Source organism: Ensifer sesbaniae (assembly GCF_013283665.1).
Taxonomy (GTDB): Bacteria; Pseudomonadota; Alphaproteobacteria; order Rhizobiales; family Rhizobiaceae; genus Ensifer; species Ensifer sesbaniae.
This window is the reverse complement of sequence record NZ_JABEKU010000004.1, coordinates 1-115,343: the sequence shown is the minus strand read 5'-3', so window position 1 is coordinate 115,343 and position 115,343 is coordinate 1. Positions and strand designations below refer to the sequence as shown.

Annotated in this window: 85 protein-coding genes and 26 pseudogenes (1 of these 111 running past the window's edge); 67 read left to right on the top strand and 44 right to left on the bottom strand. The window is 58.3% G+C overall.

Going from position 1 to position 115,343, the window contains the following annotated elements; translation table 11 throughout:
* The 20 genes and pseudogenes from sctL to BHMPCIPO_RS31520 all read left to right on the top strand — a co-directional run.
* Window positions 1–36, top strand: the 3' end of a protein-coding gene (gene sctL / locus BHMPCIPO_RS31615; protein WP_173520734.1) for a type III secretion system stator protein SctL. Its footprint begins 588 nt before the window's first position; 36 of the gene's 624 nt are visible here — the last part of the coding sequence; the start codon falls outside the window, past its left edge; its stop codon occupies window positions 34–36.
* Window positions 36–1,391, top strand: coding sequence for a type III secretion system ATPase SctN (sctN, locus tag BHMPCIPO_RS31610; protein WP_173520839.1), 1,356 nt, complete (start codon window positions 36–38; stop codon window positions 1,389–1,391). Before sctL ends, sctN begins: the two co-directional genes overlap by 1 nt.
* Window positions 1,367–1,903 carry a hypothetical protein gene (locus BHMPCIPO_RS31605; protein ID WP_173520733.1) on the top strand — a complete coding sequence of 179 codons (537 nt, stop codon included), beginning with the start codon at window positions 1,367–1,369 and terminating at the stop codon, window positions 1,901–1,903. The genes sctN and BHMPCIPO_RS31605 overlap by 25 nt, the downstream gene beginning before the upstream one ends.
* Window positions 1,904–1,946: 43 nt before the next feature.
* Entirely contained in the window at window positions 1,947–3,008 is a 1,062-nt protein-coding gene (gene sctQ, locus BHMPCIPO_RS31600) for a type III secretion system cytoplasmic ring protein SctQ (protein WP_173520732.1), read from the top strand.
* Window positions 3,001–3,666 (top strand): type III secretion system export apparatus subunit SctR, encoded by a 666-nt coding sequence (gene sctR, locus BHMPCIPO_RS31595; RefSeq protein WP_173520731.1) that lies wholly within the window; start codon window positions 3,001–3,003, stop codon window positions 3,664–3,666. Before sctQ ends, sctR begins: the two co-directional genes overlap by 8 nt.
* A 29-nt stretch (window positions 3,667–3,695) precedes the next feature.
* Window positions 3,696–3,950 (top strand): EscS/YscS/HrcS family type III secretion system export apparatus protein, encoded by a 255-nt coding sequence (locus BHMPCIPO_RS31590; RefSeq protein WP_083265289.1) that lies wholly within the window; start codon window positions 3,696–3,698, stop codon window positions 3,948–3,950.
* Entirely contained in the window at window positions 3,947–4,765 is an 819-nt protein-coding gene (gene sctT / locus BHMPCIPO_RS31585; protein WP_173520730.1) for a type III secretion system export apparatus subunit SctT, read from the top strand. The genes BHMPCIPO_RS31590 and sctT overlap by 4 nt, the downstream gene beginning before the upstream one ends.
* On the top strand, window positions 4,762–5,799 hold the full coding sequence (locus tag BHMPCIPO_RS31580) for an EscU/YscU/HrcU family type III secretion system export apparatus switch protein (protein ID WP_173520729.1): 1,038 nt from the start codon (window positions 4,762–4,764) through the stop codon (window positions 5,797–5,799). The genes sctT and BHMPCIPO_RS31580 overlap by 4 nt, the downstream gene beginning before the upstream one ends.
* Window positions 5,800–6,660: 861 nt before the next feature.
* Window positions 6,661–7,614, top strand: coding sequence for an Effector protein NopP (locus BHMPCIPO_RS34025; protein WP_512698619.1), 954 nt, complete (start codon window positions 6,661–6,663; stop codon window positions 7,612–7,614).
* A 203-nt stretch (window positions 7,615–7,817) separates the two neighbouring features.
* Window positions 7,818–8,093, top strand: coding sequence for a hypothetical protein (locus tag BHMPCIPO_RS31570; RefSeq protein WP_173520728.1), 276 nt, complete (start codon window positions 7,818–7,820; stop codon window positions 8,091–8,093).
* Between the two features lie 2,541 nt (window positions 8,094–10,634).
* Window positions 10,635–16,388, top strand: coding sequence for a XopAD/skwp family type III secretion system effector (gene xopAD / locus BHMPCIPO_RS31565; protein ID WP_312033087.1), 5,754 nt, complete (start codon window positions 10,635–10,637; stop codon window positions 16,386–16,388).
* A 106-nt stretch (window positions 16,389–16,494) separates the two neighbouring features.
* A complete protein-coding gene (locus BHMPCIPO_RS33740) occupies window positions 16,495–17,700 on the top strand; it encodes a shikimate kinase (protein ID WP_312033086.1) in 1,206 nt (401 codons plus the stop codon).
* A gap of 1,052 nt (window positions 17,701–18,752) precedes the next feature.
* A complete protein-coding gene (locus BHMPCIPO_RS31555; protein ID WP_173520727.1) occupies window positions 18,753–19,070 on the top strand; it encodes a nodulation protein NopC in 318 nt (105 codons plus the stop codon).
* A gap of 407 nt (window positions 19,071–19,477) precedes the next feature.
* Window positions 19,478–20,368 (top strand): SctD/MshK family protein, encoded by an 891-nt coding sequence (locus BHMPCIPO_RS31550; RefSeq protein WP_173520726.1) that lies wholly within the window; start codon window positions 19,478–19,480, stop codon window positions 20,366–20,368.
* A gap of 543 nt (window positions 20,369–20,911) precedes the next feature.
* Window positions 20,912–23,029, top strand: coding sequence for a type III secretion system export apparatus subunit SctV (gene sctV, locus BHMPCIPO_RS31545; RefSeq protein WP_173520836.1), 2,118 nt, complete (start codon window positions 20,912–20,914; stop codon window positions 23,027–23,029).
* A 9-nt stretch (window positions 23,030–23,038) separates the two neighbouring features.
* On the top strand, window positions 23,039–23,578 hold the full coding sequence (locus tag BHMPCIPO_RS31540) for a hypothetical protein (protein WP_083265174.1): 540 nt from the start codon (window positions 23,039–23,041) through the stop codon (window positions 23,576–23,578).
* A gap of 1,572 nt (window positions 23,579–25,150) precedes the next feature.
* Window positions 25,151–25,837: a response regulator gene (locus tag BHMPCIPO_RS31535; RefSeq protein ID WP_173520725.1), complete on the top strand. Its 687-nt coding sequence runs from the start codon at window positions 25,151–25,153 to the stop codon at window positions 25,835–25,837.
* Between the two features lie 27 nt (window positions 25,838–25,864).
* Window positions 25,865–27,322 (top strand): type II and III secretion system protein family protein, encoded by a 1,458-nt coding sequence (locus BHMPCIPO_RS31530; protein WP_173520724.1) that lies wholly within the window; start codon window positions 25,865–25,867, stop codon window positions 27,320–27,322.
* Window positions 27,319–27,885 carry a CpaD family pilus assembly lipoprotein gene (locus tag BHMPCIPO_RS31525; protein WP_173520723.1) on the top strand — a complete coding sequence of 189 codons (567 nt, stop codon included), beginning with the start codon at window positions 27,319–27,321 and terminating at the stop codon, window positions 27,883–27,885. Before BHMPCIPO_RS31530 ends, BHMPCIPO_RS31525 begins: the two co-directional genes overlap by 4 nt.
* Window positions 27,886–28,447: 562 nt before the next feature.
* A pseudogene (locus tag BHMPCIPO_RS31520) lies at window positions 28,448–28,580 on the top strand (IS3 family transposase); the annotation flags it as partial.
* Window positions 28,581–28,690: 110 nt separating this feature from the next.
* Here BHMPCIPO_RS31520 and BHMPCIPO_RS31515 read toward each other — a convergent pair.
* Window positions 28,691–29,159 (bottom strand): annotated as a pseudogene (locus tag BHMPCIPO_RS31515) (TauD/TfdA dioxygenase family protein); the annotation flags it as partial.
* On the opposite strand from BHMPCIPO_RS31515, the pseudogene BHMPCIPO_RS31510 reads away from it, so the two are divergent.
* Window positions 29,149–30,367: pseudogene (locus tag BHMPCIPO_RS31510) on the top strand (transketolase); the annotation flags it as partial. The pseudogenes BHMPCIPO_RS31515 and BHMPCIPO_RS31510 overlap by 11 nt on opposite strands.
* A gap of 82 nt (window positions 30,368–30,449) precedes the next feature.
* Here the strand turns inward: BHMPCIPO_RS31510 and BHMPCIPO_RS31505 are convergent.
* From BHMPCIPO_RS31505 to BHMPCIPO_RS31460, 10 genes and pseudogenes are all read right to left on the bottom strand, one after another.
* Window positions 30,450–30,746, bottom strand: a complete 297-nt coding sequence (locus tag BHMPCIPO_RS31505; protein ID WP_014327268.1) for a hypothetical protein — start codon at window positions 30,744–30,746, stop codon at window positions 30,450–30,452.
* A complete protein-coding gene (gene tnpC / locus BHMPCIPO_RS31500; protein WP_173520722.1) occupies window positions 30,746–32,368 on the bottom strand; it encodes an IS66 family transposase in 1,623 nt (540 codons plus the stop codon). The genes BHMPCIPO_RS31505 and tnpC (BHMPCIPO_RS31500) overlap by 1 nt, the downstream gene beginning before the upstream one ends.
* A 64-nt stretch (window positions 32,369–32,432) precedes the next feature.
* Entirely contained in the window at window positions 32,433–32,684 is a 252-nt protein-coding gene (gene tnpB / locus BHMPCIPO_RS31495) for an IS66 family insertion sequence element accessory protein TnpB (protein ID WP_014329500.1), read from the bottom strand.
* A gap of 90 nt (window positions 32,685–32,774) precedes the next feature.
* Window positions 32,775–33,143: an IS66-like element accessory protein TnpA gene (gene tnpA, locus BHMPCIPO_RS31490; protein ID WP_246304776.1), complete on the bottom strand. Its 369-nt coding sequence runs from the start codon at window positions 33,141–33,143 to the stop codon at window positions 32,775–32,777.
* Between the two features lie 621 nt (window positions 33,144–33,764).
* Window positions 33,765–35,187: pseudogene (locus BHMPCIPO_RS31485) on the bottom strand (aldehyde dehydrogenase family protein).
* Between the two features lie 132 nt (window positions 35,188–35,319).
* Window positions 35,320–35,616: pseudogene (locus tag BHMPCIPO_RS33330) on the bottom strand (recombinase family protein); the annotation flags it as partial.
* Between the two features lie 197 nt (window positions 35,617–35,813).
* Window positions 35,814–36,749: an ImmA/IrrE family metallo-endopeptidase gene (locus tag BHMPCIPO_RS31475; RefSeq protein WP_173520721.1), complete on the bottom strand. Its 936-nt coding sequence runs from the start codon at window positions 36,747–36,749 to the stop codon at window positions 35,814–35,816.
* The gene (locus BHMPCIPO_RS31470; protein ID WP_173520720.1) at window positions 36,746–37,246 is read right to left on the bottom strand and encodes a helix-turn-helix domain-containing protein; all 501 of its coding nucleotides are present in this window, start codon (window positions 37,244–37,246) and stop codon (window positions 36,746–36,748) included. The genes BHMPCIPO_RS31475 and BHMPCIPO_RS31470 overlap by 4 nt, the downstream gene beginning before the upstream one ends.
* Before the next feature lie 5 nt (window positions 37,247–37,251).
* Window positions 37,252–37,872, bottom strand: a complete 621-nt coding sequence (locus tag BHMPCIPO_RS31465) for an N-acetyltransferase (RefSeq protein ID WP_173520719.1) — start codon at window positions 37,870–37,872, stop codon at window positions 37,252–37,254.
* The gene (locus BHMPCIPO_RS31460; protein ID WP_011578844.1) at window positions 37,869–38,081 is read right to left on the bottom strand and encodes a hypothetical protein; all 213 of its coding nucleotides are present in this window, start codon (window positions 38,079–38,081) and stop codon (window positions 37,869–37,871) included. Before BHMPCIPO_RS31460 ends, BHMPCIPO_RS31465 begins: the two co-directional genes overlap by 4 nt.
* A 159-nt stretch (window positions 38,082–38,240) precedes the next feature.
* Between BHMPCIPO_RS31460 and BHMPCIPO_RS31455 the strand changes: the two genes are divergently transcribed.
* Genes BHMPCIPO_RS31455 through BHMPCIPO_RS31440 form a run of 4 tightly spaced genes read left to right on the top strand, consistent with a single transcriptional unit; the run spans window position 38,241 to window position 42,257 of the window.
* On the top strand, window positions 38,241–39,206 hold the full coding sequence (locus tag BHMPCIPO_RS31455) for a CBASS oligonucleotide cyclase (RefSeq protein ID WP_173520718.1): 966 nt from the start codon (window positions 38,241–38,243) through the stop codon (window positions 39,204–39,206).
* A gap of 9 nt (window positions 39,207–39,215) precedes the next feature.
* A complete protein-coding gene (locus tag BHMPCIPO_RS31450; protein WP_173520717.1) occupies window positions 39,216–39,731 on the top strand; it encodes an HORMA-1 domain-containing protein in 516 nt (171 codons plus the stop codon).
* Window positions 39,731–40,678, top strand: a complete 948-nt coding sequence (locus BHMPCIPO_RS31445) for an AAA family ATPase (RefSeq protein WP_173520716.1) — start codon at window positions 39,731–39,733, stop codon at window positions 40,676–40,678. Before BHMPCIPO_RS31450 ends, BHMPCIPO_RS31445 begins: the two co-directional genes overlap by 1 nt.
* 10 nt (window positions 40,679–40,688) lie before the next feature.
* Entirely contained in the window at window positions 40,689–42,257 is a 1,569-nt protein-coding gene (locus BHMPCIPO_RS31440) for an SAVED domain-containing protein (RefSeq protein WP_173520715.1), read from the top strand.
* Window positions 42,258–42,335: 78 nt separating this feature from the next.
* Here the strand turns inward: BHMPCIPO_RS31440 and BHMPCIPO_RS31435 are convergent, their stop codons facing one another.
* From BHMPCIPO_RS31435 to repC (BHMPCIPO_RS31415), 5 genes and pseudogenes are all read right to left on the bottom strand, one after another.
* On the bottom strand, window positions 42,336–43,001 hold the full coding sequence (locus BHMPCIPO_RS31435; RefSeq protein WP_173520714.1) for an SLATT domain-containing protein: 666 nt from the start codon (window positions 42,999–43,001) through the stop codon (window positions 42,336–42,338).
* A gap of 642 nt (window positions 43,002–43,643) precedes the next feature.
* A pseudogene (gene repC / locus BHMPCIPO_RS33930) lies at window positions 43,644–43,775 on the bottom strand (replication initiation protein RepC); the annotation flags it as partial.
* 117 nt (window positions 43,776–43,892) lie between these two features.
* Entirely contained in the window at window positions 43,893–44,768 is an 876-nt protein-coding gene (locus BHMPCIPO_RS31425; protein ID WP_173520713.1) for a hypothetical protein, read from the bottom strand.
* A 34-nt stretch (window positions 44,769–44,802) separates the two neighbouring features.
* A complete protein-coding gene (locus BHMPCIPO_RS31420; RefSeq protein ID WP_173520712.1) occupies window positions 44,803–45,423 on the bottom strand; it encodes a hypothetical protein in 621 nt (206 codons plus the stop codon).
* A gap of 53 nt (window positions 45,424–45,476) precedes the next feature.
* Window positions 45,477–46,357: pseudogene (gene repC, locus BHMPCIPO_RS31415) on the bottom strand (plasmid replication protein RepC); the annotation flags it as partial.
* Between the two features lie 80 nt (window positions 46,358–46,437).
* Here repC (BHMPCIPO_RS31415) and BHMPCIPO_RS31410 point away from each other — a divergent pair.
* Window positions 46,438–48,132 (top strand): annotated as a pseudogene (locus tag BHMPCIPO_RS31410) (ISL3 family transposase).
* Between the two features lie 52 nt (window positions 48,133–48,184).
* Here the strand turns inward: BHMPCIPO_RS31410 and BHMPCIPO_RS31405 are convergent.
* Window positions 48,185–48,580 carry a transposase gene (locus tag BHMPCIPO_RS31405; RefSeq protein WP_173520711.1) on the bottom strand — a complete coding sequence of 132 codons (396 nt, stop codon included), beginning with the start codon at window positions 48,578–48,580 and terminating at the stop codon, window positions 48,185–48,187.
* Window positions 48,581–48,710: 130 nt separating this feature from the next.
* Window positions 48,711–49,082 (bottom strand): annotated as a pseudogene (locus BHMPCIPO_RS31400) (ISL3 family transposase); the annotation flags it as partial.
* Between the two features lies 1 nt (window position 49,083).
* Here BHMPCIPO_RS31400 and BHMPCIPO_RS31395 point away from each other — a divergent pair.
* Window positions 49,084–49,531, top strand: a pseudogene (locus tag BHMPCIPO_RS31395) (transposase); the annotation flags it as partial.
* Between the two features lie 13 nt (window positions 49,532–49,544).
* Window positions 49,545–49,761: pseudogene (locus tag BHMPCIPO_RS31390) on the top strand (transposase); the annotation flags it as partial.
* Window positions 49,762–49,816: 55 nt separating this feature from the next.
* On the opposite strand, the gene BHMPCIPO_RS31385 reads toward BHMPCIPO_RS31390, so the two are convergent.
* From BHMPCIPO_RS31385 to BHMPCIPO_RS31360, 6 genes are all read right to left on the bottom strand, one after another.
* On the bottom strand, window positions 49,817–50,257 hold the full coding sequence (locus tag BHMPCIPO_RS31385; protein WP_173520710.1) for an RICIN domain-containing protein: 441 nt from the start codon (window positions 50,255–50,257) through the stop codon (window positions 49,817–49,819).
* A gap of 92 nt (window positions 50,258–50,349) precedes the next feature.
* Window positions 50,350–50,667: a hypothetical protein gene (locus BHMPCIPO_RS31380; RefSeq protein WP_173520678.1), complete on the bottom strand. Its 318-nt coding sequence runs from the start codon at window positions 50,665–50,667 to the stop codon at window positions 50,350–50,352.
* Between the two features lie 118 nt (window positions 50,668–50,785).
* Window positions 50,786–51,418, bottom strand: coding sequence for a plasmid pRiA4b ORF-3 family protein (locus tag BHMPCIPO_RS31375; protein ID WP_173520709.1), 633 nt, complete (start codon window positions 51,416–51,418; stop codon window positions 50,786–50,788).
* Window positions 51,419–51,506: 88 nt separating this feature from the next.
* Window positions 51,507–51,989, bottom strand: coding sequence for a hypothetical protein (locus tag BHMPCIPO_RS31370; RefSeq protein ID WP_173520708.1), 483 nt, complete (start codon window positions 51,987–51,989; stop codon window positions 51,507–51,509).
* Window positions 51,979–52,503: a hypothetical protein gene (locus tag BHMPCIPO_RS31365; RefSeq protein WP_173520707.1), complete on the bottom strand. Its 525-nt coding sequence runs from the start codon at window positions 52,501–52,503 to the stop codon at window positions 51,979–51,981. Before BHMPCIPO_RS31365 ends, BHMPCIPO_RS31370 begins: the two co-directional genes overlap by 11 nt.
* Window positions 52,504–52,511: 8 nt before the next feature.
* Window positions 52,512–53,603, bottom strand: coding sequence for a site-specific integrase (locus tag BHMPCIPO_RS31360; RefSeq protein WP_173520677.1), 1,092 nt, complete (start codon window positions 53,601–53,603; stop codon window positions 52,512–52,514).
* Between the two features lie 93 nt (window positions 53,604–53,696).
* On the opposite strand from BHMPCIPO_RS31360, the gene BHMPCIPO_RS34015 reads away from it, so the two are divergent.
* Window positions 53,697–53,993, top strand: coding sequence for a transposase family protein (locus BHMPCIPO_RS34015; RefSeq protein WP_446661678.1), 297 nt, complete (start codon window positions 53,697–53,699; stop codon window positions 53,991–53,993).
* An 890-nt stretch (window positions 53,994–54,883) separates the two neighbouring features.
* Window positions 54,884–55,267, top strand: a complete 384-nt coding sequence (locus BHMPCIPO_RS34010) for a transposase (RefSeq protein ID WP_446661677.1) — start codon at window positions 54,884–54,886, stop codon at window positions 55,265–55,267.
* Window positions 55,268–55,626: 359 nt separating this feature from the next.
* Here BHMPCIPO_RS34010 and BHMPCIPO_RS31350 read toward each other — a convergent pair whose 3' ends face one another.
* Together BHMPCIPO_RS31350 and BHMPCIPO_RS31345 are read right to left on the bottom strand one after the other, a co-directional pair.
* A complete protein-coding gene (locus BHMPCIPO_RS31350; RefSeq protein WP_173520834.1) occupies window positions 55,627–56,664 on the bottom strand; it encodes an IS110 family RNA-guided transposase in 1,038 nt (345 codons plus the stop codon).
* A 552-nt stretch (window positions 56,665–57,216) separates the two neighbouring features.
* Window positions 57,217–57,345 (bottom strand): annotated as a pseudogene (locus BHMPCIPO_RS31345) (IS110 family transposase); the annotation flags it as partial.
* Between the two features lie 32 nt (window positions 57,346–57,377).
* Between BHMPCIPO_RS31345 and BHMPCIPO_RS31340 the strand changes: the two are divergent.
* The 3 genes and pseudogenes from BHMPCIPO_RS31340 to BHMPCIPO_RS31330 form a co-directional block, all read left to right on the top strand.
* Window positions 57,378–58,080: pseudogene (locus BHMPCIPO_RS31340) on the top strand (IS6 family transposase).
* A 625-nt stretch (window positions 58,081–58,705) separates the two neighbouring features.
* A complete protein-coding gene (locus tag BHMPCIPO_RS31335; RefSeq protein ID WP_173520706.1) occupies window positions 58,706–60,928 on the top strand; it encodes an FAD-dependent oxidoreductase in 2,223 nt (740 codons plus the stop codon).
* A 113-nt stretch (window positions 60,929–61,041) separates the two neighbouring features.
* Window positions 61,042–61,513 (top strand): annotated as a pseudogene (locus BHMPCIPO_RS31330) (helix-turn-helix domain-containing protein); the annotation flags it as partial.
* A 273-nt stretch (window positions 61,514–61,786) separates the two neighbouring features.
* Here the strand turns inward: BHMPCIPO_RS31330 and BHMPCIPO_RS31325 are convergent.
* The gene (locus BHMPCIPO_RS31325) at window positions 61,787–62,833 is read right to left on the bottom strand and encodes an IS110 family RNA-guided transposase (RefSeq protein ID WP_173520705.1); all 1,047 of its coding nucleotides are present in this window, start codon (window positions 62,831–62,833) and stop codon (window positions 61,787–61,789) included.
* 89 nt (window positions 62,834–62,922) lie between these two features.
* Window positions 62,923–64,082 (bottom strand): IS3 family transposase gene (locus tag BHMPCIPO_RS31320; protein ID WP_312033095.1). Its coding sequence is split into 2 segments (ribosomal slippage): window positions 62,923–63,863 and window positions 63,863–64,082, totalling 1,161 coding nucleotides; the frame shifts between segments, so codons are not numbered across the junction.
* A gap of 29 nt (window positions 64,083–64,111) precedes the next feature.
* On the opposite strand from BHMPCIPO_RS31320, the pseudogene tnpA (BHMPCIPO_RS31315) reads away from it, so the two are divergent.
* From tnpA (BHMPCIPO_RS31315) to tnpC (BHMPCIPO_RS31305), 3 genes and pseudogenes are all read left to right on the top strand, one after another.
* Window positions 64,112–64,435 (top strand): annotated as a pseudogene (tnpA, locus tag BHMPCIPO_RS31315) (IS66-like element accessory protein TnpA); the annotation flags it as partial.
* Window positions 64,432–64,785, top strand: a complete 354-nt coding sequence (gene tnpB / locus BHMPCIPO_RS31310; protein ID WP_042779359.1) for an IS66 family insertion sequence element accessory protein TnpB — start codon at window positions 64,432–64,434, stop codon at window positions 64,783–64,785. The pseudogene tnpA (BHMPCIPO_RS31315) and the gene tnpB (BHMPCIPO_RS31310), both read left to right, overlap by 4 nt.
* Before the next feature lie 45 nt (window positions 64,786–64,830).
* On the top strand, window positions 64,831–66,528 hold the full coding sequence (gene tnpC / locus BHMPCIPO_RS31305; protein WP_173520702.1) for an IS66 family transposase: 1,698 nt from the start codon (window positions 64,831–64,833) through the stop codon (window positions 66,526–66,528).
* On the opposite strand, the gene BHMPCIPO_RS31300 is transcribed toward tnpC (BHMPCIPO_RS31305), so the two are convergent.
* Window positions 66,509–66,742, bottom strand: a complete 234-nt coding sequence (locus tag BHMPCIPO_RS31300) for a DUF6429 family protein (RefSeq protein ID WP_173514631.1) — start codon at window positions 66,740–66,742, stop codon at window positions 66,509–66,511. The genes tnpC (BHMPCIPO_RS31305) and BHMPCIPO_RS31300 overlap by 20 nt on opposite strands.
* A gap of 49 nt (window positions 66,743–66,791) precedes the next feature.
* Here BHMPCIPO_RS31300 and BHMPCIPO_RS31295 point away from each other — a divergent pair, with 49 nt between their 5' ends.
* The 6 genes and pseudogenes from BHMPCIPO_RS31295 (at window position 66,792) to BHMPCIPO_RS31270 (ending at window position 74,509) form a co-directional block, all read left to right on the top strand.
* Window positions 66,792–68,108 carry an amidase gene (locus BHMPCIPO_RS31295; RefSeq protein WP_173520701.1) on the top strand — a complete coding sequence of 439 codons (1,317 nt, stop codon included), beginning with the start codon at window positions 66,792–66,794 and terminating at the stop codon, window positions 68,106–68,108.
* 973 nt (window positions 68,109–69,081) lie between these two features.
* A complete protein-coding gene (gene ltrA, locus BHMPCIPO_RS31290; RefSeq protein ID WP_210266764.1) occupies window positions 69,082–70,596 on the top strand; it encodes a group II intron reverse transcriptase/maturase in 1,515 nt (504 codons plus the stop codon).
* Between the two features lie 32 nt (window positions 70,597–70,628).
* A pseudogene (locus BHMPCIPO_RS31285) lies at window positions 70,629–71,105 on the top strand (Y-family DNA polymerase); the annotation flags it as partial.
* A gap of 74 nt (window positions 71,106–71,179) precedes the next feature.
* The gene (locus tag BHMPCIPO_RS31280) at window positions 71,180–72,532 is read left to right on the top strand and encodes a PAN domain-containing protein (protein WP_246304774.1); all 1,353 of its coding nucleotides are present in this window, start codon (window positions 71,180–71,182) and stop codon (window positions 72,530–72,532) included.
* A 272-nt stretch (window positions 72,533–72,804) separates the two neighbouring features.
* On the top strand, window positions 72,805–73,983 hold the full coding sequence (locus BHMPCIPO_RS31275; protein WP_312033085.1) for an ImmA/IrrE family metallo-endopeptidase: 1,179 nt from the start codon (window positions 72,805–72,807) through the stop codon (window positions 73,981–73,983).
* 10 nt (window positions 73,984–73,993) lie between these two features.
* Window positions 73,994–74,509, top strand: a complete 516-nt coding sequence (locus BHMPCIPO_RS31270) for a DUF4411 family protein (RefSeq protein ID WP_173520698.1) — start codon at window positions 73,994–73,996, stop codon at window positions 74,507–74,509.
* A 217-nt stretch (window positions 74,510–74,726) separates the two neighbouring features.
* On the opposite strand, the gene BHMPCIPO_RS31265 is transcribed toward BHMPCIPO_RS31270, so the two are convergent.
* Entirely contained in the window at window positions 74,727–75,422 is a 696-nt protein-coding gene (locus BHMPCIPO_RS31265; protein ID WP_173520697.1) for a hypothetical protein, read from the bottom strand.
* A gap of 698 nt (window positions 75,423–76,120) precedes the next feature.
* On the opposite strand from BHMPCIPO_RS31265, the gene BHMPCIPO_RS31260 reads away from it, so the two are divergent.
* From BHMPCIPO_RS31260 to BHMPCIPO_RS31235, 6 genes are all read left to right on the top strand, one after another.
* Entirely contained in the window at window positions 76,121–77,152 is a 1,032-nt protein-coding gene (locus tag BHMPCIPO_RS31260) for an IS110 family RNA-guided transposase (protein ID WP_173519203.1), read from the top strand.
* A 227-nt stretch (window positions 77,153–77,379) separates the two neighbouring features.
* Complete coding sequence (locus tag BHMPCIPO_RS31255) at window positions 77,380–78,069, top strand: FRG domain-containing protein (RefSeq protein ID WP_173520696.1); 690 nt, start codon at window positions 77,380–77,382, stop codon at window positions 78,067–78,069.
* A gap of 168 nt (window positions 78,070–78,237) precedes the next feature.
* Complete coding sequence (locus BHMPCIPO_RS31250) at window positions 78,238–79,185, top strand: pPIWI-associating nuclease domain-containing protein (protein ID WP_173520695.1); 948 nt, start codon at window positions 78,238–78,240, stop codon at window positions 79,183–79,185.
* A gap of 196 nt (window positions 79,186–79,381) precedes the next feature.
* Window positions 79,382–80,260 carry a hypothetical protein gene (locus tag BHMPCIPO_RS31245; RefSeq protein WP_173520694.1) on the top strand — a complete coding sequence of 293 codons (879 nt, stop codon included), beginning with the start codon at window positions 79,382–79,384 and terminating at the stop codon, window positions 80,258–80,260.
* Window positions 80,261–80,312: 52 nt separating this feature from the next.
* The gene (locus BHMPCIPO_RS31240) at window positions 80,313–81,071 is read left to right on the top strand and encodes a TIGR02391 family protein (protein ID WP_173520693.1); all 759 of its coding nucleotides are present in this window, start codon (window positions 80,313–80,315) and stop codon (window positions 81,069–81,071) included.
* Between the two features lie 187 nt (window positions 81,072–81,258).
* Complete coding sequence (locus BHMPCIPO_RS31235; protein ID WP_173520692.1) at window positions 81,259–82,323, top strand: trypsin-like peptidase domain-containing protein; 1,065 nt, start codon at window positions 81,259–81,261, stop codon at window positions 82,321–82,323.
* 120 nt (window positions 82,324–82,443) lie between these two features.
* Here BHMPCIPO_RS31235 and BHMPCIPO_RS31230 read toward each other — a convergent pair whose 3' ends face one another.
* From BHMPCIPO_RS31230 to BHMPCIPO_RS31220, 3 genes are all read right to left on the bottom strand, one after another.
* The gene (locus BHMPCIPO_RS31230) at window positions 82,444–82,983 is read right to left on the bottom strand and encodes an RloB domain-containing protein (protein WP_210266757.1); all 540 of its coding nucleotides are present in this window, start codon (window positions 82,981–82,983) and stop codon (window positions 82,444–82,446) included.
* Between the two features lie 23 nt (window positions 82,984–83,006).
* Window positions 83,007–84,236 carry an AAA family ATPase gene (locus tag BHMPCIPO_RS31225; RefSeq protein WP_173520690.1) on the bottom strand — a complete coding sequence of 410 codons (1,230 nt, stop codon included), beginning with the start codon at window positions 84,234–84,236 and terminating at the stop codon, window positions 83,007–83,009.
* A gap of 255 nt (window positions 84,237–84,491) precedes the next feature.
* The gene (locus BHMPCIPO_RS31220; RefSeq protein WP_173520689.1) at window positions 84,492–88,565 is read right to left on the bottom strand and encodes a tetratricopeptide repeat protein; all 4,074 of its coding nucleotides are present in this window, start codon (window positions 88,563–88,565) and stop codon (window positions 84,492–84,494) included.
* Window positions 88,566–89,122: 557 nt separating this feature from the next.
* Here BHMPCIPO_RS31220 and BHMPCIPO_RS31215 point away from each other — a divergent pair.
* The 5 genes and pseudogenes from BHMPCIPO_RS31215 to BHMPCIPO_RS31195 all read left to right on the top strand — a co-directional run.
* Complete coding sequence (locus BHMPCIPO_RS31215; protein WP_173520688.1) at window positions 89,123–90,295, top strand: site-specific integrase; 1,173 nt, start codon at window positions 89,123–89,125, stop codon at window positions 90,293–90,295.
* A 23-nt stretch (window positions 90,296–90,318) separates the two neighbouring features.
* Window positions 90,319–90,586, top strand: a pseudogene (locus BHMPCIPO_RS33735) (hypothetical protein); the annotation flags it as partial.
* Between the two features lie 821 nt (window positions 90,587–91,407).
* On the top strand, window positions 91,408–92,547 hold the full coding sequence (locus BHMPCIPO_RS31205; RefSeq protein WP_312033084.1) for a glycosyltransferase: 1,140 nt from the start codon (window positions 91,408–91,410) through the stop codon (window positions 92,545–92,547).
* A 310-nt stretch (window positions 92,548–92,857) separates the two neighbouring features.
* On the top strand, window positions 92,858–93,721 hold the full coding sequence (locus BHMPCIPO_RS31200; protein ID WP_246304772.1) for an alpha/beta fold hydrolase: 864 nt from the start codon (window positions 92,858–92,860) through the stop codon (window positions 93,719–93,721).
* Window positions 93,722–93,812: 91 nt separating this feature from the next.
* Window positions 93,813–93,896: pseudogene (locus BHMPCIPO_RS31195) on the top strand (IS5/IS1182 family transposase); the annotation flags it as partial.
* Between the two features lie 379 nt (window positions 93,897–94,275).
* Here the strand turns inward: BHMPCIPO_RS31195 and BHMPCIPO_RS31190 are convergent.
* Entirely contained in the window at window positions 94,276–94,953 is a 678-nt protein-coding gene (locus BHMPCIPO_RS31190) for a hypothetical protein (RefSeq protein WP_173520686.1), read from the bottom strand.
* A 398-nt stretch (window positions 94,954–95,351) separates the two neighbouring features.
* Between BHMPCIPO_RS31190 and BHMPCIPO_RS31185 the strand changes: the two genes are divergently transcribed.
* Both BHMPCIPO_RS31185 and BHMPCIPO_RS31180 read left to right on the top strand, forming a co-directional pair.
* Window positions 95,352–95,705: a DUF4158 domain-containing protein gene (locus BHMPCIPO_RS31185; protein WP_282439121.1), complete on the top strand. Its 354-nt coding sequence runs from the start codon at window positions 95,352–95,354 to the stop codon at window positions 95,703–95,705.
* A 231-nt stretch (window positions 95,706–95,936) separates the two neighbouring features.
* Window positions 95,937–96,854: a recombinase family protein gene (locus BHMPCIPO_RS31180; RefSeq protein WP_173520831.1), complete on the top strand. Its 918-nt coding sequence runs from the start codon at window positions 95,937–95,939 to the stop codon at window positions 96,852–96,854.
* Here the strand turns inward: BHMPCIPO_RS31180 and BHMPCIPO_RS31175 are convergent.
* Entirely contained in the window at window positions 96,841–97,158 is a 318-nt protein-coding gene (locus BHMPCIPO_RS31175; RefSeq protein WP_173520684.1) for a hypothetical protein, read from the bottom strand. The genes BHMPCIPO_RS31180 and BHMPCIPO_RS31175 overlap by 14 nt on opposite strands.
* Window positions 97,159–97,187: 29 nt before the next feature.
* A pseudogene (locus tag BHMPCIPO_RS31170) lies at window positions 97,188–97,985 on the bottom strand (NAD(P)-dependent oxidoreductase); the annotation flags it as partial.
* Between the two features lie 122 nt (window positions 97,986–98,107).
* Here BHMPCIPO_RS31170 and BHMPCIPO_RS33560 point away from each other — a divergent pair.
* Window positions 98,108–98,302, top strand: a complete 195-nt coding sequence (locus BHMPCIPO_RS33560; RefSeq protein WP_173520830.1) for a hypothetical protein — start codon at window positions 98,108–98,110, stop codon at window positions 98,300–98,302.
* A 131-nt stretch (window positions 98,303–98,433) separates the two neighbouring features.
* Here the strand turns inward: BHMPCIPO_RS33560 and BHMPCIPO_RS31160 are convergent.
* Window positions 98,434–98,622, bottom strand: a pseudogene (locus BHMPCIPO_RS31160) (IS5/IS1182 family transposase); the annotation flags it as partial.
* A 65-nt stretch (window positions 98,623–98,687) separates the two neighbouring features.
* Between BHMPCIPO_RS31160 and BHMPCIPO_RS31155 the strand changes: the two are divergent.
* A complete protein-coding gene (locus BHMPCIPO_RS31155; RefSeq protein WP_173520683.1) occupies window positions 98,688–99,845 on the top strand; it encodes an IS110 family RNA-guided transposase in 1,158 nt (385 codons plus the stop codon).
* Window positions 99,846–100,198: 353 nt separating this feature from the next.
* On the opposite strand, the pseudogene BHMPCIPO_RS31150 reads toward BHMPCIPO_RS31155, so the two are convergent.
* Window positions 100,199–101,371, bottom strand: a pseudogene (locus tag BHMPCIPO_RS31150) (IS5-like element ISRsp18 family transposase); the annotation flags it as partial.
* A gap of 584 nt (window positions 101,372–101,955) precedes the next feature.
* Here BHMPCIPO_RS31150 and BHMPCIPO_RS31145 point away from each other — a divergent pair.
* The 3 genes from BHMPCIPO_RS31145 (at window position 101,956) to fcl (ending at window position 105,216) form a co-directional block, all read left to right on the top strand.
* Complete coding sequence (locus BHMPCIPO_RS31145) at window positions 101,956–102,936, top strand: nodulation protein NodZ (RefSeq protein ID WP_210266761.1); 981 nt, start codon at window positions 101,956–101,958, stop codon at window positions 102,934–102,936.
* 265 nt (window positions 102,937–103,201) lie between these two features.
* Window positions 103,202–104,284 (top strand): GDP-mannose 4,6-dehydratase, encoded by a 1,083-nt coding sequence (gene gmd, locus BHMPCIPO_RS31140; protein ID WP_173520682.1) that lies wholly within the window; start codon window positions 103,202–103,204, stop codon window positions 104,282–104,284.
* Window positions 104,272–105,216, top strand: a complete 945-nt coding sequence (fcl, locus tag BHMPCIPO_RS31135; RefSeq protein ID WP_173520828.1) for a GDP-L-fucose synthase — start codon at window positions 104,272–104,274, stop codon at window positions 105,214–105,216. The genes gmd and fcl overlap by 13 nt, the downstream gene beginning before the upstream one ends.
* A 645-nt stretch (window positions 105,217–105,861) precedes the next feature.
* Here fcl and BHMPCIPO_RS31130 read toward each other — a convergent pair.
* Both BHMPCIPO_RS31130 and tnpC (BHMPCIPO_RS31125) read right to left on the bottom strand, forming a co-directional pair.
* Window positions 105,862–106,158 (bottom strand): hypothetical protein, encoded by a 297-nt coding sequence (locus BHMPCIPO_RS31130; protein WP_173520681.1) that lies wholly within the window; start codon window positions 106,156–106,158, stop codon window positions 105,862–105,864.
* Window positions 106,158–106,812: pseudogene (tnpC, locus tag BHMPCIPO_RS31125) on the bottom strand (IS66 family transposase); the annotation flags it as partial. The gene BHMPCIPO_RS31130 and the pseudogene tnpC (BHMPCIPO_RS31125), both read right to left, overlap by 1 nt.
* 135 nt (window positions 106,813–106,947) lie before the next feature.
* Between tnpC (BHMPCIPO_RS31125) and BHMPCIPO_RS33315 the strand changes: the two are divergent.
* The 6 genes and pseudogenes from BHMPCIPO_RS33315 to BHMPCIPO_RS33295 all read left to right on the top strand — a co-directional run bounded on the left by BHMPCIPO_RS33315 (window position 106,948) and on the right by BHMPCIPO_RS33295 (window position 109,975).
* The gene (locus BHMPCIPO_RS33315) at window positions 106,948–107,331 is read left to right on the top strand and encodes a hypothetical protein (RefSeq protein WP_246304770.1); all 384 of its coding nucleotides are present in this window, start codon (window positions 106,948–106,950) and stop codon (window positions 107,329–107,331) included.
* A gap of 11 nt (window positions 107,332–107,342) precedes the next feature.
* Window positions 107,343–107,474: pseudogene (locus BHMPCIPO_RS33310) on the top strand (tyrosine-type recombinase/integrase); the annotation flags it as partial.
* Window positions 107,475–107,633: 159 nt separating this feature from the next.
* Complete coding sequence (locus BHMPCIPO_RS33305) at window positions 107,634–108,170, top strand: tyrosine-type recombinase/integrase (RefSeq protein ID WP_246304789.1); 537 nt, start codon at window positions 107,634–107,636, stop codon at window positions 108,168–108,170.
* Window positions 108,171–108,188: 18 nt separating this feature from the next.
* A complete protein-coding gene (locus tag BHMPCIPO_RS31115; RefSeq protein ID WP_210266756.1) occupies window positions 108,189–109,100 on the top strand; it encodes a tyrosine-type recombinase/integrase in 912 nt (303 codons plus the stop codon).
* Window positions 109,072–109,317, top strand: a pseudogene (locus BHMPCIPO_RS33300) (site-specific integrase); the annotation flags it as partial. The gene BHMPCIPO_RS31115 and the pseudogene BHMPCIPO_RS33300, both read left to right, overlap by 29 nt.
* A gap of 364 nt (window positions 109,318–109,681) precedes the next feature.
* Window positions 109,682–109,975 carry a tyrosine-type recombinase/integrase gene (locus tag BHMPCIPO_RS33295; protein ID WP_312033083.1) on the top strand — a complete coding sequence of 98 codons (294 nt, stop codon included), beginning with the start codon at window positions 109,682–109,684 and terminating at the stop codon, window positions 109,973–109,975.
* Window positions 109,976–110,061: 86 nt separating this feature from the next.
* Here BHMPCIPO_RS33295 and BHMPCIPO_RS31105 read toward each other — a convergent pair.
* The 3 genes and pseudogenes from BHMPCIPO_RS31105 to BHMPCIPO_RS31095 all read right to left on the bottom strand — a co-directional run.
* Window positions 110,062–110,292: pseudogene (locus BHMPCIPO_RS31105) on the bottom strand (IS66 family transposase); the annotation flags it as partial.
* A gap of 370 nt (window positions 110,293–110,662) precedes the next feature.
* Window positions 110,663–111,166 (bottom strand): flavin reductase family protein, encoded by a 504-nt coding sequence (locus BHMPCIPO_RS31100; RefSeq protein WP_246304788.1) that lies wholly within the window; start codon window positions 111,164–111,166, stop codon window positions 110,663–110,665.
* A gap of 868 nt (window positions 111,167–112,034) precedes the next feature.
* Complete coding sequence (locus BHMPCIPO_RS31095) at window positions 112,035–113,048, bottom strand: LysR family transcriptional regulator (protein ID WP_173520680.1); 1,014 nt, start codon at window positions 113,046–113,048, stop codon at window positions 112,035–112,037.
* 1,142 nt (window positions 113,049–114,190) lie between these two features.
* Here BHMPCIPO_RS31095 and BHMPCIPO_RS31090 point away from each other — a divergent pair.
* A complete protein-coding gene (locus BHMPCIPO_RS31090; RefSeq protein ID WP_173520679.1) occupies window positions 114,191–115,141 on the top strand; it encodes a LysR family transcriptional regulator in 951 nt (316 codons plus the stop codon).
* Window positions 115,142–115,207: 66 nt separating this feature from the next.
* Here BHMPCIPO_RS31090 and BHMPCIPO_RS31085 read toward each other — a convergent pair.
* A pseudogene (locus BHMPCIPO_RS31085) lies at window positions 115,208–115,343 on the bottom strand (IS630 family transposase); the annotation flags it as partial.

Sequence of the window (115,343 nt, the reverse complement as noted above, 5' to 3'; positions counted from 1 at the left end):
GGCTTCAGGCCGTATTCTGAAGAAGGAGAACTGTAATCACGCCGCTATCACAGCATAAAAATCTCGCCGGCAAGCGGAGTCTCGTTTCTGCGATCTCATCTTTGAGGTCCACAGCAAAGCAGATCGACACGCGTGTCGTGCGCGGCCGGATCACGCGGGCTATCGGTACACTGGTCCATGCCGTCTTGCCAGATACTCGGATTGGGGAACTTTGTCTTCTGCACGATACGCGAACCGGCCTGTCGCTCGAAGCCGAGGTGATCGGCTTTTCGGACAATGGCGTGTTGCTCACGCCGATCGGTGACCTGGTAGGCCTGTCCAGCCGCTCAGAAGTCGTGTCCACTGGACGAATGCGTGAAGTGCCAGTCGGGCCCGATTTGCTTGGCCGTGTGATTGACAGCCGTTGCCGCCCACTTGACGGCAAGGGTGAAATCAAAACCGTCGAAACTCGACCGCTGCACGGCAGGGCGCCCAACCCAATGAACAGGCGCATGGTTGAGCTCCCATTCCCGCTCGGGGTTCGTGTTCTGGATGGTCTCCTCACATGCGGCGAGGGCCAGCGAATAGGGATTTATGGCGAGCCTGGCTGTGGCAAGTCGACGTTATTGTCGCAGATCGTAAAAGGTGCCGCCGCCGACGTTTTCATAGTCGCGCTCATAGGCGAGCGTGGACGTGAGGTTCGGGAGTTCATCGAGCGTCATCTTGGAGAGGCGGGCCTCCGTCGTACGGTCGTTGTGGTTGAAACCTCCGACCGCTCGGCAGTGGAGAGGGCGCAATGTGCTCCTATGGCGACCGCGCTCGCGGAGTACTTTCGCGAACAAGGGCTACGCGTCGCCCTCATGTTGGACTCGCTGACGCGCTTCTGCCGCGCCATGCGCGAAATTGGCCTCGCTGCGGGCGAGCCACCGACCCGGAGGGGCTTTCCTCCCTCCGTGTTTGCCATGCTGCCAGGTCTCCTTGAACGTGCCGGTATGGGTGAGCACGGCTCAATCACGGCCTTTTATACTGTGCTTGTCGAAGGTGATGGCACAGGCGATCCAATCGCGGAGGAATCGCGGGGCATTCTCGATGGCCATGTCGTCCTCTCACGCGCTATCGCTGCGCGGTCGCATTTCCCAGCTATTGATGTGCTGCAGAGTCGCAGCCGAGTCATGGATGCGGTCGTTTCTGGGACACATCGCAAGGCAGCATCTTTTTTCCGTGATCTCCTCTCGCGCTATGCCGAGTCCGAGTTTTTGATCAAAGTCGGCGAGTACAAGCAGGGCGGCGATCCGTTAACTGACCGAGCTGTCGCTTCGATTGGCGACCTGAGGGAATTTTTGTGTCAGAGCGAAGGCGAGGCGTCGGATTTTGAGGAAACGGTCGCATGGATGTCGCGTCTGACCGCGTGAATCGTGTTCACACTTCGAGGTTGCGGCTTCTGAAGGATATGCAAGAGCGTAGTGCCTTTAGGGAGCTGTCCGAGAAGCAAGCCCAACACGATATGGCCACCTTAGCCTTGCAGAATGCCTCCCAGGAGCTTGCAAACGCACAGCAACATTTTGCACGGGCCGAAGCGGCGCTCTACGAGGAGCTGATGTCCCTCGACAAATGGTCTAGCGCAGCACTCGACCATCACCACCTTCAAATTGAGCGGCTTGCCGCTGAGGTCTCTTCGAAACGTCAGATGCTCGACGATGCGCACATCGCTCAAAAGGAGGCCGAGGCAGTGTTATCTGAGATGAGAACCGTGTGGGTCAGACGTTCGGCCGCAAGCCACAAATGGCAACAAATCGAGGACGAAGTCAGGCGCGCCGTCGAAATACAGTCCGAGGCGGCAGGCGAGATAGAGGGCGACGATGAGATTTCGCTTCGATATGGGAGGGTTTCGCTCGCCCAGATGTCGCGCGATCAGATCCGATGAAGGGAGCTTCTCTGGAAACGCTATACCCCAGCCTTGAGTCGCTTTGGTAACCACAGTGGTCAGACCTGCTATACTCGAACCTGCGCTAACACTGTCCCACGTGGTCGTCTCGTGGCTCAATGATGTTGCCGCTTTCCGCAGACCGTTTCAGAGCTGGATTAGCGAGAAGCCGCTGTCGGTGCGGATACAAGGGCTTATTTGGCAGCAGAAACCTTCTGCCATTCCGATGCTTGACTGTGTTTGGCGCTTGGGAACTGAAACGATCGTCTTATCGCTGTCACGAGGCCTTGTTGAGGCGCTTATCGCGACGGTGCAGAGCGGTCTTGCATTCCCTTCCGACCCAACTGCTTCGCTCATTCTCGAGCTTGCACTTGAGCCGCTTGTCGCTCGATTGGAGGATCAGACGCAGCTGGATGTGCAGCTCTTGAAGGTGCGTGAGGCTTTGACAAAGGCTCCTTGTCTGGAACTTGATATCGCCTTCGGCTCAGTCAATGGCAAGGGCCGTCTATTCCTGTTTTCTCCCCTTGATGGCTTGGTCCCGCCTGCATTCCACGCCTTAGGCGAACTGCTTGGCCAATTGCCCCGACAGCCGCGCGAGCACTTCCCAGAGCTACCGGTTGCAGTTGCAGGAAGAATCGGCACGCTTTCCGTTCCGGCAGTGGTTCTTCGCGAGGCATGTGTCGGTGATGCTCTGTTGCCAGACATATCGCCGTTCGGCCACGGCCAGATCACGCTATCCGCGGGCCAGCTATGGGCCTGTGCAGATATTGAGGGCGACGACCTCATCCTGCGGGGGCCCTTCCGCCCACTATCATCCCCCTTGGAGACTGTGCATATGACGACACAACCCGAATTACAGCAGGATCCCTCAGAAGCCGATCTCGATGATCTCGAGATCGTGCTTGTCTTTGAATGCGGCCGCTGGGCTATGCCTCTAGGCGAATTGAGGAGTGCGGGCGAAGGGCATGTTTTCGAACTTGGTCGGCCGATCGATGGTCCGGTCGACATATTGGCCAACGGGCGGCGTATCGGGCGTGGCGACATCGTGCAGATCGGAGATGAACTGGGCATTAGGCTGCGCGGCAGGTTGGCATGCAATGACTGAGCTTCAACCAGCGATTCTGTCGCTTCTCGCGATTACAGCCGGAATCGGCCTGCTTGTTTTAGCGGTCGTCACAACCACGGCATTTATAAAAATCTCAGTTGTTCTCTTCCTCGTCCGCAATGCGCTGGGGACCCAGACAATCCCACCGAACATCGTACTTTACGCTGCGGCACTCATCCTAACAATTTTCATCAGCGCACCTGTAGTCGAACAGACCTATGATCGGATCACCGATCCAAAGCTCCGCTACCAAACGTTGGACGACTGGGTAAACGCCGCCAAAGAAGGGCGTGAACCCCTGCACGATTACCTTAAGAAGTTCACAAACGAAGAGCAGAGCCGTTTTTTCCTATCTTCGACGGAAAAAATTTGGCCAGAGGGGATGCGCGACAGAACCACCCCGGAAGATTTTGCCGTTCTTGTACCGTCTTTTCTAATATCGGAACTCAAGCGTGCGTTCGAAATAGGCTTTCTTCTCTATCTTCCCTTCATCGTGATCGATCTTATCGTAACAACGATCTTGATGGCGATGGGCATGTCAATGGTATCTCCGACAGTCATATCAGTCCCGTTCAAGCTCTTTCTATTTGTCGCTATTGATGGTTGGTCGAGATTGATGCACGGACTTGTTTTGAGTTACGCCACACCTGGAGGTTGATCATTACTCAGTCCAGCATTTTTACTTTTATGAACCAGTCGTTGGTGGTTTTCATGATCTGGATTCTCCCACCGCTCATTGCATCAGTGATTGTTGGCCTGGTCGTTGGTATCATCCAGGCGGCAACGCAAATCCAGGATGAAAGCTTGCCACTCACCGTGAAGCTTTTGATCGTTGTGGCGGTAATTAGCCTGTTTGCCCCTGTTCTGAGCGCGCCGCTTCTAAGGCTGGCCTACCAGATCTTTGCGGAGTTTCCCACAATGACCCCAAGCTATCAGCCTTGATCGTGATTGCGTCCGAAATTCAATCCCTGATCCATGAGGCTATTGAGCTCGTCGTCGCAGCCGGCATAGGCGCGGCCCGCGCAATGGGCCTCATGATGATTCTTCCTGTATTTACACGGGCTCAAATAGGCGGGCTCATCCGCAGCTGCCTGGCTGTAGCCTTCACGCTCCCGTGTTTTGCACCCGTCAGTCACGGGTTGCAGACGCTGGATCCTGAGACACGTCTGATTCAAGTAACACTACTGGGAGTTAAGGAGATCTTTGTCGGCTTGCTACTTGGCACTTTTCTTGGCATCCCGTTATGGAGCCTTCAGGCCGCCGGTGAGCTTATCGACAACCAACGCGGCATCAGCAGCCCATCAGCTTCGTCAGACCCCACAACGAACAGTCAGGCTTCCGCTATGGGAATTTTTCTCGGGATCACGGCACTGACGATCTTCGTGGCGTCGGGAGGCCTAGAAGGTGTGGTCAGTACCCTCTATGGAAGCTTTCAGATCTGGCCTGTGTATCGATTTCGCCCCACGTTCACCGCGCAAGCAGCTATGGAGTTATTGAGGCTCCTGGATCACACAATGCTCACGACCTTGCTGGTCTCTGGACCCGTAGTGTCCTTCCTTCTGTTAGTTGACATATCAATGATGATATTGAGGCGCTTTGCGCCGCAGTTCAAGTCCAGCCAACTGTCACCAATGATCAAGAATATCGGGTTTCCGATTATTATGATTGCCTACACTGCCTATCTCATCGAGGGGATCAGCCTGGAGATCACACAAGCGAATGGCGCGCTTGAGTGGATGGACAAGCTGCTGAAATGAGTGACACGAGTGAAGAGAAGACACACGCCGCCACCCCGCACAAGCTAAACGAAGCGCGCAAAAAAGGGCAGATTGCGCACAGTTCCGATTTCGTCCGTGCGGTCGCCACTTGCGCTGGGTTCGGCTACCTTTGGCTGAGAGGGAGCGTGATACAAGACAAATGCCAGGAAGCGCTATTAGTGGTCGACAATCTGCAGAATCTGCCCTTCAATCTAGCGGTCCGGCAGGCACTGGTCCTGCTGATCGAACTCACATTCGAGACGGTTGGACCACTGCTTGGAACTCTCGTCGCCGCGGTGATTTTGGCCGGGTTAATAGCCAATGGTGGATTTGTCTTCTCACTGGAGCCGATCAAGCCCAACCTCGAGAAAATTGACCCGTTTGAAGGGCTGAAGCGCATGGCCTCTGCGCGTTCTGCTGTGGAAGCCGGCAAGACGCAGTTTAAAGTGATGGTCCTGAGCACGAGCTTTCTCCTCTTCCTTCTCGGAACCTCGAAAACGATGGTCTATTTGCCTATCTGCGGCATCGGCTGTATCGGTCTCGTTTTTACGCTGGTGAAGCTGCTGAGCGCGATTGGCGCCGCTGCACTTTTGGTCGGCGGACTAATCGATCTGCTGTTGCAGCGTGCTTTGTTTCTGCGAGAAATGCGCATGACAAAGAGCGAAGTGGCGCGCCAGCTCAAGGAACAGGAAGGCACGCCGGAGCTGAAGAGCGAACGACGTCGCCTACGCGAGGAGTCCGCGCACGACCCTCCCCTTGGCGTGCACCGGGCCACGTTGGTGGTGAGGGGGAAGGGCATACTCGTTGGTCTGCGTTACGTTCGTGGCGAGAGCGGGGTACCGGTCTTGGTTTGTCGCGCCGCGGGCGAGGCTGCTTCAGAATTGTTGAATGAAGCGCGGGCGCTACGTGTCTATGTTGTCGATGATCATGCACTTGCGCATCAGCTCATCAGCACAACGAAGCTGAGCGAGGCCGTTCCTGCGCAATGTTTCGAGTCTGTCGCCAAAGCACTCTTTGCCGCAGGCGTGGTATAGATGCGACCATCGCCTTGGCCGGCCGCATGGTTTCGCAACAATACGGCGCGAGATGGGCCGATCCTAGTCTTGAAAGGCGCAACCGTATCTACAGCCGCGGATGGCGTCAAGATCGAAAAAGGCTTTTCCAATGTTGCGCGCTTCAACGGTCCGGTCCTTCTCGACCTGATCGAGCGGTGCCCTCCAGAGGACAGCGGTCCGTGGGGATCCGAGCAATCCCTGTGGCCCTTGCCGACAGCAACCATGAACGGCACGGCGAATTGGTCACACTACGATTCCACCGTGAGCGCGACGAACAGCCTACCTTTTCTTTGCTGATTGCGACCGCGAGATAAGCTTCCTCCTCCATCAACAGACGAAAGCCGTGGGATGCTCGTCGCGCACACATCCCATCAAAGTCCATGTTGCGAAACTCAGCGACGACGTCGACGCAATAGCCGCAAAATGGAAACGCCGATCACGCAAGAGAACTCGAGCCTGCGTCCCTCGGCGAATGCTTACAGTCTGGCCGTCACCATCGCTGGCTGTGGATACGAACGAAATTCAAGGGAACGCTCTCGCTCAAGCGGCTCGTCAATCTCGCGCGCGTGCAGATCGAGACAGCGACATCTACGAGCTCTATTGCGCCACGTAGGACCCTGGTACCGCCTTCCTCGTGCGGGCGCAGACGAACAGGCTGGCCGAGTGTCGCCCCAAGATCCTGGCCTTCGCGCCTTCGCCCAGCTTGCCGCGGCGCTCTTGGACGGGATGTCATCGCAGTTGATCACAACGGCCCGACTTGGCTGCAGGTGAAGTGCTATCAAAACCTTGACCGGTTTGCACGACATCGCTTTCGGCATCTCTATTGGATCAAGCTCGACGATGTGGGTCAATCGGAAGCCCTGCCGGATGGATGACCGTGCATCCGGACAACGCCTTCGTCAGCCAGTAGTCAGCCAAATCGTCTATCTAGGGCTGCCACCAAGCAACCTAACTCACTGCAAAACACAGGAGCGAATCGTCATGTATGGTCGAATTGGTGACTCTTCTGATATCCACTACACGCGTTGGGGGAGGCGGCAAACGGATGCAGCAAGCCAAGAGTTCGCGGCCACGTTTGCCCGGATGCACATAACCGCATCGGCTTCCAGCGGCGGCTCATCGTCAGCGGCTACGCAAGCTTACACCCTCCAAGCCAGCCCTCCGGTGGTGCAGATCGACAGATCTACTTTCCGGAGGGAGGCGAGGCAATTTCACGGCGCTGAGATCACGCGCATCGCAGACAATCCACAAGAGTATTCGGAATTCATATCATCACGCGCCAGACGCACTGCGGACGTTGCTAGTCAATACAGCGTGCGTCGAGACTCGGAGCACGCGCGATATTACAGCTACCAACTGGGAGACCACTGTGTTGGACTGCTGAGAACAGAAGGCGGATTCAGCATGACTGAGTTCGAATCCGAAAGGTGGCGGGAACAATTTCCCGGTCGGACTGAGGTCACCTCTATAGTGGATCTTCAGGTAACTCATCCGCTCGTCGAGAATGCAGGCGATATTCTGCTGGAGCATCAACTTCGGAGGGACGGCGAACGACCGTTACTGAATTGGCGTGCGGCTAATCCAGAAGCACAAGCCCGCGCAGCGACGATGGGGTTTGTTGAAGTGGATGATGGCGACATGGTCCTTGACCCTACTCAGCATCCCGACAAGTGGACGAAGAACAGTGCCGGTGAATGGCAACGTGTAGGCAAGCCGCAGCAGTATCTCTGCAAAACTAAGGATAGCGGGAACACTGAACCAAGTTCAGCCTCCTATGAGGATGACTTTATGTGATCGGACGCTCGTGGAGATAGCGGCGATGGCGGGCCGCCGATGGCTATGTGCCGTGTCCATTGTCATGTGCGGTGAGCGAAATGGCTCGACCGAAACGGCAACGCGCACCACGGGCGGCCCCGACCGGCGCAGACTCAAGCGGAGCAAGCTACCGCCTGAGCATTGCAAGTGCTTTAGCGAGCGCCGCACCGAAGTCTGCAGCCATGTCAGAAACGTTAGGAGGAGACGCATCGGGCCTCCATCTATGTTTCTTCAACGTATTCGCCGGAAAGTTCGGCAGCTTCCCGGCCAGGCTGTGCGTGGCGGTCACTCCGATCGATCTCGTGGTGAAACTGTTGAACCCGCGCCGCAGGCAGTGCAACTTCCAGAGCGTCCTGTGGCCTAAATCCGCTCAGGCGGGATGGGATATTGGCGATGAGATTTACGTGTGCATCTGGGCGATTGCACATGTCAGCCAAACCCTGGCCAACGAGCGCTGAACGACACCAGCCCGCAAAATGATAGGCACGGCATTTTCGCCGTATCGGAGATGGAATATGACGGTCATTGGCCCACCTGGGAACTCGCGTATTAGGAATGCTGGGGCCGACAATATTTCGGGATCAAGCAGTTCGCGCTCGCAATCAGGCCCTCCCCTCGCGGAGGGCCGCCAAAAGTTCGATTCCATCCTGGGGGTGATGCACTCTGGGTCTCAAGGCACAGGTGCGTTCTGCGCACGCACTGCCGACGAAGACCCTGGGGAGAGGTCGTCCGGCCCTTCCGCGGGCGCACGGCGAGCGCTGGCCGCTGTTGTTCGAGCAACCGCGCTGACAAGAGCAGGCGCCGTGCGGCGGCGCCGTCTTCCCTCAGTCCCGGAGGGTGATGCCACAGTCCTAGTCGCTGACCAGCCGTCGAAGTCGGACATGGCAGTCCCGCTTTGTATAACCGCCGGACAAATCGAGGCAGAAGATCAACAGATGAAAGGCTTGCTTGCAGAATTTGAGTCTAGCCGCCTTGAAGCTAGCCTAACCGCCAACCGAGGCCTTACCCTGGAGGAGAAGCAAGAGGCGCTTGATCGAATCGTCGATGCAGGCTCAACAGTTCTGGAATATCACGCGAGTCTGGCCCCAGGGAGCGCTAGCATTCTGTCCAATGATCAGGCGCGTCTAACCCGGGATCTGGTGCTCGATGCGGCATCGGAATGCATGGAACTCGCCAAGGACGGCATGCAATTGCTAGAGATTCGTAACAAGGCGCGCGCCGTGCTCGCCTTGGTCCTCCGATCCAACCCCAGCCCCGCCCAGCTGAGCCAAGCGGTTTCCAGTGTGGCAAGGCACTATATAGCTTGCGTGGAGTTTTGGGAAAAGAAGACATGGCGCGCGGAACGCATCCAGTTAGCCTATGCCGTCACTGCCAACCTACCAAATACAAATGCCGAGATCCAGCAGGCTGAGGAGGCCAAATTGCGACTGCATACCGGCTCGACACTGATGTCGAGGTTCATGGTTCTGCAATCGCGGATCGAGCTGGCGCGGTTGTTAATTGAGTCACGAGCGAGCAGTTTTCAAGCGCCACTGAGGGAAATGCTTATTGGTGAGAACGGGCGAGTACCTCTGTTGGATGCCCTCAGCGCCTCAGTTTTGCCGGCGGTGCATCGGACGCGCGGTGCTCTTCAGACCAAGGCAGGGCGCCCACTCGACTCGGTAGACTGCTCCGTTCTGCAAGGCGTCATGGAGAGGCTTTTGGATTTTGCATCGGCGTTGCCCGACTTGCTTGGCAGGCTGAGCGACGACCGAACAGGTGCCGACCTCCCGTTGGACTTGTTGGGTCAGATAGCGGAAGGCGCGCGAGGCACTGCGGACCAAGTCCTGCACCTCTTGGACCTGCAGCCAACGAGATCATCCATCAGCGAACGGCCGGCTGCCGCTGTGACTGCGACCGACACTACCGACCGGGCTGTGACGGAGAGGACTGCAACGGCCGAAGGCACTTCGACCCGCGGGAAGGGGAAAAGCAGGCGCAAGCCCTCGGCTGGCGCCCGAAGTTCGGCCACCGGGCGACCGGAACCGCAAGTCGTTTCGGGCAAGAACGATACGGCGCAAGCAACCGAGCTTCTCTCCCTTGGCAACAGGTCATCGGGCCCCTCCATTAGTCCACATGGAATTGCGGACGCTGCGCCCCTTGCAAGCATTACCGCGGGGCGTGTTCTTCCCTCATTGTCGGTTGATGGAGCGCGAGCTCGAGAAAAAAGCTCCGTGGGCGAACCCGGCGATCAAGGACCCGGAACCTCGCAACCGGACGCGCTCCCAAGTGTTAGCCAGACTGTGGGCATTGGGGATGCTGGATCAAGCAGCTCGCCCCCGCAATCAAGTCACGCCGTTGGACAGAGCAGCCAATCGTCCGATGTCGGCTTGCAGCGGACGCTCGCTGGCTCCCAATATAGAACAATGTCCTATGCTCGCGTTGTGCTAGGGGCAGACGAAGCCCTTGGCGACAAATCCGCGGATTCATCCATCGGTCCCTCCCGAGCCATCACGGCTCCGCGACGGGCAGCCAGTGGGCCTCAGCATCATTCTACCCAAGGTCCGCAAGGCGAAGCAACAGCCAGGGAAAGAAACTCTTTGCGTTTCCATGAGAACTGGCGGCTCCGCGATCCAAAGCCGAGTCGCTCGCAACCAGACACGCTCCCACCTCAGAAGCAAAGCGAGCCCAGGCCAGCGGCAGGAGCGAGACGGCGGCGTTTCGACAATGTTGCCGCACAGAGCTACAACGAAGCACAACTCAATGACGCTTTACATGAGATTTCCTTCGCTCATGGCATCACTGAATTCTCGTGCGCTGTGGTGAAGTACGACAAGAGTCTGCAAGGCCAGGCACATCATGCAACATTCCTCCAAAGGGCCGCTTCCGAGTTCACTCGTCAATTTATTCCAAGATGGGAGCAAGATGTCCGAGTCCGCAATACCTGGGGGTACGCCACCTCCTGCAACGCGATCAGCCGGGAAACTGGCGGTCAGGCAGGCATGGAAGCTTGCAGCGCCATGGCAGCTCAGGTGTCGAGGCTCGGCAGCGCGCTGAACGACGTTGAAAGTAAAACGCTTTCGCTGTTCGTATTGTCTTTCAGTCGCTATCCCCGAGTAGCGGAATGTCGCAATGGAATAATTAGTATCGCCAAGGTTTTTCATGAGCAACGCGGAGCGCTTTCGGAGCTCAACGGTCAAAGTCTGGGACTGCTGGTCAACGGCTTTAGCAAATGGCCGGAACACGAGAACGCTCGTAAAGCCGCGATAGCAGTTGCCGCCCAGATTCGCCGCCGCCCCGCCGGGCTGTCTGATTTTGGTCCGCAGAACTTGGCTATCGTTGTGAACGGTTTGAGCAAGTGGCCGAAAGAGGCGGAGTGTTGCGGCACTATCAATGCAATCGCCGATGAGGTCTGTCACCGCGCCAATAAAGACGCCAATCTATCCGGGTTCAATTCGCAGGCTCTGGCAAACCTGGTGAACGGCTTCAGCAAAGCGCCGGAACTGGTACACTCACGCCAAGCAACCGTCGTCATAGCCGATGCGGTCTGTCGCCGCGCCGATAAAGACGCCGATCTATCCGGGTTTCATCCGCAGGATCTGGCGAACCTGGTGAACGGCTTCAGCAAGTGGCCCGAGGACTGCCGCGGAGCTATCGTCGCGATCGCGCGGGCGGTGGCTCGCGCGGCCGCCGAGCTGTCGGGTTTCATTGGGCAGGATCTGGCGAACCTGGTGAACGGCTTCAGCAAGTTGCAGGCGGCGGAGTGCTCCCGCGCTTCCGTCGCAATTGCCAGTGAGGTCTGTCACCGCGCAAGCCGCCCCGAGGTCGGGCTCTCTGATTTCGATCCGCAGCATTTGGCGAACCTGGTGAACGGCTTCAGCAAATTGCAGGCGGCGGAGTGCTCCCGCGCTTCCGTCGCAATTGCCGGTGAGGTCTGTCGCCGCGCAAGCCGCCGCGAGGTCTGGCTTTCTGATTTTGATGGGCAGCATTTGGCGAACCTAGTGAACGGCTTCAGTAAATGGCCGCAGGAGGAGAATTTGGGTCACGCCACCAACATCGTCGCTGGCGAGGTGCTTCGCTGCGCCGACCAGCTACCTATGTTTGATGCGCACCACCTGGCGAGCCTGGTGAACGGCTTCAGCAGGTGGCCGCAATCGGAAAACTCCTATCAAGCCACAGTTGCGGTCGCAGGTGCCGTGGTTAGCCGCCCCGGGCGCCTCCAGGGATTCACTGGGCAGGATCTGGCGAACCTGGTGAACGGCTTCAGCAAGTGGCCCGAGGACTGCCGCGGAGCTATCGTCGCGATCGCGCGGGCGGTGGCTCGCGCCGCCGGCGAGCTGTCGGGATTCAATGAGCTAGATCTGGCGAACCTGGTAAACGGCTTCAGCAAGTGGCCCGAGGACTGCCGCGGCGCCATCGTTGCGGTCGCGCGTCAGGTCGGTGGCCGGGCCGACCAGCTGCCTGTGTTTGGTCCGCAGGCACTGGCGAACCTGGTGAACGGCTTCAGCAAGTGTCCTGACGAGGCGGGCTGCGGCGACGCCGTCGTTGCCATCGCTGCGGAGGTGGTCAGTCGCGCCAGCCCCAGCGACCTGCTGCCTGGATTCGATCCGCAGGCACTTGCGAACTTGGTGAACGGCTTCAGCAAGTGGCCGCAAGAGGAGAAATCACGCCAGGCCACCGCGGTGATCGCCGGCGAGGTAATTCGCAGCGCTAACCAGCTCCCTGATTTTACATCGCAGCACCTTTCGAACCTGGTGAACGGCTTCAGCAAGTGGCCGCAAGAGAAGAAATCACGCCAGGCCACCGCGGTGATCGCCGGCGAGGTGATTCGCGACGCCGATCGGCTCTCTGGTCTTAGCTCGCAGCAGCTGGCAAATCTGCTCAACGGCTTCGACAGGTGTGCGGAAGAGGAGGCATGCAGTCAGGCGGTTTTGGAGATCGCCCGCAGACTTGGCCCGGCCGGTCGAACATACCGTCATTTTACGACGCACGGGCTCTCCAGTATCGCCAATAGTTTGGCGCGTGGGGTTATGAGGAGAGAGGACGCCGGAGAGATCGCAGAGGCCGCGCTGCTGAAAGATCGACTACACAAACTGGCTCATTATCTTCATTATGCGAGCGATCGCATCGGCGAGGCCGACGCGGTGGCCGTCACGAGCATCTTGAAGGCGTTGGCCAAGGCCCAGTTGCATGACGATCTTAGCTTGCTCGCAGCCCCTGGAATAAATCGACTGAGGCAATTGCATCAGGCCCCTGGCTTTGCCGTTGAGAACAACCTCGAAATTATGGGAAACATTTGCGCCGCTCTGCTGCCGCTGGCGCGCAGCCCGCGCAAGCAGCTGCGTTGGCACCGAAGGCAGGCTTTGAACTTGCTGAATGATATCCAACCTATCGTGGAGCACAAGATCGAGGCCCATCTCAGGGCAAGCGATGCCGAGCGGAACCGCGGGCCGAACTCGACACGCCGTCCCGCGCTGTCGATTTATCAAGTGCTCAAGGCCCGTGCGAACCTGGCAACATTGCTGCGGCGGCCGTATGTTGAGGGCAGCAAGTCTGATTTGCGTGTGAGGCGCGACGAGCTGCAGTCCAAGACCAAGGAAATCCTGGACAGCACGCGCGAGCTCATCGAAAGCGACCTTTCCAGCATGAGTTGGAACTTGATCGCGCAAATCGAGGCTGAACGTCCGATCGATGCGCTCGACACGTTCGTGGCGCAGAATGCCGCGACGGTCCAAGCCCAACATTCAGCGTCCGTCTTCGACGTCCATCAGGTTCTGCGAGCCATGGACCATGAACCCAGAGCGCCGCAGGGTGAGGCGGGATTGATGCGATTGCCGGTAGTCGACATGCAGGGCCGGCAACTGGCCACGGACCCCGAGACGCGCTATTCGATCTTTCATCGCCTGACCTCGGGGGCAGTGAAGATGGTTGCGGTGCAACTGCCAGGAAAGCCGAGCCCGTTTATGCTGGCACGCACGTTGACCGTCGAGGGCGTGCCATACCGCATGGATCTGTTCGGCGGAAGCAAGTTAAAGCCGCCGCGAAAAACCCTTTCCCAGATCGCAGCCAAAGTTCCAGGTCGGGGGGAACCAGAGCCTTCCGGCGGGAAGCTGCTGGCGATTCCCTATGCCGAAACCGCACCAGGCACTTCCTTTGAGAAGCTGTCGCGCGCCTGGGCACCTTTCAAAGAGGCATATTATTACACTCAGCGCCGGGGTCTTGCCGCGCCGCCGGCTCTCAAGGACTTAGGTCCTCACGATTATGCGCTGGAAGGCGCATTCAAACTGTCGTTGCTGCCGGACCGCCCTGCCAGTGAACATCCCTTCAAGCTAACTGGGCGGGAAGGCCCGATTGCGTTGCGACCGCATGACGGCTGCGGCTTCATCAAGGCTTCGCTGGCCACTCGTATGAAGGCTGTTCGCCTGGCCGGCGGGCAGGAAGGTGCTGATCGGGTGCCTGCGTTTGGTGAAGGAAGGAGATCGTCCCTGCCTGCCACGGCGCTGCAACATTATCCGCGAAGCGAGATGGTGGCAAATGAGGTGCGAGAGAAAGCTAAGATTTGGCTCGATAGCCGACAGGGGCAACGACTGGCGGCCGAGGAGTTGTTTCGAACCCTGACTAGCGGACATATCGACGGTCCCGGCGCGGTTGCGGTACCGTCCGGTGATGAATGTCTCCATGTGCCGACGCTCAAAAGCGAGACCTTGACGGGGACGAACGGCGTGCTGATCGGGCGCTCGCCGTACGATAAGCCGAACCTGCGGCCAATCGCCACCGACCTGGTCAGGTCAGCCGCTGGTGGGGACCCGACAGCAGTGTTCCTCGACACGTGTGTGGCCATGCAATACAGCTTTAATGTCGCCCAGAAATCGGGCGAGGAACTCGCGGCCGACGATCCGACTTTCTTTGCTAAAGGCATTCTGATCGTCGTGCCGGACGAGATGTGGCCGGCCAACTACGCCGATCGTGCGCTGGTGATGTCTGCGGAGGACGTCAAGTGCCATTCGCAGTGGACGACGGGCAAGGACCGCGTCAAGGAGGATACGGCACTCGACTGCCTCGGCGTCCTGCAGGCCACCGAGGTGTTTGCCCCGGGCTCGTTGATCGCCGTGCCGACCGGTGAACAGAAAAAACTTGACGGCGACTTCGACGGCGACACCGTCATCATCATCGGCGACCGGCCGCAGCTTTATGAGCATGTGCGTGAATTCGATGAAAAGGAGCAAGCTCTCGGACTTCCATCGCTTAAGCCGCCAAAATCGCATACCCCAGCACTTGACGGCGACACCTACCAGTTTGGTCGCGCCAGCCAGATTCTCGCTGCCACCCAGGATGTCCTGGAAGCTTACAGCGGTCTACAGCGAAACTTTCTGGCTCAGTCTCATGAAGCACGGCGCTGGTTTGCGGAGCGAGCCATCTTTGGCACCTACGAGGGCGTCCACCATGAACTCCGACGCGACATTGGTCAGTTGCTAGGCCGGGAAGAGGTGAGCGGCCAGGATATCGAGAACCTGTTTGCGAGAGCGAGGCGCGAGATCGGGATCGCTCAACATCCGGTTGCTCGCGAAATGGCCGAGTTGCTCGTTGCCGACCTTGAAGCATGGGCAGAGGGGCATGAGGTGGAGCCAATGCCCGAGACAGTCGAACACGCGGAGGGCACCGAAAGCACGACGCTCAGCGCAGCTGTCTCAGATCTTCTCCCGGATTTGGCGGATGCCTATCCGGCAACTTCTCAACCAACAGACCGCATCCGGGCTTTGATCGACAACTATCCGGCGCGGATCGATCCTCGCCCGGACGGTTACAATCCGGATGACCTGGTGCAAAGCGCAAACAACCTCCTGAGCCTCGGCATCAAGGTCGGCACCGACGCCTACAAATCCAATACTGGCGCTCAGCTGTTTTCGAAGAAGAGCCGGGACCTTCAGCGGCTGCTGCATACAACGCCTGGCTTGAGGTCCGTGCCATACGTCAAGGGCCTGGCAGCGTCTCTCAACCATGGAAGTTTTGACTTCAGGGCAGCCTTGAAGGACTTGGAAGACAATCCCACCCTAACGGCTTCAGTCATGCAAACCTCGATCAGTCTCGCCGTGGACGAGCGCATCTTGCGCGAGCCCTCGGGCTTACCGCCCGCAGCAGCGAATTCCGATGAGACGATTACGCTGACCCGCGAGGAGGCCTCAGAGCGCGCTAAAAGTGAGGTTGCCCGCGCAATGAAAGAAGAGGGCAAAATCACCGCAGCGGCACTCAACGTCGCTGCAAGCCTCAGAAAAATGGGCATCCAGGTGAAAATGCCTCATTTGGAGCGCCGGCTGAGATCCGAACGCTCCATACGAGAGCAGCTCGCCGGAACGAGCGTTTCATCCGACAGCACCCAACAGCTGATCAGCAGTGCGGTACGCCACGTCTTCGAAATTCCTGACAAGGATTTTACACGTGCCTTCAAGGCAGCCATTCTGGCGTTCGAGGAGCAGGATTACACCGAAATCGAGGTGACCAACTGGTTCAAGTTCGAGCGTCCCGCTTATCTCGGCATCCACACGGTACTTGCCACAGCGGCAGGCTACCGCTTCCAGATGGAATTCCACACCCCGGCCAGCTACAGCGCCAAAGTTGACAACCACGATACTTATAAAGAGCTGCAGCAGCTGAAGCGCCGCGATGCTCCTGAGAAGACAGAGGAACTCGAGCAGAAGGTAATAGAAAACTACAAGGCCGTTGGCAGACCCGATGACGTGCTGAGCATAACACACTGGAGCGATGGTAAGGGGTAGCGTCGCAGTAGCTGGATTGCGAGCTGCGGGACAAGCACGAAAGTCGGAGATCGCCAGGCCACCGGAGGCTACGGACATTGTCGCTGCCCTCGGCGGGCGGCCGATCGTGCTCGTCGGAATCTCGGGCGCTGGCAAATCCAGTATTGGCCCAGTTCTCGCGGGTCGGTTGGGGCTGCCCTTCATTAATACCGACAGAAGAATCGAGCAGAAAATCGGCAAATCGATATCGGAGATTTTTAAGGAGCACGGCGAGGATTATTTCAGGAGGTTGGAGGCAGGTGAGATCGCGAAGTTGCTCGAGGCCGGGATAGGGGTGATCGCGACCGGCGGCGGCGCGGTCTTGAATGAGCAGACCCGACACCTCATCGGCAGCAAAGGGCTCTCGATCTGGTTAGATACCGACCTGGACGCAATCCGAAAGCGAACAAGAAATGACCCCAAACGCCCCCTGCTGCAAGGCCCCGATCCGGACCAGAAGCTCGCCCGGCTGATGAGCGAGCGCCGGCCGCTCTATCAACAAGCCAACCTCAGGTTTGTCCCACCCCACAGAAACGATCGAAAGAACGCAGACCCATGCTTGAAGGCACTCCACGCGTACCTGTGCGCGGCCAACGCAGACCGCACCCCCCCAGGTACCGCATTGCGCGACGATATTCATTCTGCGCCGACGCCGACGCCCCCCACCTTCGATGCTCGGATCGGGAGGTCCGATGCGCCAGCTTCGAAACGCCCGGAGGCGTCGGTGCTCGGGACCACCGAGTGGCTAAGCGATGCCCATATTCAGAGGGATTACGATTTCCTCGAGCAGCAGCTGCAGGGGATCGATCCAACGCTTGCCGCCAGCGTAAGGCTGGTGGATCCGTCGGTATCTCATCTGCTGCGCCACATGGAGCTGCAACACGCGCGAGGCATGCTGCAGTCGATCTATAATCGAAACGCCGCCCCGGCCGACTTCCTGTTCCTTCCGGTGAACAATGGCACTCTTGATGGCCGCGGCACCCATTGGTCGCTGCTGCTCGTCGATCGCCGCAATCCGGAGCGGCAGGTCGCCTATCATTACGACTCCCTCCAGCAAAGAAGATACAACGATGAGGCCGCAACACAGCTGGCAGAACGGCTGGACGCCACCTTGGCGCCAGCCCGCATGGCCGCACAGCCGAACGACTACGATTGCGGCGTCTTTGTGGTGGACGGCACGCGGGCGTTAGTCAAGAGATTGGTGCACGGGGAGCGGCCAGCCCACGAGCCACTGCACCTCGACACCCTCATCGCCGATCGGCAGGCGCTGCAAAGCCGACTGACGAGGTATTGATACGCATGCTGGAAACAGCATGCCAAGCCAGTCGAATTTGCCAAACCCTGGTCTTCGCGACAGGATTGAACGAAGCAGCCGCTGGCGCGCCAGTCGCGCCGAGCTAAGAGCAGTCGAGTGAGCCAAGATCTACCAGGCTACCAGGTGTTTCGTTCACAGCACCAGCGCAAGAAAACCAGTCCAGTAGCGAGCGGTACATCGACTGAGCTGGTCCGAAGGCCACTTCCCGCGCAGGGCTTCTTCCTGCGTATCCGCAACAAGCGCGGCCACCAGGTTGCGGGGGTCTCAGATCCCGCAGCTCCCCGTCTGATCCGGCACAGGTTAACGAAGCAGGAGGAAGACCATATTGGGTGAGGACACGCCGCCGGCGGCGTAAGCAGCGGAAACTCTCCCTAACGCACAGCGCGTCCAACGACAGCAATGTTCGCCGTCGCGCTTCAGCCAGCCTGTCAGGGACTGCGCGGCGAGACAATGCTGGGGCCGAGCATGCTGAGCACGCCTGTGAGCTGCTGGTCCGCCGATGGCGACCAAGAAGACCGAAGCGGAGCACGGACGCGACAAGGAGGAACGGCTGCAAAGTCTATGGTGGCACTTTCAATCTCAGGCGCCGCTCTATGCAACGTGGTGGTCGGTGTCGGGAGAATATAGCACCTAGCCGACAACGCGCTTGTCGATGTCATACGTGGATTCAGCAGTGATGCGTTCGGCATGCGGCGACTTCGGGAAATTCCTACCAATTCACCGAGGCTGCCGCTCGCCCTCATATTCCGATGAAGCCGGCCATTTCTCAAGCTTTCAAAGATCACGACATTTGATCCGGTGTCTGCAGTAGAAGCGCACGCCCTCACCACACTTCGGCGAGAACGTGACGTTAGATAGAAATCTGCTTCAACAGGAGGCGTCAGATCGCCCGCAGCCATGATCTATCACAGCGCAAGTTTTTTCTAAAGCTCGTCAGCTTGTCGAAAGGTGACGACTTTAGCTTGAGGAGGTGGATGCAGAAGACGGCATCGCCGCCCATTGACAAATAAAGATAAACGCCGGAGTACCTGATGGTCGCAGTAAATGGAAGTTTTGGCAGCTTCGGTGCTTTCTTGGCCCGTACAGGGGGTCATGAACGTTCGAACCGACAACAGTCGCACGTACCTGATCATAAAAAGCCGGCCGATCCTAACACGCAGCCAGACCCCAAGAGGTCCGAAAGGGGGCACGATCGGACCGACATTCCGCCCAATTCTGGCGACGGCTCGCAGGCTGCATCTCAACAAGAAGCCTTTCAGCTGGCTCTCAACGCCGTAGCGTTAACTATCATGAACGATGTCATGGCTGATGCCGAGGAAGCTATGGCAGAGACAGAAGAGGATACCTGATGCTGGATAGATGGTCCTCGTCAGGAACTGGCGTGTCGTTGATGACGGCACAATTGAAGAAAGGAAAGCAATATGTCAAGTAAAGTTGGGTCCAATAGTAGCAAAGGTAGTTCAGGCGCCACGGGGTCTACAAATACAAAGGCCAAGAATGATGGGGCTGATGCGTTCAAAGCGCAAATGGAGGAGCTGGCGGCGGTTAGCACCGAGGCTACGAATAGGAGTATGTTGCTGCGCACTGTTACAACGCAACTCTCGACGGTCAAGAAGGTCGCCGACGAGCGCGTTCAATAATGTTTGAAGCGTGACTCACGTAGTCTCGATCGCACCATTTGGTGACGCGATGTGGAACTGAAATGAGTCGCACGGCAATTGCCGTGCGACTTCTATCCTTGTCCGGAAGAATATCCTTGAATGACACGATTTCTCTTCATTTCGAAGTCCTGTCTGGCCTCTATTGCGGGCTGACCGGTGTTCTGGATCCAGAAGCGAAAGTAATCGGTAGTGGCCTCGATGCCGACATAATCTTTATCGAGCAAGGATTAGCGCCTCAACATCTTCGCATCACTTTTCTTGCAGATTCGATCGATGTGGAAACCCTTGCAGCCGGAATTAGCGTTCAGGGCAAAGGGAATATTGCCGCCGGCGAGCGTGTTGTGCTTCCTCTTCCGGTCGTGATCGACGTAGGCGCGATGTCCATGCTCTGGTCGGCAGAGGGTGCAGCGCCCGCTGAATCAGTCGACACACCAAGCCTCTCGATCCGCATACTGACCTTCGTACTATTGGGCTCCGTCGGGATCGGCGCGCTCGCAATGATTTTCTCCTACTACGTTAGCGCCGATGTATCGAGCGCCAATTCACCTGCTGCTATCCCTAAACCCAAGCTGACCGAAAACCACGCTGACAATCAGACAGCCGTTGCAGCGGCCAGAGATCTGCAACGGGAAGCGGCTAGAGCAGGCCTGCTCAATATTAAGGTCGACTGGGCAAAGGGGGTTGTTACAGCTGAAGGCACCGTCTCGTCTGCATCGGCCACCAGTTGGCAGAAGGTTCAGGAGTGGTTCGATCATCGCACGAATGGAGCTCTAACACTGGTCAATAACGTGATCATCAAAGAGGAGAAGGCGCCATCGGCAATCGCGATTGAAGCGGTTTGGCGCGGGTCCTCGCCGTATGTTGTCATTGATGGAGAGAAGTACTTCGTCGGCGCCCTTTTGGATGATGGATGGACAATCGATCGGATCGAAGACAGCCGCGTGCTGCTGAGCCGGAATGGCCACGTTGCTTCTCTCCCCTATTAAGTGCTTTCCGATTCGCAGGCCATAGGAGAATTCCAATGCTCAAGCTGCCCCACCTGCCCTGTTGCACTCGGTATCATCCGGAGATGCAGGAATAAATTGTTGTCCCGTTACGGCGGGTGCTCCTGCTCCAGCAGATCGGGCCCCAGCTTGATCAAGGGCGAGACGATAGCGGCACAGGACTCAGCGTGAACCACGAAGGTCTCCGAAGCAGGTGGTGTCGCGCGCTTATCGCCAAGGAAGGCGCGATTTCCTGTGCTCCCTCTCCTACGTCTGCCTCGCATGTGGAAAGAGCGCAGGAAACTTGCCCGGGTTGCGGCACCTACATCCGATCATTTTCGGGATGTTCAACTGCTGCGACTTCTCGCCTATGCGCTCGTATCGGCCGATGTAGGCGGTGGGAGTCTGACGGGCCTGGACACGCTGTATACACCCGGGGGCCACCGCTTTCGCAGTCTCTCTGTCTGAAGCGTCGCCATGCGCTGGTGGACCTTCGAAAGCTGCGTAAAAGCCGAGCAATTGTCAAACGTTAACAAAGGGGCCTCCATGGGCAATATCATTCGTAACCTCATCGAGCGCGCGCCGGCCAGCCCGGACTTAATGGTTGCGCTTATGCTGCTTGTGGCAGTGGCTATGATGGTGATGCCAGTACCGACCGCAGTGATCGACACACTGATTGGCTTCAATATGGGTTTGGCCATACTGCTGCTGATGGTTGCTTTGTATATCAGCACACCACTTGAATTCTCTTCTTTGCCAGGCGTCATCTTAATTTCCACGGTCTTCCGTCTGGCGCTCACTATCGCAACGACGCGACTGATCCTGGCCGAAGGCGAGGCGGGCAGCATCATCCACACGTTCGGCGATTTCGTGATCTCAGGCAATATCGTCGTAGGTATCGTCATATTCCTAGTTGTGACCATGGTGCAGTTCATGGTCCTCGCGAAGGGCGCTGAACGCGTAGCAGAAGTGGCCGCCCGCTTCACGCTCGACGCCCTGCCCGGCAAGCAAATGGCGGTCGACGCAGAGTTAAGGAACGGCGATATAGATGCCAGCGAATCTCGCAGGCGGCGCGGCGCATTGGAGAAGGAAAGCCAACTTTACGGCGCTATGGACGGCGCGATGAAGTTCGTGAAGGGTGACGCGATCGCCGGGCTCGTCGTTATTTTCATCAACATGCTGGGTGGGATTTCGATCGGTTTGCTTTCGAAAGGTATGCCCTTCGGCGAGGTGCTGCGACATTATACCCTTCTCACCATCGGTGATGCCCTAATCTCGCAGATCCCGGCCCTGCTGCTCTCAATTACCGCGGCGACCATCGTCACTCGTGTAACTGGGGCTGGGAGCCTCAACCTTGGGACCGACATAGTTAATCAACTCACGGCGAGCAGGCGAGCATTACGGTTGGCGGCTTCCGTCTTGGTTGCGATGGGGTTCGTTCCTGGCTTCCCTCTACCCGTCTTTTTTATCTTGGCCGCGGTGTTCGCCGCGGCAAGCATTGTCAAGGGCGATGTGCTGGGCACCGGCGGTGTCGATGCTACACCTGCAGCTCCAGTGGAGCCTCAAAACCAAACGATGCCTGCGGAGGCATGTCCAATCGCTCTCTTCCTTGCGCCGAACGTCATGCAAGCCATCGACCAGGTCGAACTAAAACAGCACATTGCACGCGTGTCGCAATTGGTCTCAGCCGATCTTGGCATCATTGTTCCCCGCATCCCTGTTGCGGTCGATCAGCAGCTGCCCGAATCGAAATTCAGGATAGATATCGAGGGCGTGCCGGTAGAACAGGATCTGATTGATTCGACACAGCTAATGCTTAAAGACGATCGGGCGAACATTCAGTCGAGCGGCATCCCCTTTCGCCAAGATTCTGAAAAGGACATAATCTGGGTCGAACAATGCCATGCACAGGCTCTTAAGGCCGCCAGCATCCGACATCACGGCCCCAGCGAACTCCTCGCCTTGCGTGTGCAAGGGGCGTTAACCCGCTATGCACCGCGCTTGGTCGGCATTCAGGAGACCAGCCAATTGTTGGGGCGGATGGAGCAGGAATATGCTGATCTGGTAAAGGAGGTGCTGCGCACGACACCGATCCCTCGGATTGCCGATGTACTGCGCCGTCTGCTGGATGAAGGTATCCCGATCCGCAACACCCGCGTTGTCTTGGAGGCATTGGCCGAACGGAGCGAACGTGAGCAAAATGTCGCCCTTCTCACCGAGTACGTTCGTTCTGATATGAAGCGGCAGATCTGTCACCGCTATGCCAATGAACACGGAATCGTGCCCGCGTTCATCATCGAACGTGAGACTGAGGATGTGGTGCGCAGCGCGGTTCGGGAATCGGCTGCGGGGCCCTACCTCGCACTAGAGGATCGGCAAAGTGAAGCACTACTGTCACAGATGCGTCAGATCCTTTCCAGCACAGCGCCTGATCAGACCCGGCCTGTCGTATTAACTGCAACGGATATCCGACGCTTCGTCCGCGGCTTTCTCGCACGAAACGAGATTGATCTTGCTGTGCTGTCTTACCAGGACCTCGCGCCCGACTTCACCATCCAGCCCGCCGGATCCGTTAAGCTCCGCCTGGAATCAACAGTGGACCGTCAGGGGCTCGCGATTTCCGCATTGCCGCAAGTTGATAGCCAAGACCTCGATGATAGGTGAGAACCGAAAATGACTTCGCATAAGAATACAGTCGCTGCACCATCAGTTTCATTTCGATTGAACTCAGTCCTCTTCGCTGTACTCGCCATCCTGCCTCTCGGCGGTTGCGCCAGCTGGAATAAGCCAGCTCTTTCGGTGAAGGAGACGTCGCCCCCAGCGTTGCTCGGCGCCAATCATATCGACCCGGCAATGCGCGAACGCATATTGAGCGCAGTTGGTCAGGATTCTGAAGAGCGAGCGTTACACAATCTGAAGCAGCATCCGGATAATGTTGATGCGGCAATCAGTTTTACCAAGATACTGCTGGCGCAGAAACGAGAACATGAGGCGCTTCAGGTACTCGACGGAGTGCTTGCTACGGATCCAAGTAATCTGCGTGTATTGAACGCGAAAGGAGTTGCCTTGGATCTTCAGGGCCGGCATGACGCCGCACAAGTGCTATATCGGCAAGCTCTCAAAGCAGAGCCAGACAATCAAATGTTGCAACACAATCTGAACCTGTCCCTGGATACAGACGGGAAGTCCGATCCCCGTGCGTTGGCACCGTAGCATAACTGTGCGCAGCACAGCCTCGATGCGCATGTCGAAAGCGGTTGAAACGGGCCCTTATCTATCATATAGAAACTGTCAGCCACTTAGCCCTTTGCCAAAACGGCCTGCCTAAACTGCCTTCCTTATCGAGCAGCCAGCGTTTGCCTGTGCTCCGTGTGGGCAACCGGATGGCGCGGGTACTTAACGTGACAGGCGGTGAAGGCGGCGCCATACAGCGTTGTCAGCTGACGGGCATGCACCGGCCCGCGCGCGGTAGGATGTGCACCCACATCGGACCCGGCAGTGCACCGTTACGCAGCGCCTTTGGCTGCAGCCGAATTTCGAACAGATAGCCCGGGTCGCCTTTCAACGCGTGCGGGGGATCCGCGGGCACCAGTTCCTTCGCGTCCCGCAGGTATCCAAGGCGCTTCTAAGGCGGGAAGGCGTAAATCTTCATCGCAGTTGTGGCCTTTGCCTGGCTCAAAGTCTTGACCAGTCCCCCCGCCTCCGACGCACTCGCATGCGCCTCGCTCGCGCTCACGAGCTTATTCGTGCCGAGTTCTGAGCGCACGAGGACCTTGGCTGCTGGCGCCAAGTCGCTGATGCTCGTGGCGACTTGCGCTTCTGCCCGCCTCGAGGCCAAACTCCCGATGCCAGTGGCCGGCTTGCTCTTGCCTTTCCCTTGCGCGGCAGTGCTGTCGACAACAGCCTTGCCAGCAGTTTCTGCCGGTCTCGCAGTGCCGCCGTCGGCCGCGGATGACGCGCGTGCGGCCCAGTTTACTTAGAGCATTGGCGAGAGAATTCTCGCTTTATTGGTGAGCCCGCCGCGACGTCGCCCGTGCCTTCGGAGGCTCGGCGAATCTTGTTTTGCCGTCGACAATCTCCGAGCTGCGCGAGCGCCTAACCTGCGCAAATATGGTCATCGCGTTTGCTGACGTCGAATAGTCGGACTTGATTGCTGATACAGCACTAGGCCAAGCCACGCGCCAAGTGCCGGTCCTTAAGCAACAATGCCGTCGCCGTTAGGGCGAATGCCTTTCATCTTGCCGGCGACGGTACGGGCCGCTGTTGCGGACGATTTTTCTCATCCGGCCTGCAATTAGCCTATTCCGTTCGGTCGGTCTCGACCAGCAGCCGCATCCCGTCGGGATCGATCCCGTTGACCAGAAGGCTGGCGTTCAGCCCCGAGCAGCGTGTGGACAGCAGCTCACGCTGGGATAGAGCCCGCGGCAAGCATCCACCCCCTAAATGTAACGGATTGGAACAATGGATTTTTCCAATCCCCTTCTCGAAGATAACTCTTTCAGCCATCCGAACCGTGGGCCCCTGGGCGATGCCGGAGCTCATAAACCTAGGGCCGCACTCAGGAGAATCGATGCAAGAAACAATCATCAGCGAGGTTGGTGGTGTTTTTGGTCCGCCGACCGACGGTTCTGGTCCAATAGTCTTCACATGCTGCTGTCCGCGAGTATTTTCGGCGTTTGCATGCTCGTGCCAAAAAGGCAACGCGTTGCGTGAATTCTGCTGTCACCTTGGCTCCATAGCCGGCGGTGACCTGCTCCGATTCTTCTAGCTTGAGTATGAGATGAAATGCGAACGCTGCTCGTTGATCACCATGCTGATGTTGCACGCGCGGTACTTGCTGCGCTCGCGGATAGCGGGTTTGCCGTTGATGTAGCTTGCACTCTCGAGGAGGCATCGTGTGCATTTCATTGCGCGAGCTATGAAATTCTCCTGCTGGAGTTGGTTCTGCCTGATGGCGACGGCTTGGGCTGGTTGAAGCAACTAAGAAGCGAGGGGCACTCAGTTCCCGCCGTCGTTATGAGCTGCTTCGACGACCGCGAGAAGCGAATTGCCTCTTTCAATGGTGGCGCGGACGATTTCCTGCGCAAGCCCGTCTCTCCTGTTGAGCTCATCGCTAGAATGAGAGCCATTCAGCGCAGAGCGATACAGTTGACTGATCCTATCCTTGTATTCGGCAATCTCAACTTCGACCCAATCAGCCGAGAGCTTTCCGTTGCAGGTGATCGGCTAACGATCGCACGCCGCGAGCTATGTATTCTTGAGCATCTACTTAAGCGTGCCGGCCGCATCGTGCCGCGTGCGCAGTTGGAAGGTCACCTCTATTCGTTCAACGACGAGGTGTCTACCAACGCACTTGAAGTCGGGATTTATCGCTTACGTGGACATCTGAGTAGGTCAGGCGCGACGCCACAGATAAAGACCGTGCGTGGCATTGGCTACATTCTTGAATTGCCTGGCGCGGTATCAGCATGATTGGTCGAATGTGAAAGAAAGACTGCCTTGAATATCGTCTCAATTCGTCATCCTGTCGCCCATCGGCCTCCGGCTCTCATCGACGGACCAAGAGCCACTAGTTGTCTTTACTTGGGCCCTCTCATCTGCGCGCTCATCCTGTTATCTCCACTTTCTACCGCGGCCCAAAGCAGCGGGGATGGAGGGGCGCCGCGTGCCACTTCCAATAGTATCAATGACACGCTGAACCTCTCCTCTTCGCTCGGCCAGACAGTCCGTCTCCCCGCGCCAGCCGCGACCATCTTTGTTGCCGACCCGACGATTGCGGACTACCAGGCCCCCTCGAGCGAAACCATCTTCGTCTTTGGCAAGAAACCCGGGCGGACCACCCTTTTCGCCTTGAACGACAAGGGCGTGGCTCTCGCCCAGGTGCAGATCGTCGTTACGGATCCAATCGGCGACCTCCGAGCCATGTTGAGGGATCAGGTCGGAGACTATCCAATCCGCGTCAAGTATACTCCGCGCGGCGCGATTCTTAGTGGTACAGCGCCCGATGCCGAAGCCGTCGACACTGCGAAAAGAATCACCGAGCAATTTCTCGGTGACGGTGCGCAGGTCGTCAATAAGATCAAGGTCGCAGGGTCGTTGCAGGTGAATCTCAGTGTGCGGGTAGCGGAGGTCTCCCGTGGCGCGATGAAGGAACTTGGTATTAACCTGTCGGCCCTCGGGCAAATCGGAAGTTTCAAGGTGGGCATGTTAAGCGGCGGCGGCAGAGGCGGCGGCTCTGGTGCCGCTAGTGGTGGCGGTACAGCAAAAATTGGATACAATGATGGTAATATCAACATCGGCGGGGTTCTCGACGCGCTCGCCAAGGAGCACGTCGCTTCCATCTTGGCGGAGCCGAATCTCACTGCGATGTCGGGCGAAACCGCCAGCTTCCTCGCTGGCGGCGAATTCCCCATTCCTGTTCCGCAGGAAAATGGGCAAGTCTCAATTGAATTTCGTCGCTTTGGCGTCAGCCTGGAATTCCTACCCACCGTTCTCAGCAACAACCAGATCAATATTCGCGTAAAGCCGGAAGTCAGTGAACTCACGTCACAAGGTGCCGTTCAAATCAACGGAATTTCCGTGCCCGCAATTTCTACCCGCCGAGCCGATACAGTCGTCGAACTCGCCAGTGGGCAGAGCTTCGCAATTGGTGGGCTCATCAGGCGTACCGTAACCAATGATATCAGTGCCTTTCCCGGACTCGGTCAGGTGCCGATCCTTGGCGCCCTATTCCGTTCGTCGTCATTTCAAAAAGAGGAATCGGAATTGGTTATTCTGGTTACTCCTTACATCGTAAGACCAGGGTCGAACCCGGAGCAGATGAGCGCGCCCACGATGGCGTCGCCCTTGGATCGGGGGGACCCTGGATCGAATTCGCTACGTCTGCCGCGCAGCCGCGCTATTGACCGCACCGGCATGCCAAGCGCCAAAAGCAGAGTCGGCTTTATCATCGAATGACGTTCCGGGTCAAAGTTCACCTAGTCGCTCTAACAGCAAGCCTAAGTGGCTGCGCAAGCCCGCCGGTCCATGTCGAGCCATCGACACCGATCCTTATCCGGCAGCAGACCAGCGTCTTGATTTTGGAGAGCCTTCGCGCCTCCGAACTGCAGCGCTTGCGTATTTTCCTTGCGAGGGCCAGCAGCGGTCGGCCCGACGCGCTTCATCTGCTAATCAGTGGGTCGCCCCCGCTCAGCGCAGAGGCAGTGCATCAGGCGAAGCAGATAGGCATCGACGCTTCCAATATTCAGTTGTTTAATCAACAAGAGGGCCATTCAGCGCGAATAGAGTCAATCGCCTATGCTGCGAGCCCTTCTGTCTGCCCGTCATTTTCCAGCACTTTACCCAATGACGAATTCGTCGACCAGCCGATGGGATGTTCAACACGCCATAACCTCGCAGTGATGGTCAACGATCCGCGGGATTTGTTCAACAACCAAGTTATCAAGGCAAGCAACGGCGAGCGCGCGGCCATACCAGTTGCCAAATACAGGACATTCACGACAGACAAAAGTGAAGAATGATGCTGGGAAGTGCCCGCGCGGCTCTCCCGGGAGCTGACCTGCGTTCGAAGACATGAACCTCCACCGGCAAGTGATTAGCGTGCGTCCCTGACTATTCCTGTCGCAGCTTCAACATTGGAACTATAAGAAATGAGTTCACCTCGGCGTACAGCATTCATTGCGGGCATCACCAGCCAGGACGGCGCACTGCTTGCCGAACTTCTGCTTTCGCAGGCTATATGGTGCATGGCCTGAAACGGCGAGCGTCGCTTATCGGGAACACCCACCGCATCGACCATCATGATCCTCACGGGTATCATCCCGAATGGTCCTGCTTTACGAGGATATGACGGACGCGACAAACCTGATCCGTCTCCAAGTCGGTCCTCAAAACCGAACGTCCTCACAGGTCGACTTTACGACTCAGTCGGCCTTCCGTGGAAGCGATCCTGCATCCGTCGAGACTCCTTTTAAACGGAGGTCTTGAGCAAGTTAAAACGCGCGGTTCTCCGCAGGTCCGGGAGAGGTGGCTCAGGAAACCTAGAGCCGTAATAATTGGAATTTCTGCCTGTCTTTGGCTTAGATGCCGGGAACCGAGAGACCATGACGAGACGACCAAGCCGGAGTCACACCCCGGCTTTCAAGGCGATGGTGGCGCTCGCCGCCATCCGAGCGAGCAGACGCTGCTAGAATTATGCCAACATTTCGACGTTCATTTTGAAGCGGTGGGCGGCTTCGATCGTCCGTCGTCTGCCCTGCAAGGATGTCTACCGGGAGATAAACTCTGTTAGCATCGTCTCCCGGCCAAATGCACCAGGGTGCCTGATCACGCCGCCTTTGCTTGCGGCTTGACGGGCTTGACCTGGGTTACGCTGCGGCGGCCGTCGATGCTCACGGGGATGTCGCCGTCGACGGTCGCGCGGCGCACGACGCGGTGCTGGTCGCCATAGTCGTTGACGGCATAGTGGTGCGTTGCGCGATTGTCCCAGATCGCAACATCCCCCCGCTTTCCAGTGCCAGCGCACGGTATTCTCTGGGGCGGTGACGTAGGACTGGAACACCTCGTAAAGTTTTGCGGAGTCACTCTTCGAGAGGCCGACAAGGGGCTGAACGAAACTGCCGAGCAGAAGCGATCTTTCGCCTGTCTCCGGATGGACACGCACGACCGGATGCTCGGTCTCGTAGATTGTCGACGTGAAAACGTCCTCGAAATGCTTCTTCTCTTCGGCCGTAGCGCGAGGGCGCACGGCGGCGTAGTCATAGGCATTGCTGTGAACGGCCCATAAATTGTCCGCTCCTGCCCTTCCCTACCCTGGTCAGCCAGGCAAGCTGCTTTCAACCCAGATGGGCTTTGGCCAGATTCTGAACGATATCGCGCGTGGTGACACACTGCTTGCCGAGGGTATTGTCACGACCTCGCCGGACGTGACCGTGTCGACCAACCTCGGCCCATGGGTCAATCGGCGCGGGCTGTTTGCCCGCGAGAGCATTGCCGACATCTTCAAGGCGGAGCGGATCCCGTCGACCTACAACTGGGACTTTGGTCCAAATGGCCAGCATCTCGAACTGGGTATTGCCGAATCCAACCTGATGATCATGCTTGGCGCACTCGGCCTTTCCCATTCGATCAACGGCGCCCGGCTCCTGCCCATCGGCACTGTTTATGATCCGTTTATATACCGCTCGGCCGACCAATTGACTACGCCTGTTACCAGGATGCGCGTTTCCTGCTGGTTGCAACACCGTCCGGCGTGACGCTTGCTCCGGAAGGTGGAGCGCACCAGTCGATCGGCACGCCATTGATCGGGATGGCGCAGGAGCTCGTTCGAGCCTGCCTTCGTCGACGAGCTTTCGGTCATCATGCGCTTCGCCTTCGACTACATGCAGCGCGACGGCGAAGGTGACCCCGATGAGGCGACATGGTTGCGCGATCAGACGGGCGGATCTGTCTATCTCCGCCTCTCGACACGCCCGCTGGAGCAGCCAGCACGCCAGATGGCGCCTGACCTGGAGCAAGACATCATCAATGGGGCCTACTGGCTGCGCCGGCCCGGACCGAATGCCAGCGTGATCATCGCCTATCAGGGTGTCGTTGCGCCAGAGGCGATCGCGGCAACGGGTCTGCTCGCCGAAGATCGACGGGATGTCGGATTGTTGGCGATCACCTCCGCGGACAGGCTCAATGCCGGCTGGCAAGCTGCTGAACGCGCCCGGCAACGTGGAGCGGTCGGCGCGATGAGCCACATCGAACGCCTGCTGGCGCCGCCCTTGTCACGCGATTGCCGGATCGTCACGGTGATCGATGGGCACCCAGCCACGCTCTCCTGGACTGGCGGAGTCTATGGTCACAGTGTCAAGTCGCTGGGGGGTCGAACATTTCGGCCAGACCGGCACGATTGCCGACCTTTATCGGCATCATGGTCTTGATACAAATGCAATCATGCACGCAACTCAAGCCGTAAGCGGCGGACGCATCGTTCGTTATCTTCAGGCCCTTTCATGAAGCTGGACCCTTTGACCCTCGAGATTCTCTCGGACAAGGATCGATCGTCGTGCTCGCGAGGCGCTATGTAACCGGCCGATTGCTACCGCGGAGATTTTGCTTTGATGCGGGCGATGAGTTCTTCGTCGTCGACAAAGCTGTTGAGGAAGTCGTTCCATTCCTGAGTTGAGCGGCGAGCATAGGAGAGCATCTGTTCCAACTCCTCCATGCCGTCGTCTGTCAGGGCGGTGATGGATTCGTCCTCACCGTTATAGACGCTGATGATACTGCCGTAGGTCAGGTTGTCATCGTTGCTGACGATCGCCTGGAGAAGCTCCGGATCCTCGCCAAGAATTTCGGCAACATATTTGATGGTGCGGACATAAGTGACTGTTGCCATCAGGCCGCCTCGGCGCAGACGACGGCAACTGGTGACCAATTCCAGGGGAGCAGTTCGTCGAGGCGATTGATCTTATGATCGTGGATACGATCGAGCACATCGGCCAGATAGGCCTGCGGATCGAGGCCATTCATCTTGGCCGTTTCGATGATCGTCATGGCACGCGCCAGTGTCTCCGCACCAGTGTCTGCGCCGGCAAAGAGCCAATTTTTCCTTCCAATTCCAACCGGGCGCAGGGCTCGCTCAGCAGCATTGTTGTCGATCGCGACACGGCCGTCCTCGAGGAACAGGCAGAATGATGGCCACCGACTCAGGCCATAGCGGAAAGCTTGCGCCAGATCGCCCTTGCCCGGAATGCGGGTCAACTGCGCCTCGGTCCAGACGCGCAAGGCTTCGACTTTCGCCTTGCTGTGCTTTTGACGCGCGGCGAGGCGGATATCGGCAGGCTGACCCACAATCTCACGTTCGATGTCGTAAAGCGCGCCGATACGGTCGAGAGCCTCGCGTGCGATCTCGGATTTATTCGAGGTCCAGATATCGTGGAAGTCGCGTCGCCAGTGTGCCCAGCAGGCTGCCTCACGGAAGCGGGATGTCCCATCCCCTCCAGGGTCATACAGCTTGCCGTAGCCTTTGTAGCCATCAGCCTGAAGGATGCCGCTTGTCTGTTTGAGGTGACGGTGGACGTGCTCTTCCTTCCAGTCGGGGGCGAAGTAATAGACCGCACCCGGTGGAGCCACACCCGCCCAGGGACGTTGATCGCGGACATAGGCCCAGATCCTGCCTTTCTTCACGCCTTTGCCCAGCCCCTTATCCCGCAGCGAACGATCGAGCACCCGGATCGGGGTGTCGTCGGCATGAAGAAGGTCACTGCCCATGATCGCCGCCTCGATCCGCTCGATCAAAGGCTGAAGCACCCGCATGGCGCGACCGCACCAATCGACCAGCGTGCTGTCGGGAATGTCGGCGCCCATGCGGGCGAAGATCTCGTTCAGGCGATAGAGGGGCAGATGGTCGTCGAACTTCGAGACCAGGATGTAAGCCAGAAGCCCGGCACCTGCTATGCTGCCCGGTATCGGGCGGCTCGGTGCCGGCAACTGCACCATCTTCTCGCAGCAACGGCAGGACTTCTTCAACCGGGCGACCTCGATGACCTTCATCTGCGCCGCGATCATGTCGAGGATTTCGCTGGCGTCTTCACCCACCAGGCGCAGTTCTCCCCCGCAATCGGGGCGGACTCTTCCGGGATCGATTTCCCTGCGCTCGCGCACGGCCTTTTCTGATACGCGTGGACGCCTGCGGATCACCTTCTCCCTGGAAGGATCTGTGGACGCCTCCGGGACGATCTCATCGTCCTCGTCTATTGGTTTGGTGCTGTTCTCCGACGCTGCGATCAACAAATCCTCCAGCGCCAGTTCCAATTGCTGGATTTCGCGCTCGATCTTCTCGGAGGATTTGCCGAAGGCATGTTTCCTTAGCCTGGCGATGCGCAGCCGCAGGTCCTGGATCAATTGGTCGTGCGCCCGCAACGTCGCCGACATCTTCGCATTTTCCGCCTGCAAGGCAGCGATCATCGCCTTCAGGAAGGCGGGATCATCGGGAAGATTTTGGGTCGCGTTCGACATGAGCCTGACTATCAAAAATCAGGACGAATTGCCATAAAAACAATAAGATTCAGAGAGATAAGAATCAGCCGACACGTGCCGGTGGTGCGCCCCAGTTTGGACGCCGCCAATCGATCCCTTCCCATAACATCGCCATCTGCGCCGACGTCAGCCGGGCCGTCCCGTCGGCCGCCGAAGGCCACGGGAAACGTCCCTTTTGCAGAATTTTGTAATACAGGCAGAAACCCTGCCCATCAAAATAAAGGAGCTTCAAACGATCACCACGTCTGCCTCGAAAGGCGAAGACCGCGCCCCCGGTCGGCTTCTGGCGCAACACGTCCTGCGCCAGCGCAGCCAGGCCCTATTCCTTTGCGCATGTCCGTAACCCCGCAAGCCAGGTACACGCGCACGCCAGTTCCTGGTCCGATCATGCCGCTTCCACCGCCCGGATAAGCCGCGTCAGGACGCTGGCGTTCACGCCGCTGTCGAAGCAAAGGCTGCGACCGCGGGGCAATCGCAACTCGATCATCCCAGATCGGTCCTGTTGATCGCCATATTGCTCGGTCTGCACGGCACTCATATCGACGGGAATAAACACCGCATTGGTGGATGACAACAACAATCCCTTCTTCTTCAGCTCGCTGCGCCAGGTGTAAATCTGCTGCCGCGTCACGTGGTGCCGATGAGCCACCTCCGTCACCGTAGCTCCCGAAACCCCAACCGACATGACGATCTCGCGCTTTTCTTCGTCGCGCCATCGCCGCCGCCGTTCCTGCCCAAGAATTTCCACGCGCATCGTAACACTGGCCTAAGACGCGTCCCTAACGACGTCGTTAAACACGTGTCTTAGGCCATCAAGGCCCAATCCGGCAGGCGGTCACAATCGGGCGGTTACGGCGCTATGCCCCAAAAGACGGATCCACCGGAGCCTAAACGGCCGGTCGCTTATAAAGAATCCATCAAGCGGCTATAAAGTGCAGCCGCTTGATAAGTCTACCTTTCAAGCAACTAGCTGCTTTTTCAACGGATAGACGAAAATTCCTGCGATCAAGACAGGAACCCCAAGGCGGCCGAGACGGCGATGCGCGATCATATCGAGCGCTCACGCAAGCGCTTCATGCGGTTCTTCACTGACATCAAGGGTGACGGCGCCGCTGACGCGGCGGGCAGCACCGTAGAGGTCATGAGGCGTTAGTCTGTCCTGAAACGTGCTCAGATGAGATCCCACAGATGAAACGCCAAAGCGGGCGAAATATGCGACAACGTCTGCCATAGAAGCCGACGGAAGCCTGCGACCCCTCCAAGGCGGGGCGCAGCACGAATCGGAACTGATAGAGAGACCGCCAAACGCGAGCGTTGTGATCTTGACGATGGCTTAAATGAGCGCGTGAATGAAGGGGCAGACCATTTCACCGTGTCACACCAGGGTGTAGCCGGTCTTGACGATTGTGTAGAATTCGTTGGCGTATCTGCCCTGTTCGCGCGATCCATAGGACGAGCCCTTGCGCCCACCGAAGGGGACATGGAAATCGACGCCCGCCGTCGGGAGGTTTACCATCACCATGCCCGCTTCCGCATTGCGCTTGAAGTGCGTCGCATGCTTGAGGCTCGTCGTTGCAATGCCGGAGGACAGGCCGAAGGGCGTGTCGTTGGCCACCGCGAGAGCTTCCTCGTAGTCTTTTACACGGTGACCGCGGCGACCGGGCCGAAGATTTCCTCACGCGATATGCGCATGGCATCGGTCGCTTCGGTGAAGAGTGCGGGCTGGAGATAGAAGCCGGGCGTATCGCGCTTCAGGATTTCACTGCCGAAGGCGAGCTTCGCGCCTTCCTTCTGGCCGATCTCGATATAGTCGGTGTCCTGCTTCAGCTGCGTCTCGTCGACCACGGGGCCGATATGAATGCCGGCCTTCAACGCGTCATCGACGACGACGCTCTTCAAACGCTGGCCGACGGCGGCGACGAAGCGGTCATGGATGCCTTCGGTAACGATGACGCGCGAGGAGGCCGTGCAACGCTGGCCGGTGGAGAAAAAGGCCGAATTGACGGCCGCTTCCACGGCGACGTCGAGATCCGCGTCGTCGAGCACGACGAAGGGGTTCTTGCCGCCCATTTCGAGCTGGTACTTGCGGTTATGCTCGACGGAGGCCATGGCGACGCGCGTGCCCGTTCCGGTCGAGCCGGTGAAGGTGATAGCGTTGACGTCGGGACTGTCCAGCATCGTCTGGCCGACGACGGAGCCCTTGCCCATGACAAGATTGAGCACGCCCTTCGGCAGGCCGGCGCGCACGAGGATGTCGACGATGGCCCAGGAGCAGCCGGGCACCAGCTCGGCCGGCTTGAAGACGACCGTGTTGCCGTAGCAAAGCGCCGGTGCGATCTTCCACGCCGGAACGGCGATAGGGAAGTTCCAGGGCGTGATGATGCCGACGACGCCGACCGGCTCACGGGTGATCTCGACGCCGATATTCGGCCGAACGGAGGGCAGCGCCTCTCCGGCAAGGCGCAGGCACTCGCCGGCGAAGAAATCGAAGATCTGGCCGGCGCGCACCGTTTCGCCGATGCCTTCGGCCAGCGTCTTGCCTTCCTCGCGTGAGAGCAGGCGGCCGAGCTCGTCCTTGCGGGTGAGGATCTCGTCGGCGGTCTTGCGGAGGATCGCATGGCGCTCGAGGATGCCGGAGCGCGCCCAGGCCGGGAAAGCAGCCTTCGCCGCCCTAATCGCAGCCTTGGTGTCGTCGGCGGAAGCGCGGGCATATTCACCCACCACGTCATCGGTATTGGACGGGTTGATGTTCTTGACGGGTCCGAGCCGACCCATTCGCCGGCTTGTCCAATGCTGATTTCGCCGCTGGCGATCCGCGGCCGGATCGCAGACCACTGCTCGTCAGTCACCTTGAATTTGGGTCCGGCCTTCTTGCCTGTCGCCTGCGCGGCCGCCAGACCTTCGAGGGTGCGCTCCTGAATTACGTCGCGTTCGAACTGCGCGAAGGCACCAGCGATCGAGAAGAACAGCCGGCCATTGGGCGTGGTGGTGTCGATGAGTTCCGTAATGGAATGGAGACCGATCTCTTGCATGTGCAAGCGCTCGGCGAGCGCGAGCAGGTCATGCACGGATCGCGAAAGGCGATCGAGACGCCAGATGCACAGCGTATCGCCGGCGCGAAGATAGCGAAGCGCGTCCTCAAGGCCGGGCTTTATCACAGCGCCCGCGCTGATCCTGTCGGTGAATATCCTCGAGCATCCCGCCGCTTTGAGAGCGCGCTGTTGCATGTCGAGGTTCTGTTCGACGGTGGAAACTCTTGCGTATCCGATCTTCTCGCCCATCATGCCCCGTTGCATAATTAAGCATGCAATTCATCGATTACGCAATCGTGCCCGGATGAGCGGCTTTCGGCAACTGATTTCATTGCGTTTTCTGCGGCCTGTGCAACGGGTGCATAAACGATCGTTTGCGCAACGGTGGCTCGCTAGAGGCCCTGAACGGCCATCCCTCGGGCGTGGGGCTTTAGCCAAAACCCGAGTGTTAGGGCCTCGTGACGATTGAAAAATGTCTCGAATCGGAACAGGTGTGGATCACCATTCCGATCAGGCAAGAGAATCTCGCATTGGCCGAGACTTCCACCGCTCTGCGAGCCGCAGTAGCCGACAATTGCCGCGAACAAGTCCGTTTCCTCGAGGCCGCCAAAGCGCTCGCGGAAGGGCGGCGATTCCACACAGTAGCGGCATGGGTTCGCGGCATCAAAATCAACTTTGCGCCGCGCCGGATGCGGGTGGCCGGTGACCAGGGCGACAATCGGCCGGCCGCCATGCGCCTGTTCGACGAAACGCCAGAGCGTCGACGTCATCGTATTGCCGAATCCCTTGCTCAGGTTCCGCACGAGGCCAAGACTTGGCGCCGAGGCGGTCGCCTCCGCGGCGAAGCGATCGGCGAGGAACAGGATCTGACCCGCCGCGTAGTTCGCTTCCGCCTCCATGATCTCATGGCAGGCTGGCGTCAGCGTCTGCTCGGTGTCGCCCAGCATCATCCCGACGTGCCACGGGATGATGTCGTGGCCGATCTCGTGTGCTTCGTTCCAGCGATGTTTCAGGGGCGGCAGGTCCTGGTCGAGCAGAATTCGCTTCTGGTCCGGCAAGTACAAGGCTTTCAGACTCAGGCTGCGCACAGCGTCGCGCAGGATCGTTGGACGCAGGAGAACCTGACGGCCGGCGACCTTCATGCGCGAGAGAGTCTCGCGCAGAAGGCTGTCGTCCGTGGTGCTGTAGTAGCCGCGGTCGAGCTTCAGCAAATCCCGGACGATGCGCAAGTCAATGGGGGGCTCAGGGTTGCCCAAGCCCCGCAGGACCTTGGCGACCTGTCCATCGATATCGATGACCGTGCGATGTCCGAGGCTGACGTTTCTCACTTCACTCGCTTGGGTTCCTGCTCGCTCAGGACAACGACGAACGCTTCGAGTGCTGAGCTTTCCTCGGGGGTTAGCTTCTGCACGGCCTCAGAGCGCGCGGCGAATCTTACGGCTTCCTGGCGCAAGCCAGCATCGTTCGCCGCCGTCAATCCGGCAAGCTGCATCAATCGCCGCTGCGATACGTCGAAGGTCTCCGCCAGCTTGAATACGGTCCGGGGCTCCGGAACGTAGTGCACATCGTCCTCGATCACGAGCAACTCGCTCGCATCGAGGTCGGCCGCCTGAGCCAGTTGCTCCATCGAGTAGCCACGGTGGCGTCGCATCAAATTCACGAACTTGCCGAAGGCGATACGGGTTTCCTCAACTACTGCGCTCTGCGCGCCCGATGGGCGCTCATCAACTGCCGGGTCGAACGCGAGCAGGCCGGCGCCGATGACGGCGTCGCCTTCACGACGTGCCCGAGCAATCCACCACTCTTTGCTGCGTTCAAGTTTCATCGCTCTCACTCCTCTTCGAGGAACGCACGAGCCTGCTCGACGGTCATCTCGAAGTATCTCAGGTTCTGATACGCCGGGTCCTGTCCAAGATCGGTCATCCCAATCTTGCGGTAGAAGGCATCCGCTTGGGGCAACGAATGAAGCCCGAGGCGACCCTTGAAGCCTTCATCGAGGCTCAACGAGGCGGCGGCCGTGATCAGGGCCGAACCCACACCACGCAGCCGGGGCGCAGCCCCGAACTCCGGCCGATTCCAAGGCGCGACCTCAAGATAGTCAAGGTAGACCAGCGGCTTGCCGACTTGGCTTGGTTCCCGGCTCGCCTTTGTCAGGTCGACCTGCGCCAGGCCTTGCGTCTCACCACGAGCAACAACGCTGAACCCGCGAAAAGCCAAGAGACCCTGCACCCGGGCCGTTTTCTGCGCCCAATTCCAGTGCCAACTTTGCGGCCATTGCAACATGGGCACGCCTTTGCGGGCGAGATCCTGCAGCACCGCCAGCAAGGCGGGCTGCCATTTCGTCTGCCAATCGTCGAGCTGCGCCTGTTCGATCGCATCCCGCAGCTCAGCTTCGACACTCTCCCCGGTCGCGACGTCGAGAAGATAGATCGTCGAGACATCGACCGTCATAGAAGCATCAGCTCCGCCTTCTCCTTCGTCGCCTCGTTCTCGAACAGGAGCTTCTCGCCCTTTTCGACGCGAGCGTCGATCGTCTGGTAGAGGCGCAGGGCCTGGCGGAGCACGGCGGTCTTTGTGATGTCTTTCCGGACTGACAGTTCGTCCAGAACACGCATCTCGGCGTCGGTGAGGTTTAGCGTCATTGTCCGCTTCGCCGTCATCTCATCCTCCGTCGTTGGGATACAGCATATAGAGAATCAATGGATTTTTGTCAACGGGGAATAGCCAATTCTTCACCCCTTGAATAGCTAAATTTTAGCCATTATATGATGATCTCAACACGCCGCCGCCTCCGGGTCGCCGGTCAACAGGAGTGGGATATGGGACGGCAGCATGTCGGTCATGACGAAATCGCCGCCTTCGCGCAGGACAAGGTGAACCTGCCGAAGGACAAGGCGGATGAGTATCGGGCGCAGGCCCGGCGCCTTCGCGAGAAGCTGGAGGGCTATCTCGGTGAGCATCCTGACTTCACGCTGAAGAAGATGCTGCTTTCGGGCAGCCTCGCGAAGGGCACGGCGCTTCGCTCCCTCAACGACATTGATGTTGCCTGCTATGTCAGCGGCGCCGACGCACCGAAGGATGTGCGGGCACTGCTCGACTACCTGGCCGAGCGGCTGCGCAAGGCCTTTCCGAACTTCAGCCCTGATCAGGTGCAGCCGCAGACCTACTCCGTCACAGTCTCCTTCCGCGGCACGGGGCTCGACGTGGACGTGGTGCCGATCCTTTATGACGGCGACCCGCAGTGGTACGGGAACCTCGTCAGCCAGGATGACGGCTCATTTCTGAAGACGAGCATACCGCTCCATCTGAATTTCGCAGCCAAGCGCAAGCGCGCCCAGGAGAAGCATTTCGCGCAGGTAGTCCGGCTCGCGAAGTTCTGGGCCCGGCGCATGAAGCAGGAGCGCGATGGCTTCCGTTTCAAGTCCTTCATGATCGAGATGATCCTCGCCAAGCTCTGCGATGACGGGCTGGATTTCTCCGACTACCCGGAAGCGCTCCAGCACTTCTTCACCTACATCGCCCGGACCGATTTCCGGCAGCGGATCGTCTTCAGCGACTATTACCCCGCCTCGTCGGTGGGCACGTTCTCCGACACGGTGCAGATCATCGATCCGGTGAACGCTGCCAACAACGTGGCACGCCTCTACACCACGACGAACGCGGACGCGATCGTCGATGCCGCTCTTGAGGCCGGAGACGCCATCGACGCGGCGCTTGCCGCCCCCACCAAGCAACTGACCGCCGCCTATTGGCAGAAGGTCTTCGGTTCCTCCTTTCAGGCTTGAGGTCGTCCCATGTCCTACAGCTTCAGCTACACGGAAAGTTCGACCTTTACGGTCACCCACGCCCGGCATATGGCAGCCAAGGTCGCGACCGACCTGAAGCGCATGCAACGCTTCTACAGCAGCCCGTCGGACGCCAAGATCGCGGAGTTCGAAGCCGAGGTGACCGAAATGCTCAAGGCCGGCTATCTCGAGACCGTCACCTACGGTTTCAAAAGGGACGGCAACTGGATCGAGCCGACGTTGCGCTACACCGCTCGGGATCTTGCCGGCGCATCGGCCAATGACGACGATCCTGGTCGCATCCGCCCCGGAGCCGATATCAGCGGCTCTACCTTCTACAGCTACATGACCTACACCTCTACGTGGTTCCAACTGGCCGAAGCCGAGCGCTCTGCCTTCGAAAGAGGACTTCCCTTCTCTCGGAGCGGAGCGCCGGAACCTGGAATCACCGGCTATCTCGCCAATGACCGCACTTATTCATCCGGCGGTCGAGCTCTCGACCGTGCTAGCGTCCGGAGCTTCTGATGAACACCAAGCCCACCCTCGACGAACTCTTCGACCGTCGCGTCACCTATCCCGACTTCGAACCGCAGGCGCGACTTGCCCGTCTCGTGGGCCTCGATGACCAGAAGAGTCGGCTTGCCAAGATTCTCGGCCTTCTCGTCAATCCCGGAGGTCTCGGGGACTGGGCGCAGCGGCATCATCCGGGTGCCCAGGCCCTCCTTGACACGGTTCTGCGCCGTCCGCCGCTGGTGGTGCTCGCCGGCGACGTCGGCTCAGGCAAGACGGAACTCGCCGAGACGATTGGCGATGCGGTCGCGCGTCAGGAGAAGATTGACATCACCCTTCTGCCGCTGAGCCTCTCGACCCGCGGCCAGGGCCGCGTCGGCGAGATGACTCAGCTCCTCACCGCCGCGTTCGACTACACGGTTGCCGAGGCGACCAAGCTGAGGTCCGCCTCCGGCAAAGCGCGCGGAGCAGTGATCCTTCTCGTGGACGAGGCCGACGCACTCGCCCAGTCGCGCGAGGCGGCACAGATGCACCATGAGGACAGGGCCGGAGTGAACGCTTTCATCCGCGGCATCGATCGTATCGCCAACGCCAAGCTTCCGGCTGCCGTGCTCATGTGCACGAATCGCCTGAGCGCACTCGACCCGGCGGTGCGGCGGCGTGCGGCCGATGTTCTGAGCTTCGCTCGCCCCAACGAGGAGCAGCGCCGCTTCGTGCTGTCGAGCCGCCTGGAGCCCATCGGCCTCGGCCGCCATCACATCGACGCTCTCGTCACTGCCACCGGGCCGCAGCGCGGTACTCGCGACTACGGCTTCACCTTCTCGGATCTGACCCAACGGCTGCTGCCGGCAATCGTTCTGGACGCCTATCCCTCCCGGGCAGTGGACGGCGCACGTGCCGTGGAGATCGCGCGCGGCATCATCCCGACACCCCCGTTCCGGGACGCTGAGGCGACTGCATGAGGACGTGGTCATGACGCAGGCGGTGACCGTCCGGCGCGACGGCGATACCTTTCAGGCGCGTCTCTTCTGGTGGCACGCGGCCCGCCTGCTCGATCCCGAAAGCCCGGTCATACGAGTAGGCTTCGAGACGGGGCCGAAGAGCTTCGATGATATCTGGGTCGAGTACGACCCAGCACGGACCGCGGTCGACCAGTACGGCGACCCGCTGCGGCGCGAGCATATGCAGTGCAAATGGCACGTGACGCCTGACAGCTATGGGTACGCGCATCTCGTGGATCCGGGATTTATCAACGCTAATGCACGCTCCCTCCTGCAGCGGGCGCGCGAGGCGCAGCTCGCCTATGCCCCCGAGGGGAGTGGCGTCAGGTTCAAGCTGGTGACCAACTGGCGGCTTGATCGCAACGATCCACTGCGTGAGATGGTGGGCAACCGCTCCGGCGCAATGCGGCTTGAGCGGCTCTATGGCTCCGTGACGGACAACAGCAAGGCGGGCACAGTGCGTAAGGCCTGGCGGGAGCACCTCGGCATTGACGAAACAGAGCTTCGGCTCCTGGCACGCACACTCGCCTTCGGCGAGGCCACAGACACGCTCGATGCGATCCGCGATCACCTGGACATCCTGTTCGGCTTGGTCGGGTTGCGTCGAATACCCGCGAACCAGAGCGCGTTCCCCTATGATGACGTCGTCTTTCAATGGATGGCGCAAGGGCGCCTCGAGTTCGACCGTGCAGGCTTCCGCACGGTCTGCGCGCGCGAGGACCTGCTGGGCCCGGCTCAAGGCGGGCCGCGTGTTTATGGTGTGAAGTCATTCGAGCATGCCTTCGACCGGCTCGAGGAGCGGTGTCACACCGTCCTTGACCTGATCCCGTCCTTTGACCAACGCCACATTCGCAGTGATAGCGATTGGGAGACCGCGCTGTACCCTGCGCTCCGGTCTTTCCTTCTCGCGGCGGCAAAGGATCAGCCGCGGCTACGGCTTGCACTCGATGCTCACATCACACTCGCCTTCGCCGCAGGTTCGATTATCAACATCAAGTCTGGCCGCCAAGTCGAACTGGAGCAGCGGAGCACGGGCCGACGCATCTGGGCAGCCGACGATATGATCTCCGATCCAAGCTGGCCGACCCTCGCCGTGGAAACCGTAGAGCTTCGTCCGGATCAGCCTGACCTTGCTGTCGCACTCGGCCTGACGCATGACGTTTCGGCTGACGTGCGCCGGTACTGCAACGCCAAGCTTCCCAACGTGGGACGGCTATTGATCTTGAAACCGAGCACAGGCTCTGGCGCCCTGTCGGTCGCTTGCGGTCGCCACGCATTCGAGCTCGCTGACGCGGCGACCAGTGCTGCCCGTATCGCAAGGGCCGATTGCGCAGGCCTCATGCACCTGTTCATCGCCGCGCCCAACGCGTTCACCTTCTTTCTTGGCCAGCGCCAGACGGTTCTCGGCTCAGTTCGCCTGTACGAGTTCGATTTCGATGGCGGACGAGATCGGTCTTATACGCCAGCGCTCACGTTGCCCTTGGGCTTTCCTCCGGTGAAGAACGCGGTCGTGCGGGATTTAGAGGCACCTGCCAATTAAAGGTGGCGCGACGATCGACGAATACTGCAAGCTCTCAAAGTAAAAGTTCGACAATGACGACGTGGCCGGGCGGCTGACTCATTGCAAGCCAAACGACCTCAAGACGCCGTTGATTATGTCTGAAAAGAGCGGCGAACCTACAGCCAATGCAGTTAAGCCTGTGGTAATTGTAACAACGGTCGTCATGAAGATGTTCAGCGCATGGTCGGTTCGACTAATAGCCTTGCGGGCGGATGCGGTGTCCTCTGCAGCAACGGACGGAAACTCATCAGGGTGCTCAAGTCTGTATTTGTCATAATCTACAGTGTCGTGGTTGACATTGTAGCGCCTGAGGATCTCGTCGTAACGGCTGGAGAAGCTCCAAAGCGACTCGGCATCATCGTGTGGTTTGGCCAACAGCTCCCGTCTTAGAGAATTCACCTCTAGGGCGCAGCGATGAAGTTGGTCTGCCTTAACGGGGCCTGCGTTCGCTGATTGGAGCAATGACGACGCGAGGATAAAGATTGAAAAACCGACGGTGGTCAATGCAATCGCATTTTCCACCCACTGGGGCATTGGAAAAAACACCGGCAAAAGCGTGAGAACAACAACTGCCGCAGATGCATAAGCGGTACTGGAAGTTCGTTTTCGCTCGGTTTCCTCGATACGTATTGAGGCATTGAAGCGGACCCCCTTCGTTCGCTTCATATCTTTTAGAAGTTTCTCGCGAGCGGTCTCCTGCTGCGGCTGCATTTGTAAATTCATCGCCCACCCCCTCCGACTTTCTCGAGCATTAAGCCGAATTCTCGGCGATTGAAAAGTCCGACTAATGGAATCCGTCGACACTGCACCGATCACGGGCACGCGAGGGCCGCCGGCGGCTGCCTCGTTGCTCACGTGCGCACCACGGAATGGCGTCCAGCTCCCGCGCGCTCTCCTCATGAAGTGGAGAAGCCGGAAAAGGCGACCGTCCAGATGTTCTGGCCCAGGCCGCGGTCCTTTGTGTCAGGTCAGCCTCGGCAGTCTGCGCGCACAAGCCAGTAACCGGACGAAGCGGGTGACCACAAAGAACTCGGAATCACCGGGCTCATTTCACCAGCCATGCCTCCCCGCTTTCCGCTCGGCGCCCTATAGGAGCGCAGTGGGCCGGACGGGTGAGGATTTCGCAATGGAGAGGCTTCACGGGAGTCGAAATCCGTCACTATCGATACTCGTCAGTTATCGATGCCGAACTGTGCAAAATCAGCGGAAGCGAGAAGCCACCTCACTTCCGTTTACCGATTTTTAACCATGAAATCGTTGCATTTAGCTTAACAGCTACGCCAGAACAACGACACGGAGCAGGCCGCGCCAAACATCCGGATCGCTCGATCGGAGGCAACAAGGGATCGTCACAATGCATGGCCTGGTCGGAGCATTCGGGCGCATCGGTGCCATCAACATTGGACCGGGCGAAAACTCGCCGCGCTCCGCCTTGCGCGTCAGATCGCGCAAACAGCCGCCGGCCGAGTTGATGAGCCCGTGCCCCTTTGAGAACACGGGTATCCCTCTGGTGATGGCCGCCCAGGAATGCAGCATCGATCAGGCCATTAGGGGGGTGAAAGAGCGCAGTGGATTGTTTCCGTTTAGCTGTCAAAAGCACATAATCTCAGAAGGTTAAAACCGATCATCGCCTAGAAAGAGAAGCGGAGCGCCCCACACTGCGTCGTCTATACTCTTCACGAGCTGTCTCATCGCTGCGCCGATCCGAGCGATGTAATCCTTGGTGAAGACGGTCAAAAGGTTACCGTCCTTGTCGCGTCCGTTGCGGTGGACGCAATCGTGCCGATGCCCTATAGCTTCCATCAGTAGCGCATTTCTCGGTCTCTCGTCGAGAATCCGGAGGCCGAATGCTATGCTATAGAGCGCATCCACTCGCGCCAGGTTATGATAGACGATCGATCTTAGATATGCTGTCACCTTTTCCTCCACCAGGTTCGGAGAGCTCGCGATCTCGGCCAGAGTAAATTTTTGCGCGCTGAGTTCGCGATCGCCCTCAATCAGCTTCGCGAGCACCCCGTGCTTTTCGACAGCGGCCTTGATCAAGGTGTCGGCCAGGTAGGCTTCAAGCGCACTGACTTGTTGAACAAAGAGCATTCTGTTCACCAGATGCGCACCGTCAGATTCATGGCCGTGGTCAGCCAGAAAGTCGCCGATCTGGTGATGGGAGTCCATAAAAACGTCGAGTGGATCCTCGGCGATTTCCGCTGCGAACCAATCGTCCTCTTCCGGCGAAAAATGGGCATGGTCTGCCTCGACCGGCGTGTTCGGATATTCGTTAAGGCTCACCGTACAAACGCCAGCGGAATTGTAGACATAGGCCTCGAGCGTTATGCTGCACTCGCTGCAGACGACTTCCGTCTGATCCTCCGAATACAGTTCCGATGGATTCTCTGCACTGGTCCAATCCGGCTCTGGAACCGGCACGACCGTGCGGCTCACCTCGCCGCATCGCGGACAGGTGAAAACAACATTGGTCTCAAATTCTTGCATCAGCTGTCCTTCTGCTCCGCGCACAGTATCTCACTCACCTATTCGACTCTGAATTAGCCTCTTCCGTTTCAATAATGGCTTCAGCCCGGACGAATTTTGGGTCACCGGCGCGAGCCGTGAGCATTAATTGCCGCTCGATCGTTCTCAGTGCTGGCACCACTCCAAAGACCGCGTCCCTTGCCGGCCTGAGGACAGTGGTGGGGGAATAAGTGATAGCGCGCTCTTTGTCCGGCACCAACCTTGGTAGCCACGCACGCATCCTGTCCAAGTTTCCGTAGAACTCGATAATGGGCAGGAGAAGATCAGGCGACAGCATACCTAGCCTCGGGGCCAGTGACCTGTACAACAGTGGCTCCGGCAGATTGCTGCGCTCAAGGAAATGCTTGTCGAACTTCATATATGGGTGATCGTAACCCGCCATCTCCACTCGAGCCACATAGTCCGAAACGTCAGCTATATCGCGACGTAGCGCAATGATCTCACCGTAAAGCGCCGCAGCAACAGAATCCGCCTCGCTTCTACGCAATCGATCGTCCCGCCGTCTCGCGAACCAAGCATTGCCAATCATCGTGAGAATGACACCGACGAAACCAACGAAGCCAACAGCGACTGTCTGATAGGATTTTAGAATTTCAAGCCATTCTATTTGCTCCACGTGGGGCACCTCCCGCTTCAAGCTGGGTTGTATCGCGAAAACCGCATCTATGGCTACGAGGCCCTGCGAACGCCGTTTACTCGCATCAGCGCCATCAACATCGGCCCGAGTGAAAACTCGCCGCGCTGGGCCTTTCGCGTCAGATCGCGCAGATAACCGCCGGCGTTGCTTATGTGCCCTCCCCTTTCGAGGATACAAGCCATGACCGCCGCGGCGGAATGCGCCCCGAGCGTCTCGCAGGCCTCCTGGTAGGCCGATGGGCTGACCCCCAGATCGATCGAACGACGATTGCCGCCGACATCAGGTCGCGCCAGCTTCCAACAGCGCCGCCCGGCCCATAATCATTGATCGCTGGGCAGGCCTTCAGCACCATACCCAACGGAAACGCCTTTATCGGCTTGCTAGTCGGCCGGATGTCCTGGCTCGTCTTCGCCCCCGGCTCCTTTCTAAAGCCCGGTTCAAGTTCATTGCTGGATTCGGTATTTGAATTCTGTATGTGGCGTTCGTTTTGAACAGCATAGCTGTCCATATTTTCGGAATTTTCCCGGATTTCCAGTCGGTTGATGATTTCCTCGCGGAGCATCTCCATTTCCTCGAGGGTTTGCTGTAGATCGACGACCGTCGGCGTGCGGGGGATGCGCCCGGTCAGGCCGAGGAATATCTCCTCGATGCGTCCCCAGTCGCCGGCAGCCCCCTCCTCCATCGCGGCGCTGATCAGCTTGCGGACGTCGCGCCGGCAGATCGACAACGCTTCTTTGGTGATGCGGAAGCGCTTACGCTCGGCGGCAACCTGTTGTGCGGCGTGCGCTAGTTCCTCGGCGCGCGCGAGCAGCGGCGCCAGGCTGAAGCCGAACGCCTCCTCGATCGCGCCGCTCTCGTCCTTGCGGGCGTAGCGCTTGCCGTTGGCGCTGTCCTTGCGATGGATTAGGCCAGCTGTCGTTTTGCACTTAATCAGGGTCATCCTCACTTTGTGTGGTTCACTCACCGTTAGACATGATGCCGCTATGGGCGGGCATGCAAACGAAAACGAAATGGTTGCCCGGCCCAGGGATCAAAGTTCTGGGTGTCGCGCTCACAGATGATGACAGTTGGGTTGTTTCCGCTGCCGGACCTGCCTTCGGCATTTGCCCAGATTGCGGACGGCGGACCCGAAATCCGCATGGCTGGTCCAACCGAAGCCTTCAAGATCTGCCCGTCCAGGGCAAGACCGTAACGGTGAAGCTTCGGTTGAGCCGCTGGCGGTGCGCACATCAGAACTGCCAACGCCAAACGTTCATCGACCGACTGCCGACGATTGCTTCCCCTTATGCGCGCCGGACAAGGAGGGTCTCGGAGATTGTCAGTCTGCTCGGCCATAGTGCCGGCGGCCGTCCTGGCGAGCGCTTGATGCGAAGGCTCGGCATGCCGGTCAGCGACGACACAATCCTGCGGCAGCTGAAGCGGGATGCCGCGCTCGCTGATTGCGACGCCACGATCCGGGTCGTTGGCATAGATGACTGGAGCTGGCGGCGATCCTGGCGCTACCGCACGGTGATCGTCGACCTGGAGCGCCGTTCGGTTGTCGATATCCTTGACGACCGGAGCGTGGCGAGTGCCGCGCGATGGCTGGAGCGGCACCCTTCTGTCGAAATCGTGAGCCGAGACCGATGCGGGCTTTACGCGCAAGCTGCTCGCGAGGGTGCGCCGCAAGCGCGTCAGGTGGCTGATCGGTTCCATCTCATGCAGAATCTGCGGGTCGCAATTGAGGAGCAGATGAGCCTTTCCGGCCGCGCCACGGGACGAGCATTGCTGCCGGATAAAAATATCGGGAGCGCGCAAGTCGATCTGATTCAGGATGATCCGCACGTTGACGCAACGCATCGGCGCCGGGTGCGTCACGCTCATCGACAATCAGGGCAGGTAGTGTTCGAGACTGTGCACGCCTTGCGCAAGGAGGGTCTGTCCTATTCGGAGATCGCACGTCGCACCGGCTAAGGCCGGCGCAGCATCGCGAAATGGCTGACTTTCGACACGCCACCCGACCGACAGAAGGCGGCGTTGAAGCCTACATCCCCCTTGTATTTCGAGGCGTTTCTTGCCCAGTGCTGGAGAGATGGCAATCGCTGTGGACGGCATCTGTTCTACGATATCAAACAGCGCGGCTACACGGGCAGTTTCTCGAATCTCGAGCGGCTTCTCGCAAGCTGGCGCCGCCCGGAGAGGTCGGTCAAGGACAGCGGGTCGCCTGCTACGATCATATCGCATCAACCAGGCCGCGATGCTGTCCCGATACGCGATCCGGAGACCGGCGCTGTGATCTCGCCGATAGTCGCAGCTGCCCTCTGCATGAAGCCGCGAAGCATGCTGACGATCAATCAGGCTAGCAAGGTGGACGCCCTGAAGCAGGGATCCCATGAGTTTGCCCTGATGCGCAGCCTTGCCATGCGATTTCGCGGCATTCTCCGGAGCGGTGAATCGAGCAAGCTCGACATCTGGATCGACGATGCCATCAGCTCCGGGCTCGCCACGATGGTCCGGTTCGCGCGGGTCTTGCACCGTGACATCGGCGCCGTCCGCAACGCCATCGAATTGCCCTGGAGCAACGGCCAGGCAGAAGGCCAGATCAACCGCCTGAAGACGATCAAACGCGCGATGTATGGCAGAGCAGGCCCGGAACTCCTCAGAGCACGCATGCTACCGCTCAACAATATTCATCACCACAGAAAGTGAGGATGACCCGTTTTAAATGCCAAACCCAGCTGAAACAGCCGCATTCTCAAATTTAAGTGCCAAGCGACATGCGGACCACCCGGAGAATCGTGGTCAGGTGATCGGGATCAACATGGACGCCGGCGCGCACCACGACATCGCCCACAACGATTTCCACCATCGAGCTGCCCACCGCTTCAAAGCGCGTGAACTTGACTGGCGCGCTTGATCCCTCCGTCAATGGCGCAACCATTCCCGACGAAAGCGCCTTGCGGCGCCACGCATAGAGTTGCGACGGGTCCAGTCCCTGAGACCGCGCAATCGCCGACACATTGGCCCCCGGCGAGAGCGCGTCGGCGACAAGCTGTGCCTTCTCTTCATCCGTCCAATGACGCGGCTTGCGTCGAGACTGCACCGGCTCCGCCGTCAGGACCTCGAATGTTCGATGTTGATTCACACTGTCGCTCATAGGTTTCTCCGCATGACTCATGCAGAGAATGCGCGTTCAGCGGCCTCAAAGATACGTGGGGTAACCTACGCGCTTACAATACATCTACATGTCTCAAAAACTAGACTAATGGATAATAAGTGAGTGCTTAAAGCCCGCATCGGTCTCGGCTCACGATCTCGACAGAAGGGTGCCGTTCCAGCCATTGCGCGGCACTCGCCACGCTCCCGTCATTAAAGGATATCGAGAACCGAACGACGCTCCAGGTCGACGATCACCGTGCCGCAGCGCCAGGACCGCCGCCAGCTCTGGCATCGCAATGCGCGAGCGCGGCATCCCGCTTCAGCTGCCGCAGGATCGTGTCGTCGCTGACAGGCATGCTGAGCCTTCGCATCAAGCGCTCGCCAGGACCGCCGCCTGCACTATGGCCGAGCAGACTGACAACCTCCTAGACCCTCCTTGTCCGGCGCGCACAAGGGGAAGCGATCGTCGGCAGTCGGTGGGTGAACGTTTGTCGTTGACAGCTGCATTACCTGAAGCATGTTCACGACCTGTCGGACGAGGAGGTGGTCGAGGGTGGAGAATCCGTCCGTACTGGCAGTTTTTCTGCGGCTTGAGTTTTTCCAGCACGAAGCGCCGATCGACGCGAGCACGATGACGCGCTGGCGCAAGCGGATCGGGCTGCAGGGGCTGGAGGAGTTCCTGAAGGCCAGCATCGAGGCGGCGCTTCAGACGGGAACGGTCAGGCCGGAATCTTCGGAGCGGATCAATGTCGACACGACGGTGTAACCGAAAGCGATCGCTCATCCGACCGACAGCAGGCTGTATCTGAGGCTCTGCAGATGCTGTCCGTCACGCCAGGAAGCATGGCATCGCGCTGCGGCGAGCTACACGCGTCTGGCGAAAGCAGCGGCGGTGCGCGCCGGCCGTTATGCCCGTACCCGGCAATTCCGCCGCATGCGCCGCGAACTGAGCGCCTGCGTACATCAAGCGCTCCGACAAGAGCAAGGCGTTTGAGATCCTACCCCGCCGCTGGGTTGTCGAGCGCACATTTGCATGGCTGGGGCGATGCCGCAGGCTGGCGAAAGACTTCGAGAAATCCATCGCTTCAGCCCAGGCCTGGATCATGATCGCCCCGCATGCTCACGAGGCGGCTTGCAAGATATTGCTATCGTCGAATCACTTTTCGAGTCCGACTCTGAGGCTTTCGTTTCGGCCTTAGCAGCCAACGGTCCGCCACACTGCTGTCTCGGCCCCCTAGGCAGAGCGCAGGAACTCGAACGGATCCTTGGCAACCCACTGCTGCGCGACCGAGCCGTTGAAGCCAAAGGCTTGAACGGGATTTCCGGGCTCTGTGCCTCGACCTTGATTGTCGACTACCAGAGACGTGTTCGCAATGGAAGTAATGTACCCGGGACGTGCTGTGAAGCTCCACTGCTGAGATTTTGTCGGGGCACCGTTATAGACAGAGAGCACGAGCGGCACCTCCGGAGCTACTTTGCCAGCCTTGTAGTCGAGGGCCAAGGTTTGCCCGCCTTGATCGAGCAGTATCACGTTCTTGCTCAGGTCGATATTCCAGACAAGTGTCACACCGGATCCCGTCAGTGGGTAGAGGCCCGCCGCGGCGCCGACCATTGCGTCATTAACGCCCAAGCCAAGGCTGGTGTTCTGTCGCCACTGGATAAACTTCTGAGACATGATGATGCTCCCTTTTAGTAAGTTCAACATGTTATTCACTGTATAATCGCCGCCGATCCCGTAATAAATCGCTGCTTTTCCCTTTCGACGCATTAGACAGTGTCGATCGAAAAAACTTCCGAGTCACCTACAAGTATTGGTAGGCCGCATCCATTATCTTTCCGCGAGTGACGCTTCAGGGTGAGCGACAGCAAGCGGTTCACTTCGAACGCGATGTCGCGGATACGCCTGGAAAGGTGATCTACAACTTTGTCGTCCGGACTGATTGGAGCGTTGTTGCATACCGAAGCGAGCCGCAGGCGCTGACGCACCGTTGAAACCGAGACGAAGTAGCGCGCAGCGATTTCCTCCTCGGCGAGGCCCTGGAGGTGGAGGGTCTGAAATGCCCGGAACTGATCGAGCGGATGCATTTCTTAGGTTATGCGTCAAGTGTCCTTTTAGCTGGAAGATACTGATTGTGGGGACTTTTCAGCTCTGACCGGTATTTCGAGTGTATCTTTGGCTCCGCAACCCTCTTGGGGCCGTCAATCAGGCACTTTCGCGACGGAAGCGATAGTTGCCCTTTGATACGCGCATGGCCTTGGCAATCGCCTTATTGATGTCATCGAGATTGCAAGTTTCCGGATGGAACTTGCGGCCTACCCATCGCCGCATGGCTTTGTGCTCATCATGCTCAGGATCGAGCCAGGCGTCGAGAAAGTCGGCATAACCTGAAGCTCCTCCAACATCTTCTGGAGGCCCGGACCGTTTGCCGGCAATGCAGCGGGGATATTGCACACCTTCCTCGCGGGCGACGCGCTCCAGACGCAGCAGATGACGCCAATTATCGCCGAAGTCGTATTCGTAGAGGATCGTCAGAGCGCTTTCGTCGCGGTCGTACGGGAAGTGAAGGTCGATCATTCTGACCTCGGTCGCCTCAAAGATCCGGCTGTCGGACAGACCGTCCTCATCGAACTCCGGGGCGCCGTAGATCAGACCGCCGATGTTGAACTGATGCAGATGACTGTCGGTCCAGCCGAAGGCAGCCTGCAGCACTTCGTGGAGTTGGGCGAGGTTGAGAGTGATTGGCAGTTCGAGAGTGCGGCTGATCTCGGGATCGATGTCGAGGATATGAACCTCGGCGCGCACGATGAAGCTATCTGGGTCAAACGGGTCGAGCATATCGGGATCATGCCGGGCATAATGGTCGCACGCAATGGATGGGCCAGCAATTGTTGAGTGTGGCGACACAAAGTACTCGTGATCGCGATCAGGATTTTGGTCCGCGCGGGATGGGAACGGGTTTCATGCCGCGATCGCGTTCGGCAACAAGGCGGGCATTATGACGTTTCTGCCGCTCAACCTCCGTTTCGGCTTCGAGGATGCGCTTCAGCAGGACGGCATTTTCCGTCACCATACGCCGCTCCTCAATCTGCAAGACCTGGATCAGAGCGCGCTGCTGGGCGAGTTTGTCTTCCCAGGCTGCCAGCTTCTCGGGCACGATCTTGCGATCGCTAGCGCGACGCAATTCATCGATCATCGAGCGATGATCGGTGTAGATGGCATTGCGGCCGACACGCGCCTCCCGTGCGAGCGTGGCAATGGTCAGACGGTAGGATCGCTTTTGCAGGTCCGGGTGTATGGGCAGTCCCTTCACCAGGCGCTCCAGAGCCTCCCGCAGCTTGCGGTCGGTGTTGCTCAGGCGTTTTTCCTGCGGCGTCAGCGCCGGTGTTTTACTCAATTTACGCGCCATCGCGACCATCCTTTCCATGATCGAGTTCGCCAAGGATGCGATCGCATTCGGCGATCCGTGTTTCCGCAACCCTGCGGCTGACCGGATCCAGCCCGGGGTGAGCGAGAAGATCGGCATTGCGGTCGCGGCGCGCCTGCCAGACCGGTCGATGCCGGGCCGTGACTGCAAAGTTGGCGCAGGTGAGACACGTGCTTTCAGTCCGCAGCGCGGGGTTGGGTCCTTTCTCGTCGCCGAAGCAGGCAGCCGTTTCGACGCGGTAGACACAATAGCCCCAGTCGCAGACCCCGAGGCGGAGGTCAGTTTCTTCCATCAGGAAACGGACATAAGCCTGGACGGCGCCGTCGCGTGTGCGCCCGCGGAACTGCGAGCGAGCGGCGATCATGCGGCCGCCCTTGCCGGCGAGCGTCGTCGCCGTCAGTACCTCTTCCAGGGCGGCGCGGGTTTCCTCTTGTGTGTGCCGGTCGATCAGATCGTCGAGCGCGAAGTCGGTTCCGACATAGCCACGATCGGTCATGGCCCGGGTCACATGACCGAAGTGCGCCTGAAGCGCATGCGAGCCGGTGCGGTCGCGCATGCCGACAAGCGCGCGAAGGTCTTTCGGCCCTGATGGGTGTTCAGATGCCAGGGTTCCCCCTCGTGGTCCGGCAGGCCGATGAACGGCGCGAACAGATCGTTGAGCCGCCGTATGATGGTCGAGACGATCGGCAGGTTGATGCGGGCGGCCGGACCGACCAACCCCGTGCTGGCCATTACTAGGAACAGTTCGGATCGCCCGCTTTGCGCCCGCAGACGGGCGGTCAGTTGCTCGATGACCAAGACGGCCCGCTCGACGGGCGCCGAAGCAACCCAGCGATGGGCTTTCGCCATCGATGCCACGCGCCGTCTTGTAAATCGCCCGGCAAGGTAGGCGAAGCTCTCGCTGCCGTCGCCGGAGGAATGCTGTTCGATGCAGCCGACCTGAAGGCCAAGGATCTCCGAGACGCGGGCGCCGACCAGATAAGCGATCACGACAAAGCAGGCGTCGTAGATGCGATCTGCAAGATACCGCACCTGCTTAGTGCTGGTGACAGGCGCTTCATGCCATGGAGATTCCTCTCCGGACAGGGTCGAGAAGGTAAACTCCCTGATCGCGTCGGTCGCGACGAACCCGGCCTTCGTCTGGCTGATGCCCCTGGCAAGGGCATCGTCATACGCAACCTGCGCCTGCGTTTGCAAAGCGATGACTTCGTCCGCCGGCTGTTCGATCAGCCGCAAGGCCGCCGAGACCAATGGCACGGCGACCGCGTCCGGCGTATAGGGAAGCCAGCCTCGGTCACGCCGAACGAACGGCGGCACAGTCCCTGGGAATGGATCATCAATTGCCACTTCCGGGAACTTCGATCCTTGGAGATACAGAAGCGTCAGCAAATTTGCGTAGTGTTGCAGGGTCATGGCCGACAGCGCCTTGCCCGGCTTGCTGCCAGGACGCTGCGCCATCGCCGCCAAGAACCTATCGCTGCCATCGCGGTCGAGATCGGCGAAGCTGCGGTACCCTTGGGCCGCCATCCAGCGGATCAGCGTCCTCTGCATATTAAAGACGCGTGTCGCTTGGCACTTAATCGGGGTCATCCTCAATTTGTATGGTTCACTCCCCGTTAGACATGATGCCGCTATGGGCGGGCATGCAACCGAAAACGAAAATGGTCGCCCGGCCCAGGGGCAAAAGTTCTGGGTGTCGCGCTCACAAATGATGATGGTTGGGTTGTTTCCGCTGCCGGACCAGCCTTCGGCATTTGCCCTGATTGCGGACGGCGGACCCGAAATCGGCATGGCTGGTCCAACCGCAGCCTTCAAGATCTGCCGGTCCAGGGCAAGACCGTAACGGTGAAGCTTCGGTTGAGCCGCTGGCGGTGCGCGCATCAAAAATGTGAACGACAAACATTCACCGACCGACTGCCGACGATTGCTTCCCCTTATGCGCGCCGGACAAAGAGTCTCCGAAATTGTCGGTCTGCTCGGCCATAGCGCCGGCGGCCGTCCCGGCGAGCGCTTGATGCGACGGCTCGGCATGCCGGTCAGCGACGACACGGCAGCTGAAGCGGGATGCCGCGCTCAATCATTGCGACGCCGCGATCCGGGTCGTTGGCATAGATGATTGGAGCTGGCGGCGATCGTGGCCCTACGGCACGGTGATCGTCGACCTGGAGCGCCGTTTGATTGTCGACATACTTGGCGACCGGAGCGTTGCGAGTGTTGCGCGATGGCTGGAGCGGCACCTTCTGTCGAGATCGTGAGCCGACACCGATGCGGGCTGTACGCACAAGCTGGCTCGCGAGGGTGCGCCGCAAGCGCGTCAAGTCGCTGATCGGTTCATCTCATGCAGAATTTGCGGGTCGCAATTGAGGAGCAGATTCCGGCCGCGCCACTGGACGAGCATTGCTGCCGGGTAAAAGTATCGGGAGCGCGCAAATCGTTCTAATTCAGGATCCGCACGTTAACGCAACGCACCGCCGCCGGCGTCACGCTCATCAACAATCACGGCAGGTGGTGTTCGATACGTGCATGCTTTGAATGAGGAAGGTCTGTCCTATTCGGAGATCGCACGTCGCACCGGCTAAGGCCGGCGCAGCATCGCGAAATGGCTGACTTTCGACACGCCACCCGACCGACAGAAGGCGGCGTTGAAGCCTACATCCCCCTTGTATTTCGAGGCGTTTCTTGCCCAGTGCTGGAGAGATGGCAATCGCTGTGGACGGCATCTGTTCTACGATATCAAACAGCGCGGCTACACGGGCAGTTTCTCGAATCTCGAGCGGCTTCTCGCAAGCTGGCATCAACCAGGCCGCGATGCTGTCCCGATACGCGATCCGGAGACCGGCGCTGTGATCTCGCCGATAGTCGCAGCTGCCCTCTGCATGAAGCCGCGAAGCATGCTGACGATCAGCCAGGCGAGAAGGGTCGATGCCTTGAAACAGGGCTCGCCTGAGTTCACTTCAATGCGCAGCCTTGCTATGCGCTTCCGCGGCATCTTTCGCAGCCGCGATCCGGGCAAGCTCGACAGCTGGATTGACGATGCCGTTAACTCCGGTCTGGTCGCAATTGCGCGGTTCGCACGCGTCCTGCACCGCGATCTTGACGCCGTCTACAACGCCATCGAACTGCCGTGGAGTAACAGCCAGGCGGAAGGCCAAATCAACCGCCTGAAGACAATCAAGCGTACGATGTATGGCAGAGCTGGACCGGAGCTGCTCAGGGCACGCATGCTGCCTCTCGACCAAAATCGCCACCACACAAAGTGAGGAAGACCCTTTAATTACGAGACAGCTGCATGAGTGATTTCCATGAGTTGGCGTGACACTTAATTTGATGGGGTTGTCTTCTCTATTCGGCGTGGTGAGGTCAAGCACCTTCTGACTGTCCGTAGCTATGGTGATTGATGTCTTCGCAGTATCGCGCTTCTCTCCGGGATCGGCCTGCGTGGCCCTCCCATTATGGGACCAGAAGAATGAGGCGGAACAATCTAATCGGCGACCTGATCGCAATAAACGACCGTACCAAGACAACACGCGAACTCACCCCATCCGTCGTCCTGCGAAGGACATCTTTCCACCGGCGGCGGAATCTTGTCTCCTTTTGTTCTTGTCACCTTGGTTGCTAATTACGCGGCAACAGGCAAGCTCTCCCGTGTCCAACAGAATTCGGTTCCGTCACTCCACATGCGATGCATGATCACAGCAAGCCGTCGGGCCAAGGCTACAACCGCCTTTTGCCTGCCGCGGCGTTTGGCGATATTCATCGCCCAGGCTTTTAGCCACGACCATTTCTTAACGTTTACCAGCAGGACTTGCGCGGCTTCGTACAGCAGGGATCGCATCATTGCGTCACCGCAACAGGATACTCGCCCGACCCGTTTGCTTTCACCAGACTCGTTCAGTTTCGGCGTCAGCCCGAGCACAGAACCCACCGCCTTTGAATGTGGAAACCGCCCAGGAATGTCGATGGTTGCCGTATAGGTGAGAGCGACAACGGGCCCGACACCGGGGATCGTCGTCAACCGGCGGCAGACTTCATCCTCACGGACCAAATCCAAAACCTTCTTGTGCAGCTTGGTGAACTCTTCGCGCAGCAGTTTGCGTGCAGCTAATAAAGGCTGCATGATTTCACGAAGATCAGGCCTGTCTTCGACCAGCTCATTGATTCGCTCATCGAATTTGACCTTGCCGACCAATCCGACTTTCAGTCCGAAGTTGCGCAACAATCCGCGAATGTCATTCGCGATGGCGATGGCTTTTTCCTGCAGGAGTTTGCGCGCGGTCAGCAATGCCCGGTGCTTCTGGCTCGTCAGTGTCTTCACATGCACAGGCCGGTAGAGATTGACGCGCATCATCTGGGCTATGCCACGCGCATCGTTGCGGTCCGTCTTATTCGGTTGGGCTTTCAAAAATGCCTTGGCATGCCTGGTCTCGATGCAGATCACCGGCAATCCTGCCTTGGCAAGTCCTTCATAAAGCCATTGCGACAGTGGCCCGGCTTCAAGACCGATCCGCTCGATTTGCCACTTCGGATCCTTGATCACCGAGATCAAATCCTCAGGGTGACTGGCAACTTTCACCTCTCGGCAAATTTTGCCTGTGTCATCAACAATGCAGACCGCGGTCTCTTTCACCGACACATCCAGTGCACAATAGTGTTTCATGCTGCGCTTCTCCCTTTGATGTTTGAGGCTGTTGAAAGACATGACCTCGTTTTACCATCAGCCAGAAGCGCAGCACCGCAATCCACCATGGTCAACGCTGAGACGCAAAGCCGAATATCCCATCTAATCGCAGCCGTGGGGTCAAGTATCTTGATATGAGACGCGTGTGCCGGGTTACAAGTTGTCTTCGCGGTCGGCAGAGGCCGCCGCATCATGGCCTTCGTTGGAAGAGCCTTCAATGTGGACGACGCACTCGGCTGGGCAGCGGTGCAATCCCATCAACGGAATGGCTCAGCCTACGTCCCGGCAGGGACGTCTCAGGCGCTAATCGCAGCCGTGGGGTCAAGTATCTTGATATGAGACGCGTGTGCCGGGTTACAAGTTGTCTTCGCGGTCGGCAGAGGCCGCCGCATCATGGCCTTCGTTGGAAGAGCCTTCAATGTGGACGACGCACTCGGCTGGGCAGCGGTGCAATCCCATCAACGGAATGGCTCAGCCTACGTCCCGGCAGGGACGTCTCAGGCGCTCAGATACTGAACGCTATCCACCAGCTCATGCCGCGGCTCCTGCATTCGGATCGAAGAGCTCGCCGGTCTTGAGCATCGCATGCATGATCACGGCCAGTTTGCGCGCGACAGCGACGGCGGCTCGTTTGAAGCCGAGCGGCATCGTCAACTTAACGAAGCATGGACTTCAATATGGGATGCTCGGCCATGACTGACCGAGATCCACTTTACCGCCGCCATCGTTTTCCCGCCGAAATCATCGCCCATGCCGTGTGGCTGTATTTCCGGTTTCCGCTCAGCCTGCGGATGGTCGAGGACATGCTGGCGGCGCGAGGGATCATCGTTGCGCATCAAACGGTCCGGCTGTGGGCAGAAAAATTCGGCCGCACCTTCGCCAATCAGATCCGTCAACGTTCGTGCGGCCAGCTCGGCGATAAATGGCATCTCGACGAGGCCGTCATTTCGATCCGAGGCGAGAAGCATTGGCTGTGGCGCGCCGTTGATCAGTACGGATTTGTGCTGGAGGTTCTGGTGCAAAGCCGCCGCAATGCCAAGGCAGCCAAACGCCTGATGCGCAAGCTGCTGAAGGGCCAAGGCCGTGCGCCACGCGTGATGGTTACCGACAAGCTCCGATCCTATGATGCCGCGAAACGAGAGATCATGCCCGGCGTCGAGCATCGATCCCACAAGGGCCTCAACAACCGGGCGGAGAACTCCCATCAGCCAACACGACGACGAGAGCGGATCATGAAGCGCTTCAAGTCACGGCGACAGTTGCAGCGCTTCGTCTCCATTCACGATCCGGTTGCCAACCTCTTCCACATCCCCCGCCACGACTATTTCCGCCAGCCACTATCGCGAACTGCGCGCCGCCGCCATGAGTATGTGGGCGGAAATCGCGCGGATATAATCGGAAAGCCGAGCAAGAAGGCACCCCATCGCCTAACGGACGTTAAGTTTACAGTGCCCACCGAGCGCTCCCCGCGGTCATCATCCCACGCTTACCTTTAACGTGCTATAGACACGGTTTATCGGTACCGTTTTTTTTAAAGCTACCAACGCCGCTGTTAACATGTTTATGTGCCCCGAAAGCAGGACAAGCCGGAAACAAGCTGACTTGTTGAGCAAGCGGAGATACCGATGAGTGAGCTGGCCGATCTTATCGCTCGCAAGGCTATATTTCCGGTATTTGCGTGCCGCCATTCACGGGCGGGAGGGTTTGCCTACGTGAAGCCGTGCCTCGACATCTGGCGCTCCCATAGGGCTGGACTCAAGGCGAGGCGGGACGCCTATCGGCAAGGACAGCACCTGATCTCCGCCTGCACCGCATGGACACCAACGCTGCTGCGGCGCAGAGACACGAACAGTGTGGCCCTAAACGATAGGCAGACGTGAGGCGGTCAGCAAATGCTCTCTCGGCTCCGCGCCCTGAAATGTCTCAGCCGCAGGCCGGCTCGATCGTTTTCGGCCTGTAGGGCATGCCCTTTTGCGGTCGGACGCGACAGCACTTATCATTAGAAAGGTGAGCAAATAACATGACAGCGATCGGCACTGTCGAAGCCCTCTGGCGATACCCTATAAGCTCCGTTGGCGGTGAGAAGCTGGATCAGCTCACTTTCGACCGAACAGGCGTTACCCTCGATCGGGCCTTTGGCCTGTTTGACGCCACAACCGGCGAGATCGTCTTCCCTTCACGGCAGAGACACTGGAACGCCGCCACATTGATCGATGCGCGACTGGATGAAAGCGGATCGCCCTGGCTGACGTCAGACGGAGTCAACTGGCTCCGCTATGACGACCCGCGCCTTCCAGAATCACTTGAACCGCTCTTCGGCAGAGCCGTGGCTCCACGGCGCTACGGGGAAGAATTCAAGGGCAAGGCCGCCGAGCCTCGATACGATCGCAGTCCTATCCATCTGCTCAGCTTGCAATCCATGAACACGCTTCAGGAGATGCTGCCGGACAGCATCATTGACGTTCGCCGCTTCCGCCCGAACGTCGTGGTTGACCTTCACGGCTTGAAGGGCCGCGATCTTCCCGAACTGGCTCTCTTGGGACAGGAATTCAGCATAGGCGGGCTTCGCCTCAGGGGAACGCTCGACTGCGGACGGTGCAGTTTCACGACCCTTAAACAGATTGGCCTACCCGAGGACAGGGCAATCCTTCGCGCGCTGATAAGTCGCTTCGATAAGAATTTCGGCATCTACTGCGAAGTGCTGAACGAAGCGGAGATACGAATTGGTGACAGTTTAATCGGCGACATTCCGCATATCGCCGCTAAACATCGGATCGTTATAGCGGGCGGCGGCCAAGCTGGCGGTACTGCTGCAAGAGCGCTGCGGGAGCTGGGCTTTGACGGCGAGATCACTATCCTCAGCGATGAGCGGCATGCGCCCTATGAGCGACCGCCTCTCTCAAAGCGATTTGAGAGCGGCCCTTTGAAGTTGACCAGTGTCCTGTCCGGAGAGCAGTCGGACGATCTGCGGATCGGTTTGCATCTCGATGAGCCGGTCATCGCCATTGATCGTGAGAGACGCTCCGTTACCACCTCAACCGGCGCGAGGCATGGCTACGATCACCTGATCCTCGCGACAGGCGGAACCGCCCGGCGTCTGCCGCTCGTTAATCGCGGTCATGGCCGCGTTCACACCATCCGCAACGCCGCTGATGCAGAGAACCTAGGGAGAGCTTTTGCTTCGGCGCACAGAATCTTCGTCGTTGGCGGCGGATGGCTCGGTTTGGAAGTCGCTGCCGCCGCCCGTTCCGCTTCAATTGAGGTTGATCTGTTCGTGAGGCAGGACCGGCTGCTATCGCGCGTCCTACCGAGGGCGGTGGCTGATTTTGTCGCTGATGCCCATGTTCAGAGTTGGGTGAGAATTCATTTCGGCACCGAGCCCCGGCTTGTGGAGAGAGCCGACCGGGTCGAGGCCGTCGTGAATGGCGAGACTTTGACCGCGGACCTCCTCGTCGTCGCAATCGGCATAAGTCCAAACGATCACTTGGCACGCCAAGCGGGCTTGGATTGCCGAGAAGGAATTCTCACTGATCTGAACGGGGCGACCAGCGATCCCCATATCTTCGCCATCGGGGATGTCTCATGCCAAGGAGCGGGATCAACTGGTCAGCGAATTGAAAGCTGGCAAAACGAAAACGAACAGGCATATCGGGCCGCACGCGCTATTTTGGCGATTGAACAAACGGAGCCGCCGGTTCCCACTTTCTGGTCTGATCAGTTCGACATGTCGATCCAGGTCGCCGGTACCCCAAACCCGTCAGCAGATGCGGAGAGCAGCGACGGAGATGCACATCCATTCTGGAACTTCGGAAGCTTCGCCGTCGGCATAAATAGGCAGCGTGATATTCATCGCTTCGCGTCACAGCTCGCTGCCACCACTGTGCAGACCGGTCCTGTTGCCGTTGTCGACACTCCTGCGCGGGAGATGGTGGACAGGAAAATCGGAAAATCGGCCCTTGTAGGTGAAGGCGTGCTTGTCGCCGTTACCGTCGAGGGGGTCGGCGATCTGGTGGTCACCAGGAAGGACGGGAGGTACTTCGCGCTTAAGAACAAGTGCCCCCACGCCGAGGTCGCTCTGTCCGAAGGTTTCATCGAGGGAGACAGGATCGTGTGCCCTGCTCACTTCGCGGAGTTCGACATGGCGACCGGATCAGTGTCCGGGGGACCCAAGGGCTGCCCCAATACAATGAGTTATGCAGTAGCTCTGGTCGACGGCGAGCTTTTCGTTCGTGTTCCAGCTTAAGGTGTCAATGCGCTTGTCGCACTAGAGCGGAACCCGACCTGATTGAATCGTTTTGGCTATGCAAATCAGTTTTGGTCTGATTCATAGACGTCCGCCGTGTGGAGGCGGCGGACTTGTCGAAGGCTTTATCGATGGATTTGCGGGTTCGGGTTCTGGCGGCGGTCGGCCAGGGCCTGTCGCACCGAGCTGCAGCGGAACGTTTTGGTGTGAGCGCTGCCAGTATCAGCCGCTGGCGCAGTCGTGAGCGTGAACAGGGCGACGCCCGGCCCAAGGCGCTTGGCGGCGATCGTCGCTCGGGTCGGATCGATGCACATATGAGTGTTATCGTCGAAGCCTTGGGCAGGACGCTACCTTGGAAGAGGTACGCCGCAGTCTGGCGGATCGGGGTCTCTTCTTCGGCTTCGGGACGATCCAGCGTTTCTTCAAGCGGCACAACATCACGCGCAAAAAAGAGTGCGCATGCCTCGGAGCAAAACCGGCCTGACATCCTGAAGCGGCGGCAAGACTGGTTCGACGGCCAACTTGACCTTGATCCGGAACGTCTCGTTTTTATCGATGAGACCTGGGCTTCCACTGACCTTGCCCCCATATGTGGAACGGCCCGCGTGGCAAGAGCTTTTTCAGTCGATTTACACGTTGGAACGGTGCGGTCATATGTCCGGCCTTTACGCGCAGCCCATGGCCGCTGGCCTTGATGAGATCCGCGAAACGAGGAGCTAAATCAAGTTTACGCGCTTGTGCACATTGGGGGCAGTAGCTTACTCGCGTCGGGATTATGTCCCATGGGTTCATCGCCTGTTATTGCACCTTGCCCTCTGCCAGCCTGCGCCGGTCAGATCGTTTTGAGGGGCACAGCGTTCATCCAACGGCGACCGCTGTAATCGCCAGTGGATCGGCACGCCGATAGGTTCCGCCCCGATTCAGAAGCGCCCAGATGATCCGCGCCGTCTTGTTGGCCTGCGCGACCGCTGCAACCTTGAAGGGCCTTCTGGCGAGAAGCGCCCTCAACCACGGCCGCGTCCGACTGTCGTTTCGGGCAACCCGCAAGACGGCGGTTGCCCCGACGACGAGGAGCGCGCGGAGTTCCGGATTTCCCATCTTCGATATTCGTCCCAGCCTCTCCTTACCTCCGCTTGAATGAGGCCGTGGTGTCAATCCGAGCCAGGCGGCAAAGTGGCGCGCCGACTTGAACCCGCCGGGATCCGATACAAGCGCCTTGATGGTCGCTGCCGTAATGGCGCCTACGCCAGGAATCGTGGTCAACCGACGCATGTCCTCGTCGCGCTTGGCCTCCACGAGAATTGCGCGCTCGAGCCTGCCGATCTGGTCGGCTGAAGCTTCGATCACATCGGCAATAGCCATCAGAGCGAAGCGTGCTGCTGCGGGTAGACGAGTATCTGTCTCATCCCGCACGATCGAAAGCAGCGCCTCAACCTTTGCCACGCCGGTGGTGGCGATGATGCCCAATTCGGCCAGATGCGCGCGCAGGGCGTTGACCGCCTGGGTTCGCTGCCGCACCAGAAGAGCGCGGGTCTTCAGCACCATCGCGGCGGCCTGCTGCTCGGCCGTTTTGATCGGGACGAAGCGCATGGTCTTTCGGACTACCGCTTCGCTGATGGCCTCCGCGTCAGCCGCATCCGTTTTACCTCGCTTGACGAAGGGTTTCACATAGGCTGGCGGAATCAGCCGCACTTCGTGACCGAGAGCGGTGATCTCGCGCGCCCAATAGTGGGCGCTACCGCATGCTTCCATCCCCACCAGGCATGGTGGCAGCTTCTCGAAGAAACGCATAACTTCACTGCGCCGCAGTTTTCGGTTGAATACGGGCAAGCCCTCCGCAGCTGCGCCGTGAACCTGGAAAACGTGCTTGGCCAGATCCAACCCAATGGTGATAACCTGTTTCACGGAACGGTCCCTCCTTTGTGGCGTTCGAACAACGACCACGTTCTAGCACTTTGATGCTGTTGGAGCGGGCCGTTCCACCACATCAAGTTTTATCCAGTTTTGAGTTCGCTCCAGCGGTTTTTGGTTGCTGTATTTGGGGCGGTAGCGGCGGGTTGCGGTGCGGAGCCATTTCGGCTGCGCAGCACCGCATCACGTCGCGGGCTGATGGTCTGAGCGAACTCGGCAGGTGTCAGCCAGCCGAGGCCAGAATGTGGTCGGTGATCGTTGTAATCGCTGCGCCAGTTTAAAAGCGCTGATCGGGCATGGGTCAGTGACGAGAAGAGAGTCTCATTCAAGAACTCGTCTCGCAGACGCCCATTGAAGCTTTCGATGAAGGCGTTTTGGATCGGTTTGCCCGGCGCGATGTAGTGCCACTCCACCTTGGCTCGGTCCGTCCATTGCAGGATCGCGTTGCTCGTGAATTCGCTGCCGTTGTCGCTGACAATCATCTTCGGTTTGCCGCGCTCCTCGACGATCCGATCCAGCTCACGGGCAACCCTCAGACCGGAAAGCGATGTATCGGCGACGAGGCCCAGGCATTCCCTGGTGCAATCGTCGACGACCGTCAGAATCCGGAACCTGCGTCCATCGGTGAGTTGATCCGACACGAAGTCGAGCGACCAACGATCATTGGCTGCCATCGGGATCAGCATCGGTGCTCGTGTGCCTATTGCTCGCTTCCGGCCGCCGCGTTTGCGCACGGTGAGCTTCTCCTCCCGATAGAGCCGGAAGAGCTTCTTGTGGTTCACAAGCCGCCCCTCGCGCCTGAGCAGCACATGAATGCGTCGATAGCCGAAGCGACGGCGTTCATGGGCTAACGTTTTCATGCGCTCGCGAAGATCATGATCATCGTCGCGTCTGGTTTCATAACGGATCGTCATCCGGCAAAAGCCGCTGGCTTTACACGCCCGCCGTTCGCTCATCCCATGTTGGCTCATCAGATGCGCGACAGCGTTCCGCTGGGCTGCGGGCGTCACCACTTCTTTCCCAAAAGGTCTTTCAAAGCGGCATTGTCGAGCATCGCATCCGCAAGGAGCCGCTTCAGCTTCGCGTTTTCATCCTCAAGCGTCTTCAGCCGTTTGGCTTCGGACACGTCCATGCCGCCGAACTTGGCTTTCCACTTGTAGATGCTGGCGTCGCTGACGCCGTGCTTGCGGCAAAGCTCCGAGACCGGCGTGCCCGCCTCGTGCTCCTTCAATATGCCGATGATCTGTTCGTCTGTGAAGTCGTCGTTTTAGCAAAGAGATGAAGCTCCAGATTGTCGCGGAGAGTTATTCGGAACCTGGCTTGTGTGCGACGACGGCGCGGCGACACGGAATATCGCGCTCGCAGTTATATGAATGGCGCCGGCTCGCGCGAGCGTGGCAACTGGATGCTGCGTCGCCTGTCGGCGGCTTTGTCCCGGCGCTGCTTGCTCCAGAGGTAAAGCCGGCAGCAGGGTCGTTGCCGACCGCCGGCCGTATGGAGGTTGTCAGCGCCAATGGTCGTCGTGTGATCGTGGACCGCGATGTCGACGTTGAAGCGCTGCTTCGGGTCTTGCGTGGACTGGAGGCGCTGCGATGAATCCGTTTCCGATGGGAACAGGGGTCAAGGTCTGGCTTTCGACGGGCTATACGGACATGCGCTGTGGCTTTCCCTCCCTGGCGCTTCGGGTGCAGGAGGTTCTGCAGCATGATCCGTTGTCAGGGCATCTCTTCGTCTTCAGGGGGCGCAGATCGGATATTTTGAAGATCATCTGGCATGATGGTCTGGGCGCCTGCCTTTTTACCCGGCGGCTGGAGAAGGGCCGGTTTATCTGGCCGAATATGGAGGGCGGTGCGGTCGCGATCTCACCGGCGCAATTGTCGTATTTGTTGTCCGGGATCGACTGGCGCAATCCGCAGGAAACCTGGCGTCCGACACGGGTCGGATAGCATTATTACATTGAAAATATTGAGTGAATCTGATCGAATGGCTTCATGACCTCGAAGCCTGTGGATCTTCCTGCGGACCTTGCGAGCGCCTATCTGGCGCTGCTTTCCGAGCGTGAGATGTTGCAGGCTGAACGTGATGTCGTTGTTGCCGAGCGCGATACCGTCGTCGCCGAACGGGACATTGCGGTGGCGCAAGCCGCCAATGCGCAGGCCATGCTGTCGGACAGTGAGGCCTTGATTGCCAGTCTGGAACTGGCGATCGAAAAGCTGAAGCGCGAACTGCGCGGCCGGCGATCCGAGCGCACGGCGCGCCTGATCGACCAGATGGAATTGCAGCTCGAAGAACTGGTGATGGCGGCGACGGAGGATGAAGCCGCAGCGCAGGCGGCTGCCGCCAAGACGAGCGTGCGTTCGTTCACGCGCAAACGGCCGCTGCGAAAGCCGTGGCCGGAGGATATCGAGCGCGAGCGCGTGGTGATCGATCCCCCCGTCACCTGTGCCTGCTGCGGTGGGTCGCGCCTGTCGAAACTGGGCGAGGACGTCACCGAGACGCTCGAGGAGGTTCCGCGCCGGTTCAAGGTGATCGAGACGGTGCGGGAGAAATTTACCTGCCGCGACTGCGAGGCGATCAGCCAGTCGCCGGCGCCGTTCCATGCGACGCCGCGCGGCTTCATCGGTCCTCATCTGCTGGCGACGATCCTGTTCGATAAGTTTGGCATGCATAGCCCTCTCAACCGTCAGAGCACCCGGTTCAAATGCGAGGGCATTGAGCTTTCGACCTCGACGCTGGCCGACCAGGTCGGGTATGGAACGGCCGCGCTCCTGCCGATCTTTGAACTGATCGAGGCGCATGTCTTCGCGGCCGAGCGGCTTTTTGGCGACGACACCACCATTCCCATCCAGGCCAAAGACAAATGCACGACCGGGCGAATATGGACCTACGTGCGCGATGACCGGTCCTACGGCGGCGCGGCAGCGCCGGCGGCGATATACTATGCGTCGAGCGATCGCCGCGGCGAGCACCCGCAGAAGCACCTGGCCGAGTATGGCGGCATTCTGCAGAGTGATTGTTACAATGGCTTCGAGCCGCTTAGTGTCGCCGAAAAGAAAGCGGTACCGATCACCTTCGCCTTTTGTCATGCGCACGCGCGGCGCAAATTCTTTGAACTGGCCGACATCCAGAAAAATGCCCGCGACCACAACCGCAAGGGCAAGCCGATCTCGCCGATCGCCCTGGAGGCCGTCCAACGGTACGACGCGCTGTTTGAGATCGAGCGCGACATCAATGGATTGAGCGCCGCAGAACGGTTGGCCGCGCGGCAGGAAAAGAGCAAGCCGCTGTTCGATGACATGCACGCGTGGCTGAAAGGGGAGCGCGCCACGCTCAGCAAATCGTCCGAGGTGATCGAGCCGATCGATTACATGCTGAAGCGCTGGGATGGTTTTGCCCGTTTCCTGGAAGATGGCCGGATTTGTCTCACGAACAATGCGGCCGAGCGCGCGCTGAGAGGAATTGCACTCGGGCGCCGCAACTGGACCTTCGCCGGTTCCCAGCGTGGGGCCGATCGTGCCGCCATCATGCTCTCCGTCATCACGACTTGCCGCCTCAACGACGTCGACCCAAAGGCATGGCTCGCCGATGTGTTCGCCCGCATCGCCGATCTTCCCGTCTCCCGCCTGCACGAACTGTTGCCTTGGCAATGGAAGGCGCACCAAGGGACGGCTATTGCGGCGGCCGCGTAAACAGCTCCCGGAACAATGCTTGCGAACGTTCCAGGCCTTCATCGGTCAGGATCAATGACTTCGACTTGTTGACTGGGTCGCCGATCAAGCCCTTCTTGTGAAGCCGATCCGTCGTTGCCCAGTCGAAGCCCTTCCAGGCACAACGCTCGTTGTGCAGCGTCAGCCATAACAGCGCCAAAACGGCATCGTCGATCTTGTCCTCATCGATCTCCATGAGCCGACATTACCACGCGCGGCGCCCAAAATCCCGCGGCCCTGCTCGGATGGATACTATTGTCTCGTTGCGGGAGTACGACGAACTAATCGCCGAAGCGCGGAAAGCTGATCAAATTGCGTCGAGTGATCAAGCGTTGGGCCCGCTGCATGGCTTTCCGATCGCAATTAAAGACACTGCCGAAACAAAGGGTATTCGAACCACATTTGGCTCACCAATGTATGCTGACTACGTTCCGGAAAATGATGCCATTTTCGTAGAGCGGATCAAGCGGTCAGGCGCGATCATAATCGGCAAAACTAACATTCCGGAATTCGCACTGGGATCACACACTTTCAACCGTGTCTTTGGCGTTACCCGAAACGCGTACGACCACTCCAAAACAGCCGGAGGCAGCAGCGGCGGAGCTGCGGTGGCACTAGCAGCCCGCCTGCAGGTCGTCGCCGACGGCAGCGATCATGGCGGCTCTCTGCGCAATCCTGCCGCATTCAACAATGTTTTTGCTCTTCGCCCATCGATTGGCCGAATTCCGGTAGAGGATGTCAATCCTTTCATTCCCAGCATGACCGTGACCGGGCCAATGGCTAGGAGTGTCGAAGACTTGGCCCTGCTGCTTTCGGTCATGTCAGGATATGATAGTCGAGCGCCCCTCTCCATAGAGGAAGACCCAACACGGTTTGTCGCGAGTCTGGATCGCGACTTCCACGGCATCAGGATCGCATGGCTAGGCGACCTCGGAGGTCATTTGCCGATCGACCGGGAGGTCTTGCGGTTGTGCGAAATTTCGTTGCAGGTTTTCAGGGACCTTGGATGCACCGTCGAAGCCGCGTTTCCATCTTTCGCGTATGAGGGTCTGTGGCAAAATTGGGTTTCACTCCGCTCATGGGGCGTCGCCGACTGGCTGAAAGAACACTATCTGGACGATGCAAGACGGGAGTTGCTCAAGCCCGAGGCCATATGGGAGATTGAACGCGGCATGTCTGTGACGACCGATGAACTTCAAAGGGCGTATGCAGGGCGCGGGGACTGGTACAGAACCCTACGGACCTTTATGGAAGTTTATGACTATGTTCTCTTGCCTTCTGCTCAGACATTCCCGTTTGCATCGGGCATCCGTTGGCCAAGCGAAATCAACGGCATGTTAATGGACAGCTATCATCGCTGGATGGAAGTCGTCGTCCCCATCACAATGTCTGGCTGTCCTGCCCTGAACGTCCCGGTAGGCTTCAGTGATTCGGGCCTTCCCATGGGGATGCAGATTGTCGGACGTAATCACCAGGAGTTCGGTTGCCTGCAATTGGCAGCGGCTTATGATCGCGAAACAAGATGGGTACAGCGCTTTCCTCCTCGGCCAGCCGGACAATAGGCGACTGTCGGCCTGCCGATCGGTCTTTATCATAATCGCTCCGCTTACCTGACGTTCTGATGTCCTTGCTAAGGCGAGTGGTCAAGATCTGCGTTACAGGGCCTGACATTTTCGTGTCCTCGCGTTTGAGCTCGACGTCAATATTTGGGAGGTCGTTTGCGGGAGCGGACGCTAGATGTTCGCCATTAGATGGCGATGGGCTGCGAGCGCATGCAAACGCCGGAGGGTGACAAATGCGGCGCGCACTTCCCATGTCTGGACGATACAGATGGTCCTGATGGAAGCTAGGCGATGACAAACGACGAACGCAACGAGCGCCCGCGCAAGATCATACATGTGGACATGGATGGTGCGCCGTGAAGGCGCGAGAGAGGGTGAAATATGACTTAGACATCATCTCTCAAGCTTGCTGATTTTCGACCGACGGCTGAAATGCCGTCTTGGCTGTAAGAGCAACAGCCGAAAGGGGGCCGAGAAGCTCGACCGGGCGTCGCCGGTTGGGTGTCATAAGCAGATCGGCCTTAAATGTACCGGGTGCGAGCCACCACTCGTAGGTCGGGCTACCGCAGTGTCTATGACGAGACAACGAAGTGAGCGCCGGAAGCCTCTGTATTTATCCATACCGCCTCCGCTGGTGTGATGGCACCGGAGGTAACGCGATCCGAAGCGGCAGGGTTCAGTCCATCTCTGCTGCTGGGCACGGATATCGTGCTCGGGACAGGAACGGCTCTCTCAGCCTGTCCTCAGCGTCGCCAGGGGTAGAGCTCGCCGTCTAACGGCACAAAGGTTGGAGATCGGAACACGGGAACTCGGATCGTCTGCCCGGAACGGAACCGGGCTAGCCTCGACGGCAGGAGACGGACGACACCGAGGGCGGAGCTTTCGTAGTAGTCGGAGCGCGGGAAAACCGCGCACAGGGCGAAGGAAAGCAGGAAGACGGTAGGTTTGCACGACGGAGAAGCAATCTGTGGACATGGATTATCAGGCCGATGAGGCTTGGGTACTCGGCGTTCAACGCAAACTTTATCAGCAGAGCAAGGCAAACCCCGACGAAGCGTGGCTCGATCTCTGGGGGTGGCTTACAGACGCCCGCATGATCCGTCATGCCTGGCGGCGCGTTTCGACCAACAAAGGTAGGCGCTCCGCCGGAGTCGACGGGATCACCGTGGACCGCGTCCGGCAAAGGATCGGTGAACAAGCGTTCCTTGATGGAATTCGGCGGGAATTGCGCTCTGGCGCATACCAACCGAGTCCATCACGGCGGAAGCTCATCCCCAAGCCGGGCAAACCGGGGCAATTCCGACCCTTGGGCATTCCCACGGTGAAGGATCGCGTCGTTCAAGGCGCGGTCAAAGCAGTTCTCGAGCCAATCTTCGAGGCCCAATTCTGGCCTGTTTCCTACGGGTTCCGGCCCGGAAAGAGCACCCACGGGGCCTTGGAGCATATCCGGCTATCGCTCCTACCGCGCAAACGGGACGAGGACAGCCGACGTCACCAGATGCCGTACAACTGGATAATCGAAGGCGACATAAAGGGCTGTTTCGACAACATCAATCACCATCATCTCATGGACAGGCTGCGCGCTCGCGTGGCCGACCGGCGGGTGACGGGGTTGGTGGGGCAGTTCCTCAAGGCCGGTGTCCTAGCGGAGGACCAATTCCTGCGCACGGACAACGGCACGCCACAGGGAGGGATCATCTCCCCGTTGCTGGCCAACATCGCGCTGAGCGCGATCGAGGAACGCTACGAGAGATGGGCCTATCACCGTTCGAAACTCCGGAACCGCCGCCTCGGCGACGGGGCAGCGGCGGCACTTGGCGCACGAGGACGGGATCGCCGGCTAGGACGCTGCGTGTTCTTTCCGATCCGATATGCCGATGACTTTGTCGTGTTGGTGTCAGGCACGGAGGAGGATGCCATTGCGGAGAAATCCGCATTGGCGGATCACCTTCGGCGGACGACCGGCCTCGAACTGTCACCGGAAAAGACCAAGATCACGGCAGTGACGGAAGGATTCGAGTTCCTCGGATTCCATGTCGCGATGCGCTGGGATAAGCGTTACGGATATTTCCCCCGTATCGAGATTCCCAAAGCAAAATCCGCTGATCTGCGCCACAAGATCAAGGTCCTCACCAAGGTCAACACGAACTTGGTGTCTCTTGGGCGCAAGCTCGACGAACTGAATCTCATCCTTCGCGGCTGGGCTGGCTACTATCGCCACTGTGCCAGAGCCGGAAAAGTGTTCACGGCCATCGACTGGTTCGTGACACGCCGTATCTGGTGTTGGCTTCGAAAGAAGCGCCGAAAAGCACGGGTGCGCGACATTATGCGGTCCTTCGGGCCGAGCCGTCGCCGACCGGCAAGACGACTGTGGCGAGAGGGTTTGCACGAGCAGTACATCCTCGCGTGGACTCCTATCCGCCGCTTCCTTCTTGGCTGGATGAAAACGCCTGCATTTGCCATGTCTTCTGGAGAGCCGGATGCGTAACGAAAGGCGCACGTCCGGTTCGGCGAGAGGCGGTGAGAAACCGCCCGCCGCGAGGCGGGTTAGGCGCTCACCGCCTACTCTACCCCTTCTATGCATCAGTCGAACAGCGCGACAATCCGGAACTCAGGGGCCTGCCGGTTGCCGTCGGCTATCCTGCCGCCCGCGGCGTAGTGGCTGCCGCCAGCTACGAGGCACGCAAGTTCGGCGTTCATTCGGCGATGCCTTCGGTGACCGCAAAGCGCAAATGCCCCGACCTCATCTTCGTCAGACCGCGCTTTGACGTCTACAAGGCCGTCTCGTTGCAGATCCGCGCGATCTTCGCCGAATACACGCCTGACATCGAACCACTCTCACTCGACGAGGCGTATCTCGACGTCACCGAAAACCTGAAGGGTATGGAGATCGCCACCGAGATTGCCGCGGAGATCCGCGCGAAGATCAAGCAGGTCACCGGCCTCAATGCTTCGGCCGGGATTTCCTACAACAAGTTCCTCGCCAAGATGGCATCCGTTAGAACATGCATCCAACTTGCCGACCGAGGTCTCTCATCTGTTGCGACATTAACCCTTATGGCTTTTTTGTGTTGCAACTTGAACTTGATAGATGTTCTCTGAACATAGAGAGCACCAATCTTGCCGAGGTTTCAATTCGCCTCATCCGAGCAATGGCGTTTTCCTTGGCCGTTGTGCTTGGATATCATCCGGCACTGGCCGGCACGAAAAAGTTTGGCCCCTTCTCCTTCGACGAGGGCGACCCAAGTGTCATCATCCTCAAAGGCGAAATCGATCTCTATTCCGCTCTGAATTTCCGGCGGGCGCTTCATGCTTCGCAGAAAGCCAGGTTACTGGTGCTCGATAGCATCGGCGGCGCGGTGCAGATGGCACTGTTGATCGCCGACGACGTGCACGAGAAGCGCCTATCCACCTTCATTCCGGCGGGGAAAGGTTGCTACTCCGCCTGCGCCTTCATTTTTCTCGCCGGCGTCGACCGCCAAGTGGACGGTGAGCTTGGGGTCCACCAGATCTCCAGTGAATCGAACGACCTCGTGAGCGCCCAGCTTTCAATCTCCGACATCATCGACATGCTCGCTCGCTTCGACACGCCGGCAGAAGTCATGACGACGATGTTCAAGACCCCGCCGTCGCAAATGCATGTGTTCTCGAGCGAGGAAATTGGCCGCTACAAGCTCAACCGCAAGGGCTCGGCGTCAGCGTCGACTGAACCCGTTCCCTCAAACCCGACCGTCACCCTCGAGGGCGCGCCACCTTCGACGGCAAACTCCAACAGCGACACCGCCTCCGAACCGAGCGGCCAACAGCGTGCCGCTGCCAATCCTGCGCCGGCCGGCCTCGGACAGAGTGAGAAATTGTCGGCGATCGAGGAGTTTGCCCGCAAGCCGACGCGCATTGCCGTTTACACCGGCCTTGACCTGTTTGGCGATGACCTCGCAACAAAGAGGACGATCGATCTGGCGGAATGCGCCAGGAGCTGCCTAGAAATGAACGGCACCTGTAAGGCTTTCACCTTCAATGCCAATCCGAAGATAGTGCGCGGGCCGAACTGCTTCCTGAAGGCAGATGAGGGCCGTGCGGACGGCAACGCGGTCGCTATCTCGGGAAAGTTCCTTGCGAGCGCGGATCCAGACCCGACGTCGTTCAGCATGGGCACGATCGATCCCAAAAAAGCGCTATTCGAAGACGTCGACCTGCCCGGAGGTGATATTGGCGTGCGCCCATCGATCTCGAACGCAACGCCCCTTCAGTGCCGTTTGGCTTGCATCGACAATGACCGCTGCGTCGCGTTCACCTACATCAAGAAGAAGCGGGAATGTTGGATGAAAGGCGCCGTCGGCACGCCTCTCTTCAAGTCTGGCATGATATCCGGTGTGAAGACATTCCAAACCTTCGCGCCAGCGAGGATTATTGGACTCGACTGACGCGGCGTCGCATCTCCCGCCTTGATGGGAGCGGAACCTGAGACCCCGCCATCCGACATCTGTGCAGTTGAATGGATTCGAACCGCGGACGACGCAAATTATCCGTCTTCTGGGAACCGATCTCGCTCTGCGTATTTATTTCCATGGAGGGCCTTTCCCACATGCTAGGCAAAAGACAGTTCGGCCTATATCTGTTGTAACGGAGCGTTTGCCTTTCTGCTGATATCGTGGCTGGCAACGCAGGCAGCTAGTAGAGGAACCAAGTGCCGAAGGTGAATCCGGCGATCCTCCGCTGGGCTCGGGAAACTGCCGGGCTAACATTGGAGGAAGCGGCCGAAAAAGTGGGTATTGGGGCGGCGCGCGGGAAAACCGGCGCTGAACGCCTTTCTGTGCTCGAAGGCGGAGAGATCGAGCCTTCTAGGCCCGTTCTCTTAAAGATGGCAAACCAGTATCGCCGGCCTCTTCTCACTTTCTATATGGCGGAGCCGCCGCAGGCGGTCGCGCGCGGCGAGGATTTTCGCACGCTTCCCGATGATTACGCGCAGCGAGACGAGGCATTGGTTTCTGCGCTTCTACGTGAAGTGCGGGCGCGCCAGGAAATGGTCCGGAGCCTGCTGGAGACTGAGGACGAAGCCGTTCAACTGCCGTTCGTCGGCTCCTTCGACAGGCGTGACGGAGCTGATGCGCTCGCCGGTCAGATCATTCAGACGCTGTCTTTCAATCTGCAGGATTTTCGGCGAAGCCAGAGGCCTGGCGGGCCGAAGGGCTTTGCCTATCTACGCGAACGGGTCGAGGCGGCTGGCATCTTCGTCCTACTAATTGGCAATCTCGGCAGTCATCACAGCACCCTGAATGTCGAGTTGTTCCGCGGCTTTGCGCTCGCCGATCCGGTGGCGCCTTTCATCGTCATCAACGATCAGGACAGCGAGACTGCCTGGTCCTTTACGCTTCTGCATGAACTGGCTCATATCTTCCTCGGTCAGACCGGCGTGAGCGGATCTAAGGCCGGAACACCAGTCGAAATTTTCTGCAACGACGTGGCTGGGCGAATCCTACTTCCGGCTGCCGAGCTTTCGCAGGAACGCGACCTAAGAGAGGCGCCGCAGGCCCAGGTCATCGCGCGCATCGAAGCGATCGCGACGAACCGGCAGGTCAGCAATTCCATGGTTGCCTACAAGCTCTTTCGAGAGGGACTGATCGGCCAGGACATGTGGGCGGCCGTCACGAGCTTCTACCGGCAGCAGTGGATCCAGAACCGCAGTGCTACTCGCGCGAAGGATAGTGACCGGGGACCCAGCTACTATGTCGTTCGCCGGCATAGGCTCGGTAATCGACTGCTAAAACTATCTCGCCGGATGCTCACCGAAGGAGCCCTGTCCCCGTCCAAGGCAGCCGCCATCCTCGGAGTCAAACCGAGCAACGTCTATACCCTGACCGAGACTGCGGCTTGAGGCGTTCCCTGTGTACCTGCTCGACGCGAACGTCTTGATCACCGCAAAGAACCAATATTATCCGCTCCAGCGGATCCCTGAATTCTGGGATTGGCTCTCGTATATGGGCGAGGCCGGGGGGATCAAAATGCCACTCGAAATCGTAGAAGAGATTACCGGTGGTTCCGACGATTTGGCAGAATGGCTCAGTGACGAGCGCAACTACGAGCCGCTCCTGCTCGACGAGGAAGTGGATCCCGCACAGGTTCAGGCAGTCATGGACAAATATGCACCTGACCTCAATGAGGCTGAGATCATTGAAGTGGGTAGAGATCCGTTCCTGATCGCGTACGCCCGGGCGGCTCCGGAAAATCGCATTGTCGTGACGGTCGAGGCTTCCAAACCGAGCTGTAAGAGAGCAAACAGGCGAATTCCTGACGTTTGCAACGACCTCGGCGTCCAGTGGTGTAATAGTTTTCAGATGATGGCAGCACTCGACTTTACTACTGGCTGGCGGGCGCGCTCGGGCGCCCGAGCGTTCCCCTGAGCAAATGATATTGAGGCGCGAACGGACGTGACCCTCTGCGAAGACAGCGCCGGTTCCCGTTGATACATTATGCGATCTCTTTGGCCCAAACCGTGAACGTCACGGCAACAAGTCGTGCGGAGTGCCCGCCCCGCCGTCACTGTACGTGATCGTATGCAGCTGGCGGCCGACCCTTGGAGGTATCCCGGTCAAGTGATGACGTTTCTGCAAGCCGAGACTAGGATTTTTCCTGTCGACCCATTCGCCATTCGAAAGCCTTGCCTTCACGTCCGATGATGTACCCGACGAGCTTCTCTACCTCCTCAATGGCTCGGAACAGATCCGCTTCGGTAACTTCGACGCGACGCCCGAACCAGGAGACGGGATCCTCCGGGTTAAGATCTTCCTTGTCGCCACCTACAAAGAAGAGGCTCGGGTGCTTACGGGTCGTAGGCTCATCGTAGTACGCGTCGAAACCTGCGTAGTCGTCCGTGTGCTGGGTAAGGTTGCGAGCCAGAACCACCTGCTCAATGATCGCAAGATCTGCGGGGCAGTCGCTCCAGTCGGTGTCGAGAATTTCGGAGAGGACCCCTTTATAGCCGTTGACGAATCCTTGCTTGAAAAGGGTCTTCTTCGCCTTGGCGCTCGGCCTGAATCCAAATTCGCGCTCGAAGTTCATGAAGGCGATTTTGAGTGAGTTCGACAGCATCGAGAGACATGAGTAGCCCAGCACGTTTAGCGCCATCTCGGCCTGCAGCCATTCCGTTAGATATGGCGGTTCGCCGCTTTCCATGTCGGACCCGCGCGGCGGCTCGTCAAAAGGCGGCGTTTCCTCGTCAATTGCTCTCTGGATTTCAACGAACGGCTTACGTCCTTCGCGGTAGTACATACGGATGAAGTTGGTGCGCAGGTCGGCGAAATATTTAACGTCCATGGAGTTCCTCGCGAACCGATGAAACGATCAGCCGGTTCTAAACCGGCGGTACGCGTCGAATACAGATGACATGCCCAGCGCTGGCCTTCTTCGCGATGCAATACTCTAGTGTTTTCACCTCGACAGGCGACACCTCACAAGCATTCGCCACTTCTACAATCAGCATCACTCTATCGTAAGTGGATAATTTACCCGACCACGCGATCTTAGCGTCCATCGCGCGCCGCTTGCGCTCACCGCTGGAAGACACACGGCGGGACGAACTACATACGCCCAAGAACGGTGTCCGCTTACGAATTTTGGGGGGAATAAAATGCAGAGCAAGCCCAGCGTGGCCAAGAAGAAAGAACCGACCGGCATCGAGAGCGTAACTCAATTTCTCACTGAGATTTACAGACTAGACCCCTCCGCGGGCGTCCGCTGCTTTAGAGGAGAGGCTGATGCGCGCTGGAGGCTGATGCCTTCAGTGATGAGGAACCTCCGCGTGGACGCAGAGAATAACATCTTTAGCGAGTTGATGGCAGAAGCACCGAACGAGTTCGCAGACGATCGAAGCATGTTCGGACGCCTAGTACGTGCCCAGATGCCGTAATGGGCCGGCACTCCTCGCATAGCCAAGAAGGTGGCTGTCCCTCAGAGTGATGATGTTGAAACGGGGTCCGATGATCTCGGCCCCAAGCATCAAGCGAGGGACAACCATGGACTATTATGCAGGAATTGATGTGTCGCTGGAACAGAGCAGCATCTGCGTCGTGGATGGGTCGGGCAAGATCGTGCGTGAGGTGAAAGTGGCGAGCGAGCCTGAAGCGCTGTTGCAGCTTTTTGCCGATCTGGAGCTGCCGATCGTCACGATCGGCCTGGAAGCAGGACCATTATCGCAGTGGCTGCGCGCTGCACTTGTCGAGGCGGGCCAGGATGTGGTGTTGCTGGAGACGCGGCATGTGAAGGCGGCGCTGTCAGCGATGACCGTGAAGACAGACCGCAAGGATGCTCGCGGGATTGCACAATTGCTGCGCATGGGCTGGTACCGCCCAGTGCATGCGAAGTCTGCGAATGCCCAAGACGTTCGGGCGCTTTTGGTCGGTCGCAAGCTTTTGCAGGCCAAACTGCTTGATGTCGAGCTCAGCATCCGCGGGATCCTGCGGGGTTACGGGCTCAAGGTTGGCGAGGTGAGCCGGGGCCGTTTCGAGGCGCGCATTCGCGAATTGATCGAAGGCCATGAGATGCTTGGGACGGTGATCGGGGCGATGTTGCAGGCACGGGGTGCATTGTGGAACGAGTTTACCCGGCTGCATCGCGCGATGCTGAAGATTACCCGCGCCGATCCTGTCTGCCAACGGCTGATGAGCGCCCCTGGTGTTGGAGCCTTGGTAGCCATTACCTATCGCTCGGCAGTCGACGATCCGGGTCGGTTCGAAAAGTCCCGCACCGTCGGTGCGTATTTTGGACTGACGCCCAAGAAATACCAGTCGGGAGAGACCGACATCGACGGCGGAGTAACCAAGGTCGGCGATGCCATGGTGCGCACTGCGCTTTATGAAGCGGCGCATATCATGCTGACGCGTGCCACGCGGTTCTCTGCCCTGAAGCGCTGGGCGCTGGACGTGGCGAAGCGGCGCGGTATGAAGCGAGCCAAGGTGGCGCTCGCCCGCAAACTCGCGACCGTCCTTCACCGCATGTGGGTTGACGTCAGCGCGTTCCGTTGGGGTAAGGATACTGTCGCCCCGTAAAGGCGAGATGAGATTACCGAAGCAGGCCGCCGACGGCGCTGCTTCTCCGAGGTCCCGTCGCTGGGACGAGGGCTTGGCAAGGTCGGGAGTAGTGCTGTGAAGGCTTCGGCAAATCACGCGTCCTAGATTGACCTGCCGGCTTAAGGATCTGATGGCATGGTGTGGCAGTCTTGGTGCTGACCACGGACAGAAGCATGATCCTGGCGGCGTGATGATCACGGAGGGACTTGACGAGCAAGGGCCCATTACAGAAGCACTACGGCTTGCCCACGCGCCTTCTCGACGTCTCCCTTAACCCATTGGTCGCTCTCTATTTCGCGTGCTCGGACGAGCCCCAAATGGAACACGACGGTAAAGTTCTCATCTTGGATTTCAGAAAGACGAACGTGCGCTATCCGGACAGCGACACAGTCAGCCTAATATGTAATCTCTGTCGCTTGACAGACGAGGAAAGACAGGAGCTGAAAACTGCGGGTTTGAACAAAAAGCTTCCCGACGAAGAATTTCAGAAGCTTCCTAGCGCTGAGCGACTAGCTCACTTCGTGCGCATGGAGAAGCCCTACTTTCTTAACAGGATGCGATCGGCCGACTTCCGCAAATATTTCTTTGTTTATCCGTCTAAGGCAAACAAGAGAGTGACCGCGCAGTCTGGTGCCTTCGTCGCCGCTGGGCTTCTCTCGTACAAGTCAACAGAGAACATAGTTTCGTTCCAACAATCAGTCATAAATGTCCCCGCGTCTGCCAAACCGGACATTCTTAAAGAACTTGATATCCTGAACATTAACTCTCGGTCAATGTTCCCGGAGATTGAGTACACATCGAGGTATATTAAGAGAAAATGGGAAAATGAGCGATCGTCAAACATAGAGGATCTCTTCGGTGGCATTTTTGCCAACTTTTTTGAGAAAACTAACTGACGGTTTGTTCTTACCTTGATAAGAACTTATCTAGTTATATTTACAGAAGGCAAATGGAGAGATATGTGAAGAAATTTGATTCTTAGCTGTGGACAAAGCAGCCGCTACTTGTTTCAGCCTCCCCCAACCCCTACTTTCAATTGTAGCAATCCGGTTCGGGGGCACATTATGGTCCGCAAGGTCACGCCAGCTCAGTACAATGCCATGATCAGGCGTTATAACGCGGAGGTCGATCGAATAAACAGGGCAAACCGCGCGGCCGCTCAGAAGGCTGTGCGGGAATATAATGCCGAGGTTGATCGCGTTAACCGGCACAACAAGCGGGTCGTGGATGAATACAACCGTGCGATCCGTCAGCACAACCAGAACACCCAGAGTGCGGTCCGCAAGTATAATCAGGCTGTGAGAACCCACAATGCAAACGCGCGCAAAGAGCGGCATGATTTAGCAAGGCAAATTGCCACGCTTAAGAGCGGCACTAGCTCAAGCCGGTATATCGACGTCAGCCAATCTACTTACGATATGTATGATCGTTTCGAGAAGGTCGAACGCGAGGCTCAGCACAATTCCGCTGTCTCGGACCTGCTCACACTTTCCGAGCGGGAAGCGGCGAATAGCATTGCGGTAGCGGAAGCCTTCAATTCGGAAGCTCCGGTCGTGCCTGAGGTGATCTCCGACTCAGGAATCATTGAATATCTGCAGGGCTTTTCCGAAGATCTATGTGATCGCTGGAGGGGGGCCATTTTCGCCCTCAACCCGGCGAATACAGACGCCGCACGCCATTTCTGCACAAGCGTCCGGGAGATCTTCACCGAAATTCTCGACAAGTGGGCCAACAATGACGATGTGTTGGAGGCAGATGGCGGCTGCGAGAAGACGCCGCAAGGCACTCCGTCACGGAGGGCGAAAATCCGTTACCTGCTCAAGAAGAAAGGGGCGGATTCTCCTGATATGCTCGGCTTCGTTGAAAGAGATATCGACGATATCCTACAGCTATTCAAAGTGTTCAATGAAGCCACACATGGGGCAGCTGGCAAGCATGGATTCACCAAGCTTCTGAATATCCGCCAGCGTGTAGAAGGTGGGATAATGTTCCTCGCTGCGTTGGCGCTCTGAATGCCCCTCCCACATCCAGGCGGGTTGGATCGTCGAAGCGCGAAGACGGCGGGTAGGCTATCGCAATTAGCCGCTTGCGTCGGTCGCGACGCACCTCCAACCGCCAAAACACGACTACATTGCTAGCATGAGCTTAGAGCTCGCCCATATTTACATTGGATGGCGGCTTAGTCGCGACGACGCGTAGGGAACTTCCATGAGCGAAGACGATCCGGTTGAAGGCAAGACGCCTTATAAAGTGAAGCTGTCGGATCTTAAAAGCACAGAGCCGTTGGATGTATCGGACTTAGTGGCTCGCACCGGTGCTGCCGCCGAGACGTTCAATGCTCTCCATAGCCCAGGGTCGACCGATCTAGTGACGCGCCAGTTGGAAGAAGAACAGCGCAGAATCAGGGAGCTGACTCAACCTCCGGCCGAGGTGGGAAAAATTCTCGACGAGATAGAGCAGCATCGAAAACGGATGGAAGACGCCATCGGTCCGTTGGGAGGCATGCAAAAGCTCTACAGTGACCTGGAGGCACAACGTAGCCGCATCAGCGCCATGCGCTCGCCGACCGGTTTCGCCACGGAAATTGAAGTCAAACCAATGCGTCTGCCGACCATTCCGCCGAACCCCATCCTAAATACCAATAAGAAGCTCGAGGATATCGAAGCAAAGTTTGAGCAAATGCTGACGGTCATGTCAGGTGCCGCGAACATCGCCAATGATATTCAGGGGCACGCGGCACATTTCCTAGAGAAATTTGATAAGGCTTCCGAGCAGACGGACCGATCTGCAAGAAACGCGGTTCGCGTGGCCATCCTCGCCCTATTCATTTCCGTCGTCACACCTTTCATTCCAATGGTGATCGACCACTTCTGGCCCGATGAAACACCGGCGAAACTAGAAAGTTTGGCGCGACAGATCATTGATCGCCAAGCAGAAGACCGTGTAGCAAACGATCGGCTCCTACGGGAACTGGAGCAAACCCATCGTGCTTCAGCCGACCGTGTGGCGCAGGCGCTCCGCCAGCGTGATGGCCAGATTTTGAACATGCTTGAAGATATCAGAGCGATTGCGAGGAGCTCGCACTGAATGCGCAACTATTAGCTCTCGTCGTATCCCTTGTCATCGGATTGGAGAAAGCATGAAAGACCTTGCCGCTGAGATTCCTGACGCCGATCTATTGCTGGAATTGGAGCCGGAGGAACTTGCGGGAAAGCTTTTATTCGTCCTTAGGCGAAGGTTGGCCAATGGCGCGCGAAGTGTTCATCTCGGCAACGCCCTGAATGAGGTAATCGGCCATTTCGGTAACGACGCTCCGTGGCCGGTGCAGCGCGCCGAGCCGATTAAAGTGGCGATTACAGAGGCATGGTATTGGCTGATCGCCCAGGGAATGCTTATCCCCACACCGGATGGCAATGGCCCCAACGGGTTCTCGATCGTAAGCCGACGCGGCCAGGCCTTTGAAGATGAACGTGCTTTCGCCGCGCACCAGATCTCGCGTCTGCTACCAAAGGACATCCTGCACACGCGCTTCGCTGATCTGGTTTGGTCGTCGTTTGTTCGCGGCGAGTACGACAGCGCGGTTTTCCAGGCCATGAAAGCGGTCGAGGTTTACGTTCGAGAAGCGGCCAGTTCCGGGAATGATCAAATCGGTGTCCGATTAATGCGTGATGCCTTCCGGCCTGAAGGCGGCGCGTTGACGGATACTGCGGCTGAAGCTGGCGAACGGACCGCACGTATGGAGCTTTTCACAGGTGCCATCGGATCCTACAAAAACCCTAACTCGCATCGCGATGTGAACATGGAGGATCCTGCGGAGGCTGTGGAGATCATCATGTTGGCCAATCACCTTATGAAAATCGTCGATGCGCGCGTTGCCGCATTGAATGATGTGGCCTGATGGATGTCGTGCCGGCACGTCGCGACCGCGACCATCCACTTCGTCAATGCCAGAAAGCTGGCGATGAGCCAATGGCACTGCGAGCTGCGTCTCCAGAGATGGACGGACTGTTGAACGTGTTGTTCCGAGCGTTTCACTAGTTCGGAGGCCCCGATCTTTCAGATCATCCCCAGTAGAGATCAACAATATGGCGATTGAATTCCCCCTTCAGATACTAAAATCGGTTTGGGTGAATCGCCCCGACGGGCGGTGGTCTATAGACAACGTCAAAGGGCTTACCCTTGCCTCGAAGGCTGAGGACGACCAGCGGTATTTTCTTTTGCAGGGCAACGTGGAGGTTTTGACAAACAACCCGAATGGCCGATTTGACGACGTTCTCTCCCTCTTTGGAACCACTGAATTCTTGATGCAGCAGAGCATCGTTCCCGTGGTGGCGTGGCTGGAAGGTGAAAGCGCGATCCGATGCATAGGAACTGCATCCATAATTAGCTGCACAGGCTACCTGATCACAGCTGCACATGTGCTGCTTGATCCTTTGGAAGCGGGCTACGGGGCAGTGCGTGTCGGCCGAGCAGTACAGCATCGCGACGAACTGAATTTCGGGGTCTTCATACCCTATTGGATGCAAGGCAGAGGGAGTTATCTGCAAAAGGCCTTTAGGTTCTTTCCTTTCGAAAAAATGTGGGCTTGGGGCGATTGGAAGCAAAGTCCACTTCTGTACGAAGATGATCGCTGGGAGCATCTCACTGATGTCGCTGTGTGCAAGATACCCCAGATGCCGGGCGGCCAAGCCCATCAGCCGCTGAACATGTCTCTGAACGCGTTCACGCCGGGGGAGGATGCGTATGCACTCGGGTATTCTGAGATGCCGGACATTGAGATCAATCCAGCCACCGGTCGGATCGTTGATGACGATTTTCGGCTGAACCTTTTCGTAACTGCCGGTAACATCCTGCAGACGTTCCCCCAGAACCACATTGCGAAGGAAGTCTCAACACCTGGACCCTGCTTCGATTTCAATGCCCGAGTTCCAGGCAAGATGAGCGGCGCTCCCGTTTTTGGTGCAAGGGGCGCAGTCGTTCGTGGTGTCGTAAGCCGGAGCTTCTCCGGAGAGGAGCATGCCTACGGCTCGATGCTAGGTCCCGCGATGGACCTGCCCATGGATAAGCCGGAGCTTCAAGGCCGCTCCTTGCGGCGTATGCTGCAGGAAGGAAATGAGGGGATGGCTCAAGTCCACGGCGCTGGGCTCTAGCGACTCCCGTGAAGCTATCAAGGTTCTCGGACACTTTCTGATACGGAAGCCAATGCCAGCCGGTTTCTATCATCACGTCTGACAAAGCCGCCGAGCTCCGCATGAAGCCGAGTGCGCCCTTTACAACAGCCCCACGCTGCGCAGCAGGTCTCGCAGTTCGGCCTCAACGCTTGACGCACGAAGGACGCCATCTCGATCAAGTCGGCGCGCTAGGTCCGCGCGCGACATGGGTTTTCGGTACTCCGGCCATTCCTTTTCAAGCGCCCTGATCGCGGCCGCAGAGTCTGGCGGGCGATTGGCCGTCTTGCCCATCAGGTGGCGTAGAATAACTGCCTCAAAGCAGGGTCGTTGCCAAACGATGACGATGTCATGATCAGCCGCCAAGTTACGTGCAAGTCTGGCTCGCTCCGGATCTTGCTCAGCCTGATCAGAATCGAGAAGCGCAAAGCGCTCAGCGAAGGCAGTGCGTGTCTTCTCTAGCCGCTTCAGACGTAGCACAGCCATTTGGATACGCGACAGGGGATCACCAGTTCCCGGCCCGAACTCGTCGATCTGCAAATGCACCGCGAGATTGGCTTCGCGGATCAGGTCTTGCAAAAAACTTGCGTAACCGACTTCTGACGCGCCTTCGCAGCCGATATAGATCGGTCGGCGAAGCATGATATGTGGTGGGCGTCGGCGGCTCATCCGAGGTGCGGGACCCCGCCATATGCACCACTCAGATACTTGCGGTAGTGGTTCTCGTCGCGACGCACCTTTACATCCATGAGGCTGTAAAGATGGCTGCGACCCTGCCTGTCCTTCTCGCAAATTACGATTTCCTCCTTGTTGAGGTAATCGAGCAGCGAGGCCGAATGGCAAGTAAGCCAGAGCTGTGCGTTCAGCAAGTTGCGCCCGGAAACCGAATAGAACCAGCGCACCAGTTCCGGCAGCATATTCGGATGGATGGCCGTGTCCATTTCGTCAATAGCCGCAAGACCGCCCGTTTCGAGGGCAGTTGCGATGAACGGGAACATTTTGATGAAAGCCCGCGTCCCGTGGCTTTCCATCATCCAGGGCATCTCAACTTCAAGACCTGCATGCTTGAACAACAAGAGCGGCCCGCTCTCCGTTTGCTGAAAGCGGATCCCTTCGACGCCAACGTCGATACGGCTCAGCTCATCCTTCAGAAGCGAAACGACGTTCGGCTTGTTTTTCAGGTAGTCAATCACTTCGCGATCGGCGAAGGAATGCACGGGCTCAATCTGAAAGAAGGCGTGGCGCGCCGCATCCACGAAAAGCTGCGCGCTGGGATGCTGAAATTTTGCGAAGGACGACAGCACCGTGTGATTGCCGGCGAGCGTCTTCACGAGGTGCTGGAAACCCGAAAGGCTGAAGCTCTTAGAGTCCTTCACCTTGCCCTCGGCATCTCGCTCAAACACACGTTGCCATTTCCCTTGACCATTCGGTTTCTGACGGAGCGCTTCGGACGCGATCCGCATCGCGAGCCCTTCCTTGAGCTCGATTTCCAGTTCGTAACGGTAAGTGCCTTGCTCGACCTTTTCGCCGTCCAAAGCACGCTGATGGACCTCTGGTGTCAGGTTCATCGCGCCACTAAGCTCGATCGCGAACTTAATCGGCCGATTGGCGGAAGCCGCATCGTTGAAACGCTCGATGCCAGTAAAGCCTGGGATCGTACGCGCCACGCTGTCGCGGATCATCGTCACAACGAATTCGAGCGCGCGCAGCACCGTTGTCTTGCCTGACGCATTCGCGCCGTAGAAAGCGACGACTTTCGGCACGCGTGCGTCCGCGCCGTCGAACAGGGGGGTATAACGACCCTCAGGATCAGGCACTTTTGCATCCACTGTCAGGTCGAGAATCTGCAGATCTCGGATGGAAAAGAAGTTTTCGACTTCAAGTTTATACAGCATAACGCGCCTCATTTGGCGCTAAAATAACATTATTGACGATTATTCGTCAATTATCGAATTTAGGATTGTCTTTCTCCCCGTTTTCACCGGACATTCAGCATGAGCGGGAAGGCTCAAGCACGACTCGAAGATGGGGTTATGTCTAACGAGTTGCGACAGGTTGTTGAGGCTGTAATTTTCCGACTCTGTGAGCAAACCAAACTTGCAAACTGCGGCCCTTTGGCGTTCCGGATCTGACTTCCCCGTGGTCCCGGATTACCTTCCCTTGCGTTTACCGCGGCGGTGTTTGGGCGGCGAGAGTCGCGGCGGAGCAACGTAGGGCGGGGCTTGAGGCGCAACTATCACCATGTTGCTGCGCCGACGCCTTCGGTGACGACGGACCACCTCAACCGTGCTCTCGCTGCTTAGAATTTGCGCGATAGTATACCGGACCCCATACATGTTCAACGAGCGGGCGGCGAGAAGCATATCATCCACCGGCAGAAAATGCCCCTTTACCCAGTCCAGGATGTAGCTACGTTCCGTCGTACCGACGCTGTTGTACACCAGCGCTACGGTGAAGCTCCAATTTTCTGGTCCGTGACGGATGAGTTTTTCCAGAAGGAGCCCCAGCGCGCTTACTATTAAGCCGGGCCGCCGACCACTCCGGGCACGTGCGATCTTCGTAAAATTGATTACCACCTCAGCGTGGGCGACGATATCGGCGTCGGGGGTGCCGATAAAGTCAGCCGCAGCCTCGAAATCTTGAAGCGTGTCGTCCTTTGCAAGGGCAATGAGTTCGGCAAACAAAGGCCCATTGACTGTCAGATGACCATGGCGAAGCCGGCCCAGATCGACGGTCTTCGCAACGTAACGCTCGGTTGTAAGCGCGCCGGTGCTGACCGAGCCCACGAGAACGCTTTGAAGCCAAACGCCGGGAACCGACCATGCATTCGCTGCAATCTGCCGGAAGTACATGTCTTCAGATAGAAGTACGTGGCCGCGATTTGCTAGTACTGCCGCATCCATGACGTTTGAGCCGAAATTCGCGATGAAAACCTCGGCAATCGCATTTCGTTGATTTGGGGCGGTAACGGCCTCTACGATGCAGTTAACTTCTATCTTATCACGTTGTGCGCGGATGTAGTCTTGCCACTCCGCGAAGCGTTCTCGCGTGAGTTCGTCCCTGTAGAATTCCCCGCCGCGCCAGGATAGCGAAAACTCCCGTTCCGAAAAATCATCGCCGCCCTTCAGGACGACCAAGTCGTCGAATACGGACTGGGAGATGTAGAGGCTACCGAAAGTCTCCTTCAGGACATCGAAGATATCCATAGATGCGGCGGTCCATGCCGCATAAGTGTCCAGCACCGCCCCCCGCCCCCGGTACTCTTCGATGATTTCCTGAGCTTGGGATTGCTCGAGATCCTGGCCGACACATGAACGGATTTTCTCACCGATGGCCCTGAGGTAGTCTGCGAAGGCAATTGGCGACCGCTCGAACTTTCGGGCAACCATGTGGAAAGGGACATGGTGCTTCAGGTACAAGTCTGCGCGAGCTCTCTCGCTCTCCCCGTGAGACTTTATCTGGTCCAGGATGGGCCCGACATCGTCCCCCTTGGTCGTAAAGGCATAAAGACCACCCGCGTCGGGAAACCGCGTCTGATAGTTCTCCATGATGTCGTGGAGCGCATGGAGATACTTGTGCTTTATCTCTTCGATCTTCCAGACAGGCTGGTCTCCCAAAGCGCGCTCTTCGCTAAACGTTTCTCCCACCTGCTTCCCGATGGAGAGGCTGGCGAGCGGGTGGCGAGGCGAGACATACCCTCCCGTTGGGTCGTCTTCGCCATTCTCGATGATGAAGGCAAAACCACGATGGTCCTGTCTGCTGAGCCTCACCCATGTATCGAGGGCGACGACCGGGCTGGACGGGATCGATATCCTGTCCTCAGAGCCAAGGATTAGGATTGCGTACTTCCGTGCGACTTCTGCGTTGTTCGGATTTGAGCGCAGTACATCGTAGGCGTACTTCAAGGCCTCATCGCCGCGCCCCACGCGACTAAGCTCGTGCGCGATATCGAGCATTTCTCCAGGCTCACCAGGCATCGTCAAGAGCTTGTCAATCGAAAGGGCCGCGGCGATTTCGCTGGCGCGGTCCTGCCTCTTCAAAAGCACGATCAAGGTCAGGACGGCATCTATGTCAGGCTTCGTATCGAGGAGGCGCCGTGTAAGCTCTTCTGCTTGGGAAAGCGCACCATAGTTGAAGTACATCCTTCCTTCTGCACGCATATAGAACGGCTTAGAGCGTATCTCGGTCGGGAGGCGATGGAAAAACGCAGTCGCTCTTTCACGCGTTGGTCTCTCGTTCACAAGACCCAGGGCAAGTGATCGCAGTTCCTCGGAGTCGCGGTTTTCGTCTATCCGTCCGTCAAGGATGTCGGCTGCATCGCTCCAATGCCCCTTCCTTGCTGCGTAAGTTGCCGTCATTATCCGCCCGGAATGGTGCGTGGTGTCGTTCACCGCATTGATGGCATTTCGCCACGCTTCCTCTGCCAGCCCGTCCATTTTCAAAGTGTCGCAATACTGCGCTACAAGGATGCTCAGTCTGGGATCGTCCGACGCATCTCGCACCAAGTCTTTCAGGGCCGTTTCGAGGTCCGCCGGGGGAGATAGGGCGAGCTTGGCAAAGCGCAGCGCCAAATCGCAAATCCGCCGCTCCGACTGGGGTACAGCTTCAAGCGTCAACGGATCGATTGCCGACAGCGTCTGCCAGTCATTGCTCGCGACAGCAGTTTGAAAGACCATCAGAGTTTTATCAGGCCCATCGACCAGCTTCGGCAGAAGTTCGTCGATGATCGGATCGCCAGTCTCAAAAGCGGCGCCGGCCGCACGGAGAATGAAGGCACTATCATTACCGAAAAGCGGGATGCCCTCCCTGACCAGCTCCATCGCCGATTTACGGTCTCCGCTGATGCGATAGGCCAGCAGCAGGTTGCAGCAGACAGCGCTGTCTGCATCGTCGACCTCGCCCTCCGCGGTCCTTATGCGTTTCCATACATCGGAGAGCTTCGAGATCGCTTGCTCCAAGTCGATCCGCTGCCGCTCAGTGAGCCTGCCGGAATGGAGGTACTCCTTGTCCTCGCAGATCGCATCGATGACGGCTTCGGCGGAGAGCCGCTTGGCGAACGGATCATCAGGAAAACGAATGCCGGCGTTGACCGCTATGCTCCTCCACTTCAGCGACAACCGGTGTCGATAGAAATGAGCCAGCGAATTGAGAACACCCGGCGTTTCGCGGTCGCTTTCGGGAATGAGTGATAGCGGGTCATCGATAGTGTCATCGAACCTGGCAGCCTGAACGACGTGCGCCGACAGGTGTTCGTCGGCCGCCCTCGAGAGCATGTTCTCCCGCCCCATTGCAAGGACACCAGAATAGTCGCCTTGCAACAGCAGGGCAAAAGCCTTGTTTGCGATCGCCTTCGGCTCGGTCGGCGCATGGGAATGGGCTTCCAACAGAAGCGCCACAGCTTCTTCGCTCTTTCCCGATGCGAGCAGACAGTTCGCGATGTTTGCCTTGATCCTGAAAAGGATGCGACCCGAGGCCGTGCCTTCAACACGGTCCAGCAAGCGCTGGAACTGAGCCAAGGCGGTTATTGCTTTTCCGTCGTTTGCGATTGTCCGGTAGCCGTCTATCTCCGCGTCCAACTGAACTTCGACGGCCGCTACGCTGCCCTGTGTACTCTCAGCAATCGCCGCCAATATCTGTTTGCTGGACTCTCGCAAGTCGTTCCCGACCTGCATTAATCCGCTCGCCATCTCCCCACGGGTTAAGTCCTGTACCGTGCGCACCTCTGAGATTTCAGTACGAATTTCAGCCGAGTACACACCGTAACTCGGGTCAAACGCGCGCATCGCTTCCGGGAACTGGGCAACCTTCTCCGAGATGGTCCCCCACCCCCATACGTAGAAGAGGATATCGCGCCCATTATCGGCCTGTTCGACGGCGAGTTCGTCGGCCAGTACCTGCAGGTCGTTGTCGTCCGGCGCGGTGGTCAGAATGAAGTATTCCGTGAGAGCCGGTTTGAAACCCAGAGCTTTTCTGAACTCTTCCCGGACCTCCGTTTCCGTAAGCTTCGTCCGTTCGCTCTTGAGCTTGCATTGTATTCCGACGGGTTTTCTGACGTTTTGCTTTCGATACCCGCGAAGGTCGACACCGTTTTGGGCCTGGCCACGACGACCGACCTTGAAGACATTGGGATCGTCCAGGATGCATTGCCACAAGATCAGGCAATTGCTTTCGAAGTCCTGTTCGTTGGCTGGTTTCGGTATCTGGGTTCCTGCTGTCGATGCCATGCTTCTGTATCAGTTCGAACCAGATGAGAGCGTCCGCACCTAGAGATTGCACGATTGTCTATTGACTTCCAGCGAATGTTCTACTTGCGTTCGCGCCATCCACAAACGGCACTGACATTCCAGTAGCCGCTTTCTCCCGCTCGACACTTCGCAGGCGAGATGGGCGCACGAATTATCATCCGCAGAGAAGCGCGGATGCTTTCCGTCGAATGCGCCTATCCAACTAGCCCATGCCCTTAAGCATCCGGAATAACCCGAGCTGCGAATGCCCATCGTTTCCCAGCGCATCTGCCACACCAAATCCGCCCCGGTTACGCGCTTTTGCCAGAACCTTGGTGATCTTAGGTTAACATTAACCATATGAATTATCGTCCTTAATTTCATAAACGGAAGTAAATCATCTGCATACTTCCGTCATATGGACGCCAATTTTCATGGCTATCACTATCGATAGGTTTCAAGTATCGATAGTGATGGATCTTGGTGCTCAGAAGCGCTAGAATCGGGGCAAATCACGGCCGCGTCGGCCAGTCTAACGCTGAATTTTGGACCCTCTGATGCCAAAACGCCCCCTCCCCTCGGTTCCCTCTGACGCCGTGCTCAAGCGGTCGGAACAGCTCGACGCTCTCGATGCGATCCTCCCCTTTGATCGTCGCGACCACCTCGCCGCCATTCTAACCGACGATGATGTCGAGACGCTCAAGCACCTCGCATCGGAAGGCATGGGCCAGAACACGATGCGGGCATTCGCCTCCGACCTCGCCTATCTCGAGGGTTGGTGTTTGCTCGCCACGGGAGACACCTTGCCCTGGCCCGCGCCCGAAAGCCTGCTGCTCAAGTTCGTCGCCCATCATCTGTGGGATCCCGTGAGGCGCGCTGAGGACCCCGGCCATGGCATGCCTGCGGATGTCGAGGAAGGTCTACGTGCCCAGGGCCTTCTCAAATCCCTCGGCCCCCATGCGCCAGGCACCGTACGTCGGCGCCTGACCTCATGGTCGATCCTGACCCGTTGGCGCGGGCTCAAGGGAAATTTCTCGGAACCGTCACTCAAGAGTGCGCTCCGCCTCGCAGTCCGCGCCGCGGCTCGGCCGCGCCACCGCAAGAGCAAGAAGGCCGTGGCCGGGGACGTCTTGTCTCAGTTGCTGACGGCCTGCAGCGGCGACCGTCAGGTTGATCTCCGCGATCGCGCTTTGCTGCTGGTCGCCTTTGCCTCGGGCGGCCGCCGCCGTTCCGAGGTCGCAGCGCTTCGAGTTGAGGACCTGCACGACGAGGATCCCGTACCTCTCGATCCCAAAGATCCGGACTCGACCCCCCTACCCAGTTTGACGATACATCTCGGTCGCACGAAGACGACCGATGCCGGCGATGATGCCTCCGTCGTACTGATCGGCCGGCCGGTGCTTGCTCTAAGAAAATGGCTTGCGGCCGCTAGCATCCAAGCCGGGCCTATATTCCGCAAGATTGATCAATGGGGCAACATCAATCGGCGGGCGATCACGCCGCAGACCGTCAATCTCGTAGTCAAGACGCGCGCAAAACAGGCGGGACTCGATCCGACAATGTTTTCGGCGCACGGCCTGCGCTCGGGCTATCTCACGGAGGCTGCCAATCGCGGCGTTCCCCTCCAGGAGGCAATGCAGCAATCGCTGCACAAATCCGTCGCTCAGGCTGCCGGCTATTACAATGATGCCGAGCGCCGGATGGGGCGCGCTGGCCGGCTCTTCACCTGACCCCATGGGGATTTCGACCGGGCATCGATTACGTCGCCAAATTGCTCGAAGAAGATTCCGAACTCCTTCAGGCGATCGTCAGCAACCATGACAACCTGAGCTACGGCAGCATCATCAGCGTCTACACCGGGCAGGACGAGGCGATAACTTCGCTTACCCGGGGCGGAATTTCAGAGCTGGAGCAAATGCTTGCCCATGCTCGCCGCACCGCTGACGAATGGAACCGACTTCCTCGAAGGCTTCGTCGATGACGTGGAACTCATCGCTCGCATCAAAGCGAAATCTCCGCGGCAGCAACCGGCCACCGTCGGAGGGATACATTCGTTCGAACCACAGGAATGCGCCAACGACTTCGCTGCGGCCGGATATGATCCCAACTAAAATTCGACGTGCTCTGGCCCAAAAAAGCAGATCACCACCACTTATAGCGGACGCTTGGATCTGCGGCACCGGGCGCTGCGCTCCTGCCAAGCTGGGCACCTCCGACCCGAAAAGCTGGTGTAGCAGGAGCGAGGTACTTAGACTGAGGTTGAGGAGCGCAGCAGGTCATGCTGCTCACAGATGGAAACTATTCAATCAATCAATTTTACTTAGCTTCTCGAACACCTTAAGAAACGCAGAAGAAGCGAAAGCCCTTAAGCAAGGGGATCCGCACCCTCGTGAGCTGGAGGACAATTGAGGCTTCGACAAGGCAATGGAGAAGAATGGGTCTGGCGCAAATTCTCATGACGTGTTTCGCCTTTTTGGCGGCGGCCTGGCAACTGGCTCCTACGGTGCCCATTCTGTCGGCTCGATGCAGTCGAACTGTGTGCTAGTGGTTTACGCCAGGGTTTGATCGCGGGCGACGGCGGTAAACGGAGCGCCTGTTATTCTACCGGGAAGGTCCCGCTGAGGGAAGTGTTACGATCGATCGTAGACCTCGCCTTGAGTTTCACCGTCATTGGTCATGATTCGACGGCGGCTGCCTGATTACCAACCGGGTTCTATTCAAAACTAAGATGAGGTGTGTTGTGTATAGCTTCCTTCTTGCATCCTGGGGGACGTCGGGTAATCTGAGTCCGTTGCTTACTGCGGCCCGACGACTGCAACAGCGCGGCCATAGCGTCCGCGTCATGGCTGATCCAGTGATGCAGAGTGAAGTGGCTGCGGCGGGCTTCGAATTCGTGTCCTGGCGGCGTGCCCCGATAGGCGTCGAAGCGGACCCGACTGACTTTTCGGACATCCGTGACTGGTTCCAAAAGGCGGTGTTCGGCCCCGCGCCAGCCTATGCGGCCGATATCCGGGATGAGACCGTCCGCATCCCGACGGATGCTGTGATTGCTATCGATCTATTGTTCGGTGCCGTATTGGGCGCCGAAGCTGCGGGCGTGCCCATCGCAATGTTGGCACCCCATGTCAGCCTTCGCCCTCTCCCGGGGACTCCGCCGGTCACCAGCGGCTTCGTGCAGCCGCAGACGCCAAAAGAACGGATCGCGGCCGCGGCGGCGAGTGAAGGCTGGGCGTGCTTTTTGAACCAGTTCCTTCCACTTTTAAACGAGGCGCGCGCCGGCCTTGGCCTCTGCGGCTTAGACAAGACGGTGGATTTGTTCCAGTGTGCCAATCGGTACTTGCTCGCGATCAGTGAGACCTTCGACTTTGCAGCCGACTCCCTGCCCGATAACGTTCGTTATGTCGGGCCACTGCTCGATCAACCGAATTGGTCAAAGGGCTGGGAGGCTCCCTGGCCTGTGGAGGCCGATCGACCTCGTGTGCTTGTCGCCTGCAGCACCGGGGCTCAAGGTCAAGACGAATTGGTTCAGCGGATCATTAGCGCACTGGGTACGCTGGACGTGTACGCAGTAGCGACCATCGGCCCCAACGTTGACTCGAGAAAACTGGCGGCTCCCAGGAACGTGCATCTGCTGCACGGTGCACCGCATGACGTCGTGATGAAGGAAGTCTGCCTCGTCGTGACGCAGGGCGGCCACGGCACCGTCAGCCGCGCGCTGATAAACGGTCTGCCACAATTGGTGCTCCCCAACGGGCGCGACCAAGGGGATAATGCCGCGCGAGTTGTGTCGAAGGGAGCTGGTCTAAGCCTACCGTCGAGTGCCCGTGAGGCCGAGATCGCCGACGCCGTCAGTCGGCTACTTCAGGAACCGCGCTACCGTAATGCGGCCCGACGTTTGGGCGATGCCATGAAAGATGAAATCGCCGCCTCCAGCCTCGTAGACGAATTGGAGGCGATGGTGGCAAATAGGCGCGTTGCCTGAACGCACCCACGTCATTCCGTCGATGCTTCTGCACCGGGCCAAGTGACATTCATCCCCTCTTGGTGCCTCTTACAGACCATTGTGTCCCAGCATCAGCCGGTTCCTATTTGCCGAGGCTCAGGACCAATTGATACGGTCTTCCGCTTTCGATCGGACCGTCTGCTTTCGGGACAATCAATCGGGCTACGCCCCCCGGAGAAGGATCGACCCACGCTTCGCCTCCGCGATCTGACCGTCGTTCGTTGTCCATTCTCCGCTATGGGCACAATCATCTACCCTTTGGAAGGCAACATAGAGAAAGGAGCCGCACTTGAAGAACGCAGCTCGACCGAGCCTCATCCTCATGAAGCGCGCCGGGGTGTGCCTCGCACACTTCGAAGCAAGACCGGCTTCACCCCGGAGTCCACCGCTAGTCTTAGTTCACGGCTGGACAGGCGATCACAGGATATTCACGCCGCAGATCGAATATTTTGCTCACAGTCGGAACGTTATAGCAGTCAACCTTCGCGGTCACGGGGAGAGCGACGCACCGAAGCAAGAGTACACGATCCAGGGTTTTGCCGATGACGTAGCATGGCAATGCGCCGAGCTGAAGCTGGAGAAACCGCTGATCATCGGCCACAGCATGGGTGGATCGGTCGCACTTGAGCTGTGCGGGCGCCATCCAGACCTGGTCTCGGGTCTGGTGATGATCGATTCCATTGTCACACCAGGATCGGCGTTGCGCGAAAACCCCGACGTCGCTCGTTTGCTGGATGAAATTTCCGGTCCCAACTACCGGGCGGTTTTGCGGAAAAATGCGTTGTCCATGGCCGTCGACTACGACGATTCTGCCACGCGAGAGCGCATTCACAACATCTACATCCAGCCTTCGTGCGAGAAGACACCGCAGCACGTGGCCTATTCGGCAATCCGTAATTACATTCTAAAATATGACGCGTCTCCGGCCGCATCGCGTTGTAAAGTCCCGATGGCCTACATATCGGCGGATGTGCCGTTAGTGAACGCTACGCGGGATCTCGACTGGCTAAAGGCTCGTTGTTCACAGCTCATCATAGCCAAGACGTTGTTGGCTGGCCATTTCAACCCCATCGAAGTGGCTGACCAGGTGAACGCAATGCTCGACCGCTTCCTAGCAGTCGGCCTCCGACACCGCGCCACTAAGCATATGTGACGTGGCTTCGGTCATATATCCAGGGTTCCTACGATTCATACGATTTCAGCCATTGCGATGCGGAGCGGGGCGATGGGTATCAGGCGACGAACTGAGCGAGACGCAGTGGGCACGGATAGCGGCGTTGCTGCCGGGCAAAGCTGGTGATCCTGGTCGGACCGGCGCCGATGACCGGAGGTGTGTGTAGATTGTCGATCCTCTCAGACCTCCGCACATGCCACCTGGCTGCGGCATCCTCGCGATCCTTGTTCGGATTGGAATCGATCGCGACGGCCTTGGCACTACTGACGCTGCTGCAAGGACTTGTAGAATGCACGCGGTGCACCAGGCGCGGGCTCAAATGTGAAGCAGTCACAGTAGTTGTCGATCGCCTGCATGACACCCAACAGGGCAGCACCGGTGAAACTCAACGTCTGCCCCGTGCCCAATGGCTCAGGAAGTTGCCCACGATCGTCGCCATATTAGTATTGAGACCAGCTACCTGTGCGGGTTCAAGAACAAGCCTATTCGCGGCCTGGTGCAACCTCACAGCCGCATCGATGGCGCCCAGGAACTCACTCGCCAGCTGCTTGTTTTCGTTGAATGCTGCCATAGGATGACCGCAAAACCGCATGCACCCGGCTCTGATAGGAACCGCCGGCCTTGTACTCGTGGACAACCGCAGCAAGTACCACCTGATCAGCGACGGGAAAGATGACATCACACACACCCCGTCCGGTGTCGCATCGGCAATCCGCGCCAGAATGTCGCTCCTTGCCGTGGACCTTCTGAAAATCCTTCGCGATCGTCTTGACGACCCTGCGTTCCGCCGTCGTCGCCATCTTGTGCACCGTCTCGATCAGAAGATCGACAACAGCGTCGACGATTTCCCGCTCGTGCCGAACAAGATAGATCGCGTAGAGGCCGAGCCGGCGCGGTTCTGGATGCCGGCGCACCTCGCGGGCAGTCTCCTGGCCGATCGGACGATAGAGTTGTTCCAAAAGTGGGGCGCCGCCAACGCCAACCAGATCTGCGGGAAGCCGCAGCGACCGGATGAAGGAAAGCCGTTCCGCCACGGCAAGGATGCTTTCCAGCCCAACCCGGCCAGGATCCGCCTTCATCGTGTTGAAGCCAGTCGCACCGTCCGGCTCGGCCAGTGAAGCCTCCAGTTTCGTGATCGCGTCTACATGCAGCCCGGCGGCGATCCGTTCTAGCAAGGCGCTTTCAAAGCCGCGCCGCACCGAGCGGACCAATCGTATCACCTCGCCGTCAGCCGGACTTTGGAGACCATAATCCCGGCCCGCTCGGGAGCGGTCCAGTCCACTCGATCAGGCAAATGAGTTCGCTGAATAAGGCTGAGAATGGGGGCTGAAAAGCCCAGATTTCCGGGGAATCCACCGATCCAGGACGACCGACATTATCTGCTTGGCCCGGTGCGTACGTCGCTGCGAAAGCGGCCAACTGCAAGACTAAAAAGAGAATCTTCTGCTTCGGTGTTGAAGGGAACATACTCGCACGCACAGATAGCCATCGGAAGGCTACCGTGGGAGCGTGGCGTGCAGCAGAATTGGGATGGCGCGGAACTCGCCAGATGGTGGAGCCTCAACTTTGATGAACTCGCGCTAATCGAGACACGCCGTTACGAACCAGGCTGGGTTTTGCTGCGCAGATGAAGATGTACCGCTGGGCGGCAAGATTTATAGATCACGCAAGTGAGATTCCAGCGGAGCCTGTTGCTTATCTTGCCGAGCAGCTTTCCGCCGCGCTGAGTGATCTCGATGGCTACGACTGGGCTGGCCGGACCGGCCGCCGCCATCGGGAAGAGATATTAGCCCTCCTCGGCCTCCGGCGCATGACAGCGGATGATCGGGCTGCACTTGTTGCTTGGCTCGAACAAGAGATTTGCCCCACGGCAATCTCCTCAGCGGAGATGGTTGAGCAGGTTTGTCTGTGGTGGCCGGCGCGACGCGCCACCGCACACTTTTTCAGCGTCAAGGCTCGCTGAAGCGACGGGGCGATGCTCGGCCTCCTTCAAAACGGCTGGTTTTGCAGCGTTTCGCCCACAGAGGTCCGCTGGCGCGCTTTCCCGACCTTCGGGCGCAGACCGCTCGTTACAGACCCAATTTCGCGCCGTACGGCCTTCCGTTTCGATCATAAAACACGCTTGCAAAGGAACAATTTCTCACGCATTCCTTATCTGTACAAAGCACCTCCAAACGAGACCGTTAAAGGCGCGATGGCGAAGCGACAAACAGTTAACGTCCAACAGCCTCTCAAGCGGCTGATCGGCTACGCCCGCGTGTCGACGGACGACCAGGTCCACGATGCCCAAATCGATGAGCTGCGGGCCGCCGGCTGCGATCGGATCTATCAGGAGCACGGCTCCGGGGCATCGCGCGCCCGACCGGTCTTGACGCGGCTGCTCGGCGAGCTCACCGCGGGAGACGTCCTCGTCGTCGTCCGTCTCGATCGGCTGGCCAGATCGGTGAGTCATCTCTTGTCGGTGATCGAAGACCTCGAGGAGCGTGGCGTGCATTTCCGGTCGATCCGCGACCCGATCGATACCTCGACGCCACAAGGCATGTTCTCCCTCCAGGTTCTCGGCGCGGTCGCCCAGCTCGAGCGGGCGCTGATCGCCGAGCGAACGAAGGCCGGCATCAAGGCGGCGAAGGCACGCGGCAAGCTTCCTGGAAACCCCGGCCTGCGCGAACGACGACCGGAGGCTATCAAAGCAGTCTCAAAGGCACGCGAGAAACTCTATCTCGACGTGCTCATTGCGTCCGCGCAGACGTGGCTGCCGATGGTGCGGCAACTGCGGCCGCGGCACAGTTGGGACAATGTCGTGCGGGTGCTCAATCGCCGCGGCCACGACTGGACGGTCGAGCGCCTTCGTCGCGCCGTTCATCGCTTGGTCCGCGAAAAACTCGCGGAAAAAGAACTCCTGGCTCGGTCCCCTCGCCGCGCGCCCGAGGACCATCTGATGAAGTTGGTGGCGGCGATCGCCATTGCCGATCCCGATCTGTCGCTACGCGACATTGCCGCGCAACTGGACCAGATGGGAGAACGACCTGTGCACGGCGGCAAGAAATGGCAGCCCTCCTCCGTCCGCAACCTGTTGGACGAAGCTCACCGGTTTGGCCTCATCCGCCACTGAAGGCACGGTTCATCAGGCGACCGATTATGCGGTGCTTTTTATTGCCGCTGCTGGGCGGCATGGACTTCCAGGCTTGGCTCTGGAGGATCTGCAGCGCCTGGCGACGGTAGTCGCTATCGGTCCGCAGCTTCAGCTCAGTGCTGTCAACCTGGAACGCGGCGGTGGGTTCTTCCGGTCTCTGTTCGCCCTCCCCTCCCCGAAAGTTCCTGAACGCCTCATGCAGGAACGGCGGAGCAGCTCCGGCCGCACGCGGCTCCACCAGGCTTGCGATCTCAGCGATGGCAACCAAACCAAAGGTGATCATTCGCTGATGCGCTGAGCCCCGGTCAGTTGTCAGTAGAGTAATCGCGTTCGTATCGTTCCAGGAATTTCGCGTAGGGCCTGAAGAATCTCGTCGGCATTCGCGGAAATTCCTTCGGCCTCCACCACCACATAGCCCGTGTCGCCATGCGTCTGAAGGAACTCAGCGACGATGTTCAACCCGCGCGACGAGAAGATCTCGTTGAGCTGGATGAGCACGCCGGGACGGTTTTCATGTACGTGAATGAAGCGCGTGCCGTTCGGACGCTCGGGCAGCTGTACCTGCGGAAAGTTGACGGCGCCCATCGTTGAGCCGATGTCGGAATACTCGACCAGCTTCCTTGAAACCTCGCCGCCGATGCGCTCTTGGGCTTCCTCAGTGGAGCCGCCAATATGCGGCGTCAAAATGACATTGCTCAAGCCTTGCAACGGCGTCTCAAAACGCTCGTTGTTCGATGCCGGCTCCTTGGGGAACACGTCCACGGCGGCGCCCGCTAGATGCCCGTCTTTCAGGACTCTCGCAAGCGCATCGAGATCGACCACCGTTCCGCGAGAATTGTTGATGAAGATGGCGCCCTTCTTCATGCGGCGCAGTTCGGTTTCAGTGATCATGTTATGCGTCGAGGGTGTTTCGGGAACGTGCATTGTCACATAGTCAGAGATTTCGAGAAGGTCGCCGAGCGAGGCCATCGACTCCGAATTGCCCCGGCGCAGCCGATCGGAAAGATCGAAGTAGCGCACGACCATGCCCATGCTTTCGGCAAGCGCGCTGAGCTGCGATCCGATATTGCCGTAGCCGACAATGCCGAGCGTTTTGCCGCGGACCTCCCGGCGCAAATCGCCGATGTGCAAAACAAATCGGCAGAAACTTCTGAATCAGGACACTAGCGCATTTGAAAGCGTGCGATACCAGTGTTGAGCGTTTGTTCGGGGGGGTCGGGCGCGTGACGGCGATGGATTGCATGGATGGGGTGCGTCTGACCTTGCACGGCGGCCGGATCCTGCACATCCGTCCTTCAGGAAACGCGCCTGAACTGCGTTGCTACGTTGAGGCAGAGGACCGGGGTACCGCCGAACATCTGCTTTCTCAAGCATTGGCAGTACTTAACAATTGGGCTGAAGAATGCGCTAAGATCGACCGGATTTAAGCGCTCGAGCGTGGGGCCGCCTCGGCATCATGAACCAAGTCATTTGGCTTCGGGGGCGCTCGTCTGCGCCTTCAGACGCGCCAGTGCGGGGACTGTCGGCGCGTTGTTAGTCGATCGTGAAGAACTCGCTTTCAGGCAGTTTGCTGCGGCGTTGGTCGGCTCTGGAACGTGAACAGTAGTGCGGCGAACAGACACAAAAGTTGCCTGAACCATCGCAGCAGGAGGGAGAAGTTGTATCCGGCGGCGGCCAGAACGGCATTGACGGCATCCCCCTGTTCGCCAGCGAGATAATTCCGGTCCATTCTGTGTTCGCTTTTGAGAAGCTATGCGGGAAAGCGGCGAGGTGGCACCATCGTCGTACGAACAACCCGGAAGATAGACGATCATGTCCAAAATCGAAGATCTCAGCCGCTCAATAACTGTATTGGATCAAGCTCGCACTGTGCTCGTCGTTGTCGAAATGAGTCAGAATAGCTGGCTGGTGGCCGGAATGCTTCCCGGCGTTCAGCGACACCCCCTCAAGAAGCTCGATCCCGATCCCGACGCTTTGCTCGGTATGATCAGGCGCTGGCGATCGGAGGCGGAGGCTGCGGGCATGCCGATAGACCGGGTCGCGCTGGCCTTCGAGGCTGGGCGAGACGGCTTCTGGCTAGCCCGGTGGCTACAGACGCGAGGCATAGAGGCGCACGTCATTCATTCGACCAGCGTCGCCGTGAACCGTGAACACCGGCGGGCGAAGACCGACAGGCTAGACACGGCCATGCTGATGCGCGTGTTCCTGGGCTGGCTGCGTGGCGAGCGCGGCCACTGCCGCATGGTGGCGATCCCATCACTGGCGGAAGAGGATGCCAAGCGGCCGAGCCGCGAGCGGGAGAATCTAGTCAGCGAGAAAACGCGGATAGTCAATCGCATGAAAGGGGCGCTGGCTCGGCTCGGCATCCGTGGCTTCAAGCCCGAGCTTCGCCGGGCGCCGAAGAAGTTGCCGGACCTGCGCACTCCGGAAGGACAGCCGCTTCCGCCGAATATGCTGGAAGAGATGCGGCGCGACATGGCTCGGCTTGCGGTCGTGCGCGATCAGATCACGACGATTGAGAAAGCCCGGATTATCCAGCTTGAGCAGGCGCCCGGGTCGGGGTGCAACGCAATGGTCGTGCTATTGGCGCGCGTGATTGGTGTCGGGATTGAGACAGCCGACATGCTGGTCCACGAGGTGCTTAGCCGCAACCTCAGAGATCGGCGCGCGGTGGCACGTTACGCCGGCCTGACAGGCTCCCCCGACGAGAGCGGATCGAAACGACGCGAGAAGGGGTTGGCCAAGGCAGGCAACGCCCGGGTGCGACGCGGGCTGATCCAATTGGCCTGGCGCTTCCTGAGATTCCAAAAGAACAGCGAACTGACGCAATGGTTCCAGGCACGAGCGGCACAAGGCGCGCGCAAAACGACGATGATCGTGGCGCTCGCACGCAAGTTGCTCATCGCGCTCTGGCGATTGGTTACCATCGGCGAAATCCCGGTGGGCGTCACATTGCGCCCGATGAACTGAACACACTGCAGGGCGCCTGACGGACCAACCGCCGTAATGACGCCCGCGTGTATCGATTCGAGGTGGCGGTGTCCCGATGGACACCATGGCGTTATTTGCCGTCTTGAGAATGGGCCCGCCGCCTCGGAGCCTTGCTGCTGAAGCCAATGACTGCTTCATGGTCCGGGTCTTTTGCAGACCCACCGAATACAAGGTTGCGGCGTAATGCGATGTGCCCAAAGGCAGGCTCCCCTCGAATTTGATGCTCGCGGACCAATGCACAAGGCAGTGACCAACCGTTTCTGTGATGGCTATCCTGACCACTTTGCCGCGAAATCAGTGCCAACGGCTCCTTGACAACGAAATCCCCATACAAGGTGTCCAATGACGGGTTCGACCGCCGATCGTAGTCGCATCTGGCGCTTGATGGCGGGCGTGAGGCGGCGCTTCTGGCCGCGGGTGAAGACCCTCAGCTTGTGACTTTCGGGAGCATTGTGACCGCGGTATCCAGCATCGGCCAGAATGCGGGAGAGCTCGTTGCCGATCATCTTTTCCATATCCGGAATGACGGTCGCGAGCGTGTGGCCGTCGTAAGGATTGCCGGGCAGCGCCGTGGCGTGCAGGGCGAACTGCCCGCCCTTTGAACGGTTCAGTGTTGTGGCCACGGACACCTTCACGCCGAACTCATAGGGCTTGTGCGCCTTGCCTTTACCAATGCACTCGACCTCGTCAGCATGCAGGCTGTAGATCTTGCGGCCACGCTGACGTTGCCGCTGCGCGATGACCGTTTTTGCCTGATAGAGCGACCATTTGAAGATCGCGTCGAGTTGTTCGTCGCCGGCGATCTGACGCTCGATGTCGCGAACGGTGCGGCCGAGATAGGTCTTTAACTTGCGCAGCGCTTTGCCGGCCCGTTTGAATTGCTTCGCATGCGCGTAGCGCTGATGCTGGATTAGGGCGAATTTACCGACCCGAATATAGGTCTGGCGCAGATCGAGCCCCATTTTCTTCGCCAGCCGCACCAGCCGTTCGCGCGCCCGGTGAATAAGCTTGGCATCCGTCGGGAACATGACGTTCTTCGGTTGAACGGTCGTGTCCACGATCACCTGCCGCGTATCCTGCGGCTTCATCGCGCCTGTCTTGATTGCCACCGCCAGGCTCTCCTGCAAGAGCGCGCCGATCCGCGCCTCGCCCATGCGCTGCCGCCAGCGTGTCATCGAGGAGCGGTCGAACGATAGTTCGTGCCGAAAGAACTCCTCGCCGCACAGGTACTGAAAATAGGGGTTCTCCACCCAACGCTCGCACAGTGCCTCGTCCGACAGGTTGAACGTGTGCTTCAGAATGGCCAGCCCGGCCATCAGCCGCGTCGGCAATGGCGGCATGCCCGCTCCGTCCGAATACACCGTCCCGAAGCGGGCTTCCAACACAGGCCAGTCAATAGCCTGTGCCAGACGCACCAGTTCGTGCTCCATATTGATGATCTGGTCGAGCCGGGATCGGAATAAATCCTGTTCACCCGTTTGGCGCCGTTCGCGTGGTTTACCCATTCCTGGCTCTCCGATTCACCGCGATAAACCCAATGAATCACGCTTCGCCAACCACGCAAACCTCAAACTGATATTGCAAGGAAACAGCTTGTTCGGCGGCTGTTTCCTGCAATTAGAAGATCTGCAGACCCCTCGATTCCTACGTCAAATCAGCGGCTTCCGAGTTCTTCACGGCCGACTTGTTATCTGTGGTCTCAGTACGCAGCTCATGATGTATCGTTGAACTCGGCGACTGGTGGGCCTTTGCTCTTGCCGGACTATTGGCGGACGGATCGTGAAGCGCAAGCGAGGTTCTCCTTGGGGCTGCAATTGCATCGATCTTATGGATGTGTGCTATCCAAACAATAAATTTTACCGTTGCCACTGGCCACATTAGAAAGCGCTGAATTTGAGTGGAGGCGAGTGCATCAGGCAAATGCAAGCGACGCGAAAAAATAGTGAGCCTTCAAGAGGAAACATCAATTTCTCACGGTGCTGCAGGGTCCGCCACCACACTGGCCGGCGCAGTGGTCGAACAATTATGGACCGAGCGCCCGCGCCAGATCCAACTCGCCTCCTTGCATTCCGAAACGGGGCCGCCGCGAATGCTTGACGATCAATTGATCGAGAATCGGTTCGTTGTCTCTCGGAGGCGTACCGGTTTTGGTGACTGTCTGTGGTCGTTGGCGGCCGCTTGGCAGTACGCGCAGCGCACGGGGCGAATGCTCGCCGTTGACTGGCGTGGATCGTGCTATCTCGATCAACCCTTCGCGAACGCATTTCCGGTGTTCTTCGAACCGATCAAAGACATCGCTGGCGTGTCGGTTATTTGCGACGACCAGATCAACCAATTCTCATTCCCGGGGCCATTCTTCCCGGACTGGTGGAATAAGCCGTCAATCGATTGCCTTTACCGACCAGATGAGCAGGTTTTCCGAGAACGCGATGAACTAAGCCAGCTTTTTCAGGCCCAAGGTGATGTGGGCGCTAAAACTGTGGTGTGCGACGCGTGCTTAATGTGGCGTTGCGATGAGGGGGCCGAACGGCAGATTTTTCGGAGTGTCAAGCCTCGGTCTGAGATTCAAAGCCGCATAGAGACCATCTATCAGGAGAGCTTTGCGGGACACAGTGTCATTGGCGTTCATGTTCGGCATGGCAACGGCGAAGACATTATGGACCATGCACCCTATTGGGCCGATCCGGAGCTGGCGATGCGCCAAGTTTGCACTGCCATTGATAAGGCAAAAACGTTAGGCCACCCAAAGCCTGTGCGGATATTCTTGTCTACGGATAGCGCGCAGGTGGTGGCCTACTTGTCGGGCATGTTCGCCGATCTTATCACCGTCCCTAAGCGTTTCCGATCGCATCAGACTGGCCCATTGCACACTCCAGAGCTTGGGGTTGACGGCGGAATTTCGGCTATCCTTGAGATGTATCTACTAGGGCGATGCGACATCGTAATTCGCTTCCCGCCCACGAGCGCCTTTACACGCTATGCTCGCCTTTTTGTACCACGGGTAATTGAGTTCGATGTGAATGATCCGAGTCGGTTAATCTTGATTGAAGGAGTGTCAAAGGGTCTCTGATCTTTCATGGGGCCTGTTGCCTCACCGTTCGCACGTCCAGCATATCGAGATATTCGTCCGCTTCCAGGTGGTGCAGCTCAAGCAGGTGCTCCGGGACATTCCGCTCCTCGCCGTCTAAGGCATCCGGGATTAACGGGATCAGCAGCCCTCTCCTATGAAGAAGCCAGGCCGGCGCGCGCGTTCTGTGCTTTCCCCGAAGCGCGATTAGTCTCTCTAGGAACAGCGAACGCCTCCGGCTCCTAGGTAATCATCGGAGATTTCAAAAGTGGCGACCAAGAAAGTAGCTTTGATATCGGGTGTAACCGGCCAGGACGGGGCTTATCTGGCCGAACTGCTGCTGGACAAAGGCTATATAGTTCATGGCATAAAACGACGTTCATCATCATTCAATAGTCAACGAATAGAGCGAATCTACCAAGATCCCCACGATCCTGAAGCGAGATTTTTTCTCCACTATGGAGACATGACAGATTCGACCAATTTGTTACGTATTGTTCAGCAAACTCAGCCGGATGAAATTTACAACCTTGCGGCGCAAAGCCATGTTCAGGTGAGTTTCGAAACGCCCGAATATACCGCGAACGCTGATGCGATCGGTACACTGCGCATGCTGGAAGCTATTCGAATTCTTGGCCTGACCAATCGGACGCGCTTTTATCAGGCATCAACGTCCGAGTTATACGGTTTAGCTCAAGAAGTCCCGCAAAATGAGAAGACGCCGTTCTACCCGCGTTCACCTTACGCTGCCGCCAAGCTCTACGCGTACTGGACTGTCGTGAACTATAGAGAGGCGTACGGCATGCACGCTTCCAACGGTATTCTTTTCAATCACGAAAGTCCGCTTCGAGGTGAGACATTCGTGACCCGCAAGATTACCCGGGCCGCGGTAGCAATCAGTCTCGGTAAGCAGAACACGCTTTATCTTGGAAATCTCAATGCTCAACGTGATTGGGGTCATGCCCGTGAGTATGTGCGGGGCATGTGGATGATGTGCCAGCAGGACAGGCCCGATGATTATGTTCTCGCCACCGGCGTGACAACATCAGTTCGCACGTTTGTAGAATGGGCATTCGAGGAAGTCGGCAGAAAGATTGAATGGGTCGGAGAAGGCAGCGAAGAACGCGGCATCGATGCCGCCACAGGCAAGTGCATCGTGACGGTAGATCCGCGTTATTTCCGGCCTACGGAAGTAGATTTGCTTTTAGGCGATGCCAGCAAGGCGGAGCAAGTCTTGGGTTGGAGGCACGAGACGAGTGTGAGGGAGCTTGCCCGCGAAATGGTTAGGGAAGATCTGAAGGTCATGAGGGGTTCGCCACAGGAAGAGGCATGGGGACAATGTATTCGCTAAGCGGAAAGCGAGTTTGGGTCGCAGGACATAGGGGAATGGTCGGCAGCGCTATCACCCGGTCTCTTGCCTCGGAGGATTGCGAAATTATCGTAGCCGACAGGCAAAAGCTTGATCTGACGCGGCAAGAAGATGTTCAGCAATTTCTGCTAAAGGAAAAACCGCATGCGGTCGTAATGGCCGCGGCCAAGGTTGGCGGTATACTGGCAAATGACACGATGCCCGCCGATTTCATCTATCAGAACCTGGTGATGGAGGCCAACGTGATCGAAGCCTCGTTTCGAAATGGCGTTGAGAAGCTTCTATTTCTTGGATCGAGTTGCATTTATCCGAAGTACGCTTCACAACCCATCAGAGAAGAGGCGCTACTGACTGGTTCGCTTGAACCGACCAACGAGTGGTACGCAGTTGCAAAGATTGCCGGCGTTAAGTTGTGCCAGGCCTACCGGAAGCAACACCGCGCGGACTTTATCTCGGTCATGCCGACGAACCTCTATGGTCCTCGCGATAACTTCGATCTGGTGACCAGCCACGTCGTGCCCGCGCTGATACGCAAAGCACATGACGCAAAGATCAGAAATCTTGATCGGCTGCGTATATGGGGCAGCGGAACGCCTCGTCGGGAGTTCTTGTACAGTGAAGACTGCGCCGATGCAGTGGTCTTTCTTCTTAAGCATTACTCCGAAGCGGAACACATTAACATTGGCTTCGGCAGCGACATAACCATTATCGAGCTTGCTCGCCTCGTCTGCGACGTTGTTGGCTTTAAAGGGGATATAGAACTCGATACATCCAAGCCGGATGGAACACCACGAAAACTCTTGTCCAGCGAAAAACTACTGTCGATGGGGTGGCGCCCGAAAACCTCCATCGAAGTTGGGCTGACTAAATCCTACGAGTGGTTTATCAGCAATGTGGTCGACAACCCGCGGTAACCGAGCCGAATTCACTTCCTTCCAGGACCGCGACGTGCACCATTCGAGTTCACGCCCGCATACCATAACCAAGAATTCTGGACCATCGCGGCGTAGCCCCCGAGCCCACGATTGGGATGGCAAGCGTCGCTAAGTGTTTAATGACGTCGTTTGCGACGTGTCTTGGGCTAGGTTTGCCATGCGTGTGCGGATATCTTAGGCAGGAACGGCGGCATCGATGGGATGATGTGCAGATTCCGAGGCAAGCCGCCCCGCATTCCGAAATCATTCCGCCTCCCAATTCCGAGAATTAGTCGCCTCCTGATTCCGAGATGATGCCACTCCCTGACCGGGGTCGTTTGTCGGGGTGTCCTGCTGTCGGCCTGGGCCTGAGCGCGTGGGACTTTTCGTCTGACCGGTAAGACCATAGGGAACCCGCGCTCTTCCCTCCCCCCGCGGAGCGCTTTCTTTCGGCACCCGTCGGCTGATTGAGCAACAGGCGAACAGGGCGACCGATTTTCGTGTATCCAAAGCGCAGATGAATGTCATTCGGCTAATCGATTTGTAAAACAGCCGAACGCAGCATCAACTAACGATCCGATTGACCGCATTTACTGCATTGGTAGCCGCAGCTTGGAGTTTACAGACATGGTAACCGGCCGATTGCTACCGCGGAGATTTTGCCTTGACGTGAGCGATGAGTTCTTCGTCGCCGACAAAGCTGTCGAGGGATTCTTTCCAGGCTTCGGGCGAACGGCGCGCAGTTGAGAGCATCTGGTTAAGCTCATCGATGCCATCGTCGGTCAGTGTGGTCATTGCCTCATCGTCACCGGTTACGACGCTGATGATATTTCCATAGGTCAGATTGTCGGAGTTTCTGACGATCGCCTGAAGGAGTTCCAGGTCTTCGCCAAGCATTTCGACGACATGGTTAATTGTGAAGACATAGGTGATCGTTGCCATCAGGCTGCCTCGGCGCAGATGGTGGCGACAGGCGACCAATTCCAGGGAAGCAGTTCGTCGAGGCGATTGATCTTGTGAACGTGGATGCGGTCGAGCAAATCGGCCAGATAGGCCTGCGGATGGAGGCCATTCATCTTGGCCGTTTCGATGATCGTCATGGCACGCGCCAGGGTCTCCGCGCCGGTGTCTGCGCCGGCAAATAACGAATTTTTCTTTCCAATTCCGATTGGACGCAGGGCCCGCTCAGCGGCATTGTCGTCCATAGCAACACGGACCATCTTCCAGGAACAGACAGAACGAGTGCCAACGGCTAAGGCCGTAACGGAAAGCTGACGCAAGATCGCCGTTGCCCGGAATGCGGGTCAATTGGGCTTCGGCCCATATGCGGAATGCGTCCACCCTTGACTTGCTGTGCTTCTGACGCGCGGCGAAGCGGATATCGGCAGGCTGACCGGCAATGTCTCGCTCGATGTCGTAAAGCGCGCCGATACGATCGAGAGCCTCGCGTGCGATCTCGGATTTGTTCGAGGTCCAGATATCGTGGAAGTCGCGCCGCCAATGCGCCCAGCAGGCCGCTTCCCGAAAGCGGCGCGCCCCACCAGCTCCAGGTTCATAGAGCTTTCCGTAACCACCAATATGTTCGGCAGAACATATTGGCGGCTATGTTGCGGCCGTCCATATGTGGCCCTGCTGACCTATACCCTTTGTCAACTGAGTATTTGGGCCCGATTTGACGCAACATAAATCGCAAGTTTGGCTGCCGGACCTTTTCTCGTTTGGAGGTTCGACATGGATCACCCTTCCTTTTCCGACCAAGCCGCTGATGCGTTATTTACCGAAGTGCCATTTGCTGACGAGCGGAACCGCTATTTGGATCACTGCGCCACACTCGGAGCGAGACCCGAAGTTCTCAGGGTCAAACGCAACGAACTCCTGTGGATCGCGCGACATCTCGGTCCAGAGGCCGCGGCCGGCGTCGGCATGGCGGAGTTGTTGCCGATCGCGCAGGCTCGGCAGAATGTTCACGGCGCGGCTACCGCTGCACGTCGGGTCGTCGATATCGGGCGCCCCTGGCTGAAGTTCCTTGGCTGGTGGCGTGAGCCCACTGTCATATTGTCGTACCAGGCGCAACTCGACCGGTATGTTGGCTGGATGCGTGAGAACGCGGATTGACACCGTCGACGGTGGAACAATGGGGGCGCATAGCCGGCAGATTCTTGCTGTGGTGCGAACAGTCGAACCACCGGCTCAAGGATTTGAAGGCAGAAGACATCGACAACTATATAGCGACCCAATGGGCCGGACGCTGGGGTCGTGTCTCGATTGCATACATCGTCTCAGCCTTGCGCGGATTTCTTCGATATGCGGCAAAAGAGGCTTGGTGCTCAGACCGCCTGGCGTCGTCAATATCGCGGCCTCGGCTCTATCGGCAAGAATCTCTGCCATATGCCCCAGACTGGTCGGACGTCCAAAAGATGTTGGCTGATGTCGATACCGACCGGCCCCGCGACATCCGAGACCGCGCAATCCTAATGTTGCTGGCGGTATATGGTATGCGGCGCGGCGAAGTAGCCGCGCTGCGGCTCGACCAAATCGACTGGGCGGGGCGAACGCTTCGGCTTTTCCGCTTAAAGCGCCGACAAGCCCAGATCTATCCGCTGGTGCCCTCCGTTGCGGAAGCATTGGCACGCTACGTGGACAGAGTCCGCCCGCCGTCGTCGTGCCGAGAAGTTTTCCTCCGGATGCAGGCGCCTCGACATCCCTTAGGGGCCTCCAGCATTTATAGCGTCGCCAATCGGCGATTTGTTGCGCTCGGTATTCAAGCGGCGCATCGCGGCGGGCACGCGTTGCGCCATGCCTGCGCAGTTCGCTTGCTCGCCGAGGGGCTGACCATCAAGGAGATCGGCGACCATCTTGGACACCGCAGCGCCTCGGCAACAAGTGTCTACGCAAAGGTGAACATGGCAGCTCTTCGCGAAGTCGGCGCCTTCGATTTGGGAGATGTCCTATGAAGCTGATCGACCTCATCGATGCCTACCTGGCCCGGCAACGATCACTGGGCATGCGCTTCGAGTCTGCCGGACGCTTGCTCCATCACTTCGGGCGAGCAGTCGGCGATCGAGGTAACCCCAGAATCGGTCATTGATTTCCTCAATGGAGACAAGGGGCCGACGGCGACGTGGGCACTCAAACACAGGGTGCTGAGTGGCCTGTTTAGGTTCGCAATAAGCCGTGGATATGTAGATCGCTCGCCTCTGCCGACAGTTCTGCCGAACCTGCCGCCGCAGCAAACGCCGTACGTATATTCGACCGAGGAATTGCGCCGACTACTGGAGGCAACCTCGACTTTGCGAACGGGCTACAGCCAGCATGTGCCCGCGATGTACCGTACGATGATCTTGCTCCTCTATGGAACCGGCATGCGAATCGGCGAGGCCTTACGCTTGACCTTGCAGGATGTCGACCTCGTCGAAGAGGTCATCACCATCCACTGCAGCAAATTCTTCAAGACCCGTCTGGTTTCAATTGGACCGAAGCTGTCTGGAGAGCTGGCCGCGCATCTAGAACGTCGTGGCTTGCTACCAATGCCGCAGGGGAGAGCGGCGCCGCTGTTCGCGTCGCGCGGCATTCGAGGATGGACTTATCAGAGTGTAGTCACCATGTTCCAACATGTCCGCCGCGCCGCCGGTATCGAACGCCCGATCGGCGAACCGCGTCCACCACGCATCCATGATCTTCGCCACACAGCGGCCGTCCACCGTGTCGTCGTATGGTATCATTCCGGCCAGGAAGTCCAACGATTGCTCCCGCAACTCGCAACCTTCCTTGGTCACATCGACATCCGATCGACGCAACGCTATCTGCAAATGACGCCGGAACTCCTGGAGGCGGCCAGCCAACGCTTCGCCCAGTATGCGATGGAGGGCAGCCATGAAGAATGAGATGCTCCTCGGACCATGGGTGCGGCGGTTCCTCCTCGAACACCTGGTGGCGGAACGGAACCTGTCCCGAAACACTCAGGCCAGCTACCGCGATACCCTGATGCTCCTGCTTCCGTTCGCCAGCGATCACGCGGCGCGCGCCATCGATCGAATGTCGGTTGAAAATCTGACACCGTCAATCATCCGTCAGTTCCTTGATCACCTGGAACGCGATCGAAAGTGCAGCGGGGTCACTCGAAACCAGAGGCTGGCGACCATACGCTCATTGGCAAGGTTCATTGGCATGCACTCTCCGGTCCACATCGCGTGGTCCGGAGAAGTACGAGCGATACCGTTCAAGAAGACCGCCAAGGCCATGATCGGATATCTTGAGAAGCCGGAGATGGACGCGCTCTTGGCACAACCGGACCGTCGTACGCCTCTCGGCAATCGCGATTACGCTTTGCTTCTGTTCTTGTACAACAGCGGGGCCCGTGCCGATGAAGCGGCGCAGTTGATCGTCGACAATTTGCAGCTGGGCCGATCCGGTCTTTCTAAATCGGGTCTACTCGCCATTGACGCGGTTCGGGATCCACAGACTCGTGACCCACTATGCCGAGCTGGCGAGCAAAATAGTGCCGTCGATCGAGACGAAGCGCGTAAGTCCTCACACGATCCGACATACAACCGCAGTCCACCTGCTGCGCGCTGGCGTCGACATCAACACAATCCGTGCTTGGCTTGGCCATGTGTCTCTCGACACGACGCATATTTACGCTGAAGTCGATATGGAAATGAAGGCGAAGGCGCTTGCTCGGGTCGACATCTCTGACCAACAAGCCACTGTCCCTCAGCGCTCGCTGCCATCCCTGATGGCTTTCCTGAAGGCTCTGTAGCGGTCGCAGATTTGAAATTTATGTTGCGGTTCAGGCCGGGGAAACGAACCTTTCTCCGACCACCGTTACATATGGACGGCCGCAACATAGCCCTTGTAGCCATCCGCTTGAAGGATACTGCTTGCCTGCCTGAGATGATGAAGGACGTGGGCTTCTTTCCAGTCCGGGGCGAAGTAGTAGATCGCACCGGGCGGGGCGGCACCCATCCAGGGTCGTTGATCTCGGACATAGGCCCAGATCCTGCCTTTCTTCACACCTTTGCCCAACCCCTTGTCTCGTAGCGAGCGATCCAACACTCGGATCGGGGTATCGTCGGCGGCGCTAATTCGGAACCGAGGCCTCACGATGCCCATGAGCTAGCTTCCTCTGGGCTGCCTCGAAGCGAGTGAATATCCTGAGCGAGTCAAGGACCTTCTTCCGCCGGAAGTGTTCACCATCCCTACATGAACCCCATTGGGACGACGTCGCAAGCAAAAACCTGCGCAAGGCGACAGTGCTACTGAAGCAGGCTGGGTTCGAGCTCAAACGCAACTGTTGGTCAACACGACCGGCACGCCACTCACCTTCGGAATCATGTTGAACAGGTGGCACTGCCCTATGCGAAGCGGATGCGAACTCGATCGGGGCAAGGACGTCGCTTGCCCAATTAGGCTCCCAAGCTTCAACGCGGTGAGCTTGGCCGCCTCGCTACTCGGCAATTGGAAAATATCGGCCGCCACGATAAACCAATGAGCCGCCGTTGCCGATGCAAATGCCGACGACGCGACCGAGCACAATTACATGGCTGTATCGTTCTATGGCTTCCTCAACCTTGCAGTCCACGGCCGCCACCGCATCCTGAAGGACAGGCGCGCCGCTGATGAGTTGGGTCCACTCAGCACCCCGATAACGTTCCGCGCCCTTCAGCCCGCCTCGACCGGCGAACTGGTTCGCCAGTATCTCGTGGGCGTGGCCCAGGATGTTCACGCAAAAATGCCCGAACCGCGCAACGGCAGGCCACGTAGAGGAGGAGCGATTGAGGGAAACGAGCATGCATGGCGGCTCGATCGAGAGCGCAGTCGCGGAAGTAACAGTTGCTCCTGTGCGCTCTTCACCCTCCCCTGCGGTGATGACGCTGACGCCACCGCCCATTCTGCGCAAAGCACATTTCAGGGCGTCGGAGCCCCTCGGGTCTGCACCATCGCTGATCATTATGTCGGTGTGCACGGGTGGCTGATCCGGCATGTCCATCATTCCTTTGTCTAGGAAGTAACGATTAATTGTGGCTGTACAGGCCGCGTTCGCACTAATGGTCGGCTGCCCAGTGCCCTCGTCGAGTCGCCACATCCACCGGGGTAAAACGAAACAGCGTGCCCATTGATGCGATCGAAGGTGCTGTCGCAGGTTTATGCAACATGCGGCCAGACGCGAGAAATCGCTTTTTTGCATGGCAACCATTGGTGCTGTGAAAGGACGAAGCCATGCGCGATTGGTATTCTTCTTTCTGCTTTGCATCGTCCACCTGGATCGTCTCTCGGGAGTGGTTGGCTAAATTGCATTCCAGTCGTAAGGTGGTTTAGGCATTCGGCGACCTTGCCAGGTTGCGGGTAGGCAACGCGGAGTAAATTAATCGGTGGTTCGGCGGTTAGCGGCCATGCTTTCCGGCACTCTATATCGAGCGGTGGCTGAAGGCTCCGGCGTCGATGGCAGATGGAAGCTTGGTTGCGAGGATCATCTCGCCCATGCTGGGAAACCTGTTCCTGCATTCCGTGTTTGACGTTTGGCTCGAAACCGGCTTTCCCGGCGTGCCGTACAGTATCCGGATGACATTATCCGCTACTGCCGCAGCGAGCGACAAGCCCTAGCTCTCCGGACGCGAACGTGCCTTCGCACGGATCGAGCGCGCTCACAGAGGAATAATTGCAACAGAGCCCCGCCGACGGCCGCAAATTCATTCACGGACGATGATTGTGGCGCTCGCCCGCAAGCTGTTAAGTGCGCTCTGGCGTCTTGCGCCACCGCCGGCGAGGTGCCCGAGGCGTCGTCCCGCGGCCGGCTTGCACCCAAATGCACGAAGCCATCATCCAGTTTCCTCCCCATTTGATTTCGTGTTTGGCGCGTTCCGGTCAGGTCGCGCTGCCGCGGCGATTTCCTGGCGGAGCCACTGATGTTCCGGGTCGCGATGGGAACGCTCGTGCCAGATCAACGCAACTTCATATGGCATCAGTTGCACGGGAGGATCGAGAACCACGAGCGGCAGCATGGTGGCGAGCTGGGTCGCGATGCGATGCGGCACGACGAGGACAAGATCGGTCGCCGCAATCACAACAGCCGCCGTCAGCACATTGGAGACCGCGATCGGATACCGGTCCGATAGCTCCAGCTTGGAAAGCACGTCATAGACCTGACCGAAGCGGTCATTGGCGTCCGACAAGATGGAGGCGTGACGCAACTCAGCGAAGCTACCTATGCTCCACTCTTGCTCTAGCACTGGGTGGTCGTGGCGTAGCAGACAGGTGAAGCGGTCCGCGTAGAGCTTACGCCGCAAGAAGCCCGGCGGTGCGGCACCGATCTGCCCGACGGCTAAATCGATCTCACCTTGCTCAAGCCGCCGCAGTGCACAGTCCAGGAGCGGGTTTGTGACGATGTCGAGATGAGGCGTGCGCTCATGCAGACGCGGCAACAGACGCGGCAGCAAAATGAGCGCTTGGTGGTCAGGGATCGCGATAGTTGCCTTCCAGCGCATGTCTCTTGGGCTTAAGCTGCGATTCACCATTTCGCGGATCGCGTTCAATACAGACGGCAGCATTTTGCCCAAGCGTTCGGCCCGAGGCGTCGGGACAAAGCCGCGCGAGCCGCGAACCAAAAGATCGTCATTGAATATGCCACGCAGTCTTGACAACGCTCGGCTCATGGCCGGTTGACTTCGGCCGATGTGTTGGGCCGCATGCGTGATATTCCGGTACTGCAATAGCGCTTCGAGCTCCACCAGCAGGTTCAGGTCGATTGATGTCAGCCTCGGCATCTGTCGTTGCTGTGCGGCGTCACTGTCAACGATGAACGGATGTGACCCCTTCCAAACGGAGTGATCCATAATTTTCTCTCCTCGGACAATGATGTTCTCACCCCACACCCTTGGCCGTTTGCGGGGGATAAAGAAAACCGTTCCTCCGCGTTTCACAATTGCGAACGGCGGGTCGGTTGGAATCACTTAGGCTATGACGAGGCGTTCAAGCGTCCGGCGCCGTATGGACATTATGCAGGCATTCCCTAACTCCAAACTTGAGTTTAGCTCAACGCGCCAAAACAGCATGTCCGAGATATGCCCGACTTATATTCGTTTCCTGGACTCAGTTTATTGGATGCCCGGATTGCCAATTATGATCCCTTTGCAACAATGCCTCTCGGCGTGATTTCCACTTTTGCCTGCGATAGTGCAAATGCCTTTCTAGTCGAATTCCCCGAGAGTGGAAAAATCGAGTTTTCGCATGGCTTTCATCCACGCCATGGATACATTCGTTTTCATGCTCTTGGTCAATGTGCTCGTACTAACTGGAGGCTCCCACCTCCGACGCTTAGGACCTGCGTCGCGCCAACGGACCTGTCCGGCCGTGTTGATGAGCCCTATGCCAGCGCTGTTTCGCTAACGCTTCTTCGCAAAGAGTTCCTCAATCATGTCCGCAGCGCATGTTGGAATTTGCAGTTTGCATGGCAACGAAACGCCGGAAAGCACTAGGATGTCCTTCCATTCATTTATCGGAGAGAGATCTCATTGATGTGTCCACGACGATGCAGCCCGGAGCCAGGCCCAACAAAGATGATGCGATTTAGCAGTGGGCGGTGGGACGCACAAATGGCGGCTGCGTGCTATGCCGGCGAGCTGACGCACCAAGACGGCCATACGCTGGACCAAGGCTGCGCGACACCAAGAGCTATTCTGAATCTTGACGCGCGGGTGCCTATTCAGCCACGCCCTTCATGGCAACTGTATCGCCGCTAAAATGATCATGACGATCAGCTGCGCTCAAATTGACGCGGCCACGTTGGGGTCGATGCGGCCATTCGCGTGAGGTGTCCTAAGACACGCCAGGTCGAGTTCTACTGAGCGCCTGATCCCTGTTTCGCGGTTTTATAGAGACCCGTGACTGGCCCTGAGCGCCGTTACCCGACGGCGTCGATTCGGCAATAGAGTTACTGTTTGGATGTCAATGATCTGCACTGTGGACACGTCAAAGCATGCGTTTTAAGGGCCTCGATCTCAATCTTCTAGTTGCGCTCGATGCTCTGATGTCACAACAAAGCGTCACCGCAGCGGCACGTAGCATTAACCTCAGTCAGCCGGCCATGAGTTCTGCTCTCGCCCGGCTACGCACCTATTTCGGTGATGAGCTGTTTACAATGCAGGGCCGCAAATTCCTCCCAACTCCGCGTGCCAAAGCCCTTGCCCCCGCAGTCCGCGATGTTCTGCTTCATATTCAGTTTTCCATCATTTCATGCGACATGTTCAATCCGGCCGTGTCGGAGCGACGTTTCAGAATCATTGTGTCCGATTTCGTGACACTTGTCTTCTTCGAAAAGGTTGTAGAGCGTGTGGTGCGGGACGCTCCAGCCGTCAGCTTTGAATTGCTGGCTCCCGACGATGAACCCAATGAGCTACTCGGGCGCGGTGAAATCGATTTCCTAATCCTTCCTGAGCAGTTCATGTCGAACGCGCATCCCCAAGCGAGACTGTTCGACGAGACACTCGTCTGCGTGGGATGCGCCACGAACAAACAACTTTCACAGCAGCTTTCCTTTGAAAAATACCTGTCGATGGGGCATGTTGTAGCGAAGTTCGGGCGTGCGCTGAAGCCCTCCATCGAAGAATGGTTATTGGTCGAGCGCGGTCTGAAGAGGCGCGTTGAGGTCGTCGCGCCCGGCTTCAGCTTGATCCCGCCGCTGCTGTCAGGGACCGAGCGTATAGCGACCATACCCTCGCGGCTCGCCTATCATTTCGCAAAGATAATTCCCTTGCGGATCGTCGAGCTCCCGCTGGCACTCCCAGCATTTACCATGGCTGTCCAGTGGCCCGTGGTTCACAACAGGGATCAGGCAAGCATATGGATGCAAGAGATTCTGCTACAGGAGGCCGGCCGCATGGCCGCCCCGACTAACGCCAACGGACGTCCTAGGCCCGGGGCCGTTTGAGAAATGTATTTCATCAGACTTGAACAGTTCTCATGGTGTGCTAGTCATCTGAATCCGAAATTCGTGTCATAAGCTGTTGTCGACCTTCTGACAGAAGCGCTTGACGGATGCGAGAATGTCGTCTGCCGATTTGGTCCAGCGATATGGCTTAGGGTTTTCGTTGTGGCGCTCGATAAAGCTTTTGATGTCGGCTTCGAGTTGA

Coding starts and splice junctions, on each gene's coding strand:
- BHMPCIPO_RS31605 (WP_173520733.1), top strand. CDS start 1,367: ATGGATGTCGCGTCTGACCGCGTGAATCGTGTTCACACTTCGAGGTTG.
- sctR (WP_173520731.1), top strand. CDS start 3,001: ATGACTGAGCTTCAACCAGCGATTCTGTCGCTTCTCGCGATTACAGCC.
- BHMPCIPO_RS31590 (WP_083265289.1), top strand. CDS start 3,696: ATGAACCAGTCGTTGGTGGTTTTCATGATCTGGATTCTCCCACCGCTC.
- BHMPCIPO_RS31580 (WP_173520729.1), top strand. CDS start 4,762: ATGAGTGACACGAGTGAAGAGAAGACACACGCCGCCACCCCGCACAAG.
- BHMPCIPO_RS34025 (WP_512698619.1), top strand. CDS start 6,661: ATGTGGGTCAATCGGAAGCCCTGCCGGATGGATGACCGTGCATCCGGA.
- BHMPCIPO_RS31570 (WP_173520728.1), top strand. CDS start 7,818: ATGTCAGAAACGTTAGGAGGAGACGCATCGGGCCTCCATCTATGTTTC.
- xopAD (WP_312033087.1), top strand. CDS start 10,635: ATGGCAGCTCAGGTGTCGAGGCTCGGCAGCGCGCTGAACGACGTTGAA.
- BHMPCIPO_RS31555 (WP_173520727.1), top strand. CDS start 18,753: ATGGTCGCAGTAAATGGAAGTTTTGGCAGCTTCGGTGCTTTCTTGGCC.
- sctV (WP_173520836.1), top strand. CDS start 20,912: ATGGGCAATATCATTCGTAACCTCATCGAGCGCGCGCCGGCCAGCCCG.
- BHMPCIPO_RS31540 (WP_083265174.1), top strand. CDS start 23,039: ATGACTTCGCATAAGAATACAGTCGCTGCACCATCAGTTTCATTTCGA.
- BHMPCIPO_RS31535 (WP_173520725.1), top strand. CDS start 25,151: ATGCGAACGCTGCTCGTTGATCACCATGCTGATGTTGCACGCGCGGTA.
- BHMPCIPO_RS31525 (WP_173520723.1), top strand. CDS start 27,319: ATGACGTTCCGGGTCAAAGTTCACCTAGTCGCTCTAACAGCAAGCCTA.
- BHMPCIPO_RS31505 (WP_014327268.1), bottom strand. CDS start 30,746: ATGGCAACAGTCACTTATGTCCGCACCATCAAATATGTTGCCGAAATT.
- tnpC (WP_173520722.1), bottom strand. CDS start 32,368: ATGTCGAACGCGACCCAAAATCTTCCCGATGATCCCGCCTTCCTGAAG.
- tnpA (WP_246304776.1), bottom strand. CDS start 33,143: ATGCGCGTGGAAATTCTTGGGCAGGAACGGCGGCGGCGATGGCGCGAC.
- BHMPCIPO_RS31470 (WP_173520720.1), bottom strand. CDS start 37,246: ATGAAACTTGAACGCAGCAAAGAGTGGTGGATTGCTCGGGCACGTCGT.
- BHMPCIPO_RS31465 (WP_173520719.1), bottom strand. CDS start 37,872: ATGACGGTCGATGTCTCGACGATCTATCTTCTCGACGTCGCGACCGGG.
- BHMPCIPO_RS31460 (WP_011578844.1), bottom strand. CDS start 38,081: ATGACGGCGAAGCGGACAATGACGCTAAACCTCACCGACGCCGAGATG.
- BHMPCIPO_RS31455 (WP_173520718.1), top strand. CDS start 38,241: ATGGGACGGCAGCATGTCGGTCATGACGAAATCGCCGCCTTCGCGCAG.
- BHMPCIPO_RS31450 (WP_173520717.1), top strand. CDS start 39,216: ATGTCCTACAGCTTCAGCTACACGGAAAGTTCGACCTTTACGGTCACC.
- BHMPCIPO_RS31445 (WP_173520716.1), top strand. CDS start 39,731: ATGAACACCAAGCCCACCCTCGACGAACTCTTCGACCGTCGCGTCACC.
- BHMPCIPO_RS31440 (WP_173520715.1), top strand. CDS start 40,689: ATGACGCAGGCGGTGACCGTCCGGCGCGACGGCGATACCTTTCAGGCG.
- BHMPCIPO_RS31435 (WP_173520714.1), bottom strand. CDS start 43,001: ATGAATTTACAAATGCAGCCGCAGCAGGAGACCGCTCGCGAGAAACTT.
- BHMPCIPO_RS31425 (WP_173520713.1), bottom strand. CDS start 44,768: ATGCAAGAATTTGAGACCAATGTTGTTTTCACCTGTCCGCGATGCGGC.
- BHMPCIPO_RS31405 (WP_173520711.1), bottom strand. CDS start 48,580: ATGAGCGACAGTGTGAATCAACATCGAACATTCGAGGTCCTGACGGCG.
- BHMPCIPO_RS31385 (WP_173520710.1), bottom strand. CDS start 50,257: ATGTCTCAGAAGTTTATCCAGTGGCGACAGAACACCAGCCTTGGCTTG.
- BHMPCIPO_RS31380 (WP_173520678.1), bottom strand. CDS start 50,667: ATGCATCCGCTCGATCAGTTCCGGGCATTTCAGACCCTCCACCTCCAG.
- BHMPCIPO_RS31375 (WP_173520709.1), bottom strand. CDS start 51,418: ATGCTCGACCCGTTTGACCCAGATAGCTTCATCGTGCGCGCCGAGGTT.
- BHMPCIPO_RS31370 (WP_173520708.1), bottom strand. CDS start 51,989: ATGGCGCGTAAATTGAGTAAAACACCGGCGCTGACGCCGCAGGAAAAA.
- BHMPCIPO_RS31365 (WP_173520707.1), bottom strand. CDS start 52,503: ATGACCGATCGTGGCTATGTCGGAACCGACTTCGCGCTCGACGATCTG.
- BHMPCIPO_RS34010 (WP_446661677.1), top strand. CDS start 54,884: ATGAAGCCGCGAAGCATGCTGACGATCAGCCAGGCGAGAAGGGTCGAT.
- BHMPCIPO_RS31350 (WP_173520834.1), bottom strand. CDS start 56,664: ATGAAACACTATTGTGCACTGGATGTGTCGGTGAAAGAGACCGCGGTC.
- BHMPCIPO_RS31335 (WP_173520706.1), top strand. CDS start 58,706: ATGACAGCGATCGGCACTGTCGAAGCCCTCTGGCGATACCCTATAAGC.
- tnpB (WP_042779359.1), top strand. CDS start 64,432: ATGAATCCGTTTCCGATGGGAACAGGGGTCAAGGTCTGGCTTTCGACG.
- tnpC (WP_173520702.1), top strand. CDS start 64,831: ATGACCTCGAAGCCTGTGGATCTTCCTGCGGACCTTGCGAGCGCCTAT.
- BHMPCIPO_RS31300 (WP_173514631.1), bottom strand. CDS start 66,742: ATGGAGATCGATGAGGACAAGATCGACGATGCCGTTTTGGCGCTGTTA.
- BHMPCIPO_RS31295 (WP_173520701.1), top strand. CDS start 66,792: ATGGATACTATTGTCTCGTTGCGGGAGTACGACGAACTAATCGCCGAA.
- ltrA (WP_210266764.1), top strand. CDS start 69,082: ATGGATTATCAGGCCGATGAGGCTTGGGTACTCGGCGTTCAACGCAAA.
- BHMPCIPO_RS31265 (WP_173520697.1), bottom strand. CDS start 75,422: ATGGACGTTAAATATTTCGCCGACCTGCGCACCAACTTCATCCGTATG.
- BHMPCIPO_RS31260 (WP_173519203.1), top strand. CDS start 76,121: ATGGACTATTATGCAGGAATTGATGTGTCGCTGGAACAGAGCAGCATC.
- BHMPCIPO_RS31250 (WP_173520695.1), top strand. CDS start 78,238: ATGGTCCGCAAGGTCACGCCAGCTCAGTACAATGCCATGATCAGGCGT.
- BHMPCIPO_RS31245 (WP_173520694.1), top strand. CDS start 79,382: ATGAGCGAAGACGATCCGGTTGAAGGCAAGACGCCTTATAAAGTGAAG.
- BHMPCIPO_RS31240 (WP_173520693.1), top strand. CDS start 80,313: ATGAAAGACCTTGCCGCTGAGATTCCTGACGCCGATCTATTGCTGGAA.
- BHMPCIPO_RS31235 (WP_173520692.1), top strand. CDS start 81,259: ATGGCGATTGAATTCCCCCTTCAGATACTAAAATCGGTTTGGGTGAAT.
- BHMPCIPO_RS31230 (WP_210266757.1), bottom strand. CDS start 82,983: ATGCTTCGCCGACCGATCTATATCGGCTGCGAAGGCGCGTCAGAAGTC.
- BHMPCIPO_RS31225 (WP_173520690.1), bottom strand. CDS start 84,236: ATGCTGTATAAACTTGAAGTCGAAAACTTCTTTTCCATCCGAGATCTG.
- BHMPCIPO_RS31220 (WP_173520689.1), bottom strand. CDS start 88,565: ATGGCATCGACAGCAGGAACCCAGATACCGAAACCAGCCAACGAACAG.
- BHMPCIPO_RS31215 (WP_173520688.1), top strand. CDS start 89,123: ATGCCAAAACGCCCCCTCCCCTCGGTTCCCTCTGACGCCGTGCTCAAG.
- BHMPCIPO_RS31205 (WP_312033084.1), top strand. CDS start 91,408: ATGGCTGATCCAGTGATGCAGAGTGAAGTGGCTGCGGCGGGCTTCGAA.
- BHMPCIPO_RS31180 (WP_173520831.1), top strand. CDS start 95,937: ATGGCGAAGCGACAAACAGTTAACGTCCAACAGCCTCTCAAGCGGCTG.
- BHMPCIPO_RS31175 (WP_173520684.1), bottom strand. CDS start 97,158: ATGATCACCTTTGGTTTGGTTGCCATCGCTGAGATCGCAAGCCTGGTG.
- BHMPCIPO_RS33560 (WP_173520830.1), top strand. CDS start 98,108: ATGGATTGCATGGATGGGGTGCGTCTGACCTTGCACGGCGGCCGGATC.
- BHMPCIPO_RS31155 (WP_173520683.1), top strand. CDS start 98,688: ATGTCCAAAATCGAAGATCTCAGCCGCTCAATAACTGTATTGGATCAA.
- BHMPCIPO_RS31145 (WP_210266761.1), top strand. CDS start 101,956: ATGCTTGACGATCAATTGATCGAGAATCGGTTCGTTGTCTCTCGGAGG.
- fcl (WP_173520828.1), top strand. CDS start 104,272: ATGTATTCGCTAAGCGGAAAGCGAGTTTGGGTCGCAGGACATAGGGGA.
- BHMPCIPO_RS31130 (WP_173520681.1), bottom strand. CDS start 106,158: ATGGCAACGATCACCTATGTCTTCACAATTAACCATGTCGTCGAAATG.
- BHMPCIPO_RS33315 (WP_246304770.1), top strand. CDS start 106,948: ATGGATCACCCTTCCTTTTCCGACCAAGCCGCTGATGCGTTATTTACC.
- BHMPCIPO_RS33305 (WP_246304789.1), top strand. CDS start 107,634: ATGTTGGCTGATGTCGATACCGACCGGCCCCGCGACATCCGAGACCGC.
- BHMPCIPO_RS31115 (WP_210266756.1), top strand. CDS start 108,189: ATGCCTACCTGGCCCGGCAACGATCACTGGGCATGCGCTTCGAGTCTG.
- BHMPCIPO_RS31100 (WP_246304788.1), bottom strand. CDS start 111,166: ATGATCAGCGATGGTGCAGACCCGAGGGGCTCCGACGCCCTGAAATGT.
- BHMPCIPO_RS31095 (WP_173520680.1), bottom strand. CDS start 113,048: ATGGATCACTCCGTTTGGAAGGGGTCACATCCGTTCATCGTTGACAGT.
- BHMPCIPO_RS31090 (WP_173520679.1), top strand. CDS start 114,191: ATGCGTTTTAAGGGCCTCGATCTCAATCTTCTAGTTGCGCTCGATGCT.